This is a genomic window from Streptomyces sp. NPDC002144 (assembly GCF_053593695.1).
Genome location: NZ_JBSFDB010000022.1, coordinates 1 through 110,806, shown reverse-complemented (window position 1 = coordinate 110,806; position 110,806 = coordinate 1). Strand labels below are relative to the sequence as shown.

The 110,806-nt window shown below is 72.0% G+C and carries 106 protein-coding genes and 5 pseudogenes (1 of these 111 cut by a window edge); 48 read left to right on the top strand and 63 right to left on the bottom strand.

Going from position 1 to position 110,806, the window contains the following annotated elements:
* The 4 genes from ACWCQ1_RS29845 to ACWCQ1_RS29830 form a co-directional block, all read left to right on the top strand.
* A protein-coding gene (locus ACWCQ1_RS29845) for a ricin-type beta-trefoil lectin domain protein (protein WP_451027777.1) crosses the window boundary here: on the top strand, positions 1–1,539 show its 3' portion. The gene continues 255 nt to the left of window position 1, outside the view; the window shows 1,539 of its 1,794 coding nt (coding positions 256–1,794); the start codon falls outside the window, past its left edge; it ends in the stop codon at positions 1,537–1,539.
* A 267-nt stretch (positions 1,540–1,806) separates the two neighbouring features.
* Positions 1,807–4,272, top strand: coding sequence for a beta-glucosidase (locus ACWCQ1_RS29840; protein WP_451027776.1), 2,466 nt, complete (start codon positions 1,807–1,809; stop codon positions 4,270–4,272).
* Positions 4,269–5,828: a carboxylesterase/lipase family protein gene (locus ACWCQ1_RS29835; RefSeq protein WP_451027775.1), complete on the top strand. Its 1,560-nt coding sequence runs from the start codon at positions 4,269–4,271 to the stop codon at positions 5,826–5,828. Before ACWCQ1_RS29840 ends, ACWCQ1_RS29835 begins: the two co-directional genes overlap by 4 nt.
* 85 nt (positions 5,829–5,913) lie before the next feature.
* A complete protein-coding gene (locus ACWCQ1_RS29830; RefSeq protein ID WP_133047537.1) occupies positions 5,914–6,564 on the top strand; it encodes a DedA family protein in 651 nt (216 codons plus the stop codon).
* 13 nt (positions 6,565–6,577) lie between these two features.
* On the opposite strand, the gene ACWCQ1_RS29825 is transcribed toward ACWCQ1_RS29830, so the two are convergent.
* Positions 6,578–7,111: a gamma carbonic anhydrase family protein gene (locus tag ACWCQ1_RS29825; protein ID WP_451027774.1), complete on the bottom strand. Its 534-nt coding sequence runs from the start codon at positions 7,109–7,111 to the stop codon at positions 6,578–6,580.
* Between the two features lie 127 nt (positions 7,112–7,238).
* Between ACWCQ1_RS29825 and ACWCQ1_RS29820 the strand changes: the two genes are divergently transcribed.
* Positions 7,239–8,567 (top strand): diacylglycerol/lipid kinase family protein, encoded by a 1,329-nt coding sequence (locus ACWCQ1_RS29820; RefSeq protein WP_358604530.1) that lies wholly within the window; start codon positions 7,239–7,241, stop codon positions 8,565–8,567.
* Positions 8,568–8,621: 54 nt separating this feature from the next.
* Here ACWCQ1_RS29820 and ACWCQ1_RS29815 read toward each other — a convergent pair whose 3' ends face one another.
* Genes ACWCQ1_RS29815 through ACWCQ1_RS29805 form a run of 3 tightly spaced genes read right to left on the bottom strand, consistent with a single transcriptional unit; the run spans position 8,622 to position 12,801 of the window.
* On the bottom strand, positions 8,622–11,399 hold the full coding sequence (locus ACWCQ1_RS29815; protein WP_451027773.1) for a cation-translocating P-type ATPase: 2,778 nt from the start codon (positions 11,397–11,399) through the stop codon (positions 8,622–8,624).
* Complete coding sequence (locus tag ACWCQ1_RS29810; protein WP_358604536.1) at positions 11,396–12,361, bottom strand: polyphosphate kinase 2 family protein; 966 nt, start codon at positions 12,359–12,361, stop codon at positions 11,396–11,398. Before ACWCQ1_RS29810 ends, ACWCQ1_RS29815 begins: the two co-directional genes overlap by 4 nt.
* A gap of 17 nt (positions 12,362–12,378) precedes the next feature.
* Entirely contained in the window at positions 12,379–12,801 is a 423-nt protein-coding gene (locus ACWCQ1_RS29805; RefSeq protein WP_358604539.1) for a DUF7144 family membrane protein, read from the bottom strand.
* Between the two features lie 183 nt (positions 12,802–12,984).
* Between ACWCQ1_RS29805 and ACWCQ1_RS29800 the strand changes: the two genes are divergently transcribed.
* Complete coding sequence (locus tag ACWCQ1_RS29800) at positions 12,985–13,752, top strand: acyltransferase (protein WP_133047543.1); 768 nt, start codon at positions 12,985–12,987, stop codon at positions 13,750–13,752.
* A 1-nt stretch (position 13,753) separates the two neighbouring features.
* Here the strand turns inward: ACWCQ1_RS29800 and ACWCQ1_RS29795 are convergent, their stop codons facing one another.
* Entirely contained in the window at positions 13,754–14,611 is an 858-nt protein-coding gene (locus tag ACWCQ1_RS29795; RefSeq protein WP_451027772.1) for an EamA family transporter, read from the bottom strand.
* 139 nt (positions 14,612–14,750) lie between these two features.
* Between ACWCQ1_RS29795 and ACWCQ1_RS29790 the strand changes: the two genes are divergently transcribed.
* Together ACWCQ1_RS29790 and ACWCQ1_RS29785 are read left to right on the top strand one after the other, a co-directional pair.
* Entirely contained in the window at positions 14,751–15,323 is a 573-nt protein-coding gene (locus ACWCQ1_RS29790; protein ID WP_133047545.1) for a helix-turn-helix domain-containing protein, read from the top strand.
* 32 nt (positions 15,324–15,355) lie between these two features.
* The gene (locus ACWCQ1_RS29785) at positions 15,356–15,913 is read left to right on the top strand and encodes a YbaK/EbsC family protein (RefSeq protein ID WP_451027771.1); all 558 of its coding nucleotides are present in this window, start codon (positions 15,356–15,358) and stop codon (positions 15,911–15,913) included.
* Positions 15,914–15,963: 50 nt separating this feature from the next.
* On the opposite strand, the gene ACWCQ1_RS29780 is transcribed toward ACWCQ1_RS29785, so the two are convergent.
* On the bottom strand, positions 15,964–17,055 hold the full coding sequence (locus ACWCQ1_RS29780; RefSeq protein WP_358603690.1) for a cation diffusion facilitator family transporter: 1,092 nt from the start codon (positions 17,053–17,055) through the stop codon (positions 15,964–15,966).
* Between the two features lie 62 nt (positions 17,056–17,117).
* Here ACWCQ1_RS29780 and ACWCQ1_RS29775 point away from each other — a divergent pair, with 62 nt between their 5' ends.
* A complete protein-coding gene (locus tag ACWCQ1_RS29775; protein WP_165955046.1) occupies positions 17,118–17,477 on the top strand; it encodes an ArsR/SmtB family transcription factor in 360 nt (119 codons plus the stop codon).
* 6 nt (positions 17,478–17,483) lie between these two features.
* Here the strand turns inward: ACWCQ1_RS29775 and ACWCQ1_RS29770 are convergent, their stop codons facing one another.
* From ACWCQ1_RS29770 to ACWCQ1_RS29760, 3 genes are all read right to left on the bottom strand, one after another.
* Positions 17,484–18,701 carry a 4-hydroxybenzoate 3-monooxygenase gene (locus ACWCQ1_RS29770; protein ID WP_451027770.1) on the bottom strand — a complete coding sequence of 406 codons (1,218 nt, stop codon included), beginning with the start codon at positions 18,699–18,701 and terminating at the stop codon, positions 17,484–17,486.
* Positions 18,702–18,780: 79 nt separating this feature from the next.
* A complete protein-coding gene (locus ACWCQ1_RS29765; protein ID WP_133047550.1) occupies positions 18,781–20,418 on the bottom strand; it encodes an APC family permease in 1,638 nt (545 codons plus the stop codon).
* Positions 20,419–20,630: 212 nt separating this feature from the next.
* On the bottom strand, positions 20,631–21,038 hold the full coding sequence (locus tag ACWCQ1_RS29760; RefSeq protein WP_133047551.1) for a CoA-binding protein: 408 nt from the start codon (positions 21,036–21,038) through the stop codon (positions 20,631–20,633).
* A 144-nt stretch (positions 21,039–21,182) separates the two neighbouring features.
* Here ACWCQ1_RS29760 and ACWCQ1_RS29755 point away from each other — a divergent pair, with 144 nt between their 5' ends.
* From ACWCQ1_RS29755 to ACWCQ1_RS29730, 6 genes are all read left to right on the top strand, one after another.
* The gene (locus ACWCQ1_RS29755) at positions 21,183–21,947 is read left to right on the top strand and encodes a hypothetical protein (RefSeq protein ID WP_133047552.1); all 765 of its coding nucleotides are present in this window, start codon (positions 21,183–21,185) and stop codon (positions 21,945–21,947) included.
* Complete coding sequence (locus tag ACWCQ1_RS29750) at positions 21,944–22,489, top strand: SixA phosphatase family protein (RefSeq protein WP_133047553.1); 546 nt, start codon at positions 21,944–21,946, stop codon at positions 22,487–22,489. Before ACWCQ1_RS29755 ends, ACWCQ1_RS29750 begins: the two co-directional genes overlap by 4 nt.
* Before the next feature lie 86 nt (positions 22,490–22,575).
* Entirely contained in the window at positions 22,576–22,806 is a 231-nt protein-coding gene (locus ACWCQ1_RS29745; RefSeq protein WP_358603698.1) for a hypothetical protein, read from the top strand.
* A 25-nt stretch (positions 22,807–22,831) separates the two neighbouring features.
* Positions 22,832–23,458: a YigZ family protein gene (locus ACWCQ1_RS29740; protein ID WP_451027769.1), complete on the top strand. Its 627-nt coding sequence runs from the start codon at positions 22,832–22,834 to the stop codon at positions 23,456–23,458.
* A gap of 107 nt (positions 23,459–23,565) precedes the next feature.
* Positions 23,566–24,729 carry an exonuclease SbcCD subunit D gene (locus ACWCQ1_RS29735; protein ID WP_358603704.1) on the top strand — a complete coding sequence of 388 codons (1,164 nt, stop codon included), beginning with the start codon at positions 23,566–23,568 and terminating at the stop codon, positions 24,727–24,729.
* The gene (locus ACWCQ1_RS29730) at positions 24,726–27,734 is read left to right on the top strand and encodes an AAA family ATPase (protein WP_451027768.1); all 3,009 of its coding nucleotides are present in this window, start codon (positions 24,726–24,728) and stop codon (positions 27,732–27,734) included. Before ACWCQ1_RS29735 ends, ACWCQ1_RS29730 begins: the two co-directional genes overlap by 4 nt.
* Here ACWCQ1_RS29730 and ACWCQ1_RS29725 read toward each other — a convergent pair.
* Complete coding sequence (locus ACWCQ1_RS29725; protein WP_133047557.1) at positions 27,728–28,174, bottom strand: Lrp/AsnC family transcriptional regulator; 447 nt, start codon at positions 28,172–28,174, stop codon at positions 27,728–27,730. The genes ACWCQ1_RS29730 and ACWCQ1_RS29725 overlap by 7 nt on opposite strands.
* A 93-nt stretch (positions 28,175–28,267) precedes the next feature.
* Here ACWCQ1_RS29725 and ACWCQ1_RS29720 point away from each other — a divergent pair.
* The 3 genes and pseudogenes from ACWCQ1_RS29720 to ACWCQ1_RS29710 form a co-directional block, all read left to right on the top strand.
* Positions 28,268–28,720, top strand: a pseudogene (locus tag ACWCQ1_RS29720) (rhodanese-like domain-containing protein); the annotation flags it as partial.
* Positions 28,721–29,099: 379 nt separating this feature from the next.
* A complete protein-coding gene (locus tag ACWCQ1_RS29715; RefSeq protein WP_451027767.1) occupies positions 29,100–29,618 on the top strand; it encodes an immunity 21 family protein in 519 nt (172 codons plus the stop codon).
* Between the two features lie 58 nt (positions 29,619–29,676).
* Positions 29,677–30,522 carry an SDR family oxidoreductase gene (locus ACWCQ1_RS29710; RefSeq protein ID WP_133047560.1) on the top strand — a complete coding sequence of 282 codons (846 nt, stop codon included), beginning with the start codon at positions 29,677–29,679 and terminating at the stop codon, positions 30,520–30,522.
* Here the strand turns inward: ACWCQ1_RS29710 and ACWCQ1_RS29705 are convergent, their stop codons facing one another.
* On the bottom strand, positions 30,523–32,214 hold the full coding sequence (locus tag ACWCQ1_RS29705) for a DUF885 domain-containing protein (RefSeq protein WP_451027766.1): 1,692 nt from the start codon (positions 32,212–32,214) through the stop codon (positions 30,523–30,525).
* A gap of 32 nt (positions 32,215–32,246) precedes the next feature.
* The gene (locus ACWCQ1_RS29700) at positions 32,247–32,738 is read right to left on the bottom strand and encodes an Lrp/AsnC family transcriptional regulator (protein ID WP_133047562.1); all 492 of its coding nucleotides are present in this window, start codon (positions 32,736–32,738) and stop codon (positions 32,247–32,249) included.
* 60 nt (positions 32,739–32,798) lie between these two features.
* Here ACWCQ1_RS29700 and ACWCQ1_RS29695 point away from each other — a divergent pair, with 60 nt between their 5' ends.
* The gene (locus ACWCQ1_RS29695) at positions 32,799–34,040 is read left to right on the top strand and encodes a trans-sulfuration enzyme family protein (RefSeq protein ID WP_451027765.1); all 1,242 of its coding nucleotides are present in this window, start codon (positions 32,799–32,801) and stop codon (positions 34,038–34,040) included.
* Here the strand turns inward: ACWCQ1_RS29695 and ACWCQ1_RS29690 are convergent.
* The 3 genes from ACWCQ1_RS29690 to pdxR form a co-directional block, all read right to left on the bottom strand.
* Positions 34,018–35,262 (bottom strand): GNAT family N-acetyltransferase, encoded by a 1,245-nt coding sequence (locus tag ACWCQ1_RS29690; protein WP_451027764.1) that lies wholly within the window; start codon positions 35,260–35,262, stop codon positions 34,018–34,020. The two genes, ACWCQ1_RS29695 and ACWCQ1_RS29690, sit on opposite strands and share 23 nt — an antisense overlap.
* A gap of 157 nt (positions 35,263–35,419) precedes the next feature.
* Positions 35,420–37,003 carry an alkaline phosphatase D family protein gene (locus ACWCQ1_RS29685; RefSeq protein ID WP_358603726.1) on the bottom strand — a complete coding sequence of 528 codons (1,584 nt, stop codon included), beginning with the start codon at positions 37,001–37,003 and terminating at the stop codon, positions 35,420–35,422.
* A gap of 115 nt (positions 37,004–37,118) precedes the next feature.
* Positions 37,119–38,555 carry a MocR-like pyridoxine biosynthesis transcription factor PdxR gene (gene pdxR, locus ACWCQ1_RS29680; RefSeq protein ID WP_451027763.1) on the bottom strand — a complete coding sequence of 479 codons (1,437 nt, stop codon included), beginning with the start codon at positions 38,553–38,555 and terminating at the stop codon, positions 37,119–37,121.
* On the opposite strand from pdxR, the pseudogene ACWCQ1_RS29675 reads away from it, so the two are divergent.
* Positions 38,546–38,959: pseudogene (locus tag ACWCQ1_RS29675) on the top strand (EamA family transporter); the annotation flags it as partial. The gene pdxR and the pseudogene ACWCQ1_RS29675 sit on opposite strands and share 10 nt — an antisense overlap.
* 525 nt (positions 38,960–39,484) lie before the next feature.
* Here the strand turns inward: ACWCQ1_RS29675 and ACWCQ1_RS29670 are convergent.
* Both ACWCQ1_RS29670 and ACWCQ1_RS29665 read right to left on the bottom strand, forming a co-directional pair.
* On the bottom strand, positions 39,485–40,315 hold the full coding sequence (locus tag ACWCQ1_RS29670; protein WP_358603729.1) for an alpha/beta fold hydrolase: 831 nt from the start codon (positions 40,313–40,315) through the stop codon (positions 39,485–39,487).
* 124 nt (positions 40,316–40,439) lie between these two features.
* Positions 40,440–41,093, bottom strand: coding sequence for an NADPH-dependent F420 reductase (locus tag ACWCQ1_RS29665; RefSeq protein ID WP_451027762.1), 654 nt, complete (start codon positions 41,091–41,093; stop codon positions 40,440–40,442).
* Between the two features lie 126 nt (positions 41,094–41,219).
* Between ACWCQ1_RS29665 and ACWCQ1_RS29660 the strand changes: the two genes are divergently transcribed.
* Positions 41,220–42,104, top strand: coding sequence for an RNA polymerase sigma-70 factor (locus ACWCQ1_RS29660; RefSeq protein ID WP_358603735.1), 885 nt, complete (start codon positions 41,220–41,222; stop codon positions 42,102–42,104).
* Between the two features lie 148 nt (positions 42,105–42,252).
* Positions 42,253–43,014, top strand: coding sequence for a GntR family transcriptional regulator (locus ACWCQ1_RS29655; RefSeq protein ID WP_133047570.1), 762 nt, complete (start codon positions 42,253–42,255; stop codon positions 43,012–43,014).
* Positions 43,015–43,417: 403 nt separating this feature from the next.
* On the opposite strand, the gene ACWCQ1_RS29650 is transcribed toward ACWCQ1_RS29655, so the two are convergent.
* The 3 genes from ACWCQ1_RS29650 to ACWCQ1_RS29640 all read right to left on the bottom strand — a co-directional run bounded on the left by ACWCQ1_RS29650 (position 43,418) and on the right by ACWCQ1_RS29640 (position 46,530).
* Positions 43,418–44,605 (bottom strand): ROK family transcriptional regulator, encoded by a 1,188-nt coding sequence (locus ACWCQ1_RS29650; RefSeq protein WP_358603739.1) that lies wholly within the window; start codon positions 44,603–44,605, stop codon positions 43,418–43,420.
* A gap of 87 nt (positions 44,606–44,692) precedes the next feature.
* Complete coding sequence (locus tag ACWCQ1_RS29645) at positions 44,693–45,355, bottom strand: response regulator transcription factor (protein WP_133047572.1); 663 nt, start codon at positions 45,353–45,355, stop codon at positions 44,693–44,695.
* Between the two features lie 14 nt (positions 45,356–45,369).
* Positions 45,370–46,530: a sensor histidine kinase gene (locus ACWCQ1_RS29640; protein WP_451027761.1), complete on the bottom strand. Its 1,161-nt coding sequence runs from the start codon at positions 46,528–46,530 to the stop codon at positions 45,370–45,372.
* A gap of 108 nt (positions 46,531–46,638) precedes the next feature.
* Here ACWCQ1_RS29640 and ACWCQ1_RS29635 point away from each other — a divergent pair, with 108 nt between their 5' ends.
* From ACWCQ1_RS29635 to ACWCQ1_RS29625, 3 genes are read left to right on the top strand one after another with little or no spacing between them, the layout of a single operon-like run.
* The gene (locus ACWCQ1_RS29635) at positions 46,639–47,559 is read left to right on the top strand and encodes an ATP-binding cassette domain-containing protein (RefSeq protein ID WP_451027760.1); all 921 of its coding nucleotides are present in this window, start codon (positions 46,639–46,641) and stop codon (positions 47,557–47,559) included.
* A gap of 2 nt (positions 47,560–47,561) precedes the next feature.
* The gene (locus ACWCQ1_RS29630; protein WP_451027759.1) at positions 47,562–48,284 is read left to right on the top strand and encodes an ABC transporter permease; all 723 of its coding nucleotides are present in this window, start codon (positions 47,562–47,564) and stop codon (positions 48,282–48,284) included.
* Positions 48,285–48,325: 41 nt separating this feature from the next.
* Complete coding sequence (locus tag ACWCQ1_RS29625; protein ID WP_451027758.1) at positions 48,326–48,739, top strand: hypothetical protein; 414 nt, start codon at positions 48,326–48,328, stop codon at positions 48,737–48,739.
* Here ACWCQ1_RS29625 and mug read toward each other — a convergent pair.
* The 9 genes from mug to ACWCQ1_RS29580 all read right to left on the bottom strand — a co-directional run bounded on the left by mug (position 48,717) and on the right by ACWCQ1_RS29580 (position 58,649).
* Positions 48,717–49,289, bottom strand: coding sequence for a G/U mismatch-specific DNA glycosylase (mug, locus tag ACWCQ1_RS29620; protein ID WP_133047640.1), 573 nt, complete (start codon positions 49,287–49,289; stop codon positions 48,717–48,719). The two genes, ACWCQ1_RS29625 and mug, sit on opposite strands and share 23 nt — an antisense overlap.
* On the bottom strand, positions 49,286–50,728 hold the full coding sequence (purB, locus tag ACWCQ1_RS29615) for an adenylosuccinate lyase (protein ID WP_451027757.1): 1,443 nt from the start codon (positions 50,726–50,728) through the stop codon (positions 49,286–49,288). The genes mug and purB overlap by 4 nt, the downstream gene beginning before the upstream one ends.
* Positions 50,729–50,801: 73 nt before the next feature.
* The gene (locus ACWCQ1_RS29610) at positions 50,802–51,143 is read right to left on the bottom strand and encodes a DUF4326 domain-containing protein (protein ID WP_133047578.1); all 342 of its coding nucleotides are present in this window, start codon (positions 51,141–51,143) and stop codon (positions 50,802–50,804) included.
* A gap of 6 nt (positions 51,144–51,149) precedes the next feature.
* Positions 51,150–51,932, bottom strand: coding sequence for an SGNH/GDSL hydrolase family protein (locus tag ACWCQ1_RS29605; RefSeq protein WP_133047579.1), 783 nt, complete (start codon positions 51,930–51,932; stop codon positions 51,150–51,152).
* A gap of 63 nt (positions 51,933–51,995) precedes the next feature.
* Positions 51,996–53,009: a hemolysin family protein gene (locus ACWCQ1_RS29600; protein ID WP_133047580.1), complete on the bottom strand. Its 1,014-nt coding sequence runs from the start codon at positions 53,007–53,009 to the stop codon at positions 51,996–51,998.
* Positions 53,006–54,349, bottom strand: a complete 1,344-nt coding sequence (locus ACWCQ1_RS29595) for a hemolysin family protein (protein WP_451027756.1) — start codon at positions 54,347–54,349, stop codon at positions 53,006–53,008. Before ACWCQ1_RS29595 ends, ACWCQ1_RS29600 begins: the two co-directional genes overlap by 4 nt.
* Positions 54,350–54,526: 177 nt before the next feature.
* Positions 54,527–54,952, bottom strand: a complete 426-nt coding sequence (locus tag ACWCQ1_RS29590) for a GNAT family N-acetyltransferase (RefSeq protein WP_451027755.1) — start codon at positions 54,950–54,952, stop codon at positions 54,527–54,529.
* A gap of 300 nt (positions 54,953–55,252) precedes the next feature.
* Entirely contained in the window at positions 55,253–57,820 is a 2,568-nt protein-coding gene (locus ACWCQ1_RS29585; RefSeq protein WP_451027754.1) for an ABC transporter permease, read from the bottom strand.
* Between the two features lie 4 nt (positions 57,821–57,824).
* Positions 57,825–58,649: an ABC transporter ATP-binding protein gene (locus ACWCQ1_RS29580; RefSeq protein ID WP_451027753.1), complete on the bottom strand. Its 825-nt coding sequence runs from the start codon at positions 58,647–58,649 to the stop codon at positions 57,825–57,827.
* 205 nt (positions 58,650–58,854) lie between these two features.
* Here ACWCQ1_RS29580 and ACWCQ1_RS29575 point away from each other — a divergent pair, with 205 nt between their 5' ends.
* Together ACWCQ1_RS29575 and ACWCQ1_RS29570 are read left to right on the top strand one after the other, a co-directional pair.
* Positions 58,855–59,094: a toxin-antitoxin system HicB family antitoxin gene (locus tag ACWCQ1_RS29575; RefSeq protein ID WP_133047585.1), complete on the top strand. Its 240-nt coding sequence runs from the start codon at positions 58,855–58,857 to the stop codon at positions 59,092–59,094.
* 4 nt (positions 59,095–59,098) lie between these two features.
* Positions 59,099–59,473: a fic family toxin-antitoxin system, toxin component gene (locus ACWCQ1_RS29570; RefSeq protein WP_451027752.1), complete on the top strand. Its 375-nt coding sequence runs from the start codon at positions 59,099–59,101 to the stop codon at positions 59,471–59,473.
* Here ACWCQ1_RS29570 and ACWCQ1_RS29565 read toward each other — a convergent pair whose 3' ends face one another.
* The 4 genes from ACWCQ1_RS29565 to bioB all read right to left on the bottom strand — a co-directional run bounded on the left by ACWCQ1_RS29565 (position 59,474) and on the right by bioB (position 63,469).
* Positions 59,474–60,181 carry a class I SAM-dependent methyltransferase gene (locus ACWCQ1_RS29565; RefSeq protein ID WP_358603768.1) on the bottom strand — a complete coding sequence of 236 codons (708 nt, stop codon included), beginning with the start codon at positions 60,179–60,181 and terminating at the stop codon, positions 59,474–59,476. It lies immediately after the preceding gene.
* Positions 60,182–60,284: 103 nt separating this feature from the next.
* Positions 60,285–61,007: a dethiobiotin synthase gene (gene bioD / locus ACWCQ1_RS29560; protein WP_451027751.1), complete on the bottom strand. Its 723-nt coding sequence runs from the start codon at positions 61,005–61,007 to the stop codon at positions 60,285–60,287.
* A gap of 1 nt (position 61,008) precedes the next feature.
* Complete coding sequence (locus ACWCQ1_RS29555; protein WP_451027750.1) at positions 61,009–62,289, bottom strand: adenosylmethionine--8-amino-7-oxononanoate transaminase; 1,281 nt, start codon at positions 62,287–62,289, stop codon at positions 61,009–61,011.
* Positions 62,282–63,469, bottom strand: coding sequence for a biotin synthase BioB (gene bioB, locus ACWCQ1_RS29550; RefSeq protein ID WP_451027749.1), 1,188 nt, complete (start codon positions 63,467–63,469; stop codon positions 62,282–62,284). The genes ACWCQ1_RS29555 and bioB overlap by 8 nt, the downstream gene beginning before the upstream one ends.
* 147 nt (positions 63,470–63,616) lie before the next feature.
* Between bioB and ACWCQ1_RS29545 the strand changes: the two genes are divergently transcribed.
* The gene (locus tag ACWCQ1_RS29545) at positions 63,617–64,744 is read left to right on the top strand and encodes an 8-amino-7-oxononanoate synthase (RefSeq protein WP_451027748.1); all 1,128 of its coding nucleotides are present in this window, start codon (positions 63,617–63,619) and stop codon (positions 64,742–64,744) included.
* Between the two features lie 62 nt (positions 64,745–64,806).
* Here ACWCQ1_RS29545 and ACWCQ1_RS29540 read toward each other — a convergent pair whose 3' ends face one another.
* Together ACWCQ1_RS29540 and ACWCQ1_RS29535 are read right to left on the bottom strand one after the other, a co-directional pair.
* Positions 64,807–65,034 carry a DUF397 domain-containing protein gene (locus ACWCQ1_RS29540; RefSeq protein WP_133047592.1) on the bottom strand — a complete coding sequence of 76 codons (228 nt, stop codon included), beginning with the start codon at positions 65,032–65,034 and terminating at the stop codon, positions 64,807–64,809.
* 10 nt (positions 65,035–65,044) lie between these two features.
* Positions 65,045–65,905 carry a helix-turn-helix domain-containing protein gene (locus ACWCQ1_RS29535; RefSeq protein WP_451027747.1) on the bottom strand — a complete coding sequence of 287 codons (861 nt, stop codon included), beginning with the start codon at positions 65,903–65,905 and terminating at the stop codon, positions 65,045–65,047.
* A gap of 212 nt (positions 65,906–66,117) precedes the next feature.
* On the opposite strand from ACWCQ1_RS29535, the gene ACWCQ1_RS29530 reads away from it, so the two are divergent.
* The gene (locus ACWCQ1_RS29530) at positions 66,118–66,573 is read left to right on the top strand and encodes an ATP-binding protein (protein WP_451027746.1); all 456 of its coding nucleotides are present in this window, start codon (positions 66,118–66,120) and stop codon (positions 66,571–66,573) included.
* Between the two features lie 48 nt (positions 66,574–66,621).
* On the opposite strand, the gene ACWCQ1_RS29525 is transcribed toward ACWCQ1_RS29530, so the two are convergent.
* From ACWCQ1_RS29525 to ACWCQ1_RS29510, 4 genes are all read right to left on the bottom strand, one after another.
* Positions 66,622–67,170 carry a DUF6328 family protein gene (locus ACWCQ1_RS29525; protein ID WP_451027745.1) on the bottom strand — a complete coding sequence of 183 codons (549 nt, stop codon included), beginning with the start codon at positions 67,168–67,170 and terminating at the stop codon, positions 66,622–66,624.
* A gap of 80 nt (positions 67,171–67,250) precedes the next feature.
* Complete coding sequence (locus tag ACWCQ1_RS29520) at positions 67,251–67,724, bottom strand: C40 family peptidase (protein WP_133047596.1); 474 nt, start codon at positions 67,722–67,724, stop codon at positions 67,251–67,253.
* Between the two features lie 555 nt (positions 67,725–68,279).
* Complete coding sequence (locus ACWCQ1_RS29515; protein ID WP_358603787.1) at positions 68,280–68,588, bottom strand: hypothetical protein; 309 nt, start codon at positions 68,586–68,588, stop codon at positions 68,280–68,282.
* Positions 68,589–68,595: 7 nt separating this feature from the next.
* Positions 68,596–69,231 carry an ATP-dependent Clp protease proteolytic subunit gene (locus ACWCQ1_RS29510; protein WP_133047598.1) on the bottom strand — a complete coding sequence of 212 codons (636 nt, stop codon included), beginning with the start codon at positions 69,229–69,231 and terminating at the stop codon, positions 68,596–68,598.
* Positions 69,232–69,317: 86 nt separating this feature from the next.
* Here ACWCQ1_RS29510 and ACWCQ1_RS29505 point away from each other — a divergent pair, with 86 nt between their 5' ends.
* Positions 69,318–69,596, top strand: coding sequence for a type II toxin-antitoxin system Phd/YefM family antitoxin (locus ACWCQ1_RS29505; RefSeq protein ID WP_133047599.1), 279 nt, complete (start codon positions 69,318–69,320; stop codon positions 69,594–69,596).
* A gap of 208 nt (positions 69,597–69,804) precedes the next feature.
* On the opposite strand, the gene ACWCQ1_RS29500 is transcribed toward ACWCQ1_RS29505, so the two are convergent.
* Positions 69,805–70,806, bottom strand: a complete 1,002-nt coding sequence (locus tag ACWCQ1_RS29500; protein WP_451027744.1) for an ABC transporter permease — start codon at positions 70,804–70,806, stop codon at positions 69,805–69,807.
* Between the two features lie 113 nt (positions 70,807–70,919).
* Here ACWCQ1_RS29500 and ACWCQ1_RS29495 point away from each other — a divergent pair, with 113 nt between their 5' ends.
* The 8 genes from ACWCQ1_RS29495 (at position 70,920) to ACWCQ1_RS29460 (ending at position 77,917) form a co-directional block, all read left to right on the top strand.
* Positions 70,920–71,570 (top strand): TetR/AcrR family transcriptional regulator, encoded by a 651-nt coding sequence (locus ACWCQ1_RS29495; RefSeq protein WP_358603796.1) that lies wholly within the window; start codon positions 70,920–70,922, stop codon positions 71,568–71,570.
* Between the two features lie 89 nt (positions 71,571–71,659).
* Positions 71,660–71,962, top strand: a complete 303-nt coding sequence (locus ACWCQ1_RS29490) for an urease subunit gamma (RefSeq protein ID WP_010355509.1) — start codon at positions 71,660–71,662, stop codon at positions 71,960–71,962.
* 14 nt (positions 71,963–71,976) lie between these two features.
* Positions 71,977–72,288: an urease subunit beta gene (locus ACWCQ1_RS29485; protein ID WP_133047602.1), complete on the top strand. Its 312-nt coding sequence runs from the start codon at positions 71,977–71,979 to the stop codon at positions 72,286–72,288.
* On the top strand, positions 72,281–74,002 hold the full coding sequence (locus tag ACWCQ1_RS29480; RefSeq protein ID WP_133047603.1) for an urease subunit alpha: 1,722 nt from the start codon (positions 72,281–72,283) through the stop codon (positions 74,000–74,002). Before ACWCQ1_RS29485 ends, ACWCQ1_RS29480 begins: the two co-directional genes overlap by 8 nt.
* On the top strand, positions 74,002–74,676 hold the full coding sequence (locus ACWCQ1_RS29475; protein WP_358603801.1) for an urease accessory protein UreF: 675 nt from the start codon (positions 74,002–74,004) through the stop codon (positions 74,674–74,676). Before ACWCQ1_RS29480 ends, ACWCQ1_RS29475 begins: the two co-directional genes overlap by 1 nt.
* Positions 74,677–74,754: 78 nt before the next feature.
* Entirely contained in the window at positions 74,755–75,432 is a 678-nt protein-coding gene (gene ureG / locus ACWCQ1_RS29470; RefSeq protein WP_133047605.1) for an urease accessory protein UreG, read from the top strand.
* Positions 75,420–76,187, top strand: a complete 768-nt coding sequence (locus ACWCQ1_RS29465) for an urease accessory protein UreD (RefSeq protein ID WP_358603807.1) — start codon at positions 75,420–75,422, stop codon at positions 76,185–76,187. The genes ureG and ACWCQ1_RS29465 overlap by 13 nt, the downstream gene beginning before the upstream one ends.
* Before the next feature lie 131 nt (positions 76,188–76,318).
* Positions 76,319–77,917, top strand: a complete 1,599-nt coding sequence (locus ACWCQ1_RS29460) for an alpha/beta hydrolase (protein WP_358603810.1) — start codon at positions 76,319–76,321, stop codon at positions 77,915–77,917.
* Between the two features lie 68 nt (positions 77,918–77,985).
* On the opposite strand, the gene ACWCQ1_RS29455 is transcribed toward ACWCQ1_RS29460, so the two are convergent.
* From ACWCQ1_RS29455 to ACWCQ1_RS29425, 7 genes are all read right to left on the bottom strand, one after another.
* Positions 77,986–78,717, bottom strand: a complete 732-nt coding sequence (locus ACWCQ1_RS29455; RefSeq protein ID WP_133047608.1) for a lysophospholipid acyltransferase family protein — start codon at positions 78,715–78,717, stop codon at positions 77,986–77,988.
* Between the two features lie 11 nt (positions 78,718–78,728).
* The gene (locus ACWCQ1_RS29450; protein WP_451027743.1) at positions 78,729–79,805 is read right to left on the bottom strand and encodes an alpha/beta hydrolase; all 1,077 of its coding nucleotides are present in this window, start codon (positions 79,803–79,805) and stop codon (positions 78,729–78,731) included.
* Positions 79,806–79,889: 84 nt separating this feature from the next.
* Entirely contained in the window at positions 79,890–81,119 is a 1,230-nt protein-coding gene (locus ACWCQ1_RS29445; RefSeq protein WP_133047610.1) for a PP2C family protein-serine/threonine phosphatase, read from the bottom strand.
* 33 nt (positions 81,120–81,152) lie between these two features.
* On the bottom strand, positions 81,153–83,615 hold the full coding sequence (locus ACWCQ1_RS29440) for a SpoIIE family protein phosphatase (RefSeq protein ID WP_358603814.1): 2,463 nt from the start codon (positions 83,613–83,615) through the stop codon (positions 81,153–81,155).
* 111 nt (positions 83,616–83,726) lie between these two features.
* Positions 83,727–84,947 (bottom strand): ornithine--oxo-acid transaminase, encoded by a 1,221-nt coding sequence (gene rocD / locus ACWCQ1_RS29435; RefSeq protein ID WP_133047612.1) that lies wholly within the window; start codon positions 84,945–84,947, stop codon positions 83,727–83,729.
* Complete coding sequence (gene ddaH, locus ACWCQ1_RS29430; protein ID WP_133047613.1) at positions 84,944–85,768, bottom strand: dimethylargininase; 825 nt, start codon at positions 85,766–85,768, stop codon at positions 84,944–84,946. Before ddaH ends, rocD begins: the two co-directional genes overlap by 4 nt.
* Positions 85,769–85,934: 166 nt before the next feature.
* Positions 85,935–86,420: an Lrp/AsnC family transcriptional regulator gene (locus ACWCQ1_RS29425; protein ID WP_133047614.1), complete on the bottom strand. Its 486-nt coding sequence runs from the start codon at positions 86,418–86,420 to the stop codon at positions 85,935–85,937.
* 78 nt (positions 86,421–86,498) lie between these two features.
* Here ACWCQ1_RS29425 and ACWCQ1_RS29420 point away from each other — a divergent pair, with 78 nt between their 5' ends.
* From ACWCQ1_RS29420 to ACWCQ1_RS29405, 4 genes are all read left to right on the top strand, one after another.
* A complete protein-coding gene (locus tag ACWCQ1_RS29420; RefSeq protein WP_133047615.1) occupies positions 86,499–87,248 on the top strand; it encodes a LytR/AlgR family response regulator transcription factor in 750 nt (249 codons plus the stop codon).
* Between the two features lie 2 nt (positions 87,249–87,250).
* The gene (locus tag ACWCQ1_RS29415) at positions 87,251–87,613 is read left to right on the top strand and encodes a hypothetical protein (protein WP_133047616.1); all 363 of its coding nucleotides are present in this window, start codon (positions 87,251–87,253) and stop codon (positions 87,611–87,613) included.
* Between the two features lie 12 nt (positions 87,614–87,625).
* On the top strand, positions 87,626–89,338 hold the full coding sequence (locus ACWCQ1_RS29410) for a sodium/solute symporter (RefSeq protein WP_358603819.1): 1,713 nt from the start codon (positions 87,626–87,628) through the stop codon (positions 89,336–89,338).
* A gap of 277 nt (positions 89,339–89,615) precedes the next feature.
* Complete coding sequence (locus ACWCQ1_RS29405; RefSeq protein WP_358603822.1) at positions 89,616–90,857, top strand: sensor histidine kinase; 1,242 nt, start codon at positions 89,616–89,618, stop codon at positions 90,855–90,857.
* Between the two features lie 2 nt (positions 90,858–90,859).
* Here ACWCQ1_RS29405 and ACWCQ1_RS29400 read toward each other — a convergent pair whose 3' ends face one another.
* Positions 90,860–91,033: a hypothetical protein gene (locus ACWCQ1_RS29400; RefSeq protein ID WP_133047619.1), complete on the bottom strand. Its 174-nt coding sequence runs from the start codon at positions 91,031–91,033 to the stop codon at positions 90,860–90,862.
* Positions 91,034–91,046: 13 nt separating this feature from the next.
* Complete coding sequence (locus ACWCQ1_RS29395; RefSeq protein WP_451027742.1) at positions 91,047–92,873, bottom strand: protein kinase domain-containing protein; 1,827 nt, start codon at positions 92,871–92,873, stop codon at positions 91,047–91,049.
* 32 nt (positions 92,874–92,905) lie between these two features.
* Between ACWCQ1_RS29395 and ACWCQ1_RS29390 the strand changes: the two genes are divergently transcribed.
* Positions 92,906–93,313 (top strand): hypothetical protein, encoded by a 408-nt coding sequence (locus ACWCQ1_RS29390; protein ID WP_358603856.1) that lies wholly within the window; start codon positions 92,906–92,908, stop codon positions 93,311–93,313.
* Between the two features lie 101 nt (positions 93,314–93,414).
* Here the strand turns inward: ACWCQ1_RS29390 and ACWCQ1_RS29385 are convergent.
* The 5 genes and pseudogenes from ACWCQ1_RS29385 to ACWCQ1_RS29365 form a co-directional block, all read right to left on the bottom strand.
* Positions 93,415–94,335 (bottom strand): annotated as a pseudogene (locus ACWCQ1_RS29385) (DUF6777 domain-containing protein); the annotation flags it as partial.
* Positions 94,336–94,421: 86 nt separating this feature from the next.
* Positions 94,422–95,372: a cytochrome c oxidase assembly protein gene (locus ACWCQ1_RS29380; protein WP_133047622.1), complete on the bottom strand. Its 951-nt coding sequence runs from the start codon at positions 95,370–95,372 to the stop codon at positions 94,422–94,424.
* A gap of 116 nt (positions 95,373–95,488) precedes the next feature.
* Positions 95,489–96,514, bottom strand: coding sequence for a 6-phosphofructokinase (locus ACWCQ1_RS29375; RefSeq protein WP_133047623.1), 1,026 nt, complete (start codon positions 96,512–96,514; stop codon positions 95,489–95,491).
* Positions 96,515–96,710: 196 nt separating this feature from the next.
* Positions 96,711–97,439: a type 1 glutamine amidotransferase gene (locus ACWCQ1_RS29370; RefSeq protein ID WP_133047624.1), complete on the bottom strand. Its 729-nt coding sequence runs from the start codon at positions 97,437–97,439 to the stop codon at positions 96,711–96,713.
* A gap of 17 nt (positions 97,440–97,456) precedes the next feature.
* Positions 97,457–98,695 (bottom strand): MurT ligase domain-containing protein, encoded by a 1,239-nt coding sequence (locus ACWCQ1_RS29365; RefSeq protein WP_358603831.1) that lies wholly within the window; start codon positions 98,693–98,695, stop codon positions 97,457–97,459.
* A gap of 122 nt (positions 98,696–98,817) precedes the next feature.
* On the opposite strand from ACWCQ1_RS29365, the gene def reads away from it, so the two are divergent.
* A complete protein-coding gene (gene def / locus ACWCQ1_RS29360; RefSeq protein ID WP_358603834.1) occupies positions 98,818–99,393 on the top strand; it encodes a peptide deformylase in 576 nt (191 codons plus the stop codon).
* A 129-nt stretch (positions 99,394–99,522) separates the two neighbouring features.
* Here the strand turns inward: def and ACWCQ1_RS29355 are convergent, their stop codons facing one another.
* On the bottom strand, positions 99,523–100,167 hold the full coding sequence (locus ACWCQ1_RS29355) for a TetR family transcriptional regulator (RefSeq protein WP_133047627.1): 645 nt from the start codon (positions 100,165–100,167) through the stop codon (positions 99,523–99,525).
* A 172-nt stretch (positions 100,168–100,339) separates the two neighbouring features.
* Here ACWCQ1_RS29355 and ACWCQ1_RS29350 point away from each other — a divergent pair, with 172 nt between their 5' ends.
* Both ACWCQ1_RS29350 and ACWCQ1_RS29345 read left to right on the top strand, forming a co-directional pair.
* A complete protein-coding gene (locus ACWCQ1_RS29350; protein WP_358603837.1) occupies positions 100,340–101,566 on the top strand; it encodes an acyl-CoA dehydrogenase family protein in 1,227 nt (408 codons plus the stop codon).
* 133 nt (positions 101,567–101,699) lie between these two features.
* Positions 101,700–102,362, top strand: coding sequence for a thiaminase II/PqqC family protein (locus ACWCQ1_RS29345; RefSeq protein WP_451027741.1), 663 nt, complete (start codon positions 101,700–101,702; stop codon positions 102,360–102,362).
* 4 nt (positions 102,363–102,366) lie between these two features.
* Here the strand turns inward: ACWCQ1_RS29345 and ACWCQ1_RS29340 are convergent, their stop codons facing one another.
* The 5 genes from ACWCQ1_RS29340 to ACWCQ1_RS29320 form a co-directional block, all read right to left on the bottom strand.
* A complete protein-coding gene (locus ACWCQ1_RS29340; RefSeq protein ID WP_133047630.1) occupies positions 102,367–102,603 on the bottom strand; it encodes a DUF6213 family protein in 237 nt (78 codons plus the stop codon).
* 25 nt (positions 102,604–102,628) lie between these two features.
* Positions 102,629–104,023 (bottom strand): NADP-dependent succinic semialdehyde dehydrogenase, encoded by a 1,395-nt coding sequence (locus tag ACWCQ1_RS29335; protein ID WP_451027740.1) that lies wholly within the window; start codon positions 104,021–104,023, stop codon positions 102,629–102,631.
* Between the two features lie 74 nt (positions 104,024–104,097).
* Entirely contained in the window at positions 104,098–104,565 is a 468-nt protein-coding gene (locus tag ACWCQ1_RS29330; RefSeq protein WP_358603844.1) for an NUDIX domain-containing protein, read from the bottom strand.
* Complete coding sequence (locus ACWCQ1_RS29325) at positions 104,562–106,100, bottom strand: ATP-dependent DNA ligase (RefSeq protein ID WP_358603847.1); 1,539 nt, start codon at positions 106,098–106,100, stop codon at positions 104,562–104,564. Before ACWCQ1_RS29325 ends, ACWCQ1_RS29330 begins: the two co-directional genes overlap by 4 nt.
* Before the next feature lie 114 nt (positions 106,101–106,214).
* A complete protein-coding gene (locus ACWCQ1_RS29320; RefSeq protein ID WP_451027739.1) occupies positions 106,215–107,138 on the bottom strand; it encodes an NAD(P)/FAD-dependent oxidoreductase in 924 nt (307 codons plus the stop codon).
* A gap of 78 nt (positions 107,139–107,216) precedes the next feature.
* Between ACWCQ1_RS29320 and ACWCQ1_RS29315 the strand changes: the two genes are divergently transcribed.
* Positions 107,217–107,807 (top strand): helix-turn-helix domain-containing protein, encoded by a 591-nt coding sequence (locus ACWCQ1_RS29315; protein WP_133047635.1) that lies wholly within the window; start codon positions 107,217–107,219, stop codon positions 107,805–107,807.
* A 692-nt stretch (positions 107,808–108,499) separates the two neighbouring features.
* Here the strand turns inward: ACWCQ1_RS29315 and ACWCQ1_RS29310 are convergent.
* The 3 genes and pseudogenes from ACWCQ1_RS29310 to ACWCQ1_RS29300 form a co-directional block, all read right to left on the bottom strand.
* A complete protein-coding gene (locus ACWCQ1_RS29310; protein ID WP_358608050.1) occupies positions 108,500–108,811 on the bottom strand; it encodes a hypothetical protein in 312 nt (103 codons plus the stop codon).
* Between the two features lie 661 nt (positions 108,812–109,472).
* Positions 109,473–109,991: an NUDIX domain-containing protein gene (locus tag ACWCQ1_RS29305; RefSeq protein ID WP_451027738.1), complete on the bottom strand. Its 519-nt coding sequence runs from the start codon at positions 109,989–109,991 to the stop codon at positions 109,473–109,475.
* Positions 109,988–110,197, bottom strand: a pseudogene (locus ACWCQ1_RS29300) (IS256-like element IS6120 family transposase); the annotation flags it as partial. The pseudogene ACWCQ1_RS29300 and the gene ACWCQ1_RS29305, both read right to left, overlap by 4 nt.
* Positions 110,198–110,662: 465 nt before the next feature.
* On the opposite strand from ACWCQ1_RS29300, the pseudogene ACWCQ1_RS29295 reads away from it, so the two are divergent.
* Positions 110,663–110,806, top strand: a pseudogene (locus tag ACWCQ1_RS29295) (IS256 family transposase); the annotation flags it as partial.

The window sequence follows — 110,806 nt, the reverse complement described above, 5'->3', positions numbered from 1 at the left end:
CTGCGGCCGCAACTGCTCGGAGCCGTCCGGGACACGGTCAAGGAGTGGGCCGCGGACGAACGGATTTCTCTTCTGCTGCCGGAACTCCGCAAACCGACCGGAGGGCGCGGGCTGCGCGCCGCACGCTCCGTGACGCCCGAAAGGCGACAGCTCGCCGAACGGGCATTCCGTGCCCTTCCCGGAGCCTCGCAATGCCTGTTGTGGCACACCGAGGTGGAGGCGGAATCGATAACCATACCAGCCGGTCTGTTGGGTGTGGACGCGCCCACCGCCACGGCAGCGCTGGAGCAGGCGCGCGAGCAATTCCGCACCGGCTGCGTACGCGCCCACCGGGAACTGGCACCCGGCAGGGAATGCCGCTTCTACAACCGCCTCCTCGACGTCCCCATCCGTCGGGGCGGCGCCCTGCTCCCGGACGTCCAGCAGCATCTGACGGAGTGCCGCTACTGCCGCCACGCCGCTGAGCAGCTCAGCCACTTCGAGAGCGGGCTCGAGGTGCTTCTCGCCGAGACCGTCCTCGGCTGGGGCGCCCAGCGCTACCTCGACTCCCGCCCCGGCCGCGGCGGGGACCGCACGGCCCGGCCCGGCCGTCCGAACAGCGGCGGCCGGCACCGGCCCGTCACGCCCCGCAGGCGCACCAAAGCCGTGGTCGTCGGGGTCGGCCTGACCGCCCTCGCCCTGCTCCTCACCGTTCTGGTCACCAAGGGCTGGTCCGACGACAGCGGTGTCCCGAACGTGCGGGCCACCTGGAGCGCGGTGAGCAGCAGGTCCCTCGATCCGGCCCGGTCCGCCGGCGACACCTCGTCCGCCGGATCACCCTCGCCCGCCTCCGCCGGACGGTCCGTCGAGGTCGGCCGCGGCCGGCTCCGCAACACCGACCGGGACCTGTGCCTCGACACCGAGGGCGGCCGGACCGAGGCAGGGGTGGCGGAGGTGCTGGCGGCCTGTTCCTCCGCCGAGTCCCAGCAGTGGTCGTACCAGGACGACGGTCTGCTGCGCAGCGACGCCGACCCGACCCTGTGCCTGGACGCCGACAAGCGCTCGCTGGTCCTCGCCGGTTGCGTCGTGCACGCGGGGGAGGTGCGCTACGACCTCACGGTGCGCGGGGAGTTGCTGCTGCGCGGCGGCGACGGGCTGCTCGTCGCGGCCGGACGGGGCACCCGCCTGGAGGTCGCCGAGCGGAACGGCGCAGCCGGGCAGCGCTGGGAGCTGGAGACCGGCGGCGAGGTGCGCACCCCGGACGACCCGGGGAAGCGGCCCTCGGAGGAGCAGCCCGTGCCCGGCGCGACCCCGGCTGTGCCGCCCCCCGGCCGCGCACCGCGACCGGCGCCGCAGGACGAGCAGTACCGGCCGAAGTTCGCCCAGGTCCACAGCGAGCCCCGGCCGGCCGAGCCGCCCGCTCCGCTTGCCCCTCCGCTGGACCAGGTCCGCACGCTGACCACCGACACCCTGAACACGGTCACGACCACCCTCGGGTCGGTCCTGAACCGAACGGGCCCTGCCGTCCAGAACCGAACAGGCCCTGTCGGCCTCGGCTGAAGGAGCCTCTGGGACCGTCCCCTCGGGGGTGGCCCCGTCCTCGTTCCTGGTACGCGTTCGGCTCTTGTGCGCATTCGACGCGTTTCCTGTTCGAGTCATTGACACGAGTCACCGCCGGACATAGTTTTCCCGCCGCGCCACCGGTGTCCAACGGGTCGTCACCTGCATCTGCCGCACGCCGCGTTCAGATGCCGAACACACCCCGGAACGCCATGGCGTGACTGCGGTTCACATCGTCGTGCCCGCACACCGAAGGAGTGACGGCTCATGTCCGACACCGTCTCCCGGCGATCCGCCCTGCGTCTGATGGGCGGCGCGATCGCCGTCGCCGCGGCGGCCACCGGCGCTCTGACGCCTCCCGCCCACGCCCTGGCCAGACCCGAGGCGGGGGCCGGACCCCGCCTCGAAGGCCTCCTCGCCAAGCTCACCCTTGACGAGAAGATCTCCCTGCTGCACGGTGCCACCGACCCCGCCTCGCTCGGCCAGGCCGGCTACGTCCCCGGCGTGCGGCGCCTCGGCATACCTCCCCTGCGCCTGACCGACGGCCCGGCCGGCGTCCGCGTCACCCGCCACGCCACCGCCCTGCCCGCCCCGGTCCTGCTCGCCTCCGCCTTCGACCCCTCGCTCGCCCGCCGCTACGGCCGGGTCGTCGGCCGCGAAGGCCGCGCCCTCGGCCAGGACGTGCTCCTCTCCCCGATGGTCAATCTCATCCGCACCCCGTACGCGGGCCGCAACTTCGAGACCTTCAGCGAGGACCCGTTGCTCGCCTCCGACCTGGTCGCCGCCGAGATCAAGGGCATCCAGGACGAGCACCTCATCGCCACCGTCAAGCACTTCGCGATGAACAACCAGGAGCAGGACCGCATGTCGATCGACGTGCGGGTGGACGAACAGACCCTCCACGAGCTGGAGTTGCGCGGCTTCGAGGCCGCCATCGACGCGGGCGCGGGCGCCGTCATGGGCGCCTACAACAAGGTCAACGGCACCTTCTCCTGCGAGAACAAGACCCTCCTCACCGACATCCTGCGAGACCGCTGGGGCTTCGACGGCTGGGTGATGACCGACTGGTTCGCCGCACACAGCACCGTCGCGGCGATCACGGCGGGCCTCGACATGGAGATGCCCGACGGCACCTACTTCGGCACGGCGCTGAAGACGGCCGTGCAGAACGGCAGCGTGCCCGAGCGCCTCGTCGACCGTTCCGTCCGCCGCGTCCTGTCGGTCATGGACCGCTTCGGTCTGCTCGACGGCAGCGTGCCGCCCCGCCCCGACCGCGACGCGAAGGCGGGCGCGGCCGTGGCCCTGGAGGTCGCCAAGGCGGGCGCCACCCTCCTGCGCAACGAGAACCGCACCCTCCCGCTTACCCCCGGCGGCACGGTCGCCGTGATCGGCCCGACCGGCAGCCTGCCCTTCGTCAGCGGCGGCGGCAGCGCCCATGTCGTCCCCGATCACGCCGACAGCCCGCTCGACGCCATCAAATCCCGCGCGCGAAAGGTCACTTACGCCCTCGGTGAGGACCTGTTCGGCAAGGCGATCCCGGCCGCCGCACTCACCCCTGCCTTCGACAGCGAGGCCCAGAAGGTCGGCGTGGGCAAGGTCTGGACGTACGACGGCACGCTCACCGTCACCGCGTCCGACGAGTGGACCTTCGTCCTGCACTTCTCCTCCGCACCCACCGCCCGTCCCGAAGTCCTGCTCGACGGAACGGAGTTGTTCCCGCAGGCCGCCGGCTACGGCGAGTACTTCCAGGGCGGGCTGGTCTCTGCCGCCCCCGACGGACTGTCCGTACGCCGCAGGACACTGACGCTCGCCAAGGGTGCCCACACCCTGCGCATCACCGCGCAGGGAGGAGCCGACGGCCTGCTGTTCCGGCTGCGGCGCAGCACCGGAGCGACCCGCGCGCAGGACGTCGCCGAGGCCGTGAGCGCCGCCCGGTACGCGCGTGATGTGGTGCTGTTCGCCTACGAGGACGCCACCGAGGGCCTGGACCGCACCACCCTCGCCCTCCCCGGCCACCAGCGGCAGCTGATCGAGGCCGTCACCAAGGCCAACCCACGCACCACGGTGGTCCTCAACACCTCGTCCTCGACATCGATGCCATGGCTGAACTCCACCGGCGCCGTTCTGCAGATGTACTACCCGGGCCAGGAGGGCGCGGCCGCCACCGCGGCCGTCCTGTACGGCGAGTGCGACCCCGGGGGCCGTCTCACCCAGTCCTTCGCGGTCGACGACGCCCACCATCCCGTCGCCGGCGACCCGCGCCGCTACCCAGGGGTGAACGGCACCGAGGAGTACTCGGAGGGCATCCACGCCGGCTACCGCTGGTATGACGCCCAGGGCGAGCGCCCCCTGTTCCCCTTCGGGCACGGGCTGTCGTACACCTCCTTCTCCTACGGCCACCTGCGCGTACGCCGGGCCGGCCGCGGACTGCGGGTGTCCTTCACCGTCCACAACACCGGGCGCCGCGACGGGATCGCGGTCCCGCAGGTCTACGTCGGCCCGTCGCCCCACCTCCAACTCGACCAGGCCGTCAAGGTGTTGGCCGGCTACCGGCGGGTGGCGCTGCGGGCGGGGGAGCGGCGGCGTGTCGAGGTGGACATCGCCGCGCGCACCTTGTCCTCCTGGGACCCCAAGCGTCACGACTGGGTGCTCGGGACAGGCCGGCGCACCGTGTGGGCCGGCGCGTCCTCACGTGATCTGCGGCTGCGGACGAGCGTGGAGGTGGGCAAGTGATACGGCGCATCGTCATCGCACTGACAGCCCTCGCGGCGGCCTTCGTCGCCCCCGTGCCCGCCGCACAGGCGGCCTCCCACGGCGATGGCACGGTGGTGCGCACCGACGCCGGCCGCGTGCGGGGCGAAACCACCACGGAGGGACGGCAGTTCCTCGGCATTCCCTACGCCCAACCCCCGGTCGGCGCGCTCCGCTGGCGCGATCCACGGCCCGCCCGGCCGTGGCACGGGGTCCGTTCGGCGCGCTCCTTCGGCAACAAGTGCGTCCAGGCGCCGAGTTGGGACCCCGGCTACGAGCAGCCGTCGTACACCGAGGACTGCCTCGATCTGAACGTCTACGTCCCCCGGGGCTCCGCCCGGCGCGCGGTGCTCGTCTGGTTCCACGGCGGCGGCCTGACCGCGGGTGCCGGACAGGACATCGTGCCCGACACCTTCGCGCGGACGACCGGCACGGTCGTCGTCACCGTCAACTACCGCCTCGGTGCGATGGGTTTCCTGGCCGCTTCCGGCCTCGACAAGGAGGCGCGGGACGGGGTCTCCGGCAACTTCGGCATGCTCGACCAGCAGGCCGCGCTGCGCTGGGTGCGCGCCAACATCGGCCGCTTCGGCGGCGACCCGGGCCGCGTCACCATCGCCGGCGAGTCGGCGGGCGGCCGCTCGGTCTGCACCCAGCTGGCCTCACCGACGGCGAAGGGCCTGTTCCGCGCCGGCATCATCGAGAGCGGTGCCTACGGCGACTGCGACGCCCGCACCCACGCGGACGCGGTGGCCCAGGGAGCCGACTTCGCCCAGAAGCTCGGCTGCGCGACCGTGGCCTGTCTGCGTGGCAAGTCCGCCCGCGAGATCCTCGAGGCGCAGGGTGACGGCGACTGGGGTCCGGTGACCGGCGGCGCCTTCCTGCCCGTGCAGCCCGCACAGGCCATCGCGAACGGGACGGCCTCCCGGGTGCCCGTACTCAACGGCTCGAACAAGGACGAGGGACGCCTCTTCGCGTTCTCGCAGTTCGATCTGACCGGCAGACCGCTCACCGCCGAGCAGTATCCGGCGGCCATGCGCCAGGACTTCGGCGAGGCAGCCCTGGCCCGCTACCCCCTCTCCGCCTACCCGACCCCGACCATCGCCTACGCCACGGCACTCGGCGACGTCCTCTTCAGTTGTCCCGCGCTTCGACTCGACGGCCTCCTGAAGACCCGGGCCCCCGTCTATTCGTACGAGTTCGCGGACCGCACCTCCCCGCCCTTCGCCTCCCTGCGCAACCTGCACACCGACTTCGACTTCGGCGCGACCCACGTCGACGAGCTCCAGTACCTCTTCAAGCACTTCGGTCTGGAGTCCCCGTTGAACGCGGAGCAGAAGGTGCTGGCGGGGCAGATGGTGCAGTACTGGGGATCCTTCGTCCGGGACGGGGTGCCGCGAGCCATTGCACAGCCCCCGATGCCCGCCGGACCAGGGGTGGTCCTCTCCCTGAAGACGGCCTCGAAGGGCGGGAACACCCTGAGCGGCACGGTGCACCGGGAGCACCGGTGTGATCTCTGGGACGGCACCGCGACGGGCTGACCCGGTAGGCTTCCCGGCATGCGCCCCCGTGCGGCGCATGCCGGGAACGCGGCTGTCAGGGTTCACGAATGGGGAGGAACCGGCGTTGCACGTCCAGGAGTGGCTCGACACGGTGCCCGCGGCTGCCGTCTACGCCGTGGTGGCGCTGGTCATCGGCCTCGAGAGCCTGGGCGTACCGCTGCCGGGCGAGATCGTCCTGGTCTCCGCGGCTCTCATGTCCTCCCAGCACTCCGGCATCAACCCGGTTGTCCTCGGCGCCTGCGCCACCCTCGGCGCGGTCATCGGCGACTCCATCGGCTACGCCATCGGCCGCAAGGGCGGCCGGCCACTGCTCGCCTGGCTCGGCAGGAAGTTCCCCAGACACTTCAGCGAGGGCCATGTCGCCACCGCCGAGCGCTCCTTCGAGAAGTGGGGCATGTGGGCCGTCTTCTTCGGCCGCTTCATCGCCCTCCTGCGCATCTTCGCCGGCCCCCTCGCGGGTGTCCTCCACATGCCGTACTGGAAGTTCCTGATCGCCAACGTCCTCGGCGGCATCTGCTGGGCGGGCGGCACCACGGCGGTCATCTACTACGTCGGTGTGGTCGCCGAGGACTGGCTGAAGCGCTTCTCGTACGTGGGGCTGGCGGCGGCGGTGCTGGTCGGTGTGGCGTCGATGCTGGTCGTACGGCGCAAGGCCAGGAAGGCGGCGGCGGAGCGGGAAGCCGCCGAGTCGGAGCCGGTCCCCGCCGCCGACTGACGTCCACGACGGGCTACGGCTTCTCGTGCACCTCCTGGTGCGCCTTGGCGAGTTCGGCGTAGAGCGATCCGTTCAGCGTGATCCCTTGGCGCTCCTCGTCCGTGAGCGGCCTCTTGACCTTGGCGGGTACCCCCGCCACCAGTGACCCCGGCGGCACCTGCATCCCCTGCGGCACCAGTGCCTGCGCGGCGACCAGCGACCCCTCGCCGATCACGGCGCCGTTCAGCACGGTCGCGCCCATCCCGATGAGGCAGTCGTCCCCCACGGTCGCCCCGTGCACCACCGCGTTGTGACCGACGGAGACCCGCTCCCCGACATGGACCGGGAACCCCGGGTCCGCGTGCAGGGTGCAGTTGTCCTGGATGTTGGCCTGGGCCCCGACGAAGATCCGCTCGACATCGCCCCGCAGCACGGCGCCGTACCAGACGCTCGCGCCCGCCTCCAGCGTCACGTCCCCGATCACCGACGCCGTCGGCGCGACGAACGCCTCCCCGTCGATCCTCGGTTCCTTCCCGCCGATGCCCGTGATCAGTGCCTTGCCCGCCATCACCGCTCCACCTTCCGTCCTGGTACCGGCACGGTAGGCGATGAGCGGCCACGATGTGCTGCCGGGGGCGGCACATCGCCTGTGGAGGGTGATGCCGGCCGGGCCGCGGGAGGCCGACCGTGGAGTCATGGAATTCACGACTCCACGGCAGCGCTGGCTGGCACGGACATCGCTGGTGGCCGGGGCCGCCGCGGTCGCCGTCCTCGCCGTGTTCGGCGGTCTGCGGACGGTGGGCCTGCTGACCGTCGGACTGACCGGTACCGCGGTCACGTTCGTGGCCGTCTCGTGGGCGGTCCGCCGGCCGGGCCCCTCCCGCCCGCTCGCCGTTCTGCTCGCCTGCGCCGCCCCCGTCTGGGTGCTGGTGGTCTACAACCGCGCCCATCTGGGCTGGGTCGTCGCCGCGGCCTGGGCGCTGTGGCTGCTCGCCATCGCGTCCGGCCGCGACGCCCTCGCCCGGACCGACGCGCCGCTCCCGCTGGCGGAGCGGCCGGCGCCGCCCGCCCGGCACGCCGTGTTGATCATGAATCCACGGTCCGGGGACGGCAAGGTCGAACGCTTCCGGTTGCGCGAGAAGGCCGAGTCCCTCGGGGCACGGGTGGTGCTGCTGGAGGGCCCGGGCGAGACAGATGTCGCGGGACTCGCCCGCAAGGCCGTCGAGGAGGGCGCGGACCTGCTGGGCGTCGCGGGCGGCGACGGCACCCAGGCCCTGGTCGCCGATGTCGCCGCGTCGTTCGGTATCCCGTTCCTGGTGATCCCCGCCGGGACCCGCAACCACTTCGCACTCGACCTCGGCCTGGACCTCGACGATCCGTCCGCGGCCCTGGACGCACTGCGCGACGGCGTGGAGCTGAGGGTCGACCTGGGCCGGGCCGGCGCCCGGCCGTTCGTCAACAACGTGTCGTTCGGCGCCTACGCCGAGGTCGTACGGAGTCCCGCCTACCGCGACGGCAAGACCCGGACCACCCTGGAACTCCTGCCGGACCTGCTCCTCGGCCACCCGGGCGCCGTCCTGCTCGCCCAGGCCGGACGGACGGTCTTCACCGCACCGCAGGCCCTGCTGGTCAGCAACAACCGCTACGGCACCAGCGACATCGCCGGCCTGGGGCGCCGGGCACGTCTGGACGGCGCGGAGCTGGGAGCCGTGGGCGTCGACGTGAACAGCGCCGCACAGGCCGCCGGGCTGCTGCGCGGGCGGCGCGCCGCCGGACTGACCTGGACGACGGCCAGGCGTGTGGTCGTCGACGCCGACCGGCCCTCCCTCCGCGTCGGCGTCGACGGTGAGGCGCTGACCCTGCCCGCCCCCGTGCGCTGCGAGATCCGGCCCCGGGCGCTGCGGGTACGGGTGCCACGGCAGCGCCCGGGGAAGCGCGCGGCGCGACCGCGGTCGGCCTGGCGCCACCTCCTGCGGCTGAGCCGCCCGGCACTGCGACGCGAAAGAAGGACGCCGTCGCCCTGACCGGCGCCACGGCGACTCCCGCGTCCCCGTCCCGCTCCCTGCGGACCACCTCCGTCAGCCCGTGGCCCCCGCCTGAGGCATGCGGCTGCGGGCGATGGCCTTGCCCAGTTCCCACAAGGCCAGCAGGGCGAGCGCCGGCAGCAGGGCCCAGCCGAACTGGCCCAGGGTGAGCGGTGTCGTACCGAGCAGGCGGTTGAAGACGTCCGTCTGGGTCGCCAGGACCGCGAGGACGAACTCACCGAACATCGCCCAGTTCATCTGCCTGCTGTCGAACGTGTCCGTGGTCAGGGCCGTCTCCGTCTCGCTGCGGCACTCGACGGCGGCGACGATCAGGCACAGCGCGAACGAGGTGAACGCGATGGAGTTGCCGATCCCGACGCTGTCGAAGCGGACCTCGCCCAGCTTGATCAACGACAGCAGCCCGATCGTGATCGCCAGCCCGGCGAGACCGACCGTGACCATCAGACCCGGCGTCATCACGGGTTCGCCGCGAGGCCGCGGCCTGCGGGACATCAGCCCGGGACTGACCCGGTCGAAGCCCAGCGCGAAGCCGAACGCGGCGTTGACGAAGAAGTGGATCCACAGCACCTGGGCCGGCGTGAACGGCTCACCGCCCGCGATGTTGAACAGGGACGCCCCGAGGAAGGTCAGCACGAACACGACCAGCAGAACCAGCACGAAGCGGATGTACTTGGTGAGGTTGTCGTAGATCTTCCGCCCCTGCTCCACCGCGAAGACGATGGTGGCGAAGTTGTCGTCGGACAGGATCAGCCGCCCGGCGTTCTTGGCCACCTCGGTGCCGGAGCCCATGGCGATCCCGATGTCCGCCGCCTTGATGGCCGGAGCGTCGTTGACGCCGTCCCCGGTCATCGCGACCACCTCGCCCTTCTTCTTCAGCGTGTCGGCGAGGAGCACCTTGTGCTCGGGGGCGACCCGGCCGATCACACCGATGCCCTCGATGCGGTCCAGCCGTTCCTGCTCGCCGAGCGCGGCGAAGTCGGAGCCGAGGACGGCCTCGCCCTCGATGCCGACCTGCTCCGCGATCGCGGCTCCCGTGACGACGTCGTCACCGGTCACCATCCGCACCCGGATGTTGGCGGCCCGCGCCCCGGCCACCGCCTTCTTCGACTCCTCGCGCGGCGGATCCTCCATCCCGACCAGGCTGGCCACCCGCACGCCCGTGACCAGGGCGAGCAGGTCCCCGTCGGCGGCGAAGCCGTCCGGGGCGACGTCGACGGTGGCGGCGGCCATCACCCGGCGCCCCGCGCGTTCCATCCGCTCCATCTCCTCGTGGGCCCGCTTGTCGAGCTCCGAGTTCCAGGGAATGTTCGTGCCGTCGCTCAGGGCCGTCGCCGCCCGTGCCATCACAGCTGGCGCGGCCCCCTTCACGAAGCACCGCACGACCGGCCTGCCGCGGCCGTCGGTCGCGGAGTGGAAGGTGGCCATCAGCTTGTACGAGGGGTCGAAGGGCAGAGTCGCCAGCCGTGGGAACCGCTCCCGGGTCGCCTCCAGGTCTAGGCCGGCCTTGTGACACAGCACCAGCAGCGCCCCTTCGGTGGGGTCTCCCACCACCCGGCCGTCGACCAGCTTGGCGTCGTTCGCCATGAGATAGGGCAGGATCGCGTCCTCGATGCCCGAGGAACGCCCGACGGCGTGGTGGATCCGGCCCTCGAGCTCGTATCCGGAGCCCGAGACGGTGTAGCGGTCGAAGGCGTCCACGACCTCGACGGCCGTCATCTGGTTCAGCGTCAGGGTGCCGGTCTTGTCGGAGTTGATCGCCGAGGTGAAGCCCAGCGTCTCCACCGACGGGAGGTCCTTGACGATCGCGTGATGCCGGGCGAGGTCCAGTCCGCCCAGCGACAGGATCGTCTGGGTCACCGTGGGCAGGGCCTCGGGGATGGCCGCGATCGCCAGCGACACGGCGGCCACGAACAGCGCGTCCCACGCCTCGCCGCGGGCCCGGCCCAGGACGAACATCACGATCATGGTGAGGCCGGCCGCGCTCGCGATCCACAGGGTCAGCCGGTCCAGTTCACGGGTCAGTGGCGAGGCCTCCCGCGGGGTGGCCGAGAGCATCCCGGAGATCTTGCCCAGTTCCGTGTCGGCGCCCGTGCCGGTGACGAGCATGACGCCACTGCCGTGGGTGACAGGGGTGTTCATGAACGCCGTGTTCGTACGGTCCCCGGGCCCGAGCCCCTCACCGCGCACGATCGCGGTGTCCTTGGCGGCGGGTGTGCTCTCGCCGGTCAGCGCCGACTCGTCGATCTGCAGCGCGCTCGCGGCGACGAGCCGGCCGTCGGCGGGCACGTCGTCGCCGGCCGCGATCAGCGCGACGTCCCCGGCGACGACATCCTCGGCCGGTATCTCCGTCTCCGTCCCGTCCCGCCGCACCCGGGCCGTCGCCTTCATCATCGACTTCAGGGCGTTCATGGCGCTGTCGGCCTTGCCCTCCTGGCGCATGCCGATGACCGCGTTGAGCACGGTCAGGACGAGCAGGAGTACGGCCGTGCCCCACTCCTGGATGGCCAGCGACACGATCGCCGAGGCGACCAGGATGATCTGCATGTAACTGCGGTACTGGTCCAGCAGACGGCGCCAGCCGGGCCGGGGCTGTTCCTCCGGCAGGGCGTTGGGACCGTCGCGGGTGAGCCGCTTCGCCGCCTCCGCGGCGCTGAGTCCGGACCGGGGGTCCACACCGAGGGCACTCGCCACGGCCCCGGGCGACTGCGCGTACCACGGCTCGGCAGTCAACGTCCCGCTCTGTTCCCCGTCCGCCGGGGAGCTCGGGGAGTTCGCGGAGCTCGGGGAATTCGGGGAGCCCTGGGAGGTCATTTGCCGTGCCCGCCCTTCCGGTGGGCCACCGAGGCGGCGTACGGATCGGCCGGTGCGCCGGGCGGTGCCTCGGCCTCCAGGTCCTCCTTCACCATGGACAGTTCGTGCCGGGCCTTCTCGCCGACCTCCGGGTACCGCGGGTCGATGTCGATCAGCGTGTGGGCGAGCACGGCGGCCGCGCAGATCCTGGCGAACCACTTGTGGTCGGCGGGTACGACGTACCAGGGGGCCCAGCGGGTGCTGGTGGCGGACAGCATGCGGGAGAACGCGTGCTGGTAGTCGTCCCACCAGGCCCGTTCGCGGACGTCCGAGGCCGAGAACTTCCAGTTCCGTTCGGGTACGTCGATCCGCTTGAGGAAACGGGCGCGCTGTTCCTCCTTGGAGAGGTTCAGGAACAGCTTCACCACACGGAAGCCGTTGTCGTACAGATACCGCTCCCAGTCGTTGATCTCCCGGTAGCGCCGCCGCCACACGCCCTTGGCCTTCGCCTCCTCCGGCAGCCGCTGGCGCTCCAGCAGCTCGCTGTGCACCCGCACCACCAGCACCTCCTCGTAGTGCGAGCGGTTGAAGATGCCGATCTCACCGCGCCGGGGCAGCCGGCAGGCGTAGCGCCACAGGTAGTCGTGGTCGAGTTCCTCGTTCGAGGGCACCTTGAAGTTCGCCACGTGGACGCCCTGGGGGTTCACCCCGGTCATCACGTGCCGGATGGTGCCGTCCTTGCCGCCCGCGTCCAGGGCCTGCAGACACAGCAGGACCCCGTATCGGCCCTCTGCGGCCAGCCGGCGCTGGTAGTCGGCCAACAGGGCGACGCCCGTCCGCAGCAGTTCCCGGCCTTCCTTCTTGCCGCCGATCCCGCCCTTGAAGCCGGGGTCGAAGTCGGTGGCGAGATCCACCTTCGACCCCGGCTTCACCCGCAGCGGTGCGATGAACTCGGCGATGCGCTCGGCCCGTTCGTCCGTCATGGTGGTCGCCCGGCCCGTCAGGAGGGCTCCCGGTCCCGTTCCACCACGCACAGGGCCCAGATGACGAAGGCGTACAGCGCGATCAGGGTCAGGGACCAGAACGGGTAGTAGGGGACGTCCAGGAAGTTCGCGACGATCGCCAGCGCCGCGATGCCCACGCCCAGCACGCGTGCCCAGGTCGCCACCACGACGAGCCCGAGACCGACGACGAGGGCGACGGTTCCGACGGCCAGATGGATCCAGCCCCAGCTCGTCAGGTCGAACTGGAAGGTGTAGTTGCGGGTGTTGAGGAACACGTCGTCGTTCGCGACGGCCATGATGCCCCGCACGATGTCGAGGATGCCGCCCATGATGAGCAGGACGGCGCCGAGCGCGGTCAGTCCGCTCGCGGCCTGCTGGACGCCCTCGGAGCGGTGGTGCTTCACAGCGGTGGTGGCCATGGCTGGGACCTCCGTCCCTGGATCGGCCGCCGGTCGCGGCCCTGCTCCTCCACGCCTACTCCGCCGTCACCCGTTTCCGCGTCACCTTCTAAGGGTGATGCCGTCCGTCGCACTGCTGCGGTGGGGTGAAGATCACAGCCCCTCGACCTCATAAGGATGGCGAACGCTCAGTACGGTGACTGCGTGCCGAAGAGCAAGAACACGTTCTCATCCTGGCGGCGGAGTCTGACGCAGCGCGCCGTCCACGCGGGCTGGGCCTGGGTGCAGCGCACGGGCTCGGTGACGGCCGAGAGTCCCGGCCGCTTCCGCTTCGGCGCCCTCGGCGCGCACACCCGTCTGGCCTTCCCGCTCGGCACCGTCTTCGGCGAACCCTGGATCCACCTCGGCTCCCACTGCATCGTCGGCGAGCAGGTCACCCTGACGGCGGGTCTGATGCCCGACCTCGACCTCGGCCCCGAACCGATCCTGCGCATCGGCGACGGTGTGGTCCTGGGCCGCGGCAGCCATGTCATCGCCGACACCACGGTGACGATCGGCAGCGACTGCTACTTCGGGCCGTACGTCTACGTCACCTCCACGAACCACTCCTACGACGATCCGCACCAGCCGATAGGCAAGCAGTGGCCGCGCATGGAACCGGTGGAGATCGGCCCGGGCTGCTGGGTCGGCACGAACGCCGTGATCCTGCCCGGCGCGAAGATCGGCCGGAACGTGGTCGTCGCCGCCGGCGCGGTGGTCCGCGGTGTCGTGCCCGACCATGCCGTGGTCGCGGGCGCGCCGGCCCGGGTCGTACGGCGCTGGACACCCGCCGACGGCTGGCAGCCGCCGCTCAGGACGCCGGCGCCGGTGCCGATCCCCGACGGCGTGACGCCGGAGCAGCTGTGCGCCCTCTCGGAACTGGACGACGAGGCGGTGGCGCGGCTCGCCGAACTGGACGCCGAGCCCTCCTGACTCAGCCCGTGGCGAGCAGCAGCGTGCCGACGAGGGCGAGCCCGGCGCCCGCTGCCTGGATTGCGCGGAGCCGTTCGCGGAGGATGCCGCGGGCGGCGAGGGCGGTCACGACCGGGTAGAGCGAGGCGAGTACGGCGGCCACGGTGACGGGACCGTGCTGGGCGGCCACCGAGTAGGTGCCGTTCGCCGCGACGTCCGCGAGCCCGACGAAGGCGAGGGCCGGCAACGCGGCCCAGGGGAAGCGGCCACCGGGGAGAGCCTCGCCGCCCCGCCTCACGGAGACGTACAGGGCGACACCGCCCCCGAGCACGTTCGTCACGCGCTGCACGAACAGGGCGAGGAACAGGCCGGTGACGGTCGTCGACGCCTCCGCGATCAGTGCGAACACCGTGCCGAAACCGAGCGCCGCGATCAGCGTGAGCATGATCGCCCGGCGCTGCACGGCGGCGCCCCCGAGCCGCGGTCCGCCCGCGAGTACCACACCCGTGATGGCGACGGCGATCCCGGCCACCTGGGTCAGGCCGGGGCGCTCGCCGAGAAACAGGCCCACGCCGACGGGGACGGCCACACTCAGGGTCGCGAGCGGGGAGACGACCCCCATGGGACCCAGCGCCAGTGCCTTGTAGAAGGAGATCATCGCCACCGGCCCCGCGAGGCCCGCCGCGAAGGCGAACCACAGCCGCGGCCCGGCCTCGCTCCAGCCGCCCGTGGCCACGACGATCGCGCCCAGCACGGCCGCCGCGATCGCCTGCGAGACGACGACCACGGTCAGGGCCGGGGTGCGCCGGGTGAGCAGTCCGCCGCCGAAGTCGGCCAGGCCCCAGAGCAGGCTCGTGGCCAGGGCGAAGAATGCTGTCACGGCTCGCCTCGCAGTACAGTTCGGTGAACGATCGGGTGCACCTCACCGTAGTCCAGTGCGATGGACCCTGTCATCCAAGATATTGGCCTCCCGGTCATCAGGACGGTGACCTCCCGAGAACGTGGACATTGGACGGAACGTGTCGGACCTCGACCTGCTGAACCAGTCCCTGGCGCGCAACGTCAAGCGCTGGCGCAATGAGCGTGGCTTCACCCTGGACGCGCTCGCCGCCCGCGCCGGCGTCAGCCGGGGCATGCTGATCCAGATCGAGCAGGCCCGCACCAACCCGAGCATCGGCACCGTCGTGAAGATCGGCGACGCGCTCGGCGTCAGCATCACCACCCTGCTCGACTACGAACAGGGCCCGAAGGTCCGGATCGTCCCGGCCGACCAGGTGGTCCGGCTGTGGCACACCGACGCCGGCAGCTACAGCCGGCTCCTCGCCGGGACCGAGGCGCCGGGACCGCTGGAGATGTGGGAGTGGCGGCTGATGCCGGGGGAGGGCAGCAGCTCGGATCCGCACCCCGCCGGCACGGTGGAGATCGCCCATGTCACCGAGGGCGAACTGACCCTCACCGTCGAGGGCGCCGAGTATCGCGTCCCGGCCGGTGCGAGCGTCACCTTCGAGGCCAACGCCCCGCACGCCTACGGCAATCAGGGCGAGGTCCCCACCCGGCTCGTGCTGGCGGTCTCCGTCCCGCCCGTCCCCTGATCGGGCACCGGCCGCCCTGTTAGCGTGCCGTCATGGACGCACCCATCGGACACTTCGACACCGCCCTCCCCGCCCCCGACGCCCTCGGCGAACTGACAGCCCCGGTCGCCGCCGCCGTACGCGACTGGAGCGGCAGCGTCCCCGCCGAGCAGATCGTGTATGTCGACACCGATCCGCGGTGGGCCGACACCGCGGTCTTCGTCCAGCACTACGGGCAGGAGCTGCTGGAGAGGTCGGCGAACTGCGTGGTCGTCGCGGGCAAGCGGGGCGGCGGGACGACACTGGCCGCGTGCGTGGTGCTGTCCACGACCCGGGTCGACGTCAACGGCGTGGTGCGCCGCCAACTCGGCGCCCGCAAGGCCTCGTTCGCGTCGATGGACACGGCCACGGGGGAGAGCGGCATGGAGTACGGCGGCATCACCCCGATCGGACTCCCCGCCGACTGGCCCCTGTTGATCGACTCGGCCGTCGTCGACCTGCCGTACGTCCTGGTGGGCAGCGGCCGCCGCAGGGGCAAACTGCTGGTCCCGGGCAAGGCCTTCACCGAACTGCCGGGTGCCGTGGTGTTGGAGGGGCTCGGGGTGGCCTGACCCCGAGCCCCTCCAGAACCACGCCCCGGCGAGGAAGGGGATGGTCCGACTCAGGCCGCGGTGTGGTGCGCCAGCGCCCGGTGGGGGTCCTCCTCGCCCGGGGCCGGTGCCGGGTCCGCGTGGACCAGGGCCGCCGTCAGGCGCGGTACGGCGTGCAGCAGGGCGTGTTCCGCGTCGACGGCGATGCCGTGGGCCTGGCGTACCGTCGCCTCGCCGTCCACCACGACCGCCACCTCGGCGCGCAGCCGGTGCCCGATCCAGCGCAGCCGCAGCTCGCCGACCCCGCGCACGCCCGGCACCTCCCGCAGCGCCTGCTCCGCCCGGTCCACCAGGGCCGGATCGACGGCGTCCATCACCCGCCGGAAGACCTCGCGCGCCGCGTCCCGCAGCACCAGCACGATCGCCGCCGTGATCGCCAACCCGACGATCGGGTCGGCCAGTTGCCACCCCAGTGCCGAGCCGCCCGCGCCCACCAGCACGGCCAGCGAGGTGAATCCGTCGGTACGGGCGTGCAGTCCGTCGGCGACCAGCGCGGCGGAGCCGATCGAACGGCCGACCCGGATCCGGTACCGCGCCACCCACTCGTTGCCCGCGAACCCGGCCAGTGCCGCCACCGCCACCGCCGGGACATGCTCCACGGGCCGCGGATCGAGCAGCCGCCCGACCGCCGCCCATGCCGCGAAGGCGGCCGACGCGGTGATCGTCAGCACGATCACGATCCCCGCGAGGTCCTCGGCCCGCCCGTAGCCGTAGGTGAAGCGCCGCGTCGCCGCCCGGCGCCCCAGCACGAAGGCGATCCCGAGCGGTACGGCGGTCAGTGCGTCGGCGGCGTTGTGCACGGTGTCGCCGAGCAGCGCCACCGATCCGGACAGGACGACCACGACCGCCTGGACGAGCGCGGTCGCGCCCAGGACGGCGAGCGAGACCCAGAGGGCGCGCATGCCACGGGCCGAGGACTCCAGCGCGGAGTCCAGCTTGTCGGCGGTCTCGTGGGAGTGGGGGGTCAGCAGATGACCGAGGCGGTGGCGGAGGTCCGCCCGCCGGTGAGGGTGGTCGTGGCCGTGACGGTGTTCGTGAGCGGACTCGTGGCCATGGTGGTGTGCGTGGTCATGGTCATGCGCGTGGTCGTGCCGGTCGCTCACGTCGGTTCCCTTCCGGTGTCGCGGGAGTGGACGCGGGACGCCCACGAAGCCATTATGTGCGTATGAGCGCACGCATGCACCTATCAACTGCGCACGATGCGCATCCGCGCACCCCGGGCGAGGAGCAGTTCGCCCTCGCCGCCGAACTGCTCGCCCTCCTCGGTGACCGCACCCGCCTCACCCTGCTGCACGCTCTGACCTCGGGCGAGGCCGATGTCACGACCCTCACGGAGGCCTGCGGCGCGGCCCGGCCCGCGGTCAGCCAGCATCTGGCGCGGCTGCGCCTGGCGGGCCTGGTGACCACGCGGAAGGAAGGGCGGCGGGTGATCTACTCACTGCCCGACGGGCATCTGCGGCGGCTGGTGGACGAGGCCCTGAACGTGGCCGACCACCGGCTCAGCGACCGGCCCCTGCACGACTGAGGCGGGTCACCGGGGGATCGTGCCGAGGTATTGCTCGGCGAACGCGGCCGCCGCGGCAGGGGACTCGAAGAGGCGGCGCAGCCGGGCCAGCGTGGTGCCCGCCCGGTAGGCGTCGCCGGACGACGCGCCGTGGTACACCTCCGACAGCCACTGCGAGAACTCCTGGTAGCCCCACACCCGGCCCAGGCAGGCGTCGGAGTAGCCGTTCAGCCCGCCCGGTTCGCCCTTGGCGAGGTACGCCACGAGAGAGTCGCCGAGCAGGAAGGCGTCGTGCAGGGCGAGGTTCATGCCCTTCGCCGCGATGGGGGCGGTGAGGTGGGCGGCGTCCCCGGCGAGGAAGAGACGGCCGAACACCATGGGCTCGACGACGTAGTTGTGCATGTCGAGGACCCGCTTCTCGATCAGCCGGCCCTCGGTCAGCGGGGGCCGGTCGGCCGCGCCGAGGCGTTCCTGGAGCTCGGCCCAGACCCGCTCGTGGGACCAGTTGTCCGGGTCGTCGCCGGGCGGGCACTGAAGGTAGTAGCGGGTGACCTCCGGGCTGCGGGCCATGTGCCCCGCGAAGCCCCTCGGATGGACGCCGAAGACCACGCAGTCGCTGGACGGCGGGGCCTCGGCGAGCAGCGCCAGCCAACCCACGCCGTAGTCGTGCCGGGCGATCCGGGCCCGCTGCGGCAGCACGGTCCGCGTCACCCCGCGCGCCCCGTCGCAGCCGGCGACGAACTCGCAGTGCACCAGCACCCGTTGTCCGGTCTCCGGGTCGAGGTAGGACACGGTCGGCCGGTCCGAGTCCAGGCCGTGCAGCTGGACGTCGCGCACGCCGAACCGTATGGCTCCGCCGCGCACGTCGGCGTACTCGCGCACGAGGTCGGTCACCAGCAACGGCTGCGGATACACGAAATGGTGATGCCCCGTCAGTTCCTGGTACGAGAAGCGGTACCGCTGCCCCTCGAAGCGGAACTCGCACTCGGTGTGCAGCTGCGCGCGGTCCAACAGGTTCTCCGCGAGGCCCCGTTGCTCCAGCCCGCGCACCGCCCACTCCTCGATCACCCCGGCCCGGGGCCGCCGTTCGATGAACTCCCGGGTCTCGGTCTCCAGGACCAGACAGTCGACCGAGGCGGCCCGCAGGATGTTCCCGACGGTGAGACCGGCGGGCCCGGCGCCCACGATCACGACCGGAAAGCGCTGCGGGGAGGGCGAGTCGGGGTCCTGGGCGGGGAGAGTCACCCGAGCATTATGACGACGGCCCGCCGGCCACGGCAGGGGAGCCGCGGCCGGCGGGCCGTTCCGACCAGGAGGGGGCGGGTCAGTGCGCGGGCGCGTCCGTGACCACGACCTCCTCGATGCTGCGCTCGATCTCCTCCGGGCGGGAGGCGGTCGCCCGGGCCCAGTAGTAGATGCCGAGCGAGAACACGGCGATGATCAGGATGTCCCACCACAGACCGATGGTGCCGCTGCCGCCGAAGCCGCCCTCGGCGGAGATGAGGCCCAGGCCGATCAGGTAGACGGGCAGCCACTGGGCGGCCCGGAAGTCCATCCGCGGCGCGTCCGGCTGGTTGGTGGCGTTGGCCCACCAGGCGTAGCCGCCCAGCAGCAGATAGCCGAGGACGACCGCGATGCCCAGCCGCCACAGGGTGTCCCAGCCGGCCCAGTAGATGATCAGGTTGGCCACGATGAAGGACAGCGGCGAGATCACCTTGCCGGCGGGCAGCCGGTACGGGCGCTCGTGGTGCGGCAGCCGGTCGCTGAAGACGCCGTAGGCGAGCGGCGCGCCCGCGTACATCAGGACGCTCGCCGAGGTGATGAAGCCGACCAGTTCCTGCCAGCTCGGGAACGGCAGGAAGCACACCACGCCGGTCACGAACGAGATGATCAGACCGAACCAGGGCACGCCCCGCTTGTCGGTCTGGGCGAAGATCTTCGGCGCGTAGCCGTTCTTGGCCAGGCCGTAGGAGACACGGGAGGTGGCGGTGGTGTAGATCAGGCCGGTGCCGCCGGGCGAGATCACGGCGTCCGCGTACAGGACGACGGCGAGCCAGCCGAGACCCACCAGGGTGGCGAGGCCGGCCCAGGGGCCGCTGATGCCCGGGAAGTCGAGGTGCGCCCAGCCCTTGGCGAAGGTGTGGTGCGGCAGCGCGGCGATGAACACGACCTGCAGGGCGACGTAGATCACGGCGCCGATCGCGACCGAGCCGAGGGTCGCCCGGGGCAGGTCCCGTCGCGGGTTGCGGCTCTCGCCGGCCAGCTGGATGGCCTGTTCGAAGCCGAGCAGCGCGAAGATGATGCCGCTCCCGCTGATCGCACTGAGCACGCCCTTGGCGCCGAACGGCGCGAAGCCCTCCGAGGTGAAGTTGCCCGTGTGGAAGTTGCCCACGGCGACGATGAAGATCGCGGCCAGCGGCACGGCGATCTTCCACCAGGTGGCGGCGCTGTTGGTGTGCGCCAGCGCCCGTACGCCGAAGAAGTTGACCGCGACGAACACGGCCATGAGCAGTACGGCGACCACGAAACCGGAGGGCGTGAGGGTCTGGTCCTTGTGCTGCAGACCCTGCGCCCAGCTCCAGTGACCGGCGTAGCCGATCATCGCCTCGACCTCGATCGGCGCGACCGTCGCGGCCTGCAGCCAGGAGAACCAGCCGAAGGAGAGGCCGGCCAGGCCGCCGAAGGCGTAGTGCGGATAGCGGGCCGTGCCGCCGGCCACGGGGAACATGCCGCCGAGCTCGGCGTGCACGAGGGCCAGCAGGACGATGGCCACCGCGCCGATCAGCCACGAGATGATCGCCGCGGGTCCGGCCGCGACCACGGCCTTCTCGGCGCCGTACAGCCAGCCGGAACCGATGATCGAGCCGACGGATGCCCACATCAGACCGATCAGTCCGACGTCCCGCCGCAGGCTGGTCGGACCTCTGGTGCCCTCTGCCGAGGTCTGCTCGACGCTCACCATATTTTCAGCGACCTCTCACGAGTTGAATAGAACTTTTCAGTGCGTGCGACGTCGCAGATTACGAATCACCGGCGGGTAGCAGAAGACCCATGGTGAAGTTTTGACCAACGCCCGGTACGTTCCTGGACAGCGCTTCAGCCGCCCTGTAGGCACACGAAACCCCTGTGACCAGTGCAGCTGTTCACAGGGGCGGGGTCGGGACGCCGGGCCGGCTAGCCGAGGCGGGGTATCTCGATCGCGGGGCAGCGGTCCATGACCATGTCCAGTCCGGCGGCGCGAGTGCGCTCGTACGCGGCCTCGTCGATGACGTCGAGCTGGAACCAGACGGCCTGGGCACCCTTGGCGACGGCCTCGTCCGCGACCGCTCCGGCGAGGTCACTGTTGACGAAGACGTCGACGACGTCCACGTCGAAGGGGATGTCGGCGAGTGAGGCGTAGCCCTGCTCGCCGTGCACCGTCTCCGCCTTGGGGTGGACCGGGACGACCCGCTTGCCGAAGCGCTGCAGCACCTGGGCGACGCCGTACGCCGCGCGCCGCTGGTTCGACGAGAGGCCCACCACCGCCCAGGTGTCGCCGAGTTCGGTGAGGATCCTGCGGACCGTTGCCTCGTCGCCGTACACCCGGGCCTCCCTGAGCCGTCGTGAAGTGCTGTCGGAGGCGACAACCGAAGCCCTCGCGCGGGCATTCCTGAACGCGGCACGCCCTTCCACGGCGGTGACGAGGAGGCGCTGATTTCCCCCCCGCGTGTCAGGAATCCGCGCCGGATGCCTGCGCACGCGCGTGTGCCCGCCTACGCTCAGCCCGTGCTGCGCATCACCGACGCCCGAACCCGCCAGTCCGTCGAGGCCGCCCCCGCCCGCAGGGGGCTGACCCGGATCGAGGCCCATGTACCGAGCTTCGACACCGGCGCCCTGCGCGTGCTGCTCGTCGCCGATCTGCTCGTCCGCGCCCTGGAGCTGGGCGGCACCCCGGCGTGGGGGGTGCTGACCGGCGAGCGGGAGCAGTCGGAGTTGCGGGCCGGGTCCGCCGCGCTCGGTGTGCGGCCGTTCGAGGACCGCCGGGACGTCGGTTCCGGACTCGGCGAGGGGCAGGTCGTCCATGTCGTCGCCGAGGGGGGCGCCTCCCCCGAGGGGCTCAGGGTCGTCGTCGCCCCGGTCGACCCGGAGGAGCCCGGCGTGACCGAGGGCGCCGATCCGACCGCCCTGCGCCTCGCCCTGATCTCCCGGCGCCACGGCGAACCCGTGCGGCTCGACCGCGCAGCCCTCGCCGACGCCCACGCCACCCTCGTACGCTGGCGGCACGCGGTGGCCGCCTGGGCGCGGCAGCCGTCACGGCCCGTCCCCGACGAGGCGCGCACCCGCCTCCGTACCGCATGGGAGGACGATCTGGACATCCCCGCCGTGCTCCGGGCACTGACCTGGGTGGAGACCTCCGCCGACCTGCCGGAGGGCGCCCGCTTCGAGACGTACGCCTACGCCGACCGGCTCCTCGGCCTCGAACTCACCCGCGACCTGGGGTCCCCGTCGTGATCGCGCGCGCCGGAGCCGGTCCGCTGCGCCGCCTCGTGGTGCTGCGGCACGCCAAGTCGGCCTGGCCGGACGGCGTCCCCGACCACGAGCGCCCGCTCGCGCCGCGCGGCAGACGTGACGCGCCCGCGGCCGGCCGCGCGCTGGTCGAGGCCGACTGCCTGCCCGACCTCGCCCTGTGCTCCACCGCCGTACGCGCCCGCCAGACCTGGGAGCTGGCCTCGGCCCAATGGGGCACACCGCCGCCCGTACGGCAGGACCCGCGGCTGTACGCCGCCGATGTCACCGACCTGCTGGGGGTCGTGCACGAGGTGTCGCCCGAGGTGGAGACGCTGCTGCTGATCGGGCACAACCCCGGCCTGGAGGACCTGGTCCTGGAACTCGCCGGGGACAGTCTGGACGACACGCTGGACGAGGTACGGACGAAGTTCCCCACCTCGGCGATCGCCGTACTGGCCTGGCACGGCACCAGCTGGCAGTCCCTGGCCCCCGGCACCGCGCTGCTGACCGGGGTGATCGTGGCCCGCGGCAAGAAGGACCGCTGAGCACCGGCGATGACATCAGGGCAGGGAGACCTGCGCGTCGCGCCGAGGTTGCGTCACTCATCTACCGGAACGGGTGGGGTGGAATCGTGGTCGATGTCGTGCGTGTCATGGAGGCGCTGGCCGAGCAGGGCGTCACGGTGCTGTTCAAGGCGGATGCGGAGCGCATGCGTGACGGAGTGCGGCCGTGGACCTTCGTCGCGAGCGGTGCTCCCTTCCACGAGGACCTGCTCGTGCGTACCGATGCCGCCTCGGTGAAGGCGTGCCTGGAGATCTGTCTGCCGCAGCTGCGGGAGCGCGGACTGGTCGTCCCGGGGTGACGACCCGGTTGACTAGGCTGACCGGATGCAGGACGAGTACCGCACTGTCGCGCGCGTGGGTGTGCATGAGATCGAGGTCAACCGGTCGCGCTTTCTGTGCGCGCTCGCTCCGGCGGGCAGCGAGCAGGAGGCGCAGGACTTCATCGCCGCCGTCCGCAAGGAGCACGCGGACGCCACCCACAACTGCTGGGCCTACGTCATCGGTGCCGACGCCTCCGTCCAGAAGGCCAGCGACGACGGCGAACCGGGCGGTACCGCCGGCGTCCCCATGCTGCAGATGCTGCTGCGCCGCGAGATGCGGTACGTCGTCGCGGTCGTCACCCGCTACTACGGCGGCGTCAAACTCGGTGCGGGCGGCCTCATCAGGGCGTACGGCGGCGCGGTCGGCGAGGCCCTGGACACCCTCGGCACCCTCACCCGCCGCCGCTTCCGCCTCGCCACGGTGACCGTCGACCACCAGCGCGCCGGCAAGGTCCAGAACGACCTGCGGTCCACGGGACGCGAGGTGCGGGACGTGCGCTACGGCGAGGCGGTCACCATCGAGATCGGCCTCCCGGACGCCGACGTGGACGCCTTCCGCGCGTGGCTGGCCGACGCCACGGCCGGGACAGCGGGCTTCGAACTCGGCGGAGAGGCCTACGGGGACGCCTGACGTGCGGGATGAAACGGTCGTAACGGACGCACCCAGTACGGCTGATGACGGGCCGATACGGAAGTAACCACCCGTGATGTCGGACCCGGCCGTTAGTCTCGGGGATCATGAGACTGCTGCACACTTCCGACTGGCATCTCGGCCGGGCGTTCCACCGGGTGAACATGCTCGGTGCCCAGGCCGAGTTCATCGGCCACCTCGTCACGGCCGTGCGCGAGCACGCCGTGGACGCCGTGGTCGTGTCGGGAGACGTGTACGACCGCGCGGTGCCGCCGCTCGCCGCGGTCGAGCTGTTCGACGACGCCCTGCACCGCCTCGCCGACCTCGGCGTGCCGACCGTGATGATCTCCGGCAACCACGACTCGGCCCGCCGCCTCGGCGTCGGCGCCGGACTCATCGGACGCGCGGGCATCCATCTGCGCACCGAGCCCGCGGCCTGCGGAACGCCGGTGGTCTTGGCGGACGAGCACGGAGACGTGGCCTTCTACGGACTGCCCTACCTCGAACCCGCCCTGGTGAAGGAGGAGTTCGGCGTCGAGAAGGCGGGACACGAGGCGGTGCTCGCCGCCGCCATGGAGCGCGTCCGTGCCGACCTCGCCACCCGCGCGCGCGGCACGCGCTCCGTCGTCCTCGCCCACGCCTTCGTCACCGGCGGCGAGGCCAGCGACAGCGAGCGCGACATCACCGTCGGCGGGGTCGCCGCCGTACCCGCCGGCGTCTTCGACGGCGTCGACTACACGGCCCTCGGCCATCTGCACGGCTGCCAGACCATCACCGAGCGTGTCCGTTACTCCGGCTCCCCGCTGGCGTACTCCTTCTCGGAGGCCGACCACCGCAAGACGATGTGGCTCGTCGACCTCGACGCCCACGGCGCCGTCACCGCCGAGCGCGTCGACTGCCCGGTGCCGCGCCCGCTGGCCCGCGTCCGCGGCCGGCTGGAGGATCTGCTCGCCGACCCGGACCTCACCCGGCACGAGGACGCCTGGGTCGAGGCCGCCCTGACCGACGCGGTCCGCCCCGCCGACCCCATGGCCCGGCTCACCGAGCGCTTCCCGCACACCCTGAGCCTCGTCTTCGAACCCGAGCGGGCGCCGGACGACCCCGACGTCTCCTACGCCCGGCGCCTCGCCGGCCGCAGCGACCAGGAGATCGCCGAGGACTTCGTCGCCCATGTGCGCGGCGCCGGACCCGACGAGCGCGAACAGGCCGTGCTGCGGGACGCCTTCGACGCGGTGCGCGCCGACGAGGCCGTGCGGGAGGTGGCACGGTGAGGCTGCACCGGCTGGACATCACGGCCTTCGGCCCCTTCGGGGCCGCTCAGTCCGTCGACTTCGACGAACTGTCGGCCGCCGGCCTGTTCCTGCTGCACGGCCCGACCGGGGCCGGCAAGACGTCGGTTCTGGACGCCGTTTGCTACGCCCTCTACGGGACGGTCCCGGGAGCCCGCCAGAGCGGTCAGGGCCTGACCCTGCGCAGTGATCACGCGGCGAGGGCCACCCGCACCGAGGTCACCCTCGAACTGACCGTCGCCGGACGCCGGTTGGAGGTCACTCGGCAGCCGCCCTGGGAGCGGCCCAAGAAGCGCGGCTCCGGCACGACGCTGGAGAAGGCCCAGAGCTGGCTGCGCGAGTACGACACCACGACGGCCGCCTGGAAGGACCTGAGTCGTTCCCACCAGGAGATCGGCGAGGAGATCACCCAGCTGCTCGGTATGAGCCGCGAGCAGTTCTGCCAGGTCGTGCTGTTGCCCCAGGGTGACTTCGCCCGCTTCCTGCGGGCCGACGCCGAGGCGCGCGGCAAGCTGCTCGGCCGCCTCTTCGACACCCACCGCTTCGCCGAGGTGGAGAAGCGTCTCGCCGAGCGCCGGCGTGCCGCGGAGGCCCGGGTGCGTGAGGGCGACGCCGAACTGCTGGCGGACGCCCACCGCATGCAGCAGGCCGCGGGCGGTGCGATGGAGCTGCCCGAACTGACGCCGGGGGAGCCGGGGCTGGCGGAAGCCGTCATCGCGGCCGCCGCCGTCGCCCGCAGCACCGCCCGCGAACAGCTGACGATCGCCCACCTCCGCCTCACCTCCGTGGAGTCGGCCCACGCGGCAGCCGAGCGGGTGCTGGACGACGCACGCGAACTGGACCGGCTGCAGCGGCGGTTCACCGAGGCACGCGAGCGTGCCGCGCGGCTGGAGGAGCGCGCCGACGCCCACCGGGAGGCCCAGGCGCGCATGGAACGCTCCCGCAAGGCAGAGGCGGTGGCACCGGCGCTGGACCTCCGGGAGGCCACGGACGCCGAGCACCGCAGGGCGGCGGAGGCGGAGGCACGCGCGCGTGCGCTGCTGCGGAACAGCCTGGAGCCGGCGGAAGGACTCACCGACGCCGGTGCCGTCGGTCTCGCCGCCGCCGCTCGCCGTGCCGCCGAGGAGCTGGGTGGTCTGGAGTCCGCGCGACGGGCCGAACAGCGGCTGGCCGAACTGCTGAAGGAGCGGGAGGGGCTGGAGCGGCAGGAGCGGGCCGACGAGGACGTCCTGCAGGAGGCCGAGGCGTGGCTCGCCGGGTGGGACCAGACGCGCACGGCACTCCAGGGCGGTGTCGAGTCCGCGCGGGAGACCGCCACCCGGGCCGAACAGCTCGCGGTGCAGCGGGAGCCCGCCCGCAGACGCCTCGCCGCCGCCCGGCAGCGCGACCAGCTCGGCCGGGACGTCGACGACGCCCAGCGTCAGCTCCTGGCCGCCACGGAGTCCGCGCAGAAGGCGCGCGCCGAATGGCTCGACGTGAAGGAACAGCGGCTGAACGGCATCGCCGCCGAGCTGGCCGCTCAGCTCACGGACGGCGAACCCTGCGCGGTCTGCGGCGCCGTCGAACACCCCGCGCCCGCCCGCAAGGATGCCGGGCACGTCGGCCGGGAGACCGAGGAGCGCGCCCTCGCCGCCTACCAGCACGCCGACGATCAGCGCACCGAGGCCGAGCGGCGCCTGGGTGTCGTACAGCGTGCTTTGGCCGCCGCCCAGGGAGAGGCCGGCGACACACCCACCGAGCAACTGGCTCTCCAGGCAGATGAGTTGGAGCGGAAGTACACGGAGGCCCGCGCCGGAGCCTCCGCGCTGTCCGGCGCCCACGAACAGCTGCGGCAGGCCGAGCAGGAACGCGACCGGCGTGTCTCCGCCCAGCAGGAGGCCGCCGTACGCGCCGCCTCCCGGGTCGCCCGACGGGATGCCCTGGACCAGGAACGGGCCGCCCTGGAAGCGGAGTTGACGCAGGCCCGGGGTGCCGCCGGGAGCGTCGCCGCCCGCGCCGCCCAGCTCGAACGCCGGGCCGTCCTGCTCACCGACGCCGCCGACACCGCCCGCGCCGCCGAGGACACCGCCCAAAGGCTCAAGGACGCGGACGCCCGGCTCGCCGACGCCGCCTTCCGGGCCGGCTTCGAGACCCCGCAGGCGGCGGCCGCCGCGCTCCTCGACGACCGCGCCCACCGCGAGCTGCAACGCCGCCTGGACGACTGGCAGTCCGAGGAGGCCGCCGTACGCGCCGTCCTCGCCGAGGCCGACACCGCGGCCGCCGCCCAGCAGCCGCCCGCCGACCTCGCCTCGGCGGAACGGGCCGCCGCCGAGGCGGGCCGCCGGGTCCGCGAGGCCGCCTCCGCGCGCGACGCGGCGGCCCGCCGCTGCACCGAACTCGACCGCCTCTCGGCTCGCTCGGCCGCGGGGCTGCGCCGGCTCGCCCCGCTGCGGGAGGAGTACGACCGGGTGGCCCGTCTCGCCTCCCTCACCGCCGGCACCTCCGCGGAGAACGACCGCAAGATGCGCCTGGAGTCGTATGTGCTGGCGGCCCGCCTGGAACAGGTCGCCGCCGCGGCGACCGTGCGGCTGCAGCGCATGTCGTCCGGCCGCTACACCCTCGTCCACTCCGACGACCGCACCGGACGCGGCCGCAGCGGACTCGGTCTGCACGTCGTCGACGCGTGGACCGGCCGGGAGCGGGACACCTCCACGCTGTCCGGCGGCGAGACGTTCTTCGCCTCGCTCGCCCTCGCCCTCGGCCTCGCGGACGTCGTCACGGACGAGGCCGGCGGGGTCCGCCTGGACACCCTCTTCATCGACGAGGGCTTCGGCAGCCTGGACGACCAGACCCTGGACGAGGTGCTGGACGTGCTCGACTCACTGCGCGAACGGGACCGCAGCGTCGGCATCGTCAGCCATGTCGCCGACCTGCGGCGGCGCATCCACGCCCAGTTGGAGGTGGTCAAGGGCAGATCCGGGTCGACGCTGCGGCAGCGCGGTCACTGACCGAGCGCTCGGCGTGGCAGCGGCGAGGAGTACACGACGCTCGTCGTCACCGAGCCGAGGGTGCCGATCTTCCCGGACACCTCCTCCAGGTGGCGCATCGAGCGGGCGGCGACCTTGATGACGAAGCAGTCGTCGCCGGTGACGTGGTGCGCCTCGAGGATCTCGGGCGTCACGGCGACCAGGTCGTGGAACGGTTTGTAGTTGCCGTTGGGGTACCGCAGGCGCACGAACGCCAGGATCGGCAGCCCCAGCCGCTCCGGGTCCACCACGGCCGCGTAGCCCTGGATGACACCCGCCTCCTCCAGCCGCCGTACCCGCTCGGTGACGGCGCTCGGCGACATGGAGACGGCCCGCGCCAGCTCGGCGTAGCTGGCCCGTCCCTCCCGCTGCAGGACGTCGAGGATGCGCCAGTCGGTGGCGTCCGGGGAATACGCGGTCATTCCCGATGGATAGCAGGGGAATCCCCGGCGGATCAAGGGATGCGCCGGGGAACGGCACTTCAGAGGGCGGACGTCCGCTCGTAGATTTCAGGCATGACCACCGACACCGTGAACCCCGTCCTCCGGGTCGCCCCCGTAGCTCCGGCGCAGGCCGCCGCCTACTTCCGCGCGAGCCTCGCCTTCCACGCCGACGTCTCCGACGTGGCCGCCGCGCTCGCGGCCGACGGGGGTCCCGGCTTCGTCCTCGTGGACTCCCGCTCCATCGAGTCCTGGGACCAGGGCCACATCCCCGGCGCGCTCCACCTGCCCACCGCGCTCATCCCCGAACGGGCCGAGCAACTCCTCGACAGGTCCGTGCCGGTCGTCACGTACTGCTGGGGCCCGGGCTGCAACGGCGCCACCCGCGCCGCGCTCGCCCTCGCCGAACTCGGCTACCAGGTCAAGGAGATGCTCGGCGGCTTCGAGTACTGGGCACGGGAGGGCTTCGCGTACGAGACCGGAGGGGGCTCGGTGCGCCGGGCGGCGGACCCGCTGACGGCGCCGGTGCGGGGCAGGGAGCCAGTGCCATGTGACATACCACTGCCAGTGCTATGTCACATACCATCGTCCGCGGCACAGGCACAGGCACAGGCACAGGCACAGGCACAGGCACCGGCCCCGACCGACTGCGGCTGCTGACCCCCCGACCGTCCCGGTGACCCTGACGACCGCCGTGCGTTGCCCGCGTGCGTGGCCGCTGAGAGTGCGCCGAGGGGACCGGCGTTGGTGGCCCCCCGTTCCTGGCCCCCGTGCGTGGCCGCTGCGGGTGACCCGATCGCCACCGCCGATCGTGACCGCGTGCGTGTGAGTGGCCGTTGAGGAGGCTTCGCGGACGACGAACACCGGTGATCCCCGCCCATGCCCCCGGCGTGTACGGTTCTGCGCCATGGTGCGATACGCGGATCCCGGAACGCTGGAGTGGGTCGAGTCGGGCGGCGGCCCGCTCATAGCCGTGCCGGAGACGGTGCTGCCGTTCTGGGCGGGCGCCGACGGCGAGGAGGCCGCCTCCGACTACGACCGCGCCTGCGAGGTCGACGGCGTGGTGGGACTGCTCCCGGTCGGTGACTCGGCCGCCCTCGTCCTCGGCGACGAACCGGCCTCGACCGCCTATCTGCCCGAGCACGCGGCCTTCGTGCGCTGGTGCGCAGCCAACTCCGAGGACGAACTCCTGGCCGGCGTCCCGGCCGCCCTCGCCACCGCGGACTGGAAGGACGAGGTGAGCTGGGAGGTGCCGGGCACCGTCGTCCTGTTCGATTCCGCCTGGCCCGGTCGCGAGACGGAGCGGACGGAGAGCCTGAAGGTCGCACTCGAGCCGGGCCGTTACGCGGTCCGCGCGGCCAACGTCCAGCCGGGACCCGAGACCTGGCTGGGCCTCGTACAACTGCGGCGGATCGAGAAGGGCTGACAGCGGGCGGCGGAAATCCACGTGCGGTCCGCGGGCGACGTCCGGATCATGGTGGCCCATGCCCCCACTTCCGTACCCCGCCCCCGAAGACCTGCGCCGTGACCCTCTGCCGCTGCGCGGACGCACCGCCCTGGTCACCGGCGCCAGCAGACGCGACGGCATCGGACATGCCGTCGCCCGGCGGCTGGCGGCGTACGGCGCGAGCGTCTATCTGCACCACCATGTGCCGCACGACGTGGCCATGCCCTGGGGTGCCGACCGCCCCGAGGACGTCATCGCCTCCGTGCGCTCCGCGCTCGGCGATCCCGAGGCGCGGGTCCTCGCGGGCCCCGGCGACCTCACCGACCCTGCCGCGCCCGCCGAGTTGATCGCGACGGCCGCGTCCGCGCTCGGCGGCCGGCTCGACATCCTCGTCGCCAACCACGCCCTCAGCGGCAGCGACGGCACCCTCGACACGATCGACGCCGCGATGCTGGACGCGCACTGGGCGGTCGACACCCGTTCCGTGCTGCTCCTCGTCCAGGCGTACGCCCGTCTGCGGGCTCAACTCCCGCCGCGCACACCCGGCGGACGCGTCGTGATGATGACCTCCGGGCAGGACCTCGCGGGCGGTATGCCCGGCGAGATCGCCTACGCCCTCCAGAAGGGCGCCCTCGCCTCCATCACCCGCTCCCTGTCGACGACGCTCGCCGAACACGCGATCACGGTCAACACCGTCAACCCCGGCCCCGTGGACACCGGTTACGCGACCGGCGAGGTCCACGAGGCCGTCGCCGCCCGCTTCCCCGCCGGCCGCTGGGGCATGCCCGACGACCCGGCCCGCCTCATCGCGTGGCTGGCCACGGACGAGGCGGACTGGATCACCGGCGAGGTCGTCAACTCGGAAGGGGGCTGGCGCCGTTGATCACAGACCGGCCAGCTCGTCCACCAGGTCGTCGAGGCCCAGCGAGCCCTGCGAGAGCGCTGCCATGTGCCAGGTCTTGAGGTCGAAGGCGTCGCCCTTGCGCTCGCGCGCCTTCTCCCGGCCCAGCAGCCAGGCGCGTTCGCCCAGCTTGTAGCCGATGGCCTGGCCCGGCATGGACAGGTAGCGGGTCAGCTCGCTCTCCACGAAGTCCGCGGGACGGCTGCTGTGCGATCCGAAGAACTCCTGCGCCAGCGCGGGCGTCCAGCGCTCCCCGGGGTGGAAGGGGGAGTCGCCGGGGATCGTCAGCTCCAGGTGCATGCCGATGTCGATGATCACGCGGGCGGCCCGCATCATCTGCGCGTCCAGGTAGCCGAGCCGGCGCTCCGGGTCGGTGAGGAAGCCCAGCTCGTCCATCAGCCGCTCCGCGTACAGCGCCCAGCCCTCGGCGTTGGCGCTGACCATGCCCACGCCGGCCTGGTAGCGGGAGAGGTTCTCGGCGACGTGCTTCCACTGGGCGAGCTGGAGATGGTGACCGGGCACGCCCTCGTGGTACCAGGTCGACACCAGGTCGTAGACGGGGAAGCGGGTCTGGCCCATGGTGGGCAGCCAGGTGCACCCGGGGCGCGTGAAGTCGTCCGACGGAGGCGTGTAGTACGGCGCCGCCGCGCTGCCGGGAGGGGCGATCCGGGACTCGACGCGGCGTACCCGCTCGGCCAGGTCGAAGTGGGTGCCGTCCAGCTTCTCGATCGCCTCGTCCATCAGGGACTGCAGCCAGCGCTGGACCTCGTCGACGCCCTCGATGTGCGTGCCGTGCCGGTCCAGGTGGGCGAGGGCCACCCACGGGGTCTCGGCGCCGGGCAGGATCTTCTCGGCCTCGGTCCGCATCTCGCCCAGCAGCCGGTGGTACTCGGACCAGCCGTACGCGTACGCCTCGTCGAGGTCGAGGTCGGTGCCGTTGAAGTAGCGGACCCAGCGGGCGTACCGCTCGCGGCCCACGACGTCCGGCGCGCCCTCGACCGCCGGGGCGTACACGTCCCGTACCCAGTCGCGCAGGGCGACGACGGCCTCGCCGGCCGAGCGGGCCGCCGCGTCCAGCTCGGACCGGAGCGCCTCGGGCCCCGAGGCCGCGTACTGCTCGAACCAGCCGTGCCCCGCGCCGTCCGCGTCGGCCCACTGGCCGAGCTGCTGGACGAAGGTGGCGGTGGCCCGGGGTCCGCCGTACAGCTTCTTCTCCAGCCCGAGGGCCAGGGACTCGCGGTAGCCCGCCAGCGCGGCCGGCACCGCGCGCAGCCGTTCGGCGATCGCCGCCCAGTCCTCCTGCGACTGCGCCGGCGTCACGGTGAACACCTGTCGGACCGCGTGCGCGGGGGAGCTGAGGTTGCTGACGGCGCGCAGGCCCTCCTCGGCCTCGTGCACGGCGAGCCCGGCGGTCAGCCGCTCGCGCAGCAGCCGTGCGCACCGGCGCTCGATGTCACTGTCCGCGCCGGGCAGCCGCTCCGCCTCGGTGAGCCGGAGCAGGGTCGTGCGCGACAGCTCCGCCTGGGCCTCCTCACCCGCGGGTGACAGGTCGGGCAGCCTGCTGGAACTCTCCTTCACGCCGAGGAAGGTGCCGGTGATCGGATCGAGGGCGACGAGGTCGTCGACGTAGGCGTCGGCGACCTCACGGGGCAGCGGGCTCTTGATCTCAGACATGGGCCCATCCTCGTACGACGGCCCGCCGCACGTCACCCCGATTGAGCCGACGGCGAAGGCGGGAGCAGGGGCCCGCAGTCCCACTGCTGGAAGATCAACCGCGTCTCCACGCGCGCCACTTCACGCCGTGCCGTGAACTCGTCCAGCACCAGTCGCTGCAGATCCGCCATGTCGGCGACGGCGACATGGACCAGATAGTCGTCGGGCCCGGTGAGATGGAAGACGGTGCGGGACTCCGGCAGCGCCCTGATGCGCTCCACGAACGGCCCCACCAACTCCCGCCGATGCGGCCTGACCTGCACCGACAGCAGGGCCTCCAGCCCCCGCCCCAGCTTGGCCGGGTCGAGCCGCAGCTGATGCCCGAGGATCACGCCCGCCCGCCGCAGCCGGGTCACCCGGTCCAGACACGTCGACGGCGCCACCCCGACCTGTGCGGCGAGATCGCGGTACGTGGTCCGGGCGTCGTTCTGCAACAACCGCAGCAGATGCAGGTCCACCGGATCCAGTACGACGGATTCACCCATCACCCGAACGTAGCACGGGACTCTTCCCCCACCTCCCGCCCGATGTTCACCCTTCCTCGCATGGACTCCACGAGAGCACTGGCCACCGAAGCCGTCCACGCCGGCCGCGACGACCTCGCCCGGCAGGGCCTGCACACCCCGCCCATCGACCTGTCGACCACTTACCCGTCGTACGACAGCCGTGGTGAGGCCGCCCGCATCGACGCCTTCGCCACCACCGGCGCCGAACCGGAGGGCCCGCCCGTCTACGGCCGCCTGGGCAACCCCACGGTGGCCCGCTTCGAGACCGCCCTGGCCCGTCTGGAGGGCACCGAGTCCGCGGTCGCCTTCGCCAGCGGCATGGCCGCGCTGAGCGCCGTCCTCCTCGTACGGGCGTCGATGGGCCTGCGTCACGTGGTAGCCGTACGCCCCCTCTACGGCTGCAGCGACCATCTGCTGACCGCCGGCCTGCTCGGCACCGAGGTGACCTGGACCGACCCGGCCGGCATCACGGACGCCCTGCGCCCCGACACCGGACTGGTCATGGTCGAGTCCCCGGCCAACCCGACGCTCGCCGAGGTCGACCTGCGGGCCGTTGCCCACTCCTGCGGCTCGGTCCCCCTCCTGGTCGACAACACCTTCGCCACCCCGGTCCTGCAGCGCCCCGCCGGACAGGGTGCGCGACTGGTCCTGCACAGCGCCACCAAGTACCTGGGCGGCCACGGTGACGTGCTGGCGGGCGTGGTGGCCTGCGACGAGGAGTTCGCCGGCCGCCTCCGCCAGATCCGCTTCGCCACCGGCGGCATCCTCCACCCCCTCGCGGGCTACCTCCTCCTCCGCGGCCTCGCCACCCTGCCGGTCCGCGTCCACGCGGCCTCCGCGACCGCCGCCGAACTGACCCGCCGCCTCACCGCCGACCCCCGCGTCACCCACGTCCACTACCCCCGAGTCGGCGGCGCGATGATCGCCTTCGAAACCACGGCCGACCCCCACGAGGTCATAGCCGCGGTCCGCCTGATCACCCCCGCGGTAAGTCTCGGCAGCGTGGACACCCTGATCCAACACCCGGCTTCCATCAGCCACCGCATAGTCGACGAACAGGACAGACGGCACGCAGGCGTGAGCGACCACCTCCTGCGCATGTCAGTGGGCCTGGAGGATGTGGAGGATCTATGGCTGGACTTGAATCAGGCGTTGGGCCAGCGCCCCGAAAGGGGCGCGGGGCTGTGTCGATATGCGGCTCCGCCGCGGGGCGCGACAAGCCACGACGCACCCGCAGAGGCCACCGAAGCAGAACCCCTTACGGCGCTTCGGCCCTCGTAATCACCCGTGCGTCCACATCCAGCCGAGCCGTGATCACCAAGGTCCCCTCCTCAATCTGGTAATCAAGAGGAACCCCCAACCCCCGCATGGCGGCAACCATCCCCGTATTGGACGCCTGCGTCACGGCATACACGCTCTCGCACCCCGCAGCCAACGCCATCCCCACCAGCCTGCGCAGCAACTCCGCTCCGACCCCCCGCCGCTGCCACTTGTCCTCCACCAGCAACGCGACCTCGGTCTCGTCGCCGTCCCACAACAGGTGCCCGAGCCCGACGATGCGCCCGGACGCGGTCTGCACGGCCAGCGTCCGGCCGAACCGCGGGTTCAGCAGGTGGTTCAGATAGCGGTCGGCGTCCCCGACCGGCCCGTGGTACCGCAGCCCGAGCGTCCGCGCGGAGCACCGCTCGTGCATCTCCTTCGCGGCCTCCAGATCCCGCGTGTCCGCCCGCCGTACGGTGATGTCGTTGCCCTCCGGCAGCGTCAGTACGTCGTGGCCGTGCGGCAGGCGGGGACCGAGCCGCGCGTCCAGTTCCACCAGCGCCCGCGCCCGCGCGAACTCGGTCGGGGTGAACGGCAGGTACGGCCGCTCCACGGTGATCACTCCACCCTCCGGCGCCCGCAGCCGCATCACGGTGTCCTCGAGCACGCCCTCCACCGGCACGCCCTCCGGTGCCCGCCCGCCGCCGACCGCCACGGCGGGTGTCTGCCGGATGGTGCACCGGCCCACCAACTGCCGGAGAGCCAGCGGAAGTTCGGCCGCGTCCAGGGCGGTGCGGGCGGCCAGGCCCAGCACCCGGGTCGGTGCGTCCACCAGGTCGTGGGCATCGGCCCGCTCGATCCATGTGTCCGTGCCGCCGGCCGCCGCGACCACCCGGGTGAGCTCGGACGCCTCCAGCTCGCCGGGGGCCCGCAGCAGGAACTCGTCCACCGTGCCCACGGCCAGCGGATGTGTCTGCAGGCTCAGGATGTCCACCTGCCGTCCGGCCAGTGCCGTGCACAGTGCGGCCAGCGATCCGGGTTCGTCCTTCACGGTCGTCCGCATCCGCCACAGCACACCGGCGCGGGGCCCGGCCTGCTGCTCGGGAGGCAGCGGCCGGGCGTCGGTATCGCTTGTCGGGGGTGCGTGACCGTGGCGGCGTGACCACCAACTGTGGAACACCGTGGCAAGGCCGACGAGGTTCTTCCGCTTCGCACGCGCCACATCAGATATTTCTTGACTCATACAGCCACTGTGAAGGAAACGTGTTGCGTGATCACGAACGCACTGTGACTGATGGGTAAAGCGTACTTATGTACCTTTTGGTTGAATCTTTTCCTTCGTCAGGGCCGCGCGCCGAGGGATGACGCCGGAACGCGGCCCTGGAACGAGAGTAAGGGAGTTACTGGCCGACCCGGCCCGGCTGCAGTGTCCGAGTGAACAGCACCGTGCCGTCGTACTCGCGCAGACGCACCGTCAACTCCCCGCTGTCGCCGTCGATGTCGACCTCGCCGAAGAACTGGTACCCCTGGGCGGGTGACACGTTCGAGGCGGTCGGCGCCTTGACGAACACCCGGTCGGGGCCGAACGTGCCGTCCAGCGCGTTGGCCGGGAAGGCGCCGGCGTTCAGCGGGCCCGAGACGAACTCCCAGAACGGCTCGAAGTCCTTGAACGCGGCCCGTGAGGGGTCGTAGTGCTGGGCCGAGGTGTGGTGGACGTCCGCCGTCAGCCAGACCGTGCCGGTGATCCGCCGGTGCTTGATGTACCGCAGCAGCTCGGCGATCTGCAGCTCGCGGCCGAGCGGCGCTCCCGGGTCGCCCTGCGCGACGGCCTCGAAGTTCGGCTTGCCCTCGACCGGGTCGGGTACGACGAGGCCGAGCGGCATGTCGTTGGCGATGACCTTCCACACCGCGCGGGACTTCGCCAGCTCGCGCTTGAGCCACTCCAGCTGCTCACGGCCGAGGATGCCGACCGGGTCGGTGGTCTGGTTGTCGGGCGAGTTGGCGTTGCGGTAGGTGCGCATGTCGAGCACGAACACGTCCAGCAGCGGACCGTGGCCGACCTTGCGGTAGATCCGGCCGTCCGGGCGGCCGCTGATCGTGGAGATGGGGAAGTACTCGGAGAACGCCTGCCGCGAGCGCACGGCCAGGTCGTCGAGCTTCGTGCCGGCCGGGTAGGGGGTGCCGGTGCCGATGACCTCGCCCGGGTACCAGTTGTTGCGGACCTCGTGGTCGTCCCACTGGATGATGTTGGGCACCTGGGCGTTGAACCGGCGCAGGGCCGCGTCCAGCAGGTTGTAGCGGAAGTTGCCCCGGTAGTCGGCGAGGGTGGTCGCGACGTGCGACTTCTCCTCGGTGGTGACGTTCCGGTAGACGGTGCCGTCGGGCAGCGCCTGCGTGGCCGAGATGACGCCGTCGGCGTAGATGTTGTCGCCGCTGCACAGGAAGAAGTCCGGGTCGACCTTGGCCATGGCGTCGAAGATGCGGTAGCCGCCGATGGACTCGTTGATGCCCCAGCCCTGGCCCGCGAGGTCGCCGGACCACACGAACCTGACGCCCTTGCGGCGCTTGACGGGTGCGGTCCGGAAGGTGCCGGTGACGGGTTCGCCGGTGCGGCGCGGGTCGTCGGGGTCGGCGAGCAGTACCCGGTAGTGGATCTGCTCGCCCGCAGGGAGCCCGTGCAGCCGGGTCGTGCCGGTGAAGTCCGAGCCCTCGCCCAGCAGCGGACCGTGCCATCGGCGCGGGTTGCGGAACGACTCGGTCGCGGACGTCTCGACGATCATCCGCGCGGGTCGGTCGGAACGCACCCAGACCAGCCCGGAGTCGGTGGTCACGTCTCCCGCCTGCACACCCCAGCTCGCCTTCGGCCGCCCCGACAGGGCGAACGCCGGCGCCGCGCCGAGGGCGGTGGGCAGGGTCAGGGCCGCCGACGCGGCGAGCGAGCCGCGCAGCACGCTGCGGCGGGCGGGGAACGGACGGTGCGACATGGATGCGCCTCCAGGGACGGGATCCGGCCAGTGTTGCGGTCCCACACCTACTGGGGCGCCGCAGCGCACACGCAAACCACAAGTGAACAACTGACCGCCGGGGCGCGGGAATCGACTACTCGGCCATCAATCGCACGCCCGCTCGGATCCGCGCGGGGGACAGATGGGCGTATCCCAGGACGAGTCGCACGACCTCGTCGTCGTCCCGCCGGGCAAGCGCGTGCGTGTAGTCCGTCAGCGGCCGTACGGCGACACCGGCTTCGGCCACGCGCGCGAGGAAGCGTTCCTCGGGGCCGTAGCGGGGCGGGAGCGCCGCGATGACGTGCAGTCCGGCGGCGATGCCCGTCACCTCCGATCCCGGGAGGTGCTCCGCCAGCGCGGCGACGAGCGCGTCCCGCCGCTCGCGGTAGGCGCGCTGGCAGCGGCGCAGCTGGCGGTCGTAGTCGCCGCGCTCCACGAACCGGGCGAACAGCGCCTGGTCCAGGGTGGGATGGCCGAGGTCCATGGTGCGCTTGCGCTCGACGACCTCGTCGGCCAGCGACTCCGGCACGAGCAGCCAGCCGAGCCGCAGCCCCGGGGCGAGCGACTTGCTGACCGACCCCGTGTAGGCCACCCGCTCCGGATCGAGGCCCTGCAGGGCGCCGACGGGGGCGCGGTCGTAGCGGAAGTCGCCGTCGTAGTCGTCCTCCAGCACGAGTCCGTCCACCGAGCGTGCCCAGTCGAGCAGTTCGGCCCGGCGGCGCGCCGAGTAGGCGATGCCGGTGGGGAACTGGTGCGAGGGGGTCGTCACCACGGCCCGCAGGTCCGACTCGCGCAGCGCACCGACGCGGAGCCCTTCGTCGTCCAGGGGAACGGGCACGGTGGTGACGCCGGCCGCGGTGTACAGGGCGTCGTGCTGGGGGCTTCCGGGGTTCTCGACGCCCACCGTGCGCAGCCCGCGCGCGTGGAGCGCGAATCCGAGCAGTGTCGTCGCCTGCGCCACTCCGGAGACGACCACGATCCGCTCCGGGTCCGCCACCACGCCCCGGCGGCGCGCGAGCAGTTCCGCCAGCGCCGTACGCAGTCGGGGCAGCCCGCGCGGATCGGGATAGCCGAGATCCTGGTGGGGCAGCTCGGCCAGCACACCGCGCTGCGCCGCGGCCCAGGCCGCGCGCGGGAACAGCGACAGATCCGGTGTGCCGGGCACGAAGTCGGCCTCCGTGCCGGGCGACCGGGGCGCGAGGTCACGCGCGCGTGGCCGGGCCGCCCGTACCGCGCCGCTCACCCAGGTGCCGGCACCCCGGCCGCTGCGCAGGTACCCCTCCGCCGTCAACTGCTCGTACGCCTCGGTGACCAGCCCCCGTGACACCCCGAGGTCGGTGGCGAGGTCCCGGCTCGACGGCAACCGCGTCCCGGGCGCCAGCCGTCCCGACCGCACGGCCTCGCGCAGCGCCGCCTGCAGGGAACGGCCACGCGCGCGTGCCGGGGCGGAGGCGGCCGGCAGCAGCAGCTCCCAGGCGGGGGAGACGGCGGACTCCGCCGTGCCGTCCGGATTGGTCCCCGATGGCCTCATGGAAGTGGACCTTAAACCAGACCGCCCCGCTCCCTAGCGTCACCACCATGAACGCCACCACCGCCCGCGGAGCCCTCCTCGCCGCCCTCGCCTGTGTGCTCGTCGGCGGCTCCTTCACCGCCAACAGCGTCCTCGGCCACTACCCGTACGCGGGCGGGCAGTTCCTGCGCTACGGGGCGGCCTGTCTGCTCCTCGTCCCGCTGGCCGGCGCCGACGCGGCAAGGCGGCTGCGGACGCTGACCGCCCGCCAGTGGGTGCGGCTCGCGGCCCTCGCCGCCATCGGCATGGTCGGCTTCAACCTCGCTGTCATCGCCGCCGAACGCAGCGCGGAACCCGCGGTCCCCGGCGTCCTCGTGGGCTGCGCGCCGGTGATCGTCGCCGTCCTGGTGCCGCTCCTGTCGGGACGGCGGCCCCGGCGCCGGGTGCTGTACGGGGCGTCGCTGGTCGCCCTCGGCGCCTTCACCGTCCAGGGATGGGGCCGTACGGACGCGGCCGGGCTCGCCTTCTCGGGCTGCGCGCTCGCCGGCGAGGTCGGATTCGCGGTCCTGGCCGTGCCCGTGCTGCAGGTGCTGGGACCCAGGCTGCTGTCGGCCACCGTGTGCGGGCTCGCCGCGGCCGAGTCGGCGGTGGTCGGACTCCTGCTGCACGGCACGGCGTGGCTGCGCGGGCCCGACGGCGCCGAGGCCGCCGCGCTGGTGTGGCAGGCGGCGGTCGTCACCGTCGTCGGCTTCGTGTGCTGGTACATGGGCATGCAGCGCATCGGCGTCGAGCGCGCCACGCTGTTCTCCGGCCTGATCCCGGTCGCCGCCGCCTGCACCGCCCCGCTCGTCGGAACGGGCGCCTACGGGCCCGCCCAGGCCGTCGGCAGCGCTCTCGTGGGCGCCGGAGTCGCCCTCGGGTCCGGGGCGTTGACCCGGGGGCGGCCGGGGTCAGCGGCTGCCGTCGAGGAGGACGCGGGCGACCAGCGCCGGATCGTCGTTCATCGGGCAGTGCCCGCAGCCGGGCAGCCGCACCAGCCGCGCCTTGGGGATGATCTGCTTGGCGCGCACGCCCTGGCGGCGCACGAGGAGCATGTCCCTCGTGCCCCAGGCGACCGTGACGGGAATCGTGGGGATGTCGTCCCTGAACAGGACGGTGGCACCGGACCTGAGCGTGGCGTCGAACCCGGTGGCTCCGGCCAGCGCGAGCGTCTCGGCGACCACGGCCTCCGGTGAACGGCGGCCGGGGCGGGCGTAGATGGTGCTGGTCAGCATCGTGCGGCCGGCCGCCGACCGGGACAGCCGCTCGACCAGCGGCAGCGGCAGACGTTGCGCGATACGGCGCATCGCGAGCAGGACCCCGAAGGCGTACCGCCGCTCGGCCTCCGACCAGAAACCGGCGGGGGAGAGGGTGGTGACGGACCGTACGAGCCGCTCGCGGCCGAGTTCCAGGGCGAGCAGGCCGCCGAGCGAGTTGCCCGCCACATGGGGCCGGTCCAGCTCCAGCGCCTCGCAGAACGCGCCGAACACGGCCGTGGTGGTCGGGAGGTCGTAGTCCAGCCCCTCCGGCAGCCCCGGGGAGGCGCCGAAGCCGGGCAGGTCGACGGCGATCACGTCGCGCTCGGTGGCCAGGATGTCCACCACCGGGTCCCAGGCCTGCCGGTGGTGACCGATGCCGTGCAGCAGGAGCAGCGGCGCACCGCGGCCCACGCGCGTGTAGGCGACGGTCACGGGCTGCGGGCCGCGTGGGGAAGGGACCTTGAAGGAGACGGTGGCGGACATGGGTGCTCCTCGACTGGGGCTCGCTCGGTGCTCGCTGACGGACGCGCTGTAGACAGCTTGTCAGCAATTGCTACCGACGGGTAGCCCCTCGTGGGGTCGTCCACCGGGACTCGAACGCTCCCGCTCAATGTCCCCTGCGCACCTCCAGGTTGAAGTCGGCGTGTCCCGTGTGCCGGAACAGGTCGAGCCACAGCGGCAGGAACATCTCCACGCCGCGTGCCGAGCGGATGCCGCCCAGGTCGAGCACCCGGTGCGCCGGCCACCCGAACTCGCCGAGCATGCCGGTCACCCGCTCCTTGGCGCCCGCGTCGTCCCCGCACACGAAGACCTGGTGCTCACCGGGCACCAGCGAGGGCTCCACCATCACCTTGCAGTTGACCGTGTTCAGCGACTTCACCACGCGTGCGTGCGGGAACGCCCGCTGGATCTGCTCGCCCACGCTGTCCGACCCCACGGGGTCGAGGCGCACCTGCCCGTCCTCGAACGCCAGCGGGTTCGTCACGTCGACGACGACCTTGCCGTCCAGGTTCTCCGTCCCGGCCGCCTCCAGCGCGGCGAGCGCCACCCGTCCGCCCACGGCGACCACGACCACCTCGGCCGACGAGGCCGCCTCCGCGAACGTGCCGGCCCGCGCGCCCGCACCGGCGCCCCGCGCCCACTCCAGGGCGGCCGGATTGTCCTTCGTACGGGACCCCAGCGTCACCTCGTGGCCGAGCTCCGCCAGCTTGCCGCCGAGCGTCCGGCCCACGTCGCCCGTGCCCAGAACCGCGTACCGCATGGCCACCTCCGTCCGTCCGGACCGCCGACCGCCTCGGCGGCTCGCGGCCAATTCTGCTCCGGGATCTCCCCCGGGACACACGTATTTCCGCTGGACATGTCCGCACGCGTCGCATGGGATGGGGCCGTGACGACCGACACCGCGACCGATGTCTTCGAAGAGCACCGGCCCGTCCTGCTGGGCGTCGCCTACCGCATGCTCGGCCGGGTGGCCGACGCGGAGGACGTGGTCCAGGAGGCATGGCTGCGCTGGTCCGGCGCGGACCGCGGCGAGGTGCGCGAGCCGCGCGCGTACCTGGTGCGGATCACCACCCGCCTGGCCATCGACCGGCTCCGCCAGGTCAAGGCGCGGGGCGAGACGTACGTCGGCCCGTGGCTGCCCGAGCCGTACGTGACCGACTTCGGGGCCACCGTCCCGGACACCGCCGAGCGGGCCGTGCTCGCCGACTCCGTCTCCCTGGCCGTCCTGGTCGTCCTGGAGTCGCTGTCCCCGCTGGAGCGCGCCGTCTTCGTCCTCAGGGAGGCGTTCGGCTACCCCTACGCCGACATCGCGGCCATGCTCGACCGCGGTGAACCGGCGGTCCGGCAGCTCGCCGGGCGGGCCCGCAAGCACGTGGAGGAACGGCGACCCCGCTACGAGGTCGATCCGGAGCGGCGCCGGGAGCTCACCGAGCGGTTCCTCGCCGCCGCCGGGGAGGGTGACCTGGACGGGCTCATGGCCCTGCTCGCGCCCGACGTACGGCTGGTGGGCGACAGCGGCGGGAAGGCGCGGGCGCCGCTGCGGGTGCTGGAGAGCGCGGACAAGGTGGGCCGCTTCCTTGTCGGCGCCGCGGCGAAGGGCGTACCGGACCCGTCGTTCCGCATCATGGAGATCAACGGCGGTCCCGCGATCGTGGCGCTGTCCGCCGGCAAGCCCGACAGCGTCTTCCAGCTCGACGTCTTCGAGGGCCGTGTCCAAGCGGTGTACATCATGCGCAACCCCGACAAGTTGCAGTCGCTGCCCCTCGATTAGGTAACCGCTCTCTATCCGGGTCCTATGGGATCGAGGATTGGTCTTGACCAAGGGTTTGGGCCGCCCTATGGTCGCAGAGAAGTGCAACAACCTTTAATAAACAAGGGCGCTAAAACGCCGCCGGACCACGGCGATTGCGGAGGACAGGGTGGGGACCACGCAGCTGGAATCGGTGCCGGAACCGAAATACTGGCATCTCAAGACCGTGCTCAGTGAGGCACTGGACTCCGAGTTCACCGTCGGTGAGATCCTGCCGAACGAGCGCGACCTGGCCGCCCGCTTCGGCGTCGCCCGCGCGACGCTCCGCCAGGCCCTGGAGCAGCTCGAACTGGAGGGCAGGCTGCAGCGCCGCCGCGGGGTCGGTACGACCGTCGCCCCGCCGCGGGTGGGCGTCGCCGTGGGCACGGAGCAGCACGCCTGGCCGGGGGCCGCCGGTGACGTCTGGCAGGCCGTCGACTGCGCCCTGGCCGCAGCGCCGGCCGCCATCGCCGCCGCGCTGGAGACCGGGCCGGAGGAGGCCGTGCACACGGTGCGCCGCTCCCGGGTCTCGCACGGCCAGCCCGTCGCCGCCGAGCTGCTCTACGTCCCCGCCTCCTCGGTGCCGGACCTCTCCGCCATAGACGCCCCGTCCGGACCGGCACGCGCGCGTGCGGTGCTGCGTGAGCTGCAGCGGCTGGAGCTGGAGGGGCAGGAGAGCTCGGTCGAGCTGGGCTCCGCGCGCGCGGACGACGCGAAGGAGCTGGACCGGCTGCCGGGGGCGCCCGTCCTGGTCGTCACCACCCGCTACCTCGCGGCGGGCCGCATCGCCGCGTACTCCGTCGCCACGTACCGCGCCGACACCTGCCGGCTGACGTTCGGTGACTCGGGCAACGTGGAGATCCACCAGGATCCCGAACGCCAGGCGTCCTGACCCCACCCCGCTGACACACGCCGTGCGCCCCGCAACTACGCCAGGGCGCACGGCGTTTCCGCGTCGGGCGGGGGGCGTGGGGCATCGGCTCGGGTTCGTCGCTCGGGGGCACGCGGGTGCTGCGCTCGCGTTCGGTGCTTGCGGGTGCCGTGCTTGCGGCTCGGCGCCGGCGCCGAGCGGCGAGAGGCCGGGGCGTCGCCCCAGTCGGCGTCGGATGCGGCGTGGCCGCCCTGAGCCGCCGTATGGCCCTGTGGCTGGCGCGCCCCCGGGTGTTACTGCCGCTGCGGCTGGGATGCCTGCTGCTGGCGGTGCTGGCGGTGCTGGCGGTGCTGGCGGTGCTGTTGCTCCCGCTGTGGCGTCCGGTGCCGCAGGAGCCCAGTGCCTCAGGGCATCCGCAGGTCTGTCACGGGCCCAGGGCCTTGCCCGGGCCGGGGCCGCGGCGGGCTGTTGCTGTGGCCTCTACCGCGAAGAGCTGTTCCTCCACGTGGTCGAGGGCCAGACGGAGGGCTCCTGTCGCCACCGCGGCCTCGCCCAGGAGGGAGAGGGTCACCTTCGGGGGACGGAGGCAGTAGCGGGCCAGTTCGCGGCGCAGGGGATCCAGGACGCCGTCGAGGCCGGCCGCCCATCCGCCGATGACGACGAGCTCGGGGTCGAGGGCGAGGACCAGGGCGGCGACGTCGTGGACGAGGCGCTGGATGAAGCGTTCGACGGCGGCACGGGCCCGCTGGTCGCCCTCCCGGGCCTGCGCGAAGACCTTGGCGACGGCCTGCTCGTCGAGGGGATGCAGGGGCTCGTCGGTCGTGGACAGCAGCGTCTCCGGCGTGGCCTCACGGCCCAGCAGATGCAGCGCGCCGATCTCCCCGGCCGCCCCGCCGAACCCCCGGTGCAGCTGCCCCCCGATCAGCGAACCGGCCCCCGGGCTCAGCCCCGCCAGCACGAACACCACGTCGTCGGACTCGGTGGCCGCCCCCTTCCAGTGCTCGGCGACCGCCGCCGCGTTCGCGTCGTTCTCCACCAGCACCGGACACTTGAAGGACCGGCTCAGCCGCTCTCCGAGGTGCAGCCCCGTCCACTCGGGCAGCGCGGCACACAGCCGTACCGTGCCGTCGCCTTCGACGATCCCCGGTGAGGCGACCCCCACCGCCCGCAGCGAACTGCGCGGCACCCCCGCCCGCCGCAGCAGCTCGGCGACCGCGGTACGCAGCCGCTCCAGACGTTCGTCGGCCGGCGCAGACTCGTCGACGTCCTTCGAAACCGCGCCCAGCACCCGCCCGTCCAGGTCGGCGAGGAGCGCCGCCACGCGATGGGAACCGATGTCCAGGCCCAGCAGATGTCCCGCCTCGGCCCGGAAACGGAACCTGCGCGCGGGCCGCCCCTGACGCCGGATCACGCTCTCGTCCGGGGCCTTCTCGACGACGTACCCCGCCTCGATCAGCCCTTCGACGACGCCTTCGACGGTCGGCCGGGACAACCCGGTCACCCGGGTGATCTCGGTGAGCGTCGCGCAGTCCGTGGCGCGCAGCGCGTGCAGCACCACCGCGGAGTTGATCCTTCGCAGCAGCGAGGGATCCCCGCCGGTCAGCCGCCCCACGGTCCGTCCTCCCAGCTCGTGCGCGTGTTGGCCGGATGGTACTCGTCGTGGCGGAACCCGGCGAGTGCCGGTGTCCCAAGGGGCACGTCATCCCGGCGCCACGAACCCCGACTCGTACGCGGCGATCACGGCCTGGGTGCGGTCCCGCGCCCCCAACTTCGCCAGGACGCCGCTGACATGCGACTTCACCGTCTCCGTGCCGACGACCAGCCGGGCGGCGATCTCGGCGTTCGACAGCCCCCGGGCCATCAGCCGCAGCACCTCCGCCTCCCGCTCGGTCAGCCGCGCCCGCTCCAGCACCGCCCGCGCCTCCTGGTTCCCGCCGGCGTCACCGTGGGCGGCGGCCAGCCGCCGTACCGAGGCCGGGAACAGCAGCGACTCGCCCTCGGCGACCAACCGCACCGCGTGCACGATCTCGGCCGGCCGCGCCCGTTTCAGCAGGAACCCGTCGGCTCCGGCGCGCAGCGCCTCGTACACGTACTCGTCGTTCTCGAAGGTCGTCACGACGACGATCTTCGGCGGGTCGTCGACCGTGCGCAGTACCGCGCGCGTGGCCTCGATCCCGTCCATCAGCGGCATCCGCACGTCCATGGCGACCACGTCGGGCCGCAGTCGCCGTACCAGCGGGATCACCGCCGCGCCGTCGGCCGCCTCTCCCACCACCTCGATGTCGGGCTGCGCCTCCAGCACGGCCCGCAGACCGGCCCGGACGAGGGGCTCGTCGTCGACGAGGAGAACGGTCACCGGCATCCGGCCAGCGTAGATCAACTGACTGGCAGCTCCACCCGTACCTGCCAGTCGCCCTCGTCGGGCCCGGTGCGTGCACGGCCGCCGAGCAGCGCCGCGCGCTCGCGCATCCCGCGCAGCCCGCTGCCCCGGCCCGGACCGGACACACCGGCGGGCAGCGGATTGCGGACCTGCAGGGTGAGCATCCCGTCCGTGACCTCGACGCGGACGCGGACGCGCACGGGGACGGCACCCGCGTGCCGCAGCACATTGGTCAGGGCCTCCTGGAGGATGCGGTAGCCCTCGCGGGAGACGGGGCCCGGTATCGACTCCAGCGGACCGGAGACGTCGGCGTCGACCTTGGCGCCGGACCCGCGAGCGGACTCCAGCAGCCGGTCCGCCTCCGCCAGCGTGGGCCTGCCGCTCACCGGCCGCTCCGCCTCCCGCAGCACGGCGAGCACCCGCTCCAGGTCCTCCAGCGCGGCGCGCCCGGTGTCCTCGATGGCGGCGAGCGCCCGGCCGGTGAACTCCGGGTCGCCCGCGGCACGGGCGGCGCCCGCCTGGACCACGGCCACCGTGAGGGCGTGCCCGATGGAGTCGTGCAGTTCGCGCGCGATGCGGTTGCGCTCCAGGAGCTGCTCGGTGCGCGCCTCCAGGGCCTCGAGACGCTCGGCCGCGGAGGGACCGAGGAGCCGGCGTGCGACGGCGGTGACGACCTCGCCCAGGCCGACGACGACCCCGTACAGGGCGATGAGCGGGAGGGGCGCCAACAGGGCGTACGCCCAGTGGGGTTGGGCCTGGTCGAGGACCGGGATGTCGTCGGGGACGCGTCCGCGGGCCGTCCCGACCAGTTCGAAGGTGAGTATCGGCAGCCAGACGCAGGCGAACGCCACCGGTACTCCCAGCGCCATCCGCACCTCCAGCCACAGCACCGTGCGCAGCCGGTCCCGCCACGTCGTCGCCGGGCCCACCGCGATCCCCGGGTCCTGCCCACCGGGCGTCAGCAGCAGCCGTGCCTGCACCCCTTCGCCGATGCGCACCGCCGGAACGAGACCGACCGGGACCAGCACGGCCGCCGGTACCCACCACCTCGACATGTCGACGTACAGCCACACGCTGACGACCAGCATCGGCACCCACAGGTGCAGCAGGCGTGTGTACGTCGTCCCCCGGAGCAACGGGCGCAGAAAGCGGGCCATTTCGTCATCGTGCCAGCCGCCACCGACACCGGACCTCCCCCGGGCGGGGGAGACGAACGCCACCCGCGGGGGAGGTGACCGCCTCGTCCCGGCGGCCACGCTGCCGCCATGACCAGCATCGACGTCCACGACCTCACCAAGGACCACGGCACCCGGCGCGCCGTCGACCACCTCACCTTCCGCGTCCGCCCCGGCCGGGTCACCGGCTTCCTCGGCCCCAACGGCGCCGGAAAGACCACCACCATGCGGCTGGTGCTCGGTCTCGACCACCCCACGTCGGGCACCGCCACCATCGGCGGCCGCCGCTACACCGAACTCGGCGAACCCCTGCGCCACGTCGGCGCGCTGCTCGACGCGCGGGCCGCGCACGGCTCCCGCACCGGACGCGACCATCTGCGCGTCCTGGCGGCCGGCAACCGCATCCCGGGGCGGCGGGCCGACGAGGTGCTGGAGGAGACGGGGCTGGCACCGGTCGCCGGGCGCCGGGTGCGGACGTACTCGCTCGGCATGCGGCAGCGCCTCGGCATCGCGGCCGCCCTGCTCGGCGACCCCGCCGTGGTCCTGCTCGACGAACCCGCCAACGGCCTCGACCCCGAAGGCATCATCTGGATCCGCGCATTGCTGCGCCGGCTCGCGAAGGAGGGCCGTACGGTCCTGGTCTCCAGCCATCTGATGAACGAGACCGCGTCCTTCGCCGACGACCTCCTGGTCCTCGGACGCGGACGACTGCTCGCGGACACTCCCATGCGGGAGTTCATCGACACGCGCGTGCGGCCCCGGGTGCGGATCCGCACGACCGACCCCACGGCACTCACGACCGCCCTCGCGCACCACGGCCACGAAGCCGTCGAGCAGGGGGAGGGGCACTGGACGGTGGAGCACGCGCGCGTGGACGACATCGGCCGCCTCCTCTCCGCCGCCGGCGTCCCGATCCTCGAACTCGCGGCGGAGGAGGGCACCTTGGAGCAGGCCTATCTGGACCTGACGGGAACCGAGGCCGAGTTCACCGCACCAACCCAGGAGGCCTGACCATGGCGTTCACACCCGTGCTCCACTCCGAGTGGCTGAAGATCCGTACCCTCCGGTCGCTCGTCGCCGCTCTGTGCGCCGTCCTGCCGGCCACCGCCCTCTTCGCCGCGCTCGCCGCGACCGACAGCGACGGGGCCGACTTCGACCCGCTGTTCTCGGTGTTCTTCGGTGTCAACTTCGGGCAGATCGCCGCGATCGCCTTCGGTACGACGGCGGTGGCGGCCGAGTTCCGGGGCGGCGCGCTGCACGCCACGCTGGCCGCGGTGCCGTGGCGGGGACGGTGGTTCGCGGCCAAGGCGGTCGCCGTCGCCGTTCCCGTGCTGGGGGTGGGGCTGGTCACCGGTGGTGTGAGCCTTGCGGTCGGGGAGGCGGCGCTGGGGGCGGAGGCGGACGGGCTGACGTGGAGCGAAGAGGTGCGCGGAGTCGTCGGCTGTGCGGTCTATCTGACGCTGATGGCTCTGCTGGCGGCCGGACTGACCGCCCTGCTGCGCAGCGGTGTCGCGACACTAAGCGTCCTGATCCCGTTCCTGCTCATCGTCTCGTTCGTGGTCGGGGACATGTCCGGCACGGTGGCGGACGTCCTCCCGGACCGGGCGGGCCAGGCGGTCCTCCACGCCGACGGCGGCGGTCTCCTCGGACCGTGGGGCGGGCCGGCGGTGACGGCGTTGTGGGCGACGGCCGCGCTGGTGGCGGGAGCGTGGAGCGTTCGACGCCGGGACGCCTGACGCCTCACCAATTGTCAGTGGTGGCGGCAATACTGGATCACATGGACATCGTGAGGGACCTCGCCGTGCTCGACCTGCTGTGTGTCCAGGACTTCCCCACGGAACACGGCAGTACGGAGATGGGCTGCGGCGGGCCCGGATACTTCGTGGTCCCGTTAGGGCCGGTCACCTGGCCGAGCCCGGAGGACATGTACGCCTACGAGGTGGCGATGATCCAGCGGCTCAACGAACGCCTGGGCGCGCACGACCACTGGGGGACGACGACGCTCAGGGAACGCCTCATACGCGGCGAGGAGATAGCCCAGCCGTGGGCGAAGCTCGGCGTGCTGGTGGACGACCTGCGCACCTGGCCGGCCGGCCGGACCGGGCGCTGGATCACCCTGACCGTCTCCGACCGGGAGGATGCCGACGCGGCCCGACTGCTCGCCGCGGTCACCGACGCCGAAGGGCCCTGACCGGCTGACCCTCCGCCGCCACCCGGAGCCTCGCGAACTCCTCGGCCATCGTCTGCGCCGTCCAATGCGCGTTCAGCCCGCTCGGATTCGGCAGCACCCACACGCGCGTGTCCCCGATCACCCGGTCCTGCGGCCCCACTTGGGCCTTGCGGTCGTCGAAGGCCGCCCGGTACGCGGTCACCCCCACCACCGCCAGCCAGCGGGGCCTCAGCCGCGCCACCTTCAGCGCCAACTGCCGCCCGCCCTCCCGGTACTCCTCCGCGCTCAGCTCGTCCGCCCGCGCGGTCGCCCGCGCCACGACGTTCGTGATGCCGAGCCCGTACGACAGCAACTCCCCCTGCTCCGCGGGCTTCAGCAGCCGGGGCGTGAAGCCCGACAGGTGCAGCACCGGCCAGAACCGGTTGCCGGGGCGGGCGAAGTGATGGCCCGTCGCCGCCGTCATCAGGCCGGGGTTGATGCCGCAGAACAGGACATGGAGGCCGTCCGCGACCACGTCCGGGACGAGACGGTCGCGCGCGGCCTCCAGTTCCTCCTGGGTGAAGCGGGTCAGAGGATCGCCCCCGGCGTGTAGCCCGCGGCCTCCGGGTGCTGCTTGACGATCTCCTCGACGCGGCCGACGACCGCGGCGACCTGGGCGGCCGCGGCGCCGGTGAAGGACAGCTTGTCGGCCATCAGCGCGTCCAGCCGGGCACGGTCGAGGGGGATGCGCTCGTCGGCGGCCAGCTTGTCGAGCAGTTCGTTGCGCTCGGCGCCCTGCTCGCGCATCGCCAGCGCGGAGGCGACGGCGTTCTCCTTGATGGCCTCGTGCGCGACCTCGCGGCCCACACCGGCACGCACCGCGCCCATGAGGACCTTGGTCGTGGCGAGGAAGGGAAGGTAGCGGTCCAGCTCGCGCGCGACCACCGCCGGGAACGCGCCGAACTCGTCCAGGACCGTCAGGAACGTCTCCAGCAGCCCGTCCAGCGCGAAGAAGGCGTCCGGCAGGGCCACCCGGCGCACCACCGAGCAGGAGACGTCCCCCTCGTTCCACTGGTCGCCCGCCAGCTCGCCGGTCATGGAGGCGTAGCCGCGCAGGACGACCATGAGGCCGTTGACGCGCTCGCAGGACCGCGTGTTCATCTTGTGCGGCATCGCGGAGGAACCGACCTGGCCCGGCTTGAAGCCCTCGGTCACCAGCTCGTGCCCGGCCATCAGCCGGATCGTCTTGGCGAGCGAGGAGGGAGCGGCGGCCAGCTGGACCAGGGCGGTGACGACCTCGTAGTCCAGTGAGCGCGGGTAGACCTGGCCGACCGAGGTGAACGCCTGCGAGAAGCCGAGGTGTCCGGCGATCCGGTTCTCCAGCTCGGCGAGCTTGGCCGCGTCGCCGCCCAGCAGGTCCAGCATGTCCTGCGCCGTGCCGACCGGGCCCTTGATGCCGCGCAGCGGGTAACGGCCCAGCAGCTCCTCGACCCTGCCGTACGCCACGAGCAGTTCGTCGGCGGCCGTCGCGAACCGCTTGCCCAGCGTGGTGGCCTGCGCGGCGACGTTGTGCGAGCGGCCGGCCATGACCAGCTCGCCGTACTCGCCGGCCAGCTTGCCCAGGCGGGCGAGGACGGCCACGGTGCGGTCGCGCATCAGCTCCAGCGACAGCCGGATCTGCAGCTGCTCCACGTTCTCGGTGAGGTCGCGGGAGGTCATGCCCTTGTGCACGTGCTCGTGCCCGGCGAGGTCGTTGAACTCCTCGATCCGCGCCTTCACGTCGTGCCGCGTGACCTTCTCGCGCTCGGCGATGGAGGCCAGGTCGACGGTGTCGAGGACGCGCTCGTAGTCGGCGATCGCCGCGTCCGGCACCTCGATGCCGAGATCCTTCTGGGCCCGCAGCACGGCGAGCCAGAGCTGCCGCTCCAGCCTCACCTTCTGCTCGGGCGACCAGAGCGTGGCGAGCTCGGCGGAGGCGTAGCGTCCGGCGAGGACGTTCGGGATGCGGGGCTTGGCGGGAGCGGAAGTCACGTGGATGGATTCTACTGGCGATTCGTGCAGGCCAGCGCCGCGGCCCGGTTCGTCGGATGCTACGAGACCGGCGTCACGGTGCGGCATCGGCGAGTTCCGCCAGCACGTCCGCGTGGCACAGCTCGGGCGCGCACCAGCAGGCCAGCGTGCGGCCGTGCAGCTCCGGCACCAGGTCCAGCAGCTCGGGACGCTCCAGCAGATACGCCCGGTACATCGCCATCACCTCCGCGCGGGTGCCGTCCCGGCGGCGCCCGGAGGTGTCGTACGCGAAGGGGTTGGAGAGCGGGTGCCGGGGCAGGTCCCAGCCGCCCAGGGTCCAGCGGCGGCCGACGTAGACGAGGTCCTCGGGGGCGAGTTCCAGCCGGGGGCCGAAGTCGTGGATGCGGCCCCTGAGGTTGATCACTCGCGTCACCATGAGCGTCTACGCCCCCGGGCCCTCGTAGGGCAGCAGGTCGGGGCGCTTGGCGGGGCGGCCGTCACCCGAGGAGCGGCCCGTCAGGCGGCGGCCGATCCACGGCAGCAGGTGCTGCCGGGCGAACCGCGCGTCCGCGATGCGCCGGGCGAGCCAGCCGGGCGGCACGGTGGCCGGTATCGGCGTGCGCCACTCGGTGTCCTCGGGGTCGTAGCCGAGCCCCTGCCAGACCGCCTCGGCGACCCTGCGGTGCCCCTCGGCCGTCAGGTGCAGCCGGTCCACGTCCCACAGCCGCGGATCGCTCAGCGAGGGCGCCCCGTACAGGTCGACGACCAGGGCGCCGTGCCGTGCCGCCAGCTTGTCGACGGTGGCGAACAGTTCCTCCATGCGCGGCCGGAACCGCTCCAGGACCGGGCCCTGCCGGCCGGGGCTGCGCATCAGCACCAGCTGCTCGCAGGACGGCGCCAGCCGCTCCACCGCCTCCGTCAGCAGCCCTCGGACGCGGCCCATGTCGCACTTCGGCCGCAGGGTGTCGTTGAGGCCGCCGACCAGGGTGATCACATCGGGCCGCATGGCCGCCGCCACGTCGACCTGCTCCTCGACGATCTGCCCGATCAGTTTGCCGCGCACGGCGAGGTTGGCGTACCGGAAACCGGGGGTCACGGCGGCCATCCGGCCGGCCAGGAGATCGGCCCAGCCCCGGTAGGAGCCGTCCGGGAGGAGGTCCGACATGCCCTCGGTGAAGGAGTCGCCGACCGCGACGAGGCTGGTGTACGTGGGGTTCTTCTGCATGGCGGTTGAGATGGTAACCCGCTTGCCATACCCGTCGGTCGGTCGGCCTCCCGGTGCCCGTGGTCAGGCGGGCTGTCCGAACAGCTCCCGCAGCACGTCCTCCATGGTCACCATCCCCTCCAGCCGCCCGTCGTCACCGAGCACGGCGGCGAGATGGGTACGGCTGCGGCGCATCGCCGTCAGGACGTCGTCCAGCGGGGTGGCCGCCCGTACGCGCGCGATGGGCCGCATGTCCCGCACCCGGAAGGGCACGTCCCGGCCGGCGGCGTCCAAGGCGTCCTTGACATGCAGATAGCCGGTGATCCGGCGGCCCTCGTCGACGACCGGGAAGCGCGAGAATCCCGACTCGGCCGACAGCCGCTCCAGCTCCTCCGGAGTGACCCCCACGCGCGCGTAGACGACGCGTTCCAGCGGCAGGACGACATCGCGCACCGGACGCCGGCCCAGTTCCAGGGCGTCGTTGAGCCGCTCCAGCGCACGGTCGTCGATCAGACCCGCCTCGCCCGAGTCCCGCACGATGCGGGCCAGCTCGGCGTCCGAGAAGGTCGCCGCGACCTCGTCCCTGGCCTCCACCCGCAGCAGCCTCAGCAGGACGTTGGCGAAGGCGTTGACCGTGAAGATCACCGGACGCAGGGCGCGGGACAGGGCGACCAGCGGCGGCCCGAGCAGCAGCGCGCTGCGCACCGGTTCGGCGAGCGCGACGTTCTTCGGCACCATCTCGCCGAGCAGCATGTGCAGATAGGTCGCCAGGGACAGAGCGATCACGAAGGACACCGCGTGCCCCGCGCCCTTGGACACGCCCACGGCGTGGAACACCGGCTCCAGCAGATGCGCGATGGCCGGCTCGGCGACGACACCGAGGACCAGGGTGCACAGCGTGATGCCGAGCTGGGCCGCCGCCAGCAGCGCGGACACGTGCTCCAGACCCCACAGCACGCTCCGGGCCCGCCGGTCGCCCTCCTCGGCGTGCGGTTCGATCTGGCTGCGGCGCACCGAGATCAGCGCGAACTCGGCGCCGACGAAGAAGGCGTTGACGACGAGCGTCAGAAGGCCGATCAGCAGCTGTACGGCGGTCACTTCCCACCCTCCTCGACGGTTCGGTCGGCGCTGTCGTCGAACGGCGCGTGCATCAGTACCCGCGCGGCCCGGCGCCCCGAGGCGTCCACCACGTCCAGCCGCCATCCGGCGACGTCGACGGTGTCGCCGGTGGCCGGGATGCGGCCGAGCTCGCTCGCGACGAGGCCGGCCAGCGTCTCGTACGGTCCCTCGGGCGCCCGGAGTCCGACGCGGGCGAGCTGGTCGACGCGGGCGGAGCCGTCGGCCGAGTACAGGGCCCGGCCGTCGTTGTCGCTGCCCGCCGGGGCGAGGTCGGGTGTCTCGTGCGGATCGTGCTCGTCGCGCACCTCGCCGACGACCTCCTCGACGATGTCCTCCAGGGTGGCCACGCCGGCGGTGCCGCCGTACTCGTCGATCACGACGGCCATGGTCCGCTTGCCGGACAGCCGGTCGAGCAGCCGGTCGACGGTGAGCGTCTCCGGGACGAGCAGCGGCTCGCGCATGATCTCGGAGACGGGTACGCGCAGACGACGGTCGGCTGGTATCGCCAGCACGTCCTTGATGTGCGCGGTGCCGACGACCGAGTCGAGGCCGCCGCGGTGGACGGGGAAGCGGGACAGCCCGGTCGCGCGGGTCGCGTTGGCCACGTCCTCGCAGGTGGCCTGGGCGTCCAGGGCGATGACCTGCACGCGCGGGGTCATCACGTTCTCCGCCGTCAGGTCGGCGAGGTTCAGGGTGCGTACGAACAGCTCCGCGGTGTCCGCCTCCAGGGCCCCCTCCCGCGCGGAGTGCCGGGCCAGCGCGGCCAGCTCCTGGGGGCCGCGCGCCGAGGCCAGCTCCTCGGCGGGCTCCAGGCCGAAGCGGCGCACCACGCGGTTGGCCGTGTTGTTGAGGTGGGCGATGAAGGGCCGGAAGGCCGCGCTGAACCAGCGCTGGGCGTTGCCCACCCGCTTGGCCATGGCCAGCGGCGAGGAGATGGCCCAGTTCTTGGGCACCAGCTCGCCGACGACCATCAGGAAGACGGTCGACAGGGCCGTACCGAGCACCAGGGCGATCGAGTCGGCCGCGGAGCGCGACAGACCCAGCGCCTGGATCGGGCCCGCGATCAGTTTGGCGATGGACGGTTCGGCGAGCATGCCGACGACCAGGTTGGTGACGGTGATGCCGAGCTGGGCGCCGGAGAGCTGGAACGTCAGGTTCCGTACGGCCTTCAGAGCGCCCGAGGCGCCCCGCTCGCCGCGCTCCGCGGCCCGCTCCAATTCGCCCCGCTCGACCGTGGTCAGGGAGAACTCGGCCGCGACGAAGGCGCCGCAGGCGAGCGAGAGCAGGATCGCCACCAGCAGCAGGAGCACTTCGGTCATCGGGTCACCTCCGTCCCATCGTCGGGCAGGGCGGGGAGGATCGCGCGATGTCGGACACTGCGCGTGCTACTGGGGGGCTCGCCCATGGGCGGACGCTCACACCTTTCATGCCGGACCGGGTGGTCCCCGATGCGGGGACCGAAGGGTCCTCCCATGGTAAAGGATGGGCAAAGTACCTCAGTCGGCGAAGGGCTTCACCCAGCGCCGCCACTGCTCCTGCGGCTCGTACCCGGCCGCGCGCCAGGCGTGATGCGCCGTCTCGTTGCGGACCAGCACCATCGCGTCCCCGCGCCGCCCGCCGAGCCGGACGAACCGCTCCTCGGCCGCCGCCAGCAACGCCGAGCCGATGCCCTGCCGGCGCCGCCCCGGATGCACCGCCAGCCGGTACAGATGACAGCGCCAGCCGTCGAAGCCCGCGATGACGGTCCCGACCAGTTCGCCGTCCTGCTCGGCCAGGATCAGCGCCTCGGAGTCACGGCCGACCAGCCGCTCCACGCCGTCCCGGTCGTCGCTGATGCTGGTGCCCTCGGCGGCCGTCTTCCAGAAGGCGAGGACGGTGTCGAGGTCGTCGGATGTCGCGGCTCGTGTGCGCGGTTCAGTCATACGGCGATCCCAGCACCGCCGACCGGCCGGGACACGGAATTCCACCATCCGGACGCTCAGCGCCCGCGCAGCCGGTCCATGACCGGGGCGAACGCCTCCAGCTCCAGCGTCTCTTCGACGGTCGTGTCGGGCACACGCCGACTGTCAGCGGCACAGGGGTTCCTCGGAGGCGAGCAGCCGCTCCAACGCCTCGACGGCGCACCGCAGCCAGAGGCCCGCGTGGAGCGGGGCCGATCAGGCCGATGCCGAAGCGGCACGTGCGGGGGATGAAAACTCCTCGTCGTCAGGACGGAGGCTCCCTCAGTCGTGGGCGATGGCCGCCAGCACGTTCATGCGCGACGCTCGCAACGCGGGCAGCAGGGCCGCCACGACACCCACCACCGCCGAGCCGATCACCACCGCGACGATCGTGCCCCAGGGGATGGCCAGCGCCTTCATGCCCTGCAGCGCCAGCACCTGCTGGGTGCACACGCCCCACACCAGACCGAGCGCGAGCCCGAGCACCGCGCCGAAGACCGCGATCACCACCGACTCCAGCCGGATCATCCGCCGCAACTGGCGCCGGGCGAGCCCGATGGCCCGCAGCAGGCCGATCTCCCGGGTGCGCTCCACCACCGACAGGGCGAGGGTGTTGACCACGCCGAGCACCGCGATGATGATCGCCAGTCCGAGCAGCGCGTACACCAGGTAGAGCAGCACGGCGATCTGGTCGTGGATCAGTTTCTTGTAGTCGGCCTGGTCGCGGACCTGGACCTGCGGATAGGGCTTGAGCGTGGTCTCCAGGTTCTTGCGCAGCTGGTCGGCGCTGGTGCCGGCGGCCTTGTCGACGTAGAGCACGGTGTCCTGCCCGCCCGGCACGTACTTCTCCACCGTGGCGATGCCGAAGTACAGCCCGCCCTGGGTGCCGAACCCGCTGGAGCCCTCCTGGTTGGTCAGGGCGCCGACCCGGACCCGGGTGGTCTGCCGGCCGGGGAACTCGACGGGCAGCACGCTGCCCAGCCGTACGTGGTGGTCGTCGGCGAACTTCGCGTCCATGGCGATGCCGCCGTCGGCCAGCGCGGACGCCGTGTCGCCCCGGGTGTAGGTGATGTGCGCGACCTCGTCGAGTCTCGGGTCGAAGCCCGCGGCCGTCGTCTCGACCCGCTTTCCGTCCGGCAGCCGTACCGCGACGGCCGTGAAGCGCTCCCGGACGACGAGACGGACGCCGTCCGTCGCCCGTACCTTGTCGGTGATCTCCTGGTTGAACGGCATGAAGTTGCTGTTCTGCACCATGAAGTCGGCGCCGAGCGTCTTGTCGATCTGCCGGTCGAAGGACTTGGACATGGAGGCGCTGGCCACCGACATCCCGCCCACGAGGGCGAGGCCCACCATGAGCGCGGCCGCGGTGGCGCCGGTACGGCGGGGGTTGCGCAGCGCGTTGCGCTGGCTCATCCGGCCGACCGAGCCGAACAGCGCGGGGAAGGCCCCGCCCAGCACCCGGATCATCGGCCGGACCAGAAGCGGTCCGGCGATCACGGTCGCGATGAGCGTCAGGACCACGCCGAGCCCCAGCAGGGAGGCCGCCGAGGCGGTCTTCGAGGACGCGGCGCAGCCCGCCAGCGCGGCCACCCCGAGCACCCCCACGACGGACCCGGCCACGGCACGGACCTTCAGGGGACGCCCGACGCCCGCCACCTCGGCGTCCGCCAGCGCCGCCATCGGGGACACACCGGCGGCGCGCCGTGCCGGGAGGTAGGCCGCGACGAAGGTGACGCCGACCCCGACGACGTACGCGGCGACCGGTGTCGCCCAGCCGACGACCATCTCGGCCGTGGTGAGGTTCATGCCGAAGGTGCTCATCAGCTTGATCAGCCCGGCGGCGAGCCCGATCCCGGCCGCCAGGCCCAGCGTCGAGCCGACCAGGCCCAGCAGCACCGCCTCGGTGAGCACGGAGCGGCGCACCTGCCGTCGGTCCGCGCCCAGGGCGCGCAGCAGGCCGAGTTCGCGGGTGCGCTGGGCGATCAGCATGGAGAAGGTGTTGACGATCAGGAAGACGCCGACCAGGACCGCGATGCCCGCGAAGCCGAGCATCACGTACTTGATGACGTCGAGGAAGCCGCCCAGTTGCGCCGCCGAGGACTTGGCCTGCTCAGCCGCCGTCCGCACGTCGTAGTCCCGGGTGCCGGTCAGGGCGGTGACGCGCTGCTTGAGCTGGGGGTCGGTCACGCCCTTCGCGGCGAACACGGAGATGCTCGTGGCCCGGTCGGGGGAGCCGAGCAGCTTGGCGGCGGCCACCTGGGGGTCGAGGTAGACCAGGGCGGCGCCCGGGTTGGTGGTGGTGAAGGTGGCGATCCCGACGACCCGGACGCGGAAGGTGCCGGGCTGGGCCATCACGGTGAGCGGGTCGCCGATCCGCACGTGCCTCTTGTCGGCGGTGTCCGCGTCGAGCAGCGCCTCGCCCGCGCCGTGCGGGGCATGACCGGAGGTCAGCCGCACGGGGCTGCGGTCGGTCAGGTACCAGTCCGTGGCGATGGTGGGTGCGCCGGTGGTCGGTCCCACCGACTTGTCGTGCCGGTCGACGATCGTGACGTTCTGGACGCCGACCTCCGCGTGGGTCGACCTGACCCCGTCGACCCGCGCCAGCCGCCGCGCCAGCTCGGCGGGCACGGTCCGGGTCTCGCCGGTTGGCACGGAGGACTTCAGGTCCTCCTTGGGGGAGACGGTGACGTCGGCGGCGGTGGAGTGGAAGAGCCGGTCGAAGGTGCGGGTCACCGTGTCCGAGAAGATCAGGCTGCCCGCGACGAAGGCCACGGACAGGATGATCGCGAGCGCCGAGAGCAGCAGCCGGCCCTTGTGCGCGAGGAAGCTCCGCAGCGTCGCCCTGAGCACCGGCCTACTCCCGTCCGTCCGTGTCCGTGCCCTCGTCCTTGTCGCCGAACTGGCTGCGGATGACGTCGAACCGCTTCATCCGCTCCAGTACGGCCTCCGCCGTGGGCCGCTCCATCTCGTCCACGATGCGTCCGTCGCCGAGGAAGAGCACCAGGTCGGAGTGGGCCGCGGCCCCCGGGTCGTGGGTGACCATGACGACGGTCTGCCCCAGCTCGTCGACGGCCTGGCGCAGAAAGGCGAGCACCTCCAGGCCGGCCCGTGAGTCCAGGTTGCCGGTCGGCTCGTCGGCGAAGATCAGCTCCGGTCGGGAGGCCAGCGCCCGTGCGCAGGCCACACGCTGCTGCTGGCCGCCGGACAGCTGCGAGGGCCGGTGCCTCAGCCGGTCGCGCAGACCGAGGGTGTCGATGACCTGGTCCAGCCACTTCTCGTCCGGCTTCTTGCCCGCGATGTCCATGGGCAGGGTGATGTTCTCGGCGGCGTTGAGCGTGGGGATGAGGTTGAACGACTGGAACATGAACCCGATCCGGTCCCGCCTCAGCCGGGTCAGCTCGCGCTCCTTCAGCCCCGTGATCTCGGTGTCACCGAGCCACACCTGACCCGCCGAGACCGTGTCCAGGCCCGCGAGGCAGTGCATCAGCGTGGACTTGCCGGAACCCGAGGGGCCCATGACGGCGGTGAAGCGGCCGCGCGCGATGTCCACGTCCACCGAGTCCAGGGCCAGCACCGTCGTCTCGCCCGAGCCGTACGCCTTGGTCAGCCCGCGGGCGCGGGCCGCGATCCGGTCGGCCGGCGCTTGGCCGGGGGCGTGCTCCGCAGCAGATGTGGACAAGGCCGCCTCCTCCTCAGGACGTGCCGACTCCGGCGTCCCGGCCGAGCGTAGTGTGATCCCGCCCACACCCGGTATCCCCCTTGCGGTCGGGCCGGTCTCCACCCCAGGTCGGGCCCCCGATACCGGTGTAAGGGGCATCCTCCACCCTGGGCAGGAGGGGCACGTGCCCCTTGCCGTGCTAGCACCTGGGCGCTAGCTTCGAGGTATGGCGAAGACGCAACTGAACGTGAGAGTGGACGAGGGCACCGCCCGCGCCGCCCGCGAGCGCGCCCTGGCCCGCGGGATGAGCGTCAACCGCTACATAGAGGAACTGGTCAGACAGGACACCGGCGAAGTGGGGCACACCTTCGTCGAGGCCGCGGCCGACTTCATGAAGCAGTACGAGTCGGTCTTCGCGGACGAGTTCGGCGGGGAGAACGAGGGCACACGCGAAGGTCGCCGCTGATCCCTTGAGCAACCTCAGAATCGACCTCGCCTGGCTTCTCATGCTCGCCGAACAGAACACGCCGGGGGATCCCCAGGTCACGGACTGGGGCGCCCTCATGGCCGCCGTCGCCCGCCACGAGGCGGAGATATTCGACGTGCCCGTCTACGACAGCCCGCACGCGCGCGCCGCCTCCCTGCTCCAACTCCTCATCCACGTCCCGGCGCTGGAGCGCTCCAACGCCCTGTTCGCCTCGGCCGTCGCCTACGCCTATCTCGTCGCCAGCGGCCTGAAGGTGGCCACCTCGCCCGTGCAGGTCCGCGAACTGGCCCGGCTGGTCAAGAGCGGCGAGGCGACGGTGTACGACATCGCCGCCGAGCTGCGTCAGTGGACGGTCTGATCACGTGTCCGCGGCCGCTTCCTCGGCCGCGGGCCGCCAGGCCGTGCCCAGCACGCAGTACGAGGTGGGCAGGGTCGGGCCGGACTCCGGCATCAGCAGCCGACGGTAGGGGCCGAGTTCGAACCCGGCGGCGCGCAGGGCGGCGACCGGGTCGCGGGCGAGGTGACAGCCGCCGTTGAGCGGTGGCCACAGCGTGCGGTCCAGGAGCCGCTGGGTGAGCGTCATCGCCGGACCGCCGCCCCGGCCGTGCTCGAAGAACCGCACGACTCCACCGGGCCGCAGCACCCGCCGCACCTCGCCCAGCGCCCTGGGCACGTCCCGCACGCTGCACAGCACCAGCGAGACCACCGCCGCGTCGAAGGCCTCGCTCTTGACGGGCAGCGCCTCCGCGGCGGCCGGCACGACGTCGACCGGCACCTCGGCGCGCAGGGCGTTCTCGACCGCCAACTGCCGCAGACTCCGCTCCGGTTCGAGGGCGACCACTTCCGACACGGTGCTCGGATAGTGCGCGAAGTTCAGCCCGTTCCCCGCGCCGATCTCGATGACGCGGCCCGACAGCCCCGCCAGCAGCCGGTCACGGATCGCGCCCATCCCCATCCGGGTCTCGGCCGAGACACTGACCCGGGCGTAGTAGCGGGCGAACAGCGGGTGGTGCACGGGATCCCGGGCCGCCTTCACGGAGCCGGAGCCGGGGGACCGTAGCGGCATGGGGACCTCCTCCGCAGGACGGGCCTTAGGGCGATTGTCCCCCGAACGGGCCCCGCGCACCCCCCTGCGGCGGGTCACCGGACGAAGTCGCGGACCCGATCCCCTACGGCCGGGGCGCCTCCCGCGTCCGGAACGCCGCCGCGTCCCAGGTGCCGTCCAGCCGTGACGCGAGCCAACCCGGTGCCTTCACGCGGAAGTCGGCCGGGGCGAGGGAGCCGGCGCCCATGGGGAGGGCGCCCAGCAGCGGGGCTCCGGCGACCTCCGGCAGGTCGGTGATGTTGCACCGCATCGCCAGATCGGGGGAGTCCGGCCAGCCGCCGATGACGACGCCGAGCAACTCCACGCTCCTGCGACGCAGTTCACGCGCCGTCAGTTCCGTGGTGTTGAGGGTGCCGAGACCGGCCGTCGCCACCACCAGCACCGGCGCCCGCAGCAGTTGCGCCGCGTCCGCCAGGGTCCCGCCCTCCTCGTCGAACCGCACGAGCAGTCCGCCGGCGCCCTCCACGAGCACCAGATCGTGCTCGGCGGCCAGCTTGGCGGCGCCCTCGGCGACGTCCTGCGGACGCACCGGCGTCATCCCGGCCCGTCGCGCGGCCGTCGCCGGCGCCAACGGCTCGGGAAAGCGGGCTAGTTCGGTCGCCGTCACGGCACCGGCGAGCCGGGCCACCTCGTCGGCGTCCCCGCGCTCGTCCGGCCGTACCCCCGTCTGCGCGGCCTTCAGCACCGCCACCGAGCGGCCGGCGGCGACCGCGGCGGCGGCGACCGCGGCCGTCGTGATCGTCTTGCCGACCTCGGTCCCCGTGCCTGTGATCACCAGTACCGGCATCTCAGCCCTCCCGCGCCGCCGCGCACACCGCGCGCGCGATCCGTGCCACATCCGCGTCCCCGGTGACGTACGGCGGCATCGTGTAGACCAGGTCGCGGAAGGGCCGCAGCCACACGCCCTCGCGCACGGCCGCCTCCGTCGCGGCCTTCATGTCGACGGCGTGGTCCAGCTGCACGACCCCGATGGCGCCCAGGACCCGTACGTCCCGCACGCCCGGAAGCTCACGCGCCGGTTCCAGACCCTCCCGGAGCCCCGCCTCGATGCGCTTGACCTCCGCGAGCCAGTCCTGGCCGAGCAGCAGCCCGATCGAGGCGCAGGCGACGGAGGCGGCCAGCGGGTTGCCCATGAAGGTCGGCCCGTGGGCGAGCACCGGGACCTCGCCCCGCGAGATGCCGTCGGCGACCCTCGGGGTGCACAGGGTCGCCGCCATGGTCAGGTAGCCGCCGGTCAGCGCCTTGCCGACACACATCACGTCCGGCGTGACGGCCGCGTGCTCCGCCGCGAACAGGGCGCCCGTCCGCCCGAAACCGGTCGCGATCTCGTCGAAGACGAGCAGCACGTCGTGCGCGTCGCACGCCTCGCGCAGCACCCGCAGATAGGTGGGGGAGTGGAACCGCATCCCGCCCGCGCCCTGCACCACCGGCTCGACGATGACGGCGGCCAGCTCGTCGGCGTGCTCGGCGACGGAGGAGCGCAGCCGCTCGGCGTACGCCTCCTCGTACTCGGCCGGGGGCGGGTCGACGAACACCTGGCGCGGCAGCACCCCGGTCCACAGCTCGTGCATCCCGCCCTCGGGATCGCACACCGACATCGGCTGCCAGGTGTCGCCGTGGTAACCGCCGCGCCAGGTCAGCAGCCGCTGTTTCGCGGGCCGCCCGAGGGAACGCCAGTACTGCAGGCACATCTTGACCGCGACCTCGACCGACACCGAGCCGGAGTCGGCGAGGAAGACATGCTCCAGACCGTCAGGAGACATGTCGACAAGGAGCTTCGCGAGGCGTACGGCGGGCTCGTGGGTGAGCCCGCCGAACATCACATGGCTCATCCGGCCGAGCTGCTCGTGCGCGGCCTCGTTGAGCACCGGGTGGTTGTAGCCGTGGATCGCCGACCACCAGGACGACATGCCGTCGACCAGCTCGCCCGAGCCGTCCGCCATCCGCAGCCGCACCCCGCTCGCCGACTCCACGACGAGCGGTTCGGCCCGGCCGGGCATCGGCCCGTAGGGATGCCAGACGTGCCGCCGGTCCAGCTCCAGCAGCTCGGGGACGGGCAGGTCAGGCATTGGGCGCGAGGTCCGTTCCGGCACCGCGGCGGCGCACGGCGACCAGGTCGGTGCGGGGCTCCGCCGCGACCGCCGCCGTACCGCACACGCCGCCGGCCTCGTGCGAGCCGCACCCGGCGCCGTCGCGGGAGCCGCAGCCCGCGCTCTCGTGCGAGCCGCAGCCGCCGCCGGCCTTCACCCGGTGCTCCGGCAGGGTCACCTGGTCGGTGCCCTCCACCTCGAACCCGGCGTCGGCGATCATCTCCAGGTCGGCCTGGCCGGCCTGGCCCTCGGTGGTCAGGTAGTCGCCGAGGAAGATCGAGTTGGCCAGGTGCAGGGCGAGCGGCTGCTGGGTGCGCAGATGGACCTCGCGGCCGCCCGCGATGCGCACCTCGATGTCCGGGCAGACGAACCGCACCATCGCCAGGATGCGCAGACAGCGCTGCGGGGTGAGGTGCCACTCCTTGGCCAGCGGGGTGCCCTCGACCGGGATCAGGAAGTTGACCGGAACGGAGTCCGGGTCCAGCTCGCGCAGTGAGAACACGACGTCGACCAGGTCCTCGTCGCTCTCGCCCATGCCGGCGATCAGACCCGAGCAGGCCGACAGACCGGCCGCGTGCGCCTTGGTCACGGTGTCGACGCGGTCGGCGTAGGTGTGCGTGGTCGTGATGTCCCCGTACGTCGACTCCGACGTGTTGAGGTTGTGGTTGTAGGCGTCCGCGCCCGCCTCGCGCAGCCGCTCGGCCTGGCCGTCGGAGAGCAGACCCAGGCAGGCGCAGACCTCGACGCCCTCGTTCTGGTCCTTGATCGCCTTGATGGTGCCCGCCACCCGGTCGATGTCCCGGTCGGTCGGACCACGCCCGGACGCCACCAGGCACACCCGCTTGGCGCCGCCCGCCAGGCCGGCCGCAGCGGCCTTGGAGGCCTCGTCCGGCTTGAGCCAGGTGTACTTGAGGATGCCCGTGTCGGACCCGAGGCGCTGGGAGCAGTAGGAGCAGTCCTCGGGACACAAGCCGGACTTGAGGTTGACGAGGTAATTCAGTTTCACCCGCCGGCCGAACCAGTGCCGACGCACCTTTCCGGCCGCGGCTACCACGTCGAGCAGGTCGTCGTCGGAAGTGGCGAGGACGGCCAGAGCTTCCTCGCGGGTCGGCAGCTCGCGCCGAAGCCCCTTGTCCACCAGCGTGTTCAGCAGGTCCATGAGAGCCGATCCTGTCTTACCGACCCGTCCCGGGCCAAGGAGAGATTGAACAACAGCCGCACTTCGCCGTGTGTGGATTGCCACACCATGGGGTGCGGCCCGTGCGATTAGTGTCTGTCCATTGCCTACAAAATCCCCGGAGGAGCCATGGCGTTCGGCTGGATCGACGAGCAGGCGGAGCTGCGCCGCCGCGCCGGACTCGTACGGACCCTGCGGCCCCGGCCGGCCGACTCGCCGCTGCTGGACCTCGCCAGCAACGACTACCTGGGACTGGCCCATCACCCCGAGGTCGCAGAGGGGGCGGCCGCGGCGGCGCACACCTGGGGCGGCGGCTCGACCGGCTCCCGGCTCGTCACCGGCACCACGGAACTCCACACCGAGCTGGAGCGGGAGCTGGCCGGGTTCTGCGGGTTCGAGGCCGCGCTGGTCTTCTCCTCCGGCTACGCGGCCAATCTCGCCGCCGTCACCGCGCTGGCCCCGCACGGTTCGCTGATCGTCTCCGACGCGGGCAACCACGCCTCGCTGATCGACGGCTGCCGGCTGGCCCGGGGCGGCACCCAGGTGGTGCCGCACTCCGACCCGGAGGCGGTGCGCAAGGCGCTGCGGACGGGTGAGGGTCCCGCGGTCGTCGTGTCCGACACGGTGTTCTCCGTCGACGGGGACGCCGCCCCGCTGGCCGCGTACGCCGCCGCGTGCCGGGAGCGCGGTGCCGGTCTGGTGGTCGACGACGCCCATGGACTCGGCGTCCTGGGCGACGGCGGCCGGGGTGCCGCGCAGGCGGCGGGCCTGGCGGGCGCCGAGGACGTGGTGGTCACGGTCACGCTGTCCAAGTCGCTCGGCAGCCAGGGCGGAGCGGTCCTCGGCCCGGCCCGGGTCATCGATCATCTGGTCAACGCGGCCCGGACGTTCATCTTCGACACGGGCCTCGCCCCCGCGGCGGCGGGCGCGGCCCTTGCGGCGCTCAGGCTGCTGCGCCGTGAGCCGCAGCGGGCGGCACGGGCCCGTGAGGTGGCCGCCGAACTGCACGCACGGCTGACCGCCGCGGGCCATGAGGCGGTACGTCCCGACGCCGCGGTCGTCTCGGTGCGCGCGCCGTCCCCGGAGGGGGCCGTGCGGTGGGCGGCCGACTGCCGTACGGCAGGCCTCGCCGTGGGCTGTTTCCGTCCTCCTTCCGTGCCCGACGGCATCTCCCGGCTCAGGCTCACCGCCCGCGCGGACCTCTCCGAGGCGCAGGTGGAACACGCTGTACGGGTGATCGGGGAAACGCGACCATGAGTCGGCGTGACACGGCCGAGCCTCGTCCGATCAAAACCGATCAGAAACTGTTGAGTAGGTGATCAGGACCGGAACGCGGCGGTGAACTCCGCCCAGCTCTCGGGGGAGAAGAGCAGCGCGGGTCCGGCCGGGTCCTTGGAGTCGCGAACCGCGAGCAGCCCGGCCGCCGGGCCGGAGTGCGGCAGTGCCGTCTCTACGCAGTTGTTCGCTCCCGTGCTGTAGCTGCTGCGCAGCCATCGCACGCCGTGCAGATCGGTGCTGGTGGGAAGGGTCCGAGGCAGTGCGGTCATGGGTGCCTCCTTACGCGCCGTCATCCAGACCGGCGAGGTAATCCAGCGAGTCCTCGGGCGAAAGGGCGTGGATCCGAAGGGTGTTGAAGGCCTCCGTATAGGCCTGGAGGTCTTCTTTCCGTTCGAGGTAGAGGCTACTCGTCAAGTGGTCGAGAACAACCACATCCAGATCAGAAGTGCTCGAAAATGAGAAGATTACGAAAGGCCCGGTGATGCCCACATGGGCCCCGGCCGTGAACGGCAGTACCTGGAGCCGCACTTGGGGCAGCCGCGCCGACTCCATCAGCCGTTGCCGCTGGCGGGCCATGACGTCCGGGCCGCCGATCTCCCGGTGCAGCACCGCCTCGTCGAGGATCGCGCTCAGCTCCAGCGGCGGATCCGCCCTGAGCACGTCCTGTCGGGCCAGCCGCACCTCCACCAGCGCGTCCAGCCGTTCGTCGTCCAGACCGCCGACGGCGGCCCGGGTCACCGCCCGCGCGTACTCGGGCGTCTGCAACAGCCCCGGCACGACCGAGGTCTCCAGGGTGCGCATCGCGCTCGCCTGGGACTCCAGACTGATGAAGTCGCGGTAGGTCGGCGGGAGCACCCCCCGGTAGGCGTGCCACCAGTGATGCCGGCCCGCGCCCTCGTCTGACCCCGCCAACACCAGCAGTAACTCCCGCAGTTGGGAGTCTGCGACACCGTAGGCGTCCAGGAGTAACCGCACATCGGCCGGTTTCACGCCGCTGGACCCGGTCTCGATACGGCTCACCTTCGACTGGTGCCAGCCCACCAGCCGGGCCGCCTCACCGCTGGTGAGCCCCGCGCTCGTGCGCAACGCACGCAGTTCGGTGCCCAGTTTCCGGCGGCGCACCGCGGGACCGTGCAGCATGCGCTACTCCTTACTCCTTCCGGGCCACCCAAATACGGTCTCTCGTCGCAGAGTTCACCGCTTTGAGCGACAGATATATGCATATCTTGGTGGATCGGCACCGTGACCGGCGCAGTAATGGCAGTCTGGCGAAGAAGCACCAGTCCGGGACCGTACTCGAACCATCCGCTCCGTGTCGGACTCCGGTCCCGTGGGAAAGGGACGACGTCGTCATGGCAGACCATCTGGAAGCATCCGTCACTCTGCCGAGCGAGCCGGCCTCGGTCTCCGCGGCCCGCGGCTATGTCGTCACGACGCTGGTGGAGTGGGGGCTGGACGCCGACACGGAGATCGCCGACACCATCCGCCTGATCGTCTCCGAACTCGCCACCAACGCCGTACAGCACACCTTCGGTCAGTCCCCCACCTTCACGGTGGGCATCCGCCTCGACCGTGACGAACACCTGTGCATCGGGGTCACCGACAGCCATCCGCGCTTCCCCAAGCGGCTGCCGGCCGCCGTGCAGCAGGACAACGGCCGCGGCATGGTGATCATCCGCTGGCTGGCCGCCGAGTGCGGCGGCAGACTGCTGGTCCGGCCCACCAGGGAGGGCGGCAAGACGGTCTCCATCGAGCTCCCGTGGACCGTACCGGCGCAGCCCGTCACGGCGGGGCAGCAGGAGCCGTAGGAGCCCCGGCGGCGTCTCTGCGGCCGGTCTTTGCGGCCCCGGCTCTCTCTACAGCCGGTGAGCCAGCTCCCGGTCCTCCGCGTCCTCGGTCCCCGGCTCCACCGGCCGTGAGGCGGTCTGCGAGCGCGCGGCCCGACGCACCAGACGCGGCAGCAGCCCCCACAGCCCCACGCACACCAGCAGGGTCGCGGCCCCCGCCGCCAGCCCGCCGGTCAGGTCCGTGGTCACGTCCACCACCAGCAGCACCGATCCGGTGAACGCGAGGACGAGCACCCCCATGCCGACGGTCGCCAGTCGTGAGGAGACCTGCACGATCAGCGGCTTCGCGCCCTTCTGGAACAGCGAGCGGTGCAGCGCCGCCGGGGCGGTGAACAACGCGGCGGCGAGGACCGCCAGCAGCAGCGTGGTGACGTACGTGGCGCGCTGGAAGGCGTCGAGGGAGGTGAAGCGCTGGGTGAAGGCCAGGCTGAGCAGGAAGGCGAAGAGGATCTGCACACCGGTCTGGGTGACGCGCAGCTCCTGCAGCAGCTCGACGAAATTGCGGTCGGCGCGCTCCAGCGGGGTCTCGTTGCGTGCGGACGGATGGTGGTGGTCCATGGGGTACGGGTAACCATTCCGGCCCCCGTCAGGCCCGCGGGGCGGCGGCGGGTCAGGTCCGCCGCCGCCCCGCGGGAGAGTCAGCTGACCCGGCCGTACCAGACGCTCTTGGTCCAGATCTTCTGCAGCCTCACCACGTCCCCGGTCTTGGGGGCGTGCCAGATCTTCCCCTTCCCGGCGTAGATGCCCACGTGGTAGACGTTCGACCCCGAGTGGAAGAACACGAGGTCTCCGGCCTTGCGGCTCTTCGCGGAGATGTGGTGGGTCTTGTTGTACTGCTGGGCCGCCGTACGGGGCAGCTTCTTGCCCGCCGCCTTGTACGAGTACAGCGTGAGGCCCGAGCAGTCGAAGCGGCGAGGTCCGGTGGCGCCCCACTTGTACGGGGAACCCTTTTTGGACGCCGCTACCTGAAGCGCCTTCGTCGCCGGCGTCGCGGCCGCGGCGTCGGATGCGACGCCCGGGATCACGACGGAGCCGCCCACGGCGGCCAGGGTGAGAGCCGAGGCCGTACCGGCCCGGACCATCAGCGACGGGACACGATTGAGCGCAGTCATGCGCAACCCTTCGTCAGCCGCCTGTGAAGGATGACCTGTCGGATTCGGGCTGGCGAAGTTGCCCGGCCGCTGACGCGGCTTCACCCCAAGGGCTGCTCGGGCTCGGTCATGGCGTGACCGTCCCGGCGACCCGTCGTGCTTGGGTCCTCCACTCCTGCCGATCCACTTCCTGTCGACCGGTCATCCGGGCGGCGGCAGGACTCGGCGTCCGCCCGGACCGCCCCGCCGCTGTGGCGGGGGCTTGTCGTCAGACAGGGATCTTGACTCACGGATGTCCGAAAATCCCAATGGAATCGGGGGTTTGTGTTGTTACTCACCACTCACCCGTTCGGGTGGACACCCCTGTGTTCGAGGCGGTGTAGACGACCCCGAGGAGGCTCGGACCAGGCATGGAATGTCCCATTCCGCCCTGAGGCTACGCGCGTTGCGCAACTTGAAGGGTCGCGAAAAAGGACCTGTGTCTACTCCAAAGGGGGGTACGTCATTTGGTCCGTTTCAACGCCGGTCCGGACGGCTCCGCGACCCGGCCGGGGCGTCCGCACCTCCGGACGCACCTCAACTGGCTGGGTCCGGCGGCACGGTGACCCGGGCGGTGCGCCGCTCCCCGTCCAGCACCCGAAGCGCCCGCCCCAGTGTCTCGGCGTGCAGCTCCGTCTCACCGCGCTGGTGCATCAGGGCGAGCGCGTCGCGCAGTTCGGCCGCCTTGGCCACCAGCGCCTGGGCGGCACGCAGTCCGCGGTAGGTGTCCCCGTGGTGCGCCGGGTTGATCCGGCCCAGCAGGTCGACGACGTCGAGATAACGGTCGATCAGCTCGCCCTCGGCGCGGGTGAGCGCGGGCAGCGGAGGGAGTTCGGGTGGCAGCACCGGCCGCTCACCTCCCGCTGGGCGGCGCGAGGGTGTCCTTGCGGCTGGGGATGATCCGGTCCACCAGCCCGTACGCCAGGGCGCCCTGCGCGTCGAGGATCTTGTCCCGCTCGATGTCCGCGCTCACCTGCTCCGGGCTGCGCCCGGTGTGCCGCACCAGCATCTCCTCCAGCCGGGCCCGCGTCCGGGTCAACTCCGCTGCCTGGATGGCCAGATCGCTGGCCTGACCCTGTACCGGTTCGTAGAGCGCCGGCTGGTGGAGCACCACCCGGGCGCCCGGCAGCGCGGCGCGCTTGCCCGGGGTGCCGGCCGCCAGCAGCACGGCGGCGGACGAACCGGCCTGGCCCAGGCAGACCGTCTCCACGTCGCAGCCGACGTACTGGATCGTGTCGTAGATCGCCGACATCGCCGTGAACGAGCCGCCCGGGGAGTTGATGTACAGCGCGATGTCCCGGTCCGGGTCCTGGTACTCGAGGTGCATGAACTGCGCCATCACGTCGTTCGCCGAGGTGTCGTCGATCTGCGTCCCGAGAAAGACGATCCGCTCCTCCAGCAGCTTCGAGTACGGATCCATCGTCCGGTGCCCGGAGCTCGTGCGTTCGGTGAACTCGGGCAGGACGTAGCGGGCGGACGGTCGGGTCATGGCATACCCCTTCTCGCGGCAGAGCGATCTCTCGCTGAGCTGTCTGTAAAAAATGTACAGGATGTACGTGACGTTATGATGGGGGTATGGCCTACGAGATTCCGGTGACGCAAGCCAGGGCTGAACTCGCCGACCTGATCAACCGGGTGGTGTACGGCGGCGAGCGCGTCGTCGTGACACGGCACGGCAAACCCCTCGTCGCCCTGGTCTCCGCCGCCGACCTGGAGCGGCTCGACGCGCTCGACCAGCCCGCCGACGAGCAGGTGATCAGCGCGGTCTCCTCGGTGCGCGAGGTGACGTCCGCTCCCCGCGAACAACAGCGCTTCGGCATCGCCGCGCACCACCGGGGGCCGGGCGCCTCCTAGGTCGTTGCGAAAGTCCCGCCGTCCACCCGGAGGGCGGGCGGCGGCGTCATGCGGGGTCCCCGCGCTCGGTCGCCGAGTGTGGAGAGCGTGCCGGGCGTCGCGGGCCGGCCTCGTCACCACCCTGTCCGGTCAGGACACCTGGGGTACGCGAAAGACCGTGCGCCCCGTCCGCTACGGCGGGGCGCACGGCCGGTTCCGGGGCGCGCGGTCAGCCCACCGGGGCGAGTTCCCGCCCGGTGGCGGCCTCGGTGGCGGGGGTGCGCCTCTTGAGCCCGCTGCCGAGCAGGACCGCACCCAGGCCCAGCGCGGCCCACCAGGTCAGCGTCAGCGCGGGTCCGGCCGCCGCGGCGCCGTCGAAGTACGACACCGAGCGCAGCAGGGTCGCGCTGGCGCCCGGAGGCAGCCACTGGCCGATCGTGCCCACCGGCTCGGGCAGCAGCCGCGGCGCCGAGGCCGCGCCGGAGAACGGGTTGCCGAGCAGCATCACCACCCCCGCGCCCAGTGCGATGCCGGCCTGACCGAGCAGCGCCGAGAGTCCCGCGACCGCGGCGCTCACGGCCAGCGTCGCGAGACCCAGCACACCGGCCTCCGCCCACCAGTCCCCGGTCAGCACCCCGAGCCAGCTGTGCGCGATGCCGGCCGCCACCGCGCCCACCAGGGCGGCGGCACCGACCAGCGCGGCCACGGCACGGACGCCGCGCAGGCCCAGCAGGCTCACCACCGCGCCGGCCGCGATCCCGGCCAGGGCGAGCGGCAGCACGCTGGAGTTCAGGACCGCGCCACGCGGGTCCTTCGCCGGGGTGGGAACCACGTCCACGGTCCGGATCGGGGTGTCGGCCGGTGCCTGCCGGGCCACCGCCTGCTGCAGCAGCTGCGCGACCACCGGGCTCGCGGCCGAGGCGGTCAGCAGCTCCGGGCCGCGGGGGGTGACGGCGACCGCTCCGTATACGGTCCGGTCCTCCACGGCTCGGCGGGCGGCGGCTTCGTCGGCGTAGTGGTGGATCTCGAACGCCCCCGTGTGCCGCGTCAGTTGCTGCTCGACCTGGGCCGTGGCCGCGGCCGGTCCGGCCACTCCGAGCGGCAGGTCGCGGGGCGCGGTGCGGGCGGCCGGCCAGGCGAAGGCCCACAGGGCGAGGGCGGCGAGGACCGGGACGAGCACGACGACCGCGATCAGGCGGCGGGCAGGGGGCCTGGTGCGGGTGGCGGACATGGGGCACCTTTCGGAGGTCTGCAAAAAGAAGGATCGTTCGTTTTAAGTTCCCCACCACCGTCTCTCTGTCGCCTCCGCTTGTCAAGAAGGAATGTTCGTTTTACTTTGTGAGCATGGCCCGCGTATCCCAGGAACACCTCGACGCCCGCCGCCGCCAGATCCTCGACGGCGCGGCGCGCTGCTTCGCGCGCAACGGCTTCCACGCCACGTCCATGCAGGACGTGCTGAAGGAGGTCGACCTGTCCGCCGGGGCCGTGTACCGCTACTTCAGCGGCAAGGAGGAGCTGATCGCCGCGATCGTGCGCGAGGTGCTCGCCGAGGTGCGCGGGGGCTTCGAGGAGGCCACCCGCAGCAGCCCGCCCCCGCCGCCCGACCTCCTCGTGACGTCGGTCCTCAGTCGCGTCCTGGCCGCCAAGGAGGACCTGACCGTGGACGGCCGGCCCGCGCTCCCGGGACTGGTCATCCAGGTGTGGGCGGAGACATTGCGCAACGACGACCTGGCGGCCGTGCTGCGCGAGGGCTACAGCGCCGTCCAGGAAACCTGGTCCCGGATCGTCGCCGCCTACCAGGAGGCCGGGATCATGCCGCCGGACGTGTCCCCCGACCACGTGGCCCGCACGATGATGGCCACCGCGATGGGCTTCATCGCCCAGCAGGCCCTGTTCGGTCCTGCGCCCGCCGAGATCCTGGGGGACGGTCTACGGGCGTTGACGAGTGTGCGGGACCACAGCGCGGTTAACGTGCCTGAAACGCGGTCCAACTAGCCTGCCGATCCACGCCACCAGGGACTTTGCCCCGTGGCTGCGGCGACCGGGCCCCGCACGGGCCCGGAGCGAGGACTGTGAGGTGGGACGTGCAACTGACCCCGCACGAGCAAGAGAGGCTGCTCATCCACGTGGCGGCCGACGTGGCCGAGAAGCGCCGGGCGCGCGGGCTGAAGCTCAACCACCCCGAGGCGGTCGCCCTCATCACGTCACACATCCTCGAAGGCGCCCGCGACGGCCGCACCGTCGCCGAACTCATGGCCTCCGGACGCAAACTCCTCACCCGGGACGACGTCATGGAGGGCATACCCGAGATGATCCACGACGTCCAGGTCGAGGCCACCTTCCCGGACGGCACCAAGCTCGTCACCGTCCACGACCCGATCGTCTGAGGGGGAGGGCCGCCGTGATTCCCGGAGAGATCCTCTTCGCCGAGGACCCGATCGTCTACAACGAGGGCCGCGAGGTCACCCGTCTGACCGTCCTCAACGCCGCCGACCGCCCCGTCCAGGTCGGCTCCCACTACCACTTCGCCGAGGCCAACCCCGGCCTGGAGTTCGACCGCGCCGCCGCGCACGGCAGGCGTCTGAACATCGCCGCCGGTACGGCCGTGCGCTTCGAACCCGGCATCCCCGTGGACGTCGAACTCGTCCCGATCAGCGGCGCCCGGATCGTTCCCGGCCTGCGCGGGCAGACCGGAGGTGCCCTCGATGCCTGAGATCTCCCGTGCCGCGTACGCCGACCTGTTCGGCCCCACCACCGGCGACCGCATCCGGCTCGCCGACACCGATCTGGTCGTCGAGATCGAGGAGGATCGTTCCGGCGGTCCCGGACTCGCCGGTGACGAGGCCGTGTTCGGCGGTGGCAAGGTCATCCGCGAGTCCATGGGCCAGTCCCGCGCCACGCGCGCGGAGGGCACACCGGACACCGTCATCACCGGCGCGGTGATCGTCGACCACTGGGGCATCGTCAAGGCCGACGTCGGCATCCGCGACGGCCGGATCACCGGGATCGGCAAGGCCGGCAACCCCGACACCATGGACGGGGTCCACCCGGACCTGGTCATCGGCCCGGAGACCGAGGTCATCGCGGGCAACGGGCGGATCCTGACGGCGGGCGCGGTCGACGCGCACGTCCACTTCATCTGCCCGCAGATCGCCGACGAGGCGCTGTCCGCCGGCATCACGACCCTGGTGGGCGGCGGCACGGGCCCGGCCGAGGGCTCGAAGGCGACGACGGTCACGCCCGGACCGTGGCATCTGGCGCGCATGCTGGAGGCGATGGAGCAGTACCCGCTCAACATCGGCTTCCTCGGCAAGGGCAACACCGTCTCGCACGAGGCGATGCTGTCGCAGATCCGGGGCGGCGCGCTGGGCCTGAAGCTGCACGAGGACTGGGGGTCGACCCCGGCCGTCATCGACGCCTCGCTGACGGTGGCGGACCGCACCGGCATCCAGGTCGCCATCCACACCGACACCCTCAACGAGGCCGGTTTCGTCGGCGACACGCTCGCCGCGATCAACGGCCGCGGCATTCACGCCTATCACACCGAGGGCGCGGGCGGCGGCCACGCGCCGGACATCATGACCGTGGTCTCCGAGCCGCACGTACTGCCGAGTTCGACGAACCCGACCCGCCCCTACACCGTCAACACCGCCGAGGAACACCTCGACATGCTGATGGTGTGCCACCACCTCAACCCGGCGGTCCCGGAGGACCTGGCCTTCGCCGAGTCGCGGATCCGGCCCTCGACCATCGGCGCCGAGGACATCCTGCACGACCTGGGCGCCATCTCGATCATCTCCTCCGACTCCCAGGCCATGGGCCGGGTCGGCGAGGTCGTCCTGCGCACCTGGCAGACGGCGCACGTGATGAAGCGGCGGCGGGGCGCGCTGCCCGGCGACGGACGGGCGGACAACCACCGGGTACGCCGCTATGTCGCCAAGTACACGATCAACCCCGCGCTCGCCCAGGGACTGGCCCGGGAGATCGGCTCCGTGGAGAGCGGGAAGCTCGCCGACCTGGTGCTGTGGGAGCCCGCGTTCTTCGGGGTCAAGCCGCATCTCGTGCTCAAGGGCGGACAGATCGCGTACGCGCAGATGGGCGACGCCAACGCGTCCATCCCGACCCCTCAGCCGATCCTGCCCCGGCCGATGTACGGCGCGATCGGGCGGGCCCCCGCCGCCAACTCCTTCAACTTCGTGGCGCCGTTGGCGATCGAGGACGGGCTGCCGGAGCGGCTGCAGCTCGGCAAGCGGTTCGTCGCCATCGAGTCGACGCGCGGGGTGACCAAGGCGGACATGCGGGAGAACGACGCGCGGCCGCGGGTGCGGGTCGATCCCGACAGCTTCGCGGTGCACATCGACGGCGAGCTCGTCGAGGCGACTCCGGCCGCCGAACTGCCCATGGCCCAGCGTTACTTCCTCTTCTGATGTCCCGGGCCGCACTACTGGTTCTGGCCGACGGGCGGTTCCCCGCCGGAGGGCACGCGCACTCCGGCGGGGCGGAGGCGGCCGTGAAGGCGGGGCGCGTCACCGGCGCCGCCGGCCTGGAGGACTTCTGCCGGGGGCGCCTGCACACGGCGGGGCTGGTCGCCGCCTCCCTGGCCGCCGCCGCCGTACTCGGCGTGGCCCCGGGCGAGTTGGACGCGGCCGCGGACGCGCGGACGCCTTCCCCCGCCCTGCGCCTCGCCGCGCGCAGACTCGGCCGGCAGCTGATGCGCGCCGCCCGGGCGACCTGGCCCTCGGACGAACTCGACGCCGTCGCACGGCGGTTCCCGAAGGGCGCCCATCAGCCCGTGGTGCTGGGGCTCGCCGCTCGGGCGGCCGGACTGGAGCCCGTCGACGCCGCCTACTGCGCGGCCTACGAGAGCGTGAGCGGGCCGGCGAGCGCGACGGTGCGGTTGCTGAGCCTGGACCCCTTCGACGCGACCGGAGTCCTCGCCCGACTGGCGCCCGAACTCGACCTGGTCGTCGACCGGGCGGCGGAGGCCGCTCGGCGGGTGGCCGACGACGGGGTCGACGCGCTGCCCGCGAGCTCGGCGCCCCTGCTGGAAGTCGGCGCCGAGACGCACGCGGCCTGGGCCGTGCGCCTGTTCGCGTCGTAACCGCCGAGTTCGCCTCGCGGCACGCGTTCGTCCCCATACCCCACGTTTTCACCGGATATCCCCCCTGGAGCCGTACCCATGCACCTCGACCACTCCCACGACGGCCCCTCCGCCGTCAGCGCCGACGCCCGCCGGCCCGACGGATCGCGCCGTGCCCTGCGGATCGGGCTCGGCGGGCCCGTCGGATCCGGGAAGACCGCCACCGTGGCCGCCCTCTGCCGCGCGCTGCGCGAGGAGCTGTCCCTCGCCGTCGTCACCAACGACATCTACACCCGCGAGGACGCCGAGTTCCTGCTCCGGGAGGCCGTGTTGCCGCCCGAGCGGATCAGCGCCGTGGAGACGGGCGCCTGCCCGCACACCGCCATCCGGGACGACATCTCCGCCAACCTGGAGGCCGTCGAGGACCTCGAGGACGAGGTGGGTCCGCTCGATCTCATCCTGGTCGAGTCCGGTGGGGACAACCTCACCGCGACCTTCTCCAAGGGGCTCGTGGACGCGCAGATCTTCGTGATCGACGTCGCGGGCGGCGACGACATCCCCCGCAAGGGCGGGCCGGGTGTCACCACCGCCGACCTGCTCGTCGTCAACAAGACCGATCTCGCGCCGTACGTGGGCTCCGATCTGGAGCGGATGGCCGCGGACGCCAAGGCGCAGCGGGCCGAACTGCCGGTGGTGTTCCAGTCGTTGAGAAGCGAGGCGGGCGTCGGGGACGTCGCCGCCTGGGTGCGGGGGCAGCTCGCCGCGTGGGCGGCGTGAGCGTGAGCGGGGTACGGGCCACCGCGCGGATCGTCGCGCGGGCGGACGGCAGGGGCGGTACGTCGTTGCCGGTGCTGGAGGGGGAGGGGCCGCTGGCGTTGCGACGGACCCGGGGCAGCGGCAGCGAGGCGCGCGTCATGCTCGTCGGGGCGATGAGCGGGCCGCTCGGGGGAGACCACTTCACCGTGGAGGCGGACGTCGAGGAGGGCGCGCGGCTTCGCGTCGGGTCGGCCGCGGCCACCATCGCCCTGCCGGGGCAGGCGAAGGGCGAGGCGCGGTACGACGCGCGGCTCAGGGTGGCCGACGGGGCCGAAGTCCAGTGGCTGCCCGAGCAGTTGATCTCCGCGGGCGGGAGCGATCTGCGGGTCTCGACACGCGTCGAGGTCGGGGCCGGGGGGCGGCTGGTGCTGCGGGAGGAGCAGGTGCTCGGGCGGGCGGGGGAGGAACCCGGGCGGTTGAGCAGCCGTCTCACTGTGCGCGTCGGGGGGCGGGTGGTACTCGACCAGGAACTCGCCTGCGGACCCGGGGCGCCGGGAGGATGGGACGGTCCGGCCGTGCTGGGCGGGCACCGGGCCGTGGGGCAACTGGTCGTCGTACGGCCGGAGTTCGAGGCGCGGCCGGTACCGGCGCGGGTGCTGGGGGAGGGGGCCGTCGTGGCACCGCTCGCCGGGCCCGCCGTACTGGTGAGTGCCGTGGCCAGGGACGCGCTGCGGTTGCGGCGGGTGCTGGACGAGGCGCTGGGCCTGGTGGCCTGAGTATCCGCTCAGCGGGACACCCATCCCCGGTTATCGGAATGGTAAAGAAGGTCAACGACCCCTGTTCCCAGGCAGCTCACAGCCGCGAGGATCCCCCTGTCAATCGAATAGATGTAGGGGGAGGACCTCACTTGAGGGTTTTCAGACCGAACAGGCGGACGACGGTGCTCGGTTCGGCCGGGGCGCTCGTCACGGCGACGCTCATAGCCGGCGCTGTCGTGGCGCCCACCGCGAGCGCCAGCGCACAGCACAGCCAGGACCGGGAGGCCAAGGGCGCCGCCATCGCCGCCGCGCGGGCCGCCAAGGCCGGCATCGACTGGCAGGACTGCCCCGCCGACTGGGGCTTCGTCAAGCCCATCCAGTGCGGCTGGGTCAGCGTCCCGCTCGACTACGCGCACCCGTACGGCAAGCAGCTCAAGCTCGCGGTCGACCGCATCGGCAACACGGGGACCCAGGAGGAGCGCCAGGGCGCCCTCGTCTACAACCCGGGCGGTCCCGGCGGCTCCGGCATGCGCTTCCCGACTCGCGTCACCAACAAGAACCCGGTGTGGGCCAACGTGGCCAAGGCCTACGACTTCGTGGGCTTCGACCCGCGCGGCGTCGGCCACTCCGCGCCCATCTCCTGCGAGGACCCGCAGGAGTTCGTCAAGGCGCCCAAGGCCGACCCGGTGCCGGACAGCGAGGCCGACAAGCTGGCCCAGCGCAAGCTGGCCGCCGAGTACGCCAAGGGCTGCGCCGAGCGCTCCGGCAAGGCGGTGCTCGCGCAGATGACCACGCCGAACACCGTGCGCGACCTGGACGTCATCCGCGCCGCGCTCGGCGAGAAGAAGCTCAACTACCTGGGCGTCTCCTACGGCACGTACATCGGCGCCGTCTACGGCACGCTCTTCCCGGGTCACGTGCGCCGCATGGTCGTGGACAGCGTCGTCAACCCCTCGCGCGAGAAGATCTGGTACCAGGCCAACCTGGACCAGGACGTCGCCTTCGAGGGCCGCTGGAAGGACTGGGAGGACTGGGTCGCCGCCAACGACGCCGCCTTCCACCTCGGCACCACCCGTGCCGCGGTCCAGGCGAAGTGGCTTGAGCTGCGCGCCACCGCCAAGAAGAACCCGATCGGCGGGGTCGTCGGCCCGGCCGAGCTGATCTCCTTCTTCCAGAGCGCCCCGTACTACGACTCCTCGTGGGTGCCGGTCGCGACGGTGTTCAGCAAGTACTTCGCCGGTGACACCCAGGCGCTCGTCGACGCGGCCGCCCCGGACATGTCCGACACCGCGGGCAACATCACCTCGGAGAACGGCAACGCCGTCTACACGGCCGTCGAGTGCACCGACGCCAAGTGGCCCACGAGCTGGAAGAAGTGGGACCGCGACAACACCGCGCTCGACAAGAACTACCCGTTCATGACCTGGGCCAACGCCTGGATGAACCTGCCGTGCGCCACCTGGCCGGTCAAGCAGCAGACCCCGGTGAACGTGAAGACCCACAAGGGTCTGCCGCAGGTCATGATCGTGCAGTCCACGCGTGACGCCGCCACCCCCTACGACGGCGCCGTCGAACTGCACCAGCGGTTCAAGGGCTCCCGCCTGATCACCGAGAAGGACGCGGGCTCGCACGGTGTGACCGGCCTGGTCAACCCGTGCATCAACCAGCGGGTGGACGCCTACCTGCTGAGCGGCAAGCTGGACGCCGCGGACGTCACGTGCACCCCGCACGCGACGCCCAAGCCGTAACCGGCAGCTGTACGACGTGAGGGGCGGCCGGAGCACTCCGGCCGCCCCTCACCCGTGCTCGACGCGTCTCACGCCAGCGGCATGCGCGGGAACCGGCGCTCCTTGTCCGCGGCCCCGTCGGCCTCGGCCTGCTGCGCCTTGGCGACGGCAGCGTACTCGTCGACGTACTCCTGCTCGGAGAGCGTCAGGATCGCGTACATGATCTCGTCGGTGATGGCCCGCAGGATCGCCTTCTCGTTCTCCATGCCGGCGTAGCGGGAGAAGTCCAGGGGCTTGCCGAAGCGGATGACGACGGGGTGGAGGTTGGGGATGACCTTGCCCGGCGGCTGGGCCTCGAAGGTGCCGATCATCGCGCAGGGGATCACCGGCACCTGGGCCTTCAGAGCCATCACCGCGACCCCCACCTTGCCCTTGTAGAGGCGGCCGTCGTGCGAGCGGGTGCCCTCCGGGTAGATGCCGAGCAGCTCACCCTTGCGCAGCACCCCCAGGCCCTCGCGGATGGCCGCCTGGCCCGCCTCCTTGCCGGTGCGGTCGACCGGGATCTGGCCGGCGCTGCGGAAGAAGGCCGCCGTCAGCCGGCCCTTGATGCCGGGGCCGGTGAAGTACTCCTTCTTCGCCAGGAAGGTGATGCGGCGCTTGAGCATGGCCGGCATCAGGAAGTGGTCCGAGAAGGACAGGTGGTTGCCGGCGACGATGGCCGGGCCCGAGTCCGGGACGTGTTCGAGTCCTTCTATGCGAGGCCGGAAGACCAGTCTCAGCAGAGGTCCCAGCAACACGTATTTGAGCACGTAGTAGAACAAGGGGTCGCTCCTCACTCCGGCGGATCGCCTCGGCCGCCGAGTTCTGGCAGGTCAACCGGCGTGTTGTGGGGTTGCCAGTGTAGAGGAGCGGGGGGCTGTAGGGGCAGGCCGTGGAGGACGTCCGTGACGCGTGCGGGATCTTCGGGACCGAGGTGGCCGGAATCGGGGAAATCGTGCACGGTGAAACGGTTGTGCGGGGTGAGCGCGTCGGCCTCCGCGATCATGCGGTCCTGCAGGGCCGTCGCCACCGTCCTGTCCTTGCCGAAGCGCAGGTAGGTGCGCGGAATCCGTCCCCAGGCGCGCGCGCGTCCCACCGCCCGGTCGCCGTACGCCGTCATCGACTCGTCGGTCTGCATGCCGTCGAGCACCCGCAGAAACCCGGCGTCCGAGTAATTGGCGCAGATCATCTCCTTGAACACGGCGAGCTCCCGGCGGTCCGCGGTACGCCAGTTGAGGCGCAGCACGCCCAACGTCCCCGGATCGCCCGCCAGTCGGAGCGGGCTGATGGCCTGCTGTCCCTCGGGCGAGGACGCGCAGTCGTCGAGGGAGGGCATGCTGCGGCTCGGGCAGAAGGCGGCCATGTAGCAGATACGGGCGAGGAGTTCGAGCACGGCGTCGGCGACGCGGCTCACCGAGAGCCCGCCCATGCTGTGTCCGACGAGCACCACGGGCCCGCCGAGCCGTGCGGCCCGCCGCACCGCATGGGTCACCCGGCGTTCGAAGTCGTCCAGCGAGAGCGCGGCGACCGGCGAGGGTTCCGTCGCCAGCGCCCGCAGGTCCTGGGTCTGGTAGGCCTTCGGGATGAACTTCTCGGTGCCGTGCAGCGGTTGGTCGACCGCGACGACCCGGTGACCGCGCAGCGCCAGTTCCCGGCCGATCGCGGTCCAGAAGGCGCCGGCACTGTGCGTTCCGTGGACCAGGACGTACGTCCGCCCGGCCGCCCGGCCGGCCGCCCGGGCCGTGCCGCCGCCCAGGCCCGTCGCGAGGGCTCCGCCCCCGGCCACCGCCGCGAGCCCCCGAAGCGCGCGCCGGCGGGACGGTGAACTGCTGTGCGGGGCCGGTGTGTTGAGGTTCTCGTTGGCTGTCATGGCTACGACGCTACGAACGCCCGTGCCGCCCCACCATCGCCCTGTCCGCCCGGTCGGGGGTGTACATGGCGACACCATCGCCCCTCACAGCCGCACGATGACCAGAGCGGTGTCGTCGGTCGCGCCCCCCGGCGGCAGCAGCTCCAGCAGCACCGAGTCCGCGAGGCGTTCCGGGTCCTCCTCGCGGTGCTTGCGCAGGGAGTCGGCGAGGCGGGCCAGGCCGGTGTCGATGTCCTCGCGTCTGCGTTCGACGAGGCCGTCGGTGTACAGGACGAGGGTGGCGCCGTGGTCGTAGGTCGTGTGGGCCTCCGGCCGGGGGAACGGGTCGGGGCGGGCGTCCAGCGGCGGGTCGGTCGCCTGGTCGAGGAACTCCACGCGGCCGTCGGCGTGGACGAGCACCGGCGGCGGATGGCCCGCGCTGCTGTAGGTGATCGTGTGGGCGTCGAAGTCGATGAACGTCGTGACGACGGTCGCGGATTCGGCGCCGTCGACCACGTGCGCGTACCGGCCCAGGACGTTGAGGGCCTCGCCGGGCCCGACGGCCACCCGGGACGCCGCGCTCAGCGCGCTGCGCAGCTGGCCCATGACCCCGGCGGCCGCGAGTCCGTGTCCGACCACGTCGCCCACCGCGACACCGACGCGGTTGCCGCCCACGAGATCGACGAGGTCGTACCAGTCCCCGCACACGTTCAGCGCGCCTACCGCGGGCCGGTAGCGCACGGCGGCGGAGTGGTGGCCGACCTGCCGGTGGGCGGGCAGCATCGCCTCCTGCAGGGCGAGGGCGACCTCGCGCTCACGGGCGTGGGCCTGGCGCAGCCGCTCGTTGAGCTCCTGCAGTTCGCGGGCGCGGGTGTACAGCTCGGCCTCCAGGACGCGGGCCCTGGTGCCACTGGGGCCGCCGCGGGCCTTGATCAGCTCGGTGACCTCCTCGACCCGGTGCACCAGCAGCACCGCCTTGCCGTCGGGGCCGAGCACCGGCGCGTTGACCGGGCTCCAGTAGCGCTCCTCCCACTGCCCGGACCGGTCGGGATCCTCGACGTCGTAGCGCTGGAGCGCCATGGTGTCCCGTTCGCACGTGTCGAGCACGCGCTGCAGCGAGGCGGCCAGGTTGCGCATGCCGGTCGCGCCCTCGTCGTTGGGGTTGTCCGGGAAGACGTCGAACAGATAGCGGCCGACGACCTGCGCACGGTTGCGCCCGCAATTGCGCAGGAACTCCTCGTTGGCGTCGGCGTAGACCAGGTCGGGCGTCAGCAGCGCCACCATCCCCGGCAGGCACTGGAACACCGCCGCGTAGTCGATCTCGGCCTGGTTCATGGCGTCCGCCTCACTGCCGGGTTTGAGCTATTTTCACACGTCCGGTGATGCTTGCGTCAGCGACTGCTCGGCCCAGATGACCTTCCCCTCGGGCACGAAGCGGGTGCCCCAGCGCTGGGAGAACTGGGAGACCAGCAGCAGTCCCCGGCCGCCCTCGTCGGTGGTGCGCGGATGACGCAGATGCGGAGCCGTGGCCCCGCCGTCGGAGACCTCGCAGATCAGGGCGCGTTCGCGGATCAGCCGCAGCCGGATCGGTCCCTCCGCGTGCCGGATGGCGTTGGTGACCAGCTCGCTCACGACGAGTTCCGTGGTGAAGACCAGGTCGTCCAGGCCCCACTCGGCCAGCTGCCGGGCGGCCTCCTTGCGGGCGGTGGCCACGATCGCCGGGTCGCCGGGCAGGTCCCAGTCGGCGACCTGGTCGGCGCCCAGCAGGCGGGTGTGCGCCATCAGCAGGGCCACGTCGTCGTGCGGCCGGACGGGGACCAGCGCGTCGACCACGGCCCGGCAGGTCAGGTCGAGCGAGGCGGCGCGCCGGGCGAGCGCCAGACGCAGCCGGTCACGGTCGGGATCCACCGCCCAGTCGCGCTCCTCACGGGCCAGCAGCCCGTCGGTGTGCAGGGCTAGGACGCTGCCCTCGGCCAGCGCCAGCTCGACGGCCTCGAAGGGCGGGCCGCCCGCGCCGAGCGGCGACCCCTGCGGCAGGTCCACGAACGTGACCGAGCCGTCGGGCAGCACGACGGCGGGCGCGGGATGGCCCGCCGCGGCCATGGTGCACTGTCCGTCGACGGGGTCGTAGACGACGTACACGCACCCGGCGCCCACGGCCTGGAGGCCGGCCGCCTCCGGCTCGTCCCCCTCCTCCCGGGCGGTGCTCGCCACCAGGTCGTCGAGGTGTGCGAGGACCTCCTCCGGCGGCAGGTCCAGCGCCGCCAGGGTCCGTACGGCGGTCCGCAGCCGTCCCATCGCGGCGGCGGCGTCGATGCCGTGGCCCGGCACCTCGCCCACGACCAGGGCGACCCGGGCGCCGGAGAGCTGGATGAGGTCGTACCAGTCGCCGCCGAGCCCGGTCAGTTCGTCGGCCGGGCGGTAGCAGGCGGCCACCTCCACCGCGTCCTGCTCGGGCAGCCGGTGCGGCAGCAGGCTGCGCTGGAGGACCAGCGCCGCGTCCCGCTCCCGGGTGTAGCGGCGGGCGTTGTCCACGCAGACGGCCGCCCGCGACACCAGGTCCTCGGCCAGGCTCAGGTCGTCCTCGTCGAACGGCTCCTGCCGGCCCCGGCGGAAGAAGCTGGTGACGCCGAGGGTGACGCCCCGAGCCCGGACCGGCACGATCATCACGCTGTGCAGCCCCAGGTCGAGGAAGGTGGCCGCGCGGTCGCCCGGGATGTCGGTGGCCCACTCCTTGGCCAGCGGGTCCAGCCGCTCCTCGCGCCAGGAGACACCCGTGGCCAGTGAGCGGACCGGCGGCGAACCGGCGAGGTAGGTGGCGACCTCCCCGATCGCGACGACGGCCTCGGGAACGCCCGGGTTCACCGACTGCTGGCCGGCCCTGCGCAACGGCACCCGCTGCTGGTCGCCGAGCGGCCCCGGAGCGCGTTCCGCGCCGCGCAGCACCCACTCCAGCAGATCCACGGCGACGAAGTCGGCGAGCTCCGGCACGGCCACGTCGGCCAGCTCCTGGGCGGTCCGGGTGATGTCCAGGGTGCGGCCGATGTGCTCGCCGGCCCGGTCCAGCAGGGCGAGCCGCTGCCGGGCGCGGTGTTTGTCGGTGATGTCGACGACGGTGTAGTACACGCCCATCGGATGGCCGCCGTCGTCCTCGAGACGGGTGAACGACATCATGTGCGCCGTCTCCCGGTGCGGCGCCGAGCGCAGCTGGCCGACGTGCTCGTATCCGACCACCGGCCGGCCGGTCTCCAGCACGCGCCGCATCTGGGCCTCGATGGCCTCGGAGTCGATGCCCGGCTGGATCTCCGCCAGCCGCCGCCCCAGCCGGTCGCGGGCCGAACCGCCGCCGAACTGCTCCAGTGCCGCGTTCGACCAGACGCAGCGCAGGTTCACGTCGACGATCGCTATGCCGACGGGGGAGCCGGTCACCATCTGCTCCAGGACCGTACGGCTCATGTCCCAGCCGCGCGCCCCGGCGGCCACGTCGGAGAGCAGGACCAGCCAGCGGGCCGCGCCGCCGGGTTCCACCGCGGGGGTGATGCGCACCATGACCCGGACCGCCCGGCCGCCCTTGCGCCGGACCGTCAGCAGCCCGGCCCACCCGCCGTCCCTGCGGCACCGCTCGGCCAGCTCGGGCATCCGCTCGGCGTCCTCCGCAGCCAGCAGACCGCCGACCCCGGTGCCCACCACCTCGGCGGCCGAGTACGCCAGCAGCCGCTGGGCGTCCCGGGTCCAGCTGCGCACCACGCCGTCCGCGTCGATCAGCAGGGGCGCGGCATCGGCCACGTCGAACCGCTGACCGGCGACGTCCTGTTCCTCGTGAGTGCCCACGGCCGACCTCTCTGTCGCTGAGAGTGGTCTACCACCTCTTGACCCAATCTTCACCCTTCGGGCATCAGGGACGCGCTAAGGGTGGGGGCGGCCGGACCACCCCCACCGGGGTCAGGAACCCAGCACCCTCTCCAGGGCGCCGAGCGCGCCCGTCAGCTCCTCCGCCGTGATCGTCAGCGGCGGCGCCAGCCGGATCGTCGAGCCGTGGGTGTCCTTGACCAGGATCCCCTCGCGCTGAAGGCGTTCGCTGATCTCGCGGCCGGTGCCGATGGCCGGGTCGATGTCGACGCCCGCCCACAGGCCCCGGGCACGGAACCCGGTGACGCCCTTGCCGACGAGCCCGGCCAGCCCGCCGCGCAGGACCACGCCCAGCTCGGCCGCCCGACGCTGGAACTCGCCGGTCTCCAGCAGCTCGACCACGGCCGTGCCGACCGCCGCCGCGAGCGGGTTGCCGCCGAACGTCGAGCCGTGTTCGCCGGGCCGCAGCACACCGAGCACGTCCCGGCGGGCGACCACCGCGGACACCGGCACGATGCCGCCGCCCAGCGCCTTGCCCAGCAGCAGCACGTCCGGCACGACCGACTCGTGCTCCACGGCGAGGGTGCGGCCGGTACGGCCGAGGCCCGACTGGATCTCGTCCGCGACGAACAGGCAGCCCTTGCGCCGGGTCAGCTCGCGCACGCCGGTGAGGTAGCCGTCGTCCGGGATGACCACGCCCGCCTCGCCCTGGATGGGCTCGATGAGCACGGCGGCCGTCGTCTCGTCGACCGCCGCCTCCAGCGCGGCCAGGTCGTTGTACGGCACGATCCGGAAGCCGGGTGTGAAGGGGCCGAAGCCCGCCCGTGCCGACTCGTCCGTGGAGAAGCTGACGATCGTCGTCGTACGGCCGTGGAAGTTCTCCGCGGCCACCACGATCGTCGCCCGGTCGGCGGGGACGCCCTTGACCTCGTACGCCCACTTGCGGGCCACCTTGATGCCGGACTCGACCGCCTCGGCGCCGGTGTTCATCGGCAGGACCATGTCCAGGCCGGTCAACTCGGCCAGCCGCTCGGCGAATTCGGCCAGCTTGTCGTTGTGGAAGGCGCGGGAGGTGAGAGTCAGACGGTCCAGCTGGCGGTGCGCGGCCTCGATCAACGCCGGGTGGCGGTGGCCGAAGTTGAGGGCCGAGTAGCCGGCCAGCATGTCCAGGTAGCGGCGGCCCTCGACGTCCTCGACCCAGGTGCCCTCGGCACGGGCGACGACCACGGGCAGCGGGTGGTAGTTGTGCGCCAGGACCGGTTCCTCGGCGCGGATCAGGTCGGCGGACGAACGCGTGGTCACGGGAGCGGTCATGAACGGATCTCCTGGGTGCAGCACTTGATGCCGCCGCCTGCCTTGCGGAACTCGGACAGGTCGACGGGCACGGGGACGTAGCCGCGGTCTTCGAGGGATGCGGCGAGGGACTCGGCCTGGGGCGCGATGAAGACGTTCCTGCCGTCGGAGACGGAGTTGAGGCCGAAGTGCAGCGCGTCGTCGAGGGTGGCGAGCACCGCGTTCGGGTACAGCCGCGCCAGCACCTCGCGGCTGCCCGGGGAGAACGCCTCCGGGTAGTACGCCACGTTGTTGCCCTCGGCGGAGTCGTCCAGGACGAACAGCGCCGTGTCCAGGTGGTAGAAGCGCGGGTCCACCAGGGTCAGGCTGATCACCGGGTGGCCGAAGAACTCCTGCACCTCGCGGTGCGCCTCGCGGGTCGTACGGAAGCCGGTGCCGGCCAGCATGTACCGGCCCGTCCACACCAGGTCGCCCTCGCCCTCGCAGACGGACTCGGGGCGGTGGACGGCGAAGCCGGCCGCCTTGAACCAGGTGTCGTAGTACGTGGACTCCGGGCGCCGCTGGGGCGCGTGGAAGAGGGAGCCGAAGACGCGGCCGTCCACGACGACCGCCGAGTTCGCGGCGAAGACCATGTCCGGCAGGCCGGGGGCCGGCTCCACGGAGTCGACGGTGTGGCCGTGGGTCCGGTAGGCGCTGATCAGCGCCTGCCACTGGGCCCGGGCCAGGTCCACGTCGACGCGGACATCGGGTTGCATCCAGGGGTTGATCGCGTACTGCACGGCGAAGTGTCTGGGTTCGCAGACGAGGTACCGCCGCCGGCGCGGCACACGGGAGTCGGACACAGAGGGGTTCCTCCGCTTCCTGGGGTGTCGACTGAGGGTTGACACCAAGGTAGGAAGTGACGGAGAGGGGCGACAAGCAGCGAGAATTGCGTGTCCGCGCAGGAATGCTGCGTCTTCGACCGGTATCACGCAGTCTTGCTGCGCACTCGGATGTTTATTCGGGTGTTTATTCGGGTGCGGGCTGCGTGGCCCCGGCCTCCGGGGACTCCGGGAGGAGATGCGACAGCACCATCACGCTGATCGTCTTGCGGATGAAGGGCTCCGTGCGGATGCGCTCCAGCACCTCCTCGAAGTGGTCCACGTCCCGGGCCCGGACATGCAGCAGGGCGTCCGCGCCGCCGGTCACCGTCATGGCCGCGGTGATCTCCGGATGGTTGCGGACCACCTCCGCCAGCCGCCGCGGCGGCGCCGCGCCCTCGCAGTAGACCTCGACGTACGCCTCCGTGCGCCAGCCCAGCGCCGCGGGCTGGACGGTGGCGGTGAACCCGGTGATCACGCCCGTTTCGCGCAGCCGGTCCACCCGCCGCTTCACCGCCGTGGACGACAGTCCGACCGCCGCGCCGATCTCGGCGAAGGACGTCCTGGCGTTCGCCATCAGTGCAGTGACGATCTTCCGGTCGGTGTCGTCGAAGGGGGCCGGACCGCTGTTCATGTGGGCACTGTATCCAGCACGAACGTCCACTTCCCGGGACATGTCCACGCGTCGGGATTCCACCTACACTCCGGGTTCATGCTGCGTGCCCTCGCCGTCGACGACGAACGCCCCTCACTGGAGGAACTGCTGTACCTGCTGAACGCGGATCCCCGCATCGGCAGCGCGGAGGGCGCGGGCGACGCGACCGAGGCGCTGCGCCGCATCAACCGGGCGCTCCAGTCGGGGCCGGGCGGCCCCGAGGCGATCGACGTGGTCTTCCTCGACATCCAGATGCCCGGCCTCGACGGCCTGGACCTGGCGCGGCTGCTGAGCGGGTTCGCCAAGCCGCCGCACATCGTGTTCGTCACCGCCCACGAGGACTTCGCGGTGCAGGCCTTCGACCTCGAGGCCGTCGACTACGTCCTCAAGCCCGTCCGCAAGGAACGCCTCGCCGAGGCGATACGCCGGGCCGCCGAACTCACCGGCAACACCCCGCGCATCCGCGTCCACGAGCCCGACCCCGACCACATACCGGTCGAACTCGGCGGCGTCACCCGCTTCGTGGCGGTCGACGACATCACCCATGTCGAGGCGCAGGGCGACTACGCCCGCCTGCACACCGACAAGGGCAGCCACCTCGTACGGATCCCGCTGTCCACCCTGGAGGACCGCTGGCGCACCCGCGGCTTCGTCCGCATCCACCGCCGCCATCTGGTCGCCCTGCGCCATGTAGGCGAACTCCGCCTGGACGCGGGCACGGTGAGCGTCCTGGTGGGCGGCGAGGAGCTGCAGGTCAGCCGGCGTCACGCGCGTGAGCTGCGGGACCTGCTGATGAGGAGGCCCTGAGCATGCCCCACCAGGACCCCGCCGAACGGCGCGTCGTCGTCACCGGACCGCCCCGGCGCACCCGCCGCGCCTCAGGCTACTACCGGCCGCGCACCGAGATCGACGAGCAGACCACCCTCGGCCACACCTACGTCCGCTCCCTCATGCGCTCCCAACTCCGCGCAGGGCTCGCGGTGTTCGCCGTCCTCGGACTGCTGATAGGCCCGCTGCCGCTGGTGTTCAACGCCATGCCGGACGCCCACCGCCTCGAATGGGCCGTCCTCGGCTTCTGCCTGTACGCACCGCTGGTCCTGCTCGCCCTCTGGTACGTCCGCCGCGCCGAACGCAACGAACGGGACTTCGTGCGGCTCGTCGAGGACCGCTGAAGCGGCAGCACCATGAACTCCAGCTACGCCGTCCCGGCCGTCGCCCTCGTCGTCGTGGCGACCGTCCTCGTCGGCGCCTTCGGCCTGCGCATCTCGCGCACCACCTCCGACTTCTACGTCGCCTCCCGCACCGTCGGCCCCCGCCTCAACGCGGCCGCCATCAGCGGCGAGTACCTCTCCGCCGCCTCCTTCCTGGGCATCGCGGGCCTGGTCCTCGTCCAGGGCCCCGACATGCTCTGGTACCCGGTCGGCTACACCGCCGGCTATCTGGTCCTGCTGCTGTTCGTCGCCGCCCCGCTGCGCCGCTCCGGCGCCTACACCCTGCCCGACTTCACCGAGGCACGGCTCGGCTCGCCCGGCGTGCGGCGGCTGGCCGGTGCCTTCGTCGTCGGGGTGGGCTGGCTGTATCTGCTGCCCCAACTCCAGGGCGCCGGGCTCACGTTGACGGTCCTCACCGGAGCCCCCGACTCGCTCGGCGGGCTGATCGTGGCCCTCGTCGTGGTGGCCACGGTCGCCGCCGGCGGCATGCGCAGCATCACCTTCGTCCAGGCCTTCCAGTACTGGCTGAAGCTCACCGCCCTGCTCGTCCCCGCCCTCTTCCTCGCCGTTGCCTGGCAGGGGGACGGATCCCCCAGCCACGCCTTCGAGGAACCGGCGACCTTCCGCGAACAGCGCGTCGTACGCGTCGACGACAGCCTCGACCTCAAGCTGGCCGCCCCCCTGACGGTCACCGTGACCGGCACGGTCGACGGCCGCGCCCACGACGACCGGCGCCTCGAACTCCCCGCCGGAACCCACCACATCGCCAAGGGCACCAGACTGAGCTTCGCCAAGGGCACCGCCGTCCCGACCGCCGACCCCGGGACCAACGGCGGCATGTCCACCTCCCTCGCCACGGGCCGCCAGGAACGGCCGCTGTACGCCACGTACGGACTGATCCTCGCCACCTTCCTCGGCACCATGGGCCTGCCCCATGTGGTCGTCCGCTTCTACACCAGCCCGCACGGCGTCGCCGCCCGCCGCACCACGGTGGCCGTCCTCGGCCTGATCGGCGCGTTCTACCTGCTGCCGCCCCTGTACGGCGCCCTCGGCCGGCTCTACACGCCCGAACTCGTCCTCACCGGCGACGCGGACGCGGCGGTCCTGCTGCTGCCGGACCGCATGATCGGCGGCGTCGGCGGCGATCTGCTCGGCGCGCTGGTGGCGGGCGGGGCGTTCGCCGCCTTCCTGTCCACGGCGTCCGGGCTGACCATGGCCGTCGCGGGCGTCCTCACCCAGGACGTCCTGCCCTCGCGCGGTGTACGGCACTTCCGGCTCGGCACGGTGCTCGCCATGGCCGTGCCGCTGGCCGCCAGCGTCCTGGTGGGCGGGCTGCCGGTGGCGGACGCGGTGGGGCTGGCCTTCGCGGTGTCCGCCTCCTCCTTCTGCCCGCTGCTGGTGCTCGGCATCTGGTGGCGGCGGCTGACCCCGCCGGGCGCGGCGGCCGGGATGCTGACCGGGGGCGGCTCGGCGTTCGCGGCGGTCGCGGCGACGATGGCGGACGTGCCCGGCACGGGCCCCGCGCACGCCTTGCTGGCCTGGCCCGCACTCTGGTCGGTGCCGCTGGGCTTCCTCACCATGGTGCTGGTGTCCCTGGCCACCCCGGGCCGGGTACCGGCCGGGACGGAGGCGATCCTGGCCCGGTTCCATCTGCCGGAGCAACTGCGGGCGGAGGTGAAGGCGTGAGGGATGGGCCGGACAGGGCGATCGCCACAACGCTCCCCGCACGCACCGACGAAAGCTCACGTGGACGAGCCGAGCGGGTGGTTGCGGTGACCGTCCCCGCAGGTGGCGGTGAGGGCTTGTGCGGGCGGGTGGTTGTGGTGGGCGTGTCTGCGTGTGGGGGTGAGGGCTTGCGCTGTCGTGGCGGGCTGGTGGCGGCCGCGACCGTCCCCCTGTGGGGCGGTGAAGGCTTGCGCGGGCGGGCCGTCGGCGTGCCGGGCCGGCATGTGGAGGTGACGGCATGAGTGGCTTTCTGGCCGGTCTGTGTGTGGCCGTTCTTCCGCTGCTGGCCGCCGGGTTCTGGCTCGGGCGGCGTACCGCGCGGCCCGACAGCCTCGGCGATCTCGGCACCCCGGTCGAGCACGCCACCTTCCAGACCCTGCACACCGCCTCGCTCGCCGCGCCGCCGCTGCGGGCCGGGCTGACCGAGGAGACGGCGCGCAAGTCGGCGCGTCGGCTGCGCACCCTGCTCGGCACGGACGCGCTGTGCCTGACCGACCGCGAGCGGGTCCTGGTCTGGGACGGCGTCGGCGCCCACCACCGCGGCGAGATCATGCAACGCCTCTCCGGCGTCCTGGAGACCGGCCGCGGCGAGGCCTTCCGCCTCAGGTGCGAGACGCCGGACTGCCCGGTGCGCTGGGCGGTCGTGGCACCCTTCACCGTCGACGACCGAGTGCACGGCACGCTCGTCGCCTGCGCCCCGCGCGAGTCCGCCGTCCTGGTCCGGGCCGCCGGTGAGGTCGCCCGCTGGGTGAGCGTCCAACTCGAGCTGGCGGACCTCGACCAGTCCCGCACCCGGCTGATCGAGGCCGAGATCAAGGCACTTCGGGCCCAGATCTCCCCGCACTTCATCTTCAACTCGCTCGCGGTGATCGCCTCGTTCGTGCGCACCGACCCCGAGCGCGCCCGCGAACTCCTCCTCGAATTCGCCGACTTCACCCGCTACTCGTTCCGCAGGCACGGCGACTTCACCACCCTCGCCGACGAACTCCACGCCATCGACCACTACTTGGCGCTGGTCCGGGCCCGCTTCGGCGACCGACTCTCCGTCACCCTACAGATCGCCCCGGAAGTCCTGCCGGTCACCCTGCCGTTCCTGTGCCTGCAGCCGCTCGTCGAGAACGCCGTCAAGCACGGCCTGGAGGGCAAGGCCGCCACCGCCGGGGGCAAGTGCCACATCAGCATCACCGCCCAGGACGCCGGCGCCGAGGCGCTGGTCGTCATCGAGGACGACGGCGTCGGCATGGACCCGGTCCTGCTGCGCCGCATCCTCGCCGGCGAGGTCAGCCCCTCGGGCGGCATCGGACTGTCCAACGTCGACGACCGGCTCCGCCAGGTCTACGGCGACGACTACGGGCTTGTGATCGAGACCGCCGTCGGCGCGGGCATGAAGGTCACCGCCCGGCTGCCGAAGTACCAGCCGGGCGTCCACCCCGCGGGCCGGATCACCCAGGAGTTCTCGGGGGAGTTCTCCGGGGACTGAACCTAGGTCCCGCTGCGGGTGGCGATCATTCCGAGGGTGAGCAGTCCCAGCACGACCCAGCCGAACCACAGCCAGCCGTTGCTGCCGAGCGCCACCGTGTAGGCGGTCACCACGACCAGACCGCCGACGGTGAGCACCCCCATCGTCTTCGTAGAACCGTCCGTGGAACCGGGCATCGCGACACCCTCCTCAGGATTCGTCCCCCTCCATGGTGCCCCCGTTCTGCCTGCGAACGGTGCACACGACGAAATGCGTGCCCGACTTCCACGGCCCCTCACTGGTCCAGGACCCCGAGGCGTACACCGACGGATCGAAGCCGTAGTCGCGCGGCGGCACGTCCTTCGCGCACACCGTGTCCGACTCCGTACGCGCCTCGGCGTACGTGACCTCCCTGCCCAGCCGGGTGAAACCGAGCACCTGTTCGTCGTGCGGGTCCTTGCAGGAGACCAGCCGGGCGTCCCTGTTGGGGCGGGTCAGGAGGCAGTCCCGGCGCTGCATGTTCGCCGTGTCCGAGAAGGAGAGGCCCGGCTTCCGGTGTGCCCCGAGCGGCCCGTAGACCGGCCCGTGCGCGCCCAGCACCAGACAGGCGGTCCGGCGCCCCGCGGCCTCGAAACCGGTGCCGGTCGGCACGACGGCGACCGTACGGACGTCCGCCAGCCCCTCCCGGATCTCCTGCGTCCGCTCCTCGCATCGCGCAGGTCCCAGCGTGCGCGCCTCGTCCGCCGAGGCGGCCGCCACGAACGCCATCACCTGCCCGTCCGGCGCCTGATCCCGGCAACTGGGATCGAGCGTCAGCCGGGGCGTGCCCCGGAAGCGCACCGCGTCGGGCCAGTCGGCGAGCACGCAGTCACCGTCCTTCAGGGGCCGGGTGAGCCCGACCGCAGTGCCGTACGGGGCCGCCTTCCCGCCGTCGTCCGGCGTCTGGTGGGCCATGGCGTACCAGACGCCGCCCAGGGCCAGCACCAGCCCCAGGGACGCGGCGAGCAGGGCGCGCAGGGCGCGGGGCAGTTCGCGGCGCCGGTGGGCGGGCACCCGCGCCGGGGCCGGCCCGAAGCCGGCCGGGCCGGGGCCGGGCGGGGGAGCGGTGACCCCGGCCCACGGCGGCTGCGAGCCGAGGTCGGTCCGGGTCCGGGCGTACGGCTCGGCCTGCGGTGTCACGATCCCCGACAGCGCCGCTTCCGCGTCGGCCGCCGCCGCCCGCCGCCCCGGGTCCTTCTCCAGCAGACCCCGCAGGACGGGCGCCAGCGCGCCGGCGCGCACGGCGGGCCGCGGCTCCTCCACGACCACCGCGGTCACCTCGGCGAGAGCCGACGCGCGCTCGAAGGGAGCCCGGCCCTCGACGCCGTAGTAGAGCGTGCAGCCCAGCGAGAACAGGTCGGCCGCCGGGGTCGGCGGCCCGCCCGTCGCCCGCTCGGGCGCCAGATAGCCCGACGTCCCCACCAGCACGGACGCCAGCGTGTACCGCGTCTCGCCGCCGTCCGGCCGCACCGAGATGCCGTAGTCCGTCAGCAGGACGCGGCCGTACGGCGCCCCGGTGCGGTCCGGCGCGAGCAGGATGTTCGCCGGTTTCACGTCCCGGTGCATCACGCCCCGCTCGTGCCCGGCGGTCAGCGCGTCGAGCACGGCGAGGCCGATCCGGGCGCACTCCGCCGGGGCGAGCGGTCCGCGCGTCTCGACCAGTTCCTTGAGGTCGACGGCGCCCGTCACGTACTCCATGACGATCCACGGCAGCCCCTCGTGTTCCAGCACGTCGTGCACGGTCACCACATGCGGGTGGCCGCGCAGTCCGGCCGCGTGCCGGGCCTCCGCCCGGGCCCGGGCCACCCGCGCCTCCCGCTCCTCACCCACGGGGTCCGGATCGCGGAACACGATCTCCTTGAGCGCGACCTCGCAGGCGAGTCTCTGGTCGTGGGCGAGCCACACATGGCCCATGCCGCCGCTGCCGAGCCGGTTCAGCAGCAGATAACGGCCGGCGATGACCCGGCCCACTCCCGACGTCGGTGATCCTGAATGCATCCGGTGACTCCCGGGTTCTGCGGAGGCGCTACGTGATCGCGCCCGAGGCGGACCCGGAGGACCCGGGCCCGCTCGGGCCGGGCGCGCCGCTCGCCGGCCCACTGGTGGCCGGGGCGCTGACGGTCGCGGGCGGCGGCGGGGCACTGCTGGTGACCGGTTTGCCGGGCGGTGGCGGCGCGCTGGTGGTCGTCGGGCGGCTGGGCGGTGGCGGCGCGACGCTCGTCGCGGGCTTGGTGCTCGGTGGCCCGGCGCTGGTGGTCGCGGGCTTGCCGGTCGTCTGCCCTGCGCCGGTCGTCGATGGCGGTGCGCTCGACGGCGGCGGTGCGGAACTCGGCGGCGGCTGGGAGCTGGGCGGTGGGGTCGACGGCGGTGGCGGGGCGGAGGACGAGCCGGGCCCGCTGCTCGATCCGGACGAGGGAGGCGTCGGAGGTGACGGATGAGGCCTGACCGATCCCGACGAACCGGACGGCGGCGGCACCGGGGGAGTGCTCGGTCCCACGGACGTGCTCCCGGGCGAACTCCCCCCGGCCGTGCTCAGCGTCACGTACTGCCCGAACCGCAGCTCGGTGCCCGCCGGCGGGTCGGATGCCGTGACCCGGGCGTCGTCGGCGGGCAGCGCCCTGCCGGCGTACCCGGCCGCGAGCCCCTCGGCGGCCAGCTCACGGCTCGCCCGTCCGAAGGTCGTCCCGGTGAGATCCGGCACCGCTCGGCGGCGGCCCGCGTCGAAGGCCTTGTCGCGCGTTCCCGTCGTGCCGACCGGCCGGTCGATGCCCCGGTTCGGATCGCCGACGTCGACCAGGGCGAGGCGCTCCATTTTCCGCGGCGCGGGCCGTACGGCCACCACGGAGGAACGCGTGAATCCCTTCCACTTCCGGTTGCCGTTCTCGAACTTGACCGAAATACGATTCGTGTCATCGGTGAAGGGTCGCAGCGGATTTCCGCACGAACATTTCACGGCGGGCGCCCCCTGCTGATCGACGAGAATGGCGATTCCGGCCTGCAGCAAGGAGTCGAAGGGAACAGCCTTTCCCTTCCTGTAGTCGTGATTCCGCACGAGTGTGTCGTGACGCAGGAGAACAGGAGTGAGCCGGTCCAGATATCCCGGAATCCGGTCCGTGGAAATACCCAGCGCCGTCGCCCACGCCTGGGCCTTCCGGTGATTCCCGGGAGCCGTGAGGAACGCCTTGAGCTTCCGGACGTCACAGATGGTCGGCCTGCGTGTGCCTCCGTACAGCCCGGGCGTGTCCCCCTGCTGCAGACTGCCGCGCACGGACTGCGGCCGGAGTGCCTCGTCGTGCCCCAGACCGCCGCTCTCGTCGAAGAAAGGCGCGAGGGACGGAACTCCCGCGGCCACCGCCCGTACCAGCGTCAGCGGCGTACTGCGATCACATCCACTGAGCGCCAGTACGAATACGAGCAGGACGGCGATCCGGCGAACCGCCGATTTCCCGGCCCTGTGCATAAATGCGCGAAGTGTCATCACCGCTCCCCCCGGCGGTTTTCCCCCTGCGCATCATGCTACTGAAAGGCGCCGAACGGCGAACCCTTTCAACGCCCGCGTGCGTTCAATGAGGCCAGATAGGCGTTGTAGGCCTCGAGTTCCTTGTCGCCGTCGCGGTCGGCGGCCCGGTCCTTGCGCTTCGCCTGCCGCTGCTCCGAGCTGTACCACTGGAACAGCAGGGCCAGCAGCACCAGCACCGAGGGGACCTCGCTGAACGCCCAGGCGATGCCGCCGGCCGCGGTCTGGTCGGAGAGCGCGTCGATGCCGAGGGAGGCGGGCGGGTTCTTGAACGTCTCCACCATCGGCGTCGACGCCATCATCAGCGCGATGCCGAAGAACGCGTGGAACGGCATGCCGGCGAACAGCTCCAGCATCCGCATCAGGTGGCCCGGCCGCTGCGGCCCGGGGTCCACGCCGATGATCGGCCAGAAGAACACGACGCCCACGGCCAGGAAGTGCACCATCATCGCGATGTGCCCCGCCTTCGACCCCATCAGGAAGTCGAACAGCGGCGTGAAGTACAGCCCGTACAGGCTCGCGATGAACAGCGGGATGGTGAACGCCGGGTGCGTGATGATCCGCATGTACCGGCTGTGCAGCAGCATCAGCAGCAGCTCACGCGGCCCCTTGCGGCCCCTGCCCGCGGTCGGCAGTGCGCGCAGGGCGAGGGTGACGGGGGCGCCGAGCAGGATCAGGATGGGCGACAGCATGCTGATGATCATGTGCTGCACCATGTGCACGCTGAACATGACCATGCCGTAGTCGTTCAGCCGGGTGCACATCACCAGACCGACGGTCAGCACACCGATGACGTACGACACCGTCCGTCCCGGCGACCACTTGTCGCCGCGGCGCCGCAGCCGTACGACCCCCCACCCGTACAGCGCGAGTCCCGCCAGGCAGGCGACGAGGAAGAACGGATCGGCGGACCACTCGAGCCCCCGCCCCAGCGTGAACGGCGGCAGATCCATGGTCATGCCGTGCCCGCTGTGATCCATCGGACGGCTCCTGATTCGTGGGGGTTGTGCATGTGTGTCCCCCACAGACTAGAACCGCCCCCGGCCGCGCCTGCGACCGGGGGCGACCGCCCGGGACCGAGGGGCTCAGTGGGGCGCTAGAGAACGCACTCGGCCTCGTCGTAGCGCTCGGCGGGCACCGTCTTGAGGGTCTCCACCGCCTCCGCCAGCGGCACCATCACGATGTCCGTGCCGCGCAGCGCGGTCATCCTGCCGAACTCGCCGCGGTGCACGGCCTCCACGGCGTGCCAGCCGAAGCGGGTGGCGAGCACGCGGTCGTACGCCGTCGGCGTGCCGCCGCGCTGGACGTGGCCCAGGATGACCGGCCGGGCCTCCTTGCCCAGCCGCTCCTCCAGCTCGATGGACAGCTGGCGGGCGATGCCGGCGAACCGCTCGTGGCCGTAGACGTCCTTGCCGCCCTCGTCGAAGTCCATCGTGCCGGCCTTGGGCTTGGCGCCCTCCGCCGCGACGACGATCGCGAAGCGCTTGCCCGCCTCGAACCGCTCGCCGACCCGCCTGGCCAGCTCCTCGATGTCGAAGGGCCGCTCGGGCACGACGATGGCGTGCGCGCCGGCCGCCATGCCGGAGTGCAGCGCGATCCAGCCGGTGTGCCGCCCCATGACCTCCACGACCAGCACCCGCTGGTGCGACTCCGCGGTGGTCTTCAGCCGGTCCAGCGCCTCGGTCGCCACCCCCACGGCCGTGTCGAAGCCGAAGGTGACGTCCGTGACCGCGATGTCGTTGTCGATGGTCTTGGGCACGCCGACGATCGGCAGCCCGCTGTCGTACATCAGGCGGGCGGCCTTGAGCGTGCCCTCGCCGCCGATGGGGATGATCGCGTCGAGGCCGAGCTCCTCGACATGCCCCTTCGCCCGCTCCACACCGTCGCGCAGGTGCGAGGGCTGGACGCGGGAGGAGCCGAGGATCGTGCCGCCGCGCGCCAGGATGCCGCCCACCGCGTCGAGGTCGAGCTTGAGATAGTCGCACTCCAGGAGGCCCTTCCAGCCGTCCCGGAAGCCGATGACCTCGTCGCCGTGGTCGGCCACGGCTCGGTGCACGACGGATCGGATGACCGCGTTCAGGCCGGGGCAGTCGCCGCCGGACGTGAGGACACCAATACGCATAGCCCGAAAGACCTTCTCACCGTGTAAACGTGGGCCGGGACCGGACCACGTCGTCCGGTTCGATCCCCGCCACCCTAGCGGCAGGAGGGGGCGGGGCCGTACCGTCCGTCCGCCTGCTGGACGACCCCGCTCACCTGTGCGGAGTCATCGTCAGACGGGCCGGTAAAGACGGGCTTGAGGACAGGTGTACGGCAGCTCAGGCGGGCTGCTGTGCCGCCGCGATGCGCTCGCCGCGCAGCGCCTCGTACCACCGGTCGTCGGTCGGCGGCAGCGCGTTGACGTCGAGCGCCAGCTTCAGCAGCAGGTCGGCGATGAGCGGGTTGCGCGCCAGCACCGGCCCGTGCATGTAGGTGCCGAAGACCGTGTCGTTGTACGCGCCCTCGGTGCCGTCTCCCGTGCCGTTGCCGTTGCCCAGGCGCACGTTCGCGAAGGGGCGGGCGGTCGGGCCGAGGTGGGTGACGCCCTGGTGGTTCTCGAAGCCGGTCAGCTGGGGCAGGCCCAGACGCGGGTCGATGTCGGCGAGCACGTCACCGACGCACCGCTCGCCCTCGCCGCGCACGGACACCACGTCCAGCAGCCCGAGGCCGGGCTCGCGCTGGCCGAGGTCGTTGATGAACTCGTGGCCGAGGATCTGGTAGCCGGCGCAGACGGAGAAGACGATCGCGCCGTTCTCCACCGCCCGGTGCAGGCCCCCGTCCCGGCGCAGCCGCTCGGCCGCGAGCCGCTGCGGACGGTCCTCGCCGCCGCCGATCAGGTAGATGTCCCCGGAGGTCGGGATCGGCTGGTCGCTGCGCACGTCGAGGCGGGCCACGTCGAGGCCGCGCTGGCGGGCCCGGCGCTCCACGACGAGGACGTTGCCCTGGTCGCCGTAGGTGCTGAGCAGGTCGGGGTAGATCCAGACGACCCGCAGGCTGTTGTCACTCACTGATGTCCCCTGAGTTGTCAGTTGCCGACGCGGCGGCGCAGGTCCTGGAAGGCGGTGTAGTTGGCGATGACCTCGATGCGGCCCGGCGGGCTCATCTGCACGGCCTGGTCGAGGTTCTCGCAGACCTGGAAGTGCTGGTTGGCGACCTCCAGGCGCACCGCGAGGTCCAGCTTGCGGTCGCCGATCACACAGATCGGGTGGCCGGTCAGCCGGGTGTAGTCGACGTCCCAGAGCCAGGAGGTGTCGGTGCCGTCGGCGCCGCGCGCGTTCACCGAGAGGATCACCGGGGTGGGCGGAGGATCGATCAGGCTGAACGTTTCGAGCCAGCCCGCCGGGTTCTTCGCCAGCAGCAGCCGCAGGTCACGGCCCTGGAACTGGACCACGTCATAGCGGCCGGCCACGGCCTGCACCTGGTACATGCGTTCCAGGGCGACCTGCGGCGGCACACCGAAGACGGCGGCCACGGCGGCCGAGGAGGCGGCGTTGGCCTTGTTGGCACGGCCGGGCAGCTGGAGGTGGATCGGCCAGGCGGAGCCGTGCGGGTCGAGGACGTGGTCACCGGACAGGGCCCAGCTCGGCGTCGGGCGGCGGAAGCCGCACTCCCCGCAGAACCAGTCGTCGCCGGGCCGCTGCATCACACCACCGCAGGACGGGCAGGACCAGGCGTCGTCCTTCCACATCTGCCCGGCGGCGACCCAGATCACGTTGGGGGAGGAGGAGGCGGCCCACACCACCAGCGGGTCGTCCGCGTTGGCGACGACGACGGCCTTCGAACCGGCCAGCCCCTCGCGCCAGTTCTCGGCGAGCATCCGGGTCTCGGCGGCGCGGTCGAGCTGGTCGCGGGAGAGGTTCAGCAGCGCGATGCACTTGGGGGCGGTGTCCCGGGCCACGCCCGCGAGGTACTTCTCGTCGACCTCGATCACGGCGTACTTGGCGTCCGAGCCGCCCGCGAGGGCGGAGGTGATGCCGGCGGGCATGTTGGCGCCGAGGGCGTTGGAGACGACGGGGCCCGCGGCCCGCAGCGCCTCCGCGATGAGCCGGGTGGTGGTGGTCTTTCCGTTGGTGGCCGAGACCAGGACGACGTCCAGGCTCTGGGCGAGCCGGGCGAGGAGGTCGGGGTCGAGCTTGAGCGCGACCCGGCCGCCGATCACCGAACCGCTGCCGCGCCCGGCGGCACGCGATGCGGCCGCGACCGCCTTGCCCGCGGTAACGGCCAGCTTGGCCCGCGGCGTGAGCGGGTCCGAGTTGCCTGCCATCAGTTCTCGATCCTCCTTGCGTACGCGCCGCGCCTGAAGCCTCTGAGTCTTACGGCAACGTGGTGTGGACCTCAGCCTATCGAGATCTGTTCACGCTCCCGAACCGCCGTACCCTTGCGGCCATGCGAAACGGCTCCATCCCGGGCACCCGCGGGCGTGTCCGGCCCCTCACCCTGCTGGGGGACCCGGTCCTGCACGCCCCGTGCGCCGAGGTCACCGACTTCGGCCCCCAACTGGCCCTGCTCGTGGAGGACTTGTTCGCGACGATGTACGCGGCGCGGGGGGTGGGCCTGGCGGCCAACCAGGTCGGTGAATCTTTGCGCGTGTTCGTGTACGACTGCCCCGACGACGAGGAGATCCGGCATGTGGGCCATGTGGTCAACCCCCGGCTCGTCGAGGCCGACGGGGTGGTACTGCGGGGCCCCGAGGGCTGTCTGTCCCTGCCGGGCCTGGAGGCCGGTACCGAACGTCACGACCACGCGGTGGTCGAGGGGTTCACGGTGACCGGGGATCCGGTCACCGTGCACGGCACGGGTTTCTTTGCGAGGTGTTTGCAGCACGAGACGGATCACCTGGAGGGCCGCGTCTACGTGGACCGCCTCACCGGGTGGCGCAGACGCAAGGTGCTCCGCCAGGCGGCCAAGGCCTCCTGGAGCGGCCGGGGCCAGGGTCTGCCGTCGGGATCGGACCGGCCGTGAGGAGCGGTGCCCGCCGAGCGACCCGAGCGGGGTCATGGGGGAGTCGGCGACGCGACAACCCCGCTGGGGTCACTCCGGGGGAGTGCGTGCCGACCCCCGCGACGCCCCGCTGATCCTCATGGCGGGCCCTCAGAACCCGGGGCCGCCCACCCGGTCGCCGGCCGCCGCGAGGCGTCCCCACAGCAGGTCGGCCAGGCAGCGCACCAACTCGGCCCGTGAGCAGGGGCGTTCGCCCAGCCACCAGTCGCCGGCCGCGTACATCATGCCGACGATGCCGTGGCCCCACACCCGGGCGAGCTGCTGGCTCTCCGGTCCGAGGTCCAGCCGGTCCTCGATGACCTGGGCCAGTTCCTCGCCCATCCTGCGCAGCAGCGGCGCCGAGTGCTTGCCCACGTCGAAGCCCTGCTCCGCCGTCGTACCGCCCTCCGCGGGATGCATCAGGAACCGGTACACCTGGGGCCGCGCCTCGATCGCCGCGAGGTAGGTGTCCAGGGTGGCCTCCACCCGCTCGCGCCGTTCGGCCGGCGCGTCGAGCGCCGCCCGCAGCGAGTCGAGCAGCGCGTCGGTGTGCCGCTTGGCCAGCGCCGCGTACAGTCCCCCCTTGTCGCCGAAGTGCCGGTAGAGAATCGGCTTCGTGATGCCCGCCTCCGCCGCGATGGCGTTCATCGAGGCCTGCGGGCCGTCGCGCAGCACCACTCGGTCCGCGGCCTCCAGCAGCTCGCGCCGACGGCGGTCGGCGGACCGCTGCTGGTCGGTCCGCTGTGTGGTGTCCATGAGCTCTCCCCACCCGTGCTTAATCGGTAACGCCAGCGCAAACTAACACTCAGCATGCCCTCTGCATCGAACTGGCTGCCGAGGCGTCATCGGGAGTTGACTTTTCCTACCCGTCGGTAACAGACTGGTGTTACCGCTAGTAACACGTATGTGCGCCGCCGCTGGAGGGGACATGGCCGAGTTCACCATGGAGCTCAACGACGAACAGAAGGAGGTCCGGGACTGGCTGCACGGCTTCGCCGCCGACGTCATCCGCCCCGCGGCCGCCGAATGGGACGAGCGTGAGGAGACTCCCTGGCCGGTCATCCAGGAGGCCGCGAAGGTCGGCATCTACTCCCTCGACTTCTATGCCCAGCAGTACTTCGACTCCACCGGCCTGGGCATTCCGATGGCCATGGAGGAGCTGTTCTGGGGCGACGCGGGCATCGCCCTGTCGATCGTAGGCACAGGTCTGGCCGCCGTGGGCGTTCTCGCCAACGGAACCGAGGAACAGATCGGCACCTGGATCCCGCAGATGTACGGCGACACCAATGACGTCAAGGTCGCCGCGTTCTGCTCCTCCGAGCCCGACGCCGGCTCCGACGTGGCCTCCATGCGCACGCGTGCCGTCTACGACGAGGCCAAGCACGAGTGGGTGATCAACGGCACGAAGACCTGGGCGACCAACGGCGGTATCGCCAACGTCCACGTCGTCGTCGCGTCCGTCGACCCGGACCTGGGCTCCAAGGGTCACGCGTCCTTCATCATCCCGCCGAACACGCCGGGTTTGACGCAGGGCCAGAAGTTCAAGAAGCACGGCATCCGTGCCTCGCACACCGCCGAGGTCGTCCTCGACAACGTTCGCGTGCCCGGCTCCTGCCTGCTCGGCGGCAAGGAGAAGCTCGACGAGCGGCTGGCGCGGGCCCGGGAGAAGGCCAAGCAGGGCGGGGAGCGGGTGAAGAACGCGGCGATGGCCACGTTCGAGGCTTCGCGGCCGGCGGTCGGCGCGATGGCCGTCGGCACCGCCCGGGCGGCCTATGAGGTGGCTCTCGACTACGCCAAGACGCGTGAGCAGTTCGGTCGGCCGATCATCGACAACCAGGGTGTCGCCTTCCAGCTCGCCGACATGCGGACGTCCGTCGACGCCGCTCGTCTGCTGGTCTGGCGCGCCTCGTGGATGGCGATCAACGGCAAGCAGTTCACGGCCGCCGAGGGCTCGATGTCCAAGCTGTTCGCGAGCGAGACGGCGAAAAAGGTCACGGCCCAGGCGATCCAGATCCTGGGCGGCAACGGCTACACACGGGAGTACCCGGTGGAGCGAATGCACCGGGACGCGGCCATTTACACGATCTTCGAGGGGACGAGCGAGATCCAGCGGCTGGTGATCGCGCGGACCTTGTCGGGGATGCCGATTAGGTAGGCGCCGTGGGGGTGCGGTGCGTTGCGGACTGGCGGTGGCTCGTGGCTGGTCGCGCAGTTCCCCGCGCCCCTTTGGGGGCGTCTGTGCCAAGGTCGGTGGAGGAGTGCTGCAATCCAGACCGACGGAGGACGCGATGGCGCGTACGGCCCCGGAACTTCTGGCCACCACCACCGCCCAGCTGGCGCCTGACCCGCACTCCAATCCGCTGATCCCCCTGATCGCCCGGGGGGAGGCCTCCCGGGATGTCCTCGGGACGCTGGCCCTCGAACAGCAGTGGGTGATCCCTGCCGACCGCACCGCGTTCCTGCATCTGGCCGGACGGGCGCGGGAGGAACCGGAGGCCGCCGGCTTCTTCGCGATGCTGGCCGAGGGCGAGGCCCTCGCGGCGGAGCGCCTGAAGTCCTTCGCGCGGGCCTGCGGCATCGACGAGAGCCGCACCCGTTCCTACGCTCCCCTGCCGGGCTGCCAGGCCTACCCCGCCTACGTCGCCTGGCTGGCACTCAACGCCTCCCCGACGGACGTGGTCCTGGCGATCACCGCCAACTTCTCCGCCTGGGGCGGCTATTGCGCCACGATCGCCGAGTCCCTGCGCACCCGGTACGGCTTCACCGTGGACGACTGCGCCTTCTTCGACTTCTTCGCGCAGCCGGCTCCGGAGCTGGACGAGAGGGCGAGGGCGGCCGTCCAGGAGGGGCTGGACACGGGGATCCTCGACGAGGAAGCGGCCCACGGGTACGGCCGCCTGCTCCAGAGCTACGAGGCGATGTTCTGGGCCACGCTGCGCGGGGTGGCCTGAAGGGTCACGGGGCGCCCCCGCTGCTGTGCGCGATGCACGCCACGTCGATGCGGTCGGCGAGCTTGGCCAGCTCGATGGTCAGAGCCGCCACGGTGTCCTCGTCGAGCCCGCCCTCCCCGGCCTCGACGAGATGCAGCCACCGCCCGCCCACGGTCCGCAACAACTTGCTGACGTCGGCCGCGGCCACCTGCAGGGTCCCGCGGTCGTCGACGATCAGAGGCAGAGTCACTTCGCGGTTCACACCGGGGATGTTAGCCGCGCAAGCGTCACGCTCCGTGCCAAACCGTCGTGATGTTGCAGAACTCCCGGATTCCGTGCCCGGACAGCTCACGCCCGTACCCGGACCGCTTGACCCCGCCGAACGGGAACGCCGGATGGGAGGCGGTCATGCCGTTGAAGAACACGCCGCCGGCCTCCAGGTCCCGTACGAACCGGTCGACCTCGGCCTCGTCCCGCGTCCACACGTTCGAACTGAGGCCGAACGGCGAGTCGTTGGCGATGAGCACGGCCTCGTCCAGGTCGGCGGCACGGTACAGCGTGGCGACCGGCCCGAACGCCTCCTCCCGGTGGATCCGCATCTCGCGGGTGATCCCGGCGAGCACGGTCGGCGGGTAGTACCACCCCGGCAGCTCCGGCCTGCGCAGCCGGTGGCCGCCGCACAGCACCTCGGCCCCGCTGTGCTTCGCGTCCTCGACCAGTTCCTCCAGATCGGCCCGCCCCTGCTCGCTCGACAGCGGCCCGACCTCGGTGTCCTCCTCCATCGGGTCGCCGACCTTGAGCGCCTTCATGCTCTCGACGAACCGCTCGGCGAACCGGTCGTACACGTCCGTGTGCACGATGAACCGCTTGGCGGCGATGCACGACTGCCCGTTGTTCTGCACCCGCGCGGTCACCGCGATCCGCGCGGCGCGGTCGACGTCGGCCGACGGCATCACGACGTACGGGTCGCTGCCGCCCAGCTCCAGCACCGTCTTCTTGATCATCTCGCCGGACGAGGACGCGACCGCCCGCCCGGCGGGCTCACTGCCCGTGAGCGTGGCCGCCTTGACGCGGTCGTCGCGCAGGATGTCGTCGACCGCGGCGGAGCCGACGAGCAGGGTCTGGAAGCAGCCCTCGGGGTAGCCCGCCTGATGGAAGAGGTCCTCCAGGAACAGCGCGGTCTGCGGGACGTTGGAGGCGTGCTTGAGCAGGCCCACGTTGCCCGCCATCAGCGCGGGCGCGGCGAAACGGACGACCTGCCAGAGCGGGAAGTTCCACGGCATGACGGCGAGGACGGGGCCGAGGGGGCGGTAGCGGACCCGCACCCGTGACGCGCCCGAGTCCTTGACGTCGGAGTCGGAGGGCTCCTCGTCGGCGAGCAGTTCCTCGGCGTGCTCGGCGTACCAGCGCATCGCCTTGGCGCACTTGGCCACCTCGGCGCGGGCCTGCTTGATCGGCTTGCCCATCTCGGTGGTCATCACACGGCCGACGTCCTGCTGCATCCCGTCGAGCAGCTCGGCGGCCCGGTTCAGCAGACGGGCCCGCTCGGCGAAGGTCGTCGTCCGGTACGTACGGAACGTCGCCTCCGCGAGCTGGAGCCGGCGTTCGATCTCCTCCTCGCCCATGGCCTCGTACGTCTTGAGCGTCTCGCCGTTCGCCGGGTTCACCGTCGCGATGGGCATGGCTGACCTCCCTGGGGCGGCTTGGTGTTACGACCTTCCCGCGCCGAGCGGGCGACCGCAACGCGTGTGCGTCCTCAGGGCGAGTGCTCCGCCAGGCGGTCGAGAAACGCGGACTGGGCCTTGACGATCACCTCGCGGGCCCGGTCCAGGGTGAGCCACTCCACGCGGTCCAGTTCCGGGAACTCCTGGGTCCGTCCGGACTTCGGGGGCCACTCCATCGTGAAGGTGCCGGGATTGATGGTCGCCGGGTCGAGGTCGGCCTCGACCGCCCACGCCGTGACGATCTTGCCGTTGGTCTGGCGCACCTCACCGAGCGGTACGGCCTCGCCGTCCGGCGGCTCGAGGCCCAGTTCCTCGCGGAACTCCCGGCGGGCCGCGTCCCAGGCGGGCTCGTCGGGCTCGTACTCGCCCTTGGGGACGCTCCACGCCCCGGCGTCGCGCCTCGCGAAGAACGGTCCGCCCATATGGCCCAATAACACCTGCAGGCCGTGATCGGTGTGCCGGTACAACAGCAGGCCCGCGCTGCGCTTGCCCGTCGTCACGGGTGCACCTCCGGGTGGGCGGCGAGGAGTGTCTCCACGGTGTCGGCGTCCTCGGGGCGCTTGTCCTCGCGGTAGCGGACCACGCGGGCGAAGCGCAGGGTGACGCCGGCCGGATAGCGGGTGGACCGCTGCAGACCGTCGTAGGCGATCTCGACGACGAGTTCGGGGCGTACGGTCACCACGTGGTCGTTCTCCGCCACGGCGATCTCTCGCAGCCGCTCGGTCTGCCAGGTCAGCATCGCGTCGGTCATGCCCTTGAAGGTCTTGCCGAGCATGGCGAAGCCGCCGTCCGCCGTGCGGGCGCCCAGGTGCAGGTTGGAGAGCTTGCCGGTGCGGCGGCCGTGGCCCCACTCGGCGGCCAGCACCACGAGGTCCAGGGTGTGCACGGGCTTGACCTTCAGCCAGGACGCGCCGCGCCGGCCCGCACTGTAGGGGGCGTCGAGGGCCTTGACCACCACGCCCTCGTGGCCGCGCTTGAGGGTCTCGGCGAGGAAGTCCTCGCCCGCGCCCGCGTCCTCGGGGCCGGCGACCACGACACGCCGTACCCGCATCGGCTCGGGGACCAGCCGGGCCAGCTCGGCGTGCCGCTCGGCGAAGGGCAGGTCGAGCAGGTCGCGGTCGTCGACGGAGAGGGCGTCGAAGAAGACGGGGGAGACGGGGACGGACTTGGCGGCCGTGGCCACGTCCACACGGGAGCCGACGCGGCCCGCGGTCTCCTGGAAGGTGCGGGGCCGCCCGTCCGCGTCGAAGGAGATGACCTCGCCGTCCAGGACGAAACGATTCCCCCGCAGCCGCAGCGCGGCCCCGGCCACCTCGGGCAGACGGTCGGTGATGTCGTCGAGGGTGCGGGTGTAGATCCGTACGCTGTCGCCGGTGCGGTGGACCTGGACGCGGATGCCGTCCAGCTTCTCCTCGACGGCGCAGGCGCCGAGCTTCTCGACCGCCTCGGTCACCGAGGAGGCGGTGTGCGCCAACATCGGCAGCACGGGACGGCCGACGGTGAGCCGGAACTGCTCCAGGGCCCCGGGTCCGTCCGCGAGCAGCGTCCGCGCGACCGTCTGGAGCGAGCCCGCGAGCATCACCGCCCGGCGCACGTCCGCCGGCGGCGCCCCGGTCGCCTCCGCCAGACCCTCGACGGCGACGGCGTCCAGGGCGCCCTGCCGCACCTCACCGGTGAGCAGGCCGAACAGGAAGCGCTGTTCCGCCGCGGTCGCCGCGCCCATCAACGCACCGACCAGCCGGGTCCGTTCGGCCTGTGAGCCGGAGCCGGAGACCCTGCCGAGCTCCGTGAGGCGGGCGTCGACCTCGCGGACGGTGAGCGTGGGGTCGGCGGCGGGGGCGACCGGTCGGCTGAGCACCTTCCAGCCGACACCGAGCCGCCCCTGGGGCAGCCGTCCCGCCAGATACGGGATCACGATCGGTACGTCGTCCGCCTCGGCGTCCCGGAACAGCTCGGCGAGCAGAGCGATCTTCCGGGAGCGCGCGGAGGTGGCGGCGACCTCCTGGGACACATGGGCCAGCCGGGCAAGCAGCATGCTGCCATGGTGCAACGCGCTCGCCCGGGTTACACCCGGGCGAAGGGGATGTACGTCGGTCGTGGGTGCGTTGCGGCTGGTCGCACCCGCCCGGCGGAGCCGCCGGGCCGTGCCTCAGCGTGCTTCGTCCAGGTCCGCCATCAGCAGTTCCCCGTTGATGGTGGCGCCGACCCGGTAGCCGCGGCTCGCCGCGTTGACCACCTGCTCGGCGAAACCGGAGGCGTTGCCCGCCGCCCACAGACCCGGCACGCTCGTCTTGCCCCGCTCGTCGATCACGGGGTAGGCGCCGAAGGGCGTCTCGTCCATCTCGGCGCCCAGCCGCTCCAGCAGTCCGGTCCGCGGGACGGCGCGCGGCGCGACGAACAGCACCGACCGGTCGTGGACCGTGCCGTCCGCGAGCCGCACGCCGGTCAGCCGGTCGTCCTCGACGACCAGACCCGCGACCTCGCCCGGGACGACCTCGACGCCGGCCGCGGCGAGGCGGCGCAGATCGTCGTCCGACAGCTCGGACCCGGCGACCGTGTGCAGGAAGAACGTCACGTCCTTCGACCACTGCGACACCATCAGCGCCTGGTGGGCACTCATCGGGGTCGTGGCGAGCACGCCGAAGGCCTGGTCGCGGACCTCCCAGCCGTGGCAGTACGGGCAGTGCAGCACGTCCCGGCCGAAGCGCTCGGCGACCCCGGGCACGGCGGGCAGCTCGTCCTTCAGGCCGGTGGCGACGACCAGGGCCCTCGCGGAGACGGTACGGCCGCTCTCCAGGGCCACCTCGAAGCCCTCGCCCCGCGAGGCGTCCACCGCGCGGTCGCGGACCAGCTGGACGCCGTACCGCGCGATCTCCTCGCGGCCGATCGCCAGGAACTCGGCGGGCGGCATGCCGTCCCGGGAGAGATAGCCCTGCATATGGGCGGCGGGCGTGTTACGGGGCTCGCCGGCGTCGACGACCAGGGTGCGGCGCCGGGCGCGGCCCAGGACCAGTGCGGCGGAGAGCCCGGCCGCACCGCCGCCGACGACGACCACTTCGTACTTCTCGGTCATGGGAGACCACCTCCGCCCCGACGGTCGCCCGAGCACTGCCGCATTGACAAACCTGTTTGCCGAAACTGCAATGACTGCATGAATGACTCCACGAGCGACGACACCGACGAGGTCCTGGCCGAGGTCGGGCCGCGGCTGAGGCGGATCCGCAAGGAGCGCGGCGCCACGCTCGCCGGGCTCTCGGCGGCCACCGGCATCTCGGTGAGCACGCTGTCCCGGCTGGAGTCCGGGCTGCGCAGGCCGAGCCTGGAGCTGCTGCTGCCGATCGCGCGGGCGCACCAGGTGCCCCTGGACGAGCTGGTCGGTGCCCCGCCGGTCGGCGATCCACGGGTGCGGGCCAAGCCGCTGGAGCGGGGCGGGCACACCTTCTGGCCGCTCAGCAGGCAGCCCGGCGGTCTCCAGGCGTACAAGATCCTCACCGCGGTCGGCAGGCGCGAGCCGGATCCGCGGACGCACGAGGGCTATGAGTGGCTGTACGTCCTCTCCGGGCGGCTGCGCCTGGTGCTGGGCGAGCACGACCTGGTGCTCGGGCCGGGCGAGGTGGCCGAGTTCGACACCCGGGTGCCGCACTGGTTCGGGTCGACGGGGGAGGGACCGGTGGAGTGCCTGAGCCTGTTCGGTCCGCAGGGGGAGCGGATGCATGTGCGGGCGCGGCCGAAGCGGTCGTAGGTCTGCCGCAGTACCTCGTCTTCAACGCCGCCTACGTGCCCGACAGCGTCATCGACGCGCGCTACCGGGACGGCCCGCGTGCTCTGGGGGGCCGCGGACAAGGTCAACCGGCCCTCCGGCGGGCCCTTCGGTCTCAGGCAAAGCAACTGGTCAGAGCCTCGCAGCGGCTTGCTTGGTCCTGTCCTGTCCTGTCCACAGATGGTCCACGGTGTGGTGGCCGCCGCCTCGGGTGTGGATGTGAGTGGCCGTCGTTAGGGTGGCGTGCGTTGAGGCCGGTCAGAGAACCGTCATGGTCCGCGGTCTAAGGGGGGCGGGATCTGAAAGGTCCCGGGTTCGCCTCGGGACTCTAGGTACAGCCACCGGCCTTGCTGACCGACCACCGTTTTAAGGAGCGAGGTGGGACAATCATGGGTCTGACCTGCTGATTCCCTGCCCTGGGCGAGATGCGGTCCGGTGGCCTCCTTCTTACCTCGAGTCCCCGTGAGTCCCCGTCCGTTCTGGCACGAGAGTGGCACGGCTGGGGGACCGTGCCCCGGCCTCCTCATTGGTGGAGGTTGGGCCCCGACCTGCGTCCCTTTCACGGCGCTGCCTCCTCGGCCAGGGGCCAGGCTCACACAGGGGCGGCACCCGCGCCGCGACGCCCTCGGCGGCGGCCACCGGGTGATGGCCGCCGCCAGGAAGCGGACAGCTCGTCAGGCTTGGACTCCCCAGGCGTTGATCGGCTTCTTCAGCGACGAGTTGACGGAGGTGCAGTACGCGTACGAGATGGTGCCGGCCGCAGCCGTCGCTCCTTGCGCCGTCCTCCCGTTCTTGCACTCGGCCGCGGCGAAGAAGCTGCCGCCCCCCGTACATTTCACGCCGACGGTGTTCTTGTCGCTCCAGGCCACTTTGCATCGAAAGGCGCGCGCTCCGTCGGGAGCCGCGGACGCGGTCGCCGAGGTGGCGGCCACGCCGGACGCCGCCAGGACTATGGCCGTGAACGCACTCGCCAGTACTCGCTTCATCGGGATGTCCCCTTCGTTTGCGGTAACCGGTGGTCAGTCCGGTCACCGCCAAACGATAGGTCGGGCCCCGATCCACGACGTCAACTCCAGGTTTGGCAGCCAGGTCAACCCTCGCGGTAGGCACGTCCACCCCACGCGGTACGCGCGCGGAACGCACGTCCACCCCGCGCGGTACGCGCCTGCCAGACGCCTCGGCCAAGGACACCAGCACTGGCGAGTGGGCTACTGCCGACCATAGGACCGACTTTGACCACGAATAGAGCACCCCAACTCCTCCTGAAACACAGCGAGTTGTTCCTCAACTTGCCTTCGGGGATGAGCACCTGCGGCGGCGCCCAACGCACCATCTCTGAGCAGGGGCAGAGATGTCGACAACTGTCATGGTCTGTCGTCGTAGGCCGTCCTCGCACGGCCAGAGACGGCCCCGGATGGTGCTGGATCACGGCCCTTGACGACAAAGCCCCGCTTTAGGAGCGAGGTTGGGCGATCACAGCCCTGACCTGCGGATTCCACGCCTTGCGCGGATGCTGGGCGTGTGTGCCTCGCGTACCCTCATTCCCCGCTGGTCCCCGCTCGTTCTGCCACGAGAGCGGCACGAGGAATGGTCAAGATCTGTGGATCAAGACCTTTCGGTGCGTTTGTCGCATGAGTGATCTGGTGGTCAGAGGTCGTCCATATTGGGGTGGGAGATGGCGGCTTCGGCGAACAGTCGGCGATAGAAGGGGCCGAGGCCGTCGGGGATGGCCAGGGACTGGAGCGCCTCCTCCGCCGGCAGAAGACGGCGGTGGGTCATCTCGAATCGTGGGTCCCACGGAGCCAGACGCACCTCTGCTCGCCACATCGACCGGACCAGCACCAGCCCTTCCTCCGGGCCTCGCACGCAGACGCCCCGGCTGAACCCGAGTAGTCGGCAGTCCATCACCTGGGCGCAGGCTTCCTCACTGACCTCGCGGCGCATCGTGTCGACCCACTGCTCATGCCGCTCGGGGCGACCGCCAGGCAGGCCCCATCGCTGTCCATCTGGGCTGACCACGACGATCCGATCGCCGGCGACGCACACCGCCTCCGCGCCGTGTGGCGTACCCGGCGGCGGGTCAGAAGGCGGATACCACGCGACGCGGCATTCCTGACCATTGATGAATGCGGTGAAGTATGCGCCATTCCCGGCAATGTCGTTCATGGTTCCGTTCCAGCGATCGGTTCAAGCGGCTGTCGGGACGTCCTCGTCGAGGCGCGTTCGAGGAGGTGGCCACGTTCGAAGCGGGCTCCGGCACGGACTAGGGCGACAGGTTGGGGTGCATTTACGGCCCGCCAGCGGGTCTGGGCCGATTCGACGAGCTTGAACACCATCGCGAGGGCAGCCGCGCGGGAGCCGGCACCTTTGGTCTGTACTGCTCAGCACCTACGGTTCGAGCCCTCGCCCGGTTCGGCGCCGGTGCTTCCACGCGCGAAGCTCAAACCAGGTGACCCAACCTACGGATAATGCGATCGCCGCTTCGATCGCCTGCCTCCAAGTCTCCGGAGCCCACTTGTGTGCCGCGACTGCTACGAGGCCGAACCATGCGCTCAGCAGGAAGTAGTCCCGAATGCGGGTCCGCAGGCGGGCGTCTGGTCGTGCCAGGTAGACCATGGAGATCCCCTCTCTGAAACCGGAGGGTACAACGCGGCCGGAAGCGCGGTTGGTCGATCGCGTAGCCAGTTTGGTCGCCCCGACCTGGTTGCGTCCTGGGAAGTGGTGTACGGGTTCCCACCTGATCCGGGCGTTTGGCCTGGCGTCGGAGTGAGGGCCCGGATATGAGAACGGCCACCGGCTGATCTTCGAGATGTCGAAGCTCGAAGGAGATCAGCACGATGACCGCACCCGACAGTCTGCCCCTGCACGCCCTCGCCGAGGAGAACTTCGCCGCGGCGAGTCCCGATCTGCTGCGTGCGATGATCAAGACATTCGCCGACGCCCTCATGTCCGCCGAGGCCGACGCCCTCTGCAACGCCGAA

Excerpts from the sequence above, each read along its gene's own strand:
- ACWCQ1_RS29840 (WP_451027776.1), top strand. The coding sequence starts at position 1,807 with ATGTCCGACACCGTCTCCCGGCGATCCGCCCTGCGTCTGATGGGCGGC.
- ACWCQ1_RS29825 (WP_451027774.1), bottom strand. The coding sequence starts at position 7,111 with ATGGCGGGCAAGGCACTGATCACGGGCATCGGCGGGAAGGAACCGAGG.
- ACWCQ1_RS29820 (WP_358604530.1), top strand. The coding sequence starts at position 7,239 with ATGGAATTCACGACTCCACGGCAGCGCTGGCTGGCACGGACATCGCTG.
- ACWCQ1_RS29815 (WP_451027773.1), bottom strand. The coding sequence starts at position 11,399 with ATGACCTCCCAGGGCTCCCCGAATTCCCCGAGCTCCGCGAACTCCCCG.
- ACWCQ1_RS29810 (WP_358604536.1), bottom strand. The coding sequence starts at position 12,361 with ATGACGGACGAACGGGCCGAGCGCATCGCCGAGTTCATCGCACCGCTG.
- ACWCQ1_RS29805 (WP_358604539.1), bottom strand. The coding sequence starts at position 12,801 with ATGGCCACCACCGCTGTGAAGCACCACCGCTCCGAGGGCGTCCAGCAG.
- ACWCQ1_RS29785 (WP_451027771.1), top strand. The coding sequence starts at position 15,356 with ATGGACGCACCCATCGGACACTTCGACACCGCCCTCCCCGCCCCCGAC.
- ACWCQ1_RS29775 (WP_165955046.1), top strand. The coding sequence starts at position 17,118 with ATGAGCGCACGCATGCACCTATCAACTGCGCACGATGCGCATCCGCGC.
- ACWCQ1_RS29765 (WP_133047550.1), bottom strand. The coding sequence starts at position 20,418 with ATGGTGAGCGTCGAGCAGACCTCGGCAGAGGGCACCAGAGGTCCGACC.
- ACWCQ1_RS29755 (WP_133047552.1), top strand. The coding sequence starts at position 21,183 with ATGCCTGCGCACGCGCGTGTGCCCGCCTACGCTCAGCCCGTGCTGCGC.
- ACWCQ1_RS29740 (WP_451027769.1), top strand. The coding sequence starts at position 22,832 with ATGCAGGACGAGTACCGCACTGTCGCGCGCGTGGGTGTGCATGAGATC.
- ACWCQ1_RS29735 (WP_358603704.1), top strand. The coding sequence starts at position 23,566 with ATGAGACTGCTGCACACTTCCGACTGGCATCTCGGCCGGGCGTTCCAC.
- ACWCQ1_RS29725 (WP_133047557.1), bottom strand. The coding sequence starts at position 28,174 with ATGACCGCGTATTCCCCGGACGCCACCGACTGGCGCATCCTCGACGTC.
- ACWCQ1_RS29715 (WP_451027767.1), top strand. The coding sequence starts at position 29,100 with ATGGTGCGATACGCGGATCCCGGAACGCTGGAGTGGGTCGAGTCGGGC.
- ACWCQ1_RS29710 (WP_133047560.1), top strand. The coding sequence starts at position 29,677 with ATGCCCCCACTTCCGTACCCCGCCCCCGAAGACCTGCGCCGTGACCCT.
- ACWCQ1_RS29705 (WP_451027766.1), bottom strand. The coding sequence starts at position 32,214 with ATGTCTGAGATCAAGAGCCCGCTGCCCCGTGAGGTCGCCGACGCCTAC.
- ACWCQ1_RS29700 (WP_133047562.1), bottom strand. The coding sequence starts at position 32,738 with ATGGGTGAATCCGTCGTACTGGATCCGGTGGACCTGCATCTGCTGCGG.
- ACWCQ1_RS29695 (WP_451027765.1), top strand. The coding sequence starts at position 32,799 with ATGGACTCCACGAGAGCACTGGCCACCGAAGCCGTCCACGCCGGCCGC.
- ACWCQ1_RS29690 (WP_451027764.1), bottom strand. The coding sequence starts at position 35,262 with ATGAGTCAAGAAATATCTGATGTGGCGCGTGCGAAGCGGAAGAACCTC.
- ACWCQ1_RS29685 (WP_358603726.1), bottom strand. The coding sequence starts at position 37,003 with ATGTCGCACCGTCCGTTCCCCGCCCGCCGCAGCGTGCTGCGCGGCTCG.
- pdxR (WP_451027763.1), bottom strand. The coding sequence starts at position 38,555 with ATGAGGCCATCGGGGACCAATCCGGACGGCACGGCGGAGTCCGCCGTC.
- ACWCQ1_RS29670 (WP_358603729.1), bottom strand. The coding sequence starts at position 40,315 with ATGTCCGCCACCGTCTCCTTCAAGGTCCCTTCCCCACGCGGCCCGCAG.
- ACWCQ1_RS29665 (WP_451027762.1), bottom strand. The coding sequence starts at position 41,093 with ATGCGGTACGCGGTTCTGGGCACGGGCGACGTGGGCCGGACGCTCGGC.
- ACWCQ1_RS29645 (WP_133047572.1), bottom strand. The coding sequence starts at position 45,355 with ATGCCGGTGACCGTTCTCCTCGTCGACGACGAGCCCCTCGTCCGGGCC.
- ACWCQ1_RS29640 (WP_451027761.1), bottom strand. The coding sequence starts at position 46,530 with ATGGCCCGCTTTCTGCGCCCGTTGCTCCGGGGGACGACGTACACACGC.
- ACWCQ1_RS29635 (WP_451027760.1), top strand. The coding sequence starts at position 46,639 with ATGACCAGCATCGACGTCCACGACCTCACCAAGGACCACGGCACCCGG.
- ACWCQ1_RS29630 (WP_451027759.1), top strand. The coding sequence starts at position 47,562 with ATGGCGTTCACACCCGTGCTCCACTCCGAGTGGCTGAAGATCCGTACC.
- ACWCQ1_RS29625 (WP_451027758.1), top strand. The coding sequence starts at position 48,326 with ATGGACATCGTGAGGGACCTCGCCGTGCTCGACCTGCTGTGTGTCCAG.
- ACWCQ1_RS29610 (WP_133047578.1), bottom strand. The coding sequence starts at position 51,143 with ATGGTGACGCGAGTGATCAACCTCAGGGGCCGCATCCACGACTTCGGC.
- ACWCQ1_RS29605 (WP_133047579.1), bottom strand. The coding sequence starts at position 51,932 with ATGCAGAAGAACCCCACGTACACCAGCCTCGTCGCGGTCGGCGACTCC.
- ACWCQ1_RS29595 (WP_451027756.1), bottom strand. The coding sequence starts at position 54,349 with ATGACCGAAGTGCTCCTGCTGCTGGTGGCGATCCTGCTCTCGCTCGCC.
- ACWCQ1_RS29590 (WP_451027755.1), bottom strand. The coding sequence starts at position 54,952 with ATGACTGAACCGCGCACACGAGCCGCGACATCCGACGACCTCGACACC.
- ACWCQ1_RS29575 (WP_133047585.1), top strand. The coding sequence starts at position 58,855 with ATGGCGAAGACGCAACTGAACGTGAGAGTGGACGAGGGCACCGCCCGC.
- ACWCQ1_RS29565 (WP_358603768.1), bottom strand. The coding sequence starts at position 60,181 with ATGCCGCTACGGTCCCCCGGCTCCGGCTCCGTGAAGGCGGCCCGGGAT.
- bioD (WP_451027751.1), bottom strand. The coding sequence starts at position 61,007 with ATGCCGGTACTGGTGATCACAGGCACGGGGACCGAGGTCGGCAAGACG.
- ACWCQ1_RS29555 (WP_451027750.1), bottom strand. The coding sequence starts at position 62,289 with ATGCCTGACCTGCCCGTCCCCGAGCTGCTGGAGCTGGACCGGCGGCAC.
- bioB (WP_451027749.1), bottom strand. The coding sequence starts at position 63,469 with ATGGACCTGCTGAACACGCTGGTGGACAAGGGGCTTCGGCGCGAGCTG.
- ACWCQ1_RS29545 (WP_451027748.1), top strand. The coding sequence starts at position 63,617 with ATGGCGTTCGGCTGGATCGACGAGCAGGCGGAGCTGCGCCGCCGCGCC.
- ACWCQ1_RS29540 (WP_133047592.1), bottom strand. The coding sequence starts at position 65,034 with ATGACCGCACTGCCTCGGACCCTTCCCACCAGCACCGATCTGCACGGC.
- ACWCQ1_RS29535 (WP_451027747.1), bottom strand. The coding sequence starts at position 65,905 with ATGCTGCACGGTCCCGCGGTGCGCCGCCGGAAACTGGGCACCGAACTG.
- ACWCQ1_RS29530 (WP_451027746.1), top strand. The coding sequence starts at position 66,118 with ATGGCAGACCATCTGGAAGCATCCGTCACTCTGCCGAGCGAGCCGGCC.
- ACWCQ1_RS29525 (WP_451027745.1), bottom strand. The coding sequence starts at position 67,170 with ATGGACCACCACCATCCGTCCGCACGCAACGAGACCCCGCTGGAGCGC.
- ACWCQ1_RS29520 (WP_133047596.1), bottom strand. The coding sequence starts at position 67,724 with ATGACTGCGCTCAATCGTGTCCCGTCGCTGATGGTCCGGGCCGGTACG.
- ACWCQ1_RS29510 (WP_133047598.1), bottom strand. The coding sequence starts at position 69,231 with ATGACCCGACCGTCCGCCCGCTACGTCCTGCCCGAGTTCACCGAACGC.
- ACWCQ1_RS29505 (WP_133047599.1), top strand. The coding sequence starts at position 69,318 with ATGGCCTACGAGATTCCGGTGACGCAAGCCAGGGCTGAACTCGCCGAC.
- ACWCQ1_RS29500 (WP_451027744.1), bottom strand. The coding sequence starts at position 70,806 with ATGTCCGCCACCCGCACCAGGCCCCCTGCCCGCCGCCTGATCGCGGTC.
- ACWCQ1_RS29495 (WP_358603796.1), top strand. The coding sequence starts at position 70,920 with ATGGCCCGCGTATCCCAGGAACACCTCGACGCCCGCCGCCGCCAGATC.
- ACWCQ1_RS29480 (WP_133047603.1), top strand. The coding sequence starts at position 72,281 with ATGCCTGAGATCTCCCGTGCCGCGTACGCCGACCTGTTCGGCCCCACC.
- ACWCQ1_RS29475 (WP_358603801.1), top strand. The coding sequence starts at position 74,002 with ATGTCCCGGGCCGCACTACTGGTTCTGGCCGACGGGCGGTTCCCCGCC.
- ureG (WP_133047605.1), top strand. The coding sequence starts at position 74,755 with ATGCACCTCGACCACTCCCACGACGGCCCCTCCGCCGTCAGCGCCGAC.
- ACWCQ1_RS29450 (WP_451027743.1), bottom strand. The coding sequence starts at position 79,805 with ATGACAGCCAACGAGAACCTCAACACACCGGCCCCGCACAGCAGTTCA.
- ACWCQ1_RS29445 (WP_133047610.1), bottom strand. The coding sequence starts at position 81,119 with ATGAACCAGGCCGAGATCGACTACGCGGCGGTGTTCCAGTGCCTGCCG.
- rocD (WP_133047612.1), bottom strand. The coding sequence starts at position 84,947 with ATGACCGCTCCCGTGACCACGCGTTCGTCCGCCGACCTGATCCGCGCC.
- ACWCQ1_RS29425 (WP_133047614.1), bottom strand. The coding sequence starts at position 86,420 with ATGAACAGCGGTCCGGCCCCCTTCGACGACACCGACCGGAAGATCGTC.
- ACWCQ1_RS29420 (WP_133047615.1), top strand. The coding sequence starts at position 86,499 with ATGCTGCGTGCCCTCGCCGTCGACGACGAACGCCCCTCACTGGAGGAA.
- ACWCQ1_RS29415 (WP_133047616.1), top strand. The coding sequence starts at position 87,251 with ATGCCCCACCAGGACCCCGCCGAACGGCGCGTCGTCGTCACCGGACCG.
- ACWCQ1_RS29410 (WP_358603819.1), top strand. The coding sequence starts at position 87,626 with ATGAACTCCAGCTACGCCGTCCCGGCCGTCGCCCTCGTCGTCGTGGCG.
- ACWCQ1_RS29405 (WP_358603822.1), top strand. The coding sequence starts at position 89,616 with ATGAGTGGCTTTCTGGCCGGTCTGTGTGTGGCCGTTCTTCCGCTGCTG.
- ACWCQ1_RS29400 (WP_133047619.1), bottom strand. The coding sequence starts at position 91,033 with ATGCCCGGTTCCACGGACGGTTCTACGAAGACGATGGGGGTGCTCACC.
- ACWCQ1_RS29395 (WP_451027742.1), bottom strand. The coding sequence starts at position 92,873 with ATGCATTCAGGATCACCGACGTCGGGAGTGGGCCGGGTCATCGCCGGC.
- ACWCQ1_RS29380 (WP_133047622.1), bottom strand. The coding sequence starts at position 95,372 with ATGGATCACAGCGGGCACGGCATGACCATGGATCTGCCGCCGTTCACG.
- ACWCQ1_RS29375 (WP_133047623.1), bottom strand. The coding sequence starts at position 96,514 with ATGCGTATTGGTGTCCTCACGTCCGGCGGCGACTGCCCCGGCCTGAAC.
- ACWCQ1_RS29365 (WP_358603831.1), bottom strand. The coding sequence starts at position 98,695 with ATGGCAGGCAACTCGGACCCGCTCACGCCGCGGGCCAAGCTGGCCGTT.
- def (WP_358603834.1), top strand. The coding sequence starts at position 98,818 with ATGCGAAACGGCTCCATCCCGGGCACCCGCGGGCGTGTCCGGCCCCTC.
- ACWCQ1_RS29355 (WP_133047627.1), bottom strand. The coding sequence starts at position 100,167 with ATGGACACCACACAGCGGACCGACCAGCAGCGGTCCGCCGACCGCCGT.
- ACWCQ1_RS29350 (WP_358603837.1), top strand. The coding sequence starts at position 100,340 with ATGGCCGAGTTCACCATGGAGCTCAACGACGAACAGAAGGAGGTCCGG.
- ACWCQ1_RS29345 (WP_451027741.1), top strand. The coding sequence starts at position 101,700 with ATGGCGCGTACGGCCCCGGAACTTCTGGCCACCACCACCGCCCAGCTG.
- ACWCQ1_RS29335 (WP_451027740.1), bottom strand. The coding sequence starts at position 104,023 with ATGCCCATCGCGACGGTGAACCCGGCGAACGGCGAGACGCTCAAGACG.
- ACWCQ1_RS29325 (WP_358603847.1), bottom strand. The coding sequence starts at position 106,100 with ATGCTGCTTGCCCGGCTGGCCCATGTGTCCCAGGAGGTCGCCGCCACC.
- ACWCQ1_RS29320 (WP_451027739.1), bottom strand. The coding sequence starts at position 107,138 with ATGACCGAGAAGTACGAAGTGGTCGTCGTCGGCGGCGGTGCGGCCGGG.
- ACWCQ1_RS29315 (WP_133047635.1), top strand. The coding sequence starts at position 107,217 with ATGAATGACTCCACGAGCGACGACACCGACGAGGTCCTGGCCGAGGTC.
- ACWCQ1_RS29310 (WP_358608050.1), bottom strand. The coding sequence starts at position 108,811 with ATGAAGCGAGTACTGGCGAGTGCGTTCACGGCCATAGTCCTGGCGGCG.
- ACWCQ1_RS29305 (WP_451027738.1), bottom strand. The coding sequence starts at position 109,991 with ATGAACGACATTGCCGGGAATGGCGCATACTTCACCGCATTCATCAAT.